Here is a 113,492-nt window from a genome sequence, read left to right on the forward strand (position 1 = left end):
CCTCCTCCCCCACCGCCGCCGAAGGCGGAGGAAGAGTTCGACGCTGGTGCCGGGATCGTCGAGGCGATGGTCGATGCCATGGACGAGGAGAAGTCGCCGATCGTGCCGCCGATATTGCCGGGCCGAAAATCGCCGGAATACCAGACCGGCGCATAGGCTGCCGCGGCAGCACCCGCAGCCGTGGCGAGCCAGGTCTCGAAGGCGCTCGACCATGGCTTTTCAACCCCGAGCGCGACCGCATAGGGCAGCAGCTTTTCGAAATGCTGTGGCGACATCTGCGGTGCGCCCTGCATGTTCATCCGGTCGCGTTCGGCAAGCGTCAGATATTGCCTGAGACCGGCGATGCCATCCATCATCTTGCGTCCGAGCGGCGTCGGGGCGCCCATGATGAAAAAGAAGACGACGTTCAGCGCGAAAATGCCGACGATGCCAGCGACCAGCGGCAGCAGACCCGCTTCCCACAGCGGCACGACCGCGGCCGCAAAGCCGTTGACGACGACGGATACCAGGACGAAGCCGAAGAAGGCGCAGATCAGAACAGAAAGAATTCGCTGGCCCAGACCGGCGCCAGGGCGCCGGAATCTGCGGCCGATGATGTTGGTAAAGATCGTAACAAAGATCGACAGAACACCGGGCATCACGATCAGCGGCACTGCATTTTCATGCAACCGCCCAAAGATGATGATGGATGCGAGGATCAAAACCGAGAGAGCAATACCGATCACGACATAGAGCGAATTGGCCTTGTAATATTCGCCGCGATGATCGCGCTCGATCGCGCTGCGAAACTTCCCACCCAGACGCTGTACTGCTTCGCCATTCTCCTTGTCGATGACGAGCGGCGCGAATGGTCCGACGGCCTGAATGAGCACCTTGTCGCCGCCGCTGAGATCGTTGCCGGACTTGCCTGTCGGGCGGATAACGACCTTTTCCTTCAAATCGTCCAGAATGACATAGCCGCGCACGGCAAGGTCGATCGCGGTTGCGGAAAATGCCGTCCAGCCGGAACTGGCGAAGCCCCTATTATCGATATAATTCACGAGCGCCGGCGAAATACCGTCAGGCGGATCCCACCGCGGGACCATAACACCTGCAGGCGGATCGCGGCCGACCGCAATCCAGCTGCGCATGTAATAGGCAAACAGCAGGATCAACCCGCCGATCGCGATGATCGTATCGAGATGATCCCGAAGGAACCAGCCCCATTGCTGGCTGTCACTCGGCGGCGCGATCGCTCCTTTGGCCAGCTTGATGGCGATCGTCAGGCCTTCGGCCGTGGCGAGCGGCCTGGTTGTCACGAAGGTAACAATATTGCCCTGTTGGCTCGCGCTTGCGTTCTTGCCCGTAGCGCCGAGTGGCCCCGTAAAGAAGGCAAGCTGCTGCGGCTGCACGCCATCGGGCAAGGTGACGATTGCCTTGGCATTGACGATCGGGAACAGCCAGCCATTGCCAGTGACATTCCAATAGAGTTCGTCATGATCGTCGAAATAGCGCATCTGACGATTGGTGTCGTAGGTGATGCGGAATGTGTGCGGGCCTGGGTTCAGCATACGATCGGCCTTGCCGATATAGATACGCTCGCCGCCGCTGATGCGCTCGCTGCGCCAATCCTCCGGCTGGCCGTCACGCTCGACGGAGACGACCTTAAAATCCACCTCGATCTGACGGCCACCGGCATCGGTCATCGTCAGCGGGAAATCCCGGAAGATGCCGCGGCGGATGCTTTGGCCCTCGGCATTGACGGAGATCGTCTCGATGACGCGCATGGAGCCGTCACGATGCAGCGCGATCGCCTGATCGAAGTTGGTGATGAGTTCGGCTGCCATCACCGCCGTTGCACAAAGCAGCAGGCACAGAGCCAGGAAGAACCCGCAAAGCCGTGTCATCACTCCCCCAAAGGATAACCGCGGCGCCGATGCCGGCGCCGCTTCACGTCAGGAATATGCCTGCGCTCAGCCTCCCTTGAGATGGCGGAGCGTCAGTCTTCGTAAGCGACTCCAAGCGACGCCAGCACGTTCCAATAGGACGGGAAGGTCTTGGCGACGCAATCGGGGTCGAGAATGGTGATGCCGCCGATCTTCAGGCCGGCGAGCGCAAAACTCATGGCGATGCGGTGATCGGCGAAGCTGTCGATCTCTGCCGGCAGCACTTTGCCGGCAAGGCTCGGATCGGATGCGACGATGAGATCGTCCCCCTCTTCTGTGCCGAGGTTCGGAACGATGCGCGACAGGCCGCTCGACAGTGCCCGGATACGATCGCATTCCTTGACGCGCAGGTTCTCGATGCCGACGAAGCGCACCGGCGTTTCGTTGAAGGCAGCCAGAACGGCAAGCGTCGGGATGGCATCCTGCATCTGCGAACCGTCGATGACGGCAGGCAGATGCGGGAACTTCGAAATCAGGTCATAGGCCTTGGCATCCGGCTGCGAGAACTGCTCTGCCGGGGTGCCGAGATCGATCTTGCCGCCACTCAAAACTTCAGCTGCCCAGAGATAGGTCGCGGCGGAGGCATCGGGTTCGATCACGAAATCGGCGGCATGATAACCGGTGGGCTCGACGCGCCAGGCGACCTGGCTCACACGCTCGACCTTGGCGCCGAAAGCGCGCATCGCCGCGACCGTGAGATCGATATAGCCGAGAGCGCCGATATGTTCGCCAAGCAGCTCGACATCGACAGCACGGTCACCGCCGGCAGCCATCATCAAAAGGGCCGAGACATACTGGCTGGACAGGGCGCCATCGATCTGCACGCGGCTCGCCTCGAAGCGGCCTGTGCCGTTGATGATGACGGGCGGGCAGCCGGTCTCAGCCGAGGCATCGACGCCGAGCGAGCGCAATGCATCGACGAGCGGGCCGATCGGCCGCTTGCGCATATGGGCATCGCCATCGACGATGACCTTGCCGTCGACCAGCGCTGCAGCTGCCGTCAGGAAGCGCGTCGCCGTGCCGGCATTGCCGAGGAAAAGCGGTGCAGCCGGCGCCTTCAGCTTGCCGCTGCCAGTCACGATGAAGGTCGTGTCGTCGGGCTCGTCAATGACAACGCCCATGGCGCGCAGCGCTTCGGCCATATAGCGGGTATCGTCGCTCTTCAGCGCGCCGGTCAGCCGGCTCGTGCCCTTGGCAAGGCCTGCCAGCAGCAGCGCGCGGTTGGTGATCGACTTCGATCCCGGCGGCATGGCGCGTCCGGTCAATGGCTTGCCCGGCGGGATAATCGTGAGTTTGGCTCTACCCATCATCATTCTCTTTGGTCAGTCAGGAAGCCGGCCGATGGCCAGCGGTCGGCATCCTTTACCGCCTGATATGAAAAACCGATAGCGGAAATCTCAGAACTTTACCGTCGGAACGGCGCGATCCGCCTCGTTTGATATCTCGAAATAGGCCTTCTTGGTAAATCCGAAGGGGCCAGCGATGAGGTTGTTCGGGAAGGTCTCGACCTTGACGTTCAGATCGCGCGCGGCACCGTTGTAATAACGGCGCGACATCTGAATCTCGTTTTCCGTCGTCTCCAGCGACTGCTGCAGTTCGACGAAGCCTGTATTGGCCTTCAGGTCGGGATAGGCTTCGGACACAACCATCAGGCGGCCAAGCGCCTGACTGAGAACGCCTTCGGCTGCCGCACGGCCGGCGACATCGCCAGCGGGCACGGCCTGCGCTGCGGCACGGGCCTGGGTGACTTCGACCAGCGTCTTGTTTTCATGCCCGGCATAGCCTTTGACCGTCTCGACCAGATTGGGAATGAGATCGGCGCGGCGCTTCAACTGCACATCGATACCCGACCATGCCTCTTCCGCGACTTGTCGTGCACGAACGAGCCCGTTGTAAATGAAGACGACATAGAGCGCGGCCAGCACTATGATCGCTAGAAGAACAAGCATCTGAAATCCCCCCCCCCGTGGCGACTGCAACCCAAGGGACACTAGGCAGATTTCTCGCCAATGTCACCCGGCTTTAACGGCGGCGCAGAGCCAAGATAGGCTGTGGCGATGCCCAATCCCGGGGAAGTTTGCCTCAGGCGGCCTGCTGGTTCCAGTTGACGCCGCCTGCATCCGTCAGCAGGAAGGCCTCACCGCAAGCCTTGGCCAGCGTACGCACGCGCAGAATGTAGCTCTGGCGTTCCGTCACCGAGATGACGCCGCGGGCGTCAAGCAGGTTGAAGACGTGGCTTGCCTTGATGCACTGGTCGTAAGCCGGAAAGACGCATTTGTGCAGGCGATGGTTTTCGCTATCGCCGGGCGCGCCGGCTGCCAGCAATGCCTGGCATTCCTTCTCCGCATCGATGAAATGGCGGTGCAGCATCTCGGTATTGGCATATTCGAAATTATGCCGCGAATATTCCTGCTCGGCCTGCAGGAAGACGTCACCGTACGTGATCTTGTCTTCGCCCTCGAGGCCGTTGAAATTCAGGTCATAGACGCTGTCGACGCCCTGGACATAGGTCGCGAGACGCTCCAGGCCGTAGGTCAGCTCGCCGGCGACGGGCGCGCATTCGATGCCGCAGACCTGCTGGAAATAGGTGAACTGCGAGACTTCCATGCCATCGCACCAGCATTCCCAGCCGAGGCCCCATGCGCCGAGCGTCGGGCTTTCCCAGTCGTCTTCGACGAAGCGGATATCATGCAGAAGCGGATCGAGCCCGATCGCCTTTAACGAGCCGAGATAGAGCTCCTGCAGGTTCGGCGGATTGGGCTTCAGGATGACTTGGTACTGATAATAATGCTGCAGGCGGTTCGGATTCTCACCGTAGCGGCCATCGGACGGACGACGGGACGGCTGGACATAGGCAGCCCGCCACGGCTTCGGACCCAGCGAACGCAGCGTGGTCGCCGGGTGGAACGTGCCGGCGCCGACTTCCATGTCGTAGGGCTGCAGAACCGCGCATCCCTTGTCGGCCCAGTAATTGTGCAGCGTCAGGATCAGCGCCTGAAAGGAGCGCTTCGGGTTCATATGGTCGGGCACGTTGGCAGTCATGGGAACTGATTTCTTCCGCTAGCGAATGGTTTGGCGGACAGGTGCCACGACGTGGCGAACGGGTCAAGTTTTTACTCTGCGGAGTGCAAGGACACTACCCGCACTTGATCCAAGGGGTCAGAATGGATTGACGATGGTCAACTGCTTCTCGACTATCAGGCCGGCGTGCAGATCTTCCGAATAAAACCGCTCGCAGCCAGCCCCGATCGCTGCGGCCATCATAGTCGCATCGTAGAAAGAAAGCTGATAGCGCTGGGCAAGATCCAGCCCTGCCAACGTGATCCTCTCGCTTACCGGAACAATGGTCGCCGACAAAGCGACGATAGCATCAACCGCTTCGCGAATATCAGCCCACGACATATTGAGTTTCTTACGCCCCACATTGGCAAACTCATTCAGCGCCTGAGCGCTGATAACGCAGGGCTGGGCCAATAGCGCTTGTGCCTTTTCGGCCCGCTCGTCCTCCGAAAGAGCATAGAGGAGAACATTCGTGTCGAGAAAATCCAAAACGGGGCGCATCAACGAGAATTGGCGTCTTCGCGGTCAAACTTCCAATCCTTAGGGAGTTTGAGCTTGAACGATCTGACTTTTTCCAAGGCTTTCTGCCGCCTGTCGTCACGTTCAATCTCGAAGGCGCTTCCCGCGCCGATACGCACAACGATATCGTCGCCTTCCTTCAAATCGAGTGCATCGACAACAGCTGAAGGAATGCGGATGGCTAGACTATTCCCCCATTTTGCGACCTGCATAAAACACTCCAATGATATACATTGGGCAAAGTATATCAAAAACTCACGAACGAAGCAATTTGACTTACTCATCCTCGCGCTTCACATGATACTCGCCGGTTTTCGGGTCCTTGACCAGCGTTCCCATCGCGCCGGTACGGCGTTCCGTTTCGGCGCGGCGGGATTTTTCGGCGAGCCGCTGGGCATCGCGCACGAAACGCCGATAGAGCAGCCAAAGGCCGCCGACGGCGACGACAAAGAAGATGATCTGGGGCATTACCCAGCGCTCCCGCTTACAATCCGTACCGGCTCCACAATGCCCTTTCCTCTGCTGCTTCTGCAAGTCCGGATGCGAGCCCCGCGCCGAGGTTATCGATGCCTCCCAATGAAATGCCCGGAGCCTTGCGGCCGAAGAGGCTGCGCGGCGTGGTGATCAGCGTCGGCTTGACCTTGTCACCGAAGCGCTTCCGCAATTCCTGGCGCATATCGCCGAGGCTATCGATCAGGCCGAGCTCCAGCCCGCGGCTGCCGGTCCAGAACAGGCCGGAGAACACCGTTTCGTCAGCCGAGAGTTTTCCTGTACGACGCTCGAGCACCATGTCGATGAAGACCTTGTGGATCTCCAGCTGCAGGCTCTTCAGATATTCGATGTCCTTCTCCTTCTCCGGCTGGAAGGGATCGAGGATCGCCTTGTTTTCGCCAGCGGTATAGACGCGGCGCTCAATGCCGATCTTCTTCAACAGTTCCGGAAATCCGAAGCCGCCTGAGACGACGCCGATCGAACCGACGATGGAGGTGGCGTCGGCGATGATCTCGTCACCCGCCAGCGCAATCATATACCCGCCGGAGGCTGCGACATCCTCGACGAAGACCAGCACCTTCTTGTTTTTCTCGGCGGCCAGATCGCGGATGCGATTGTAAATCATCCGAGACTGGACCGGAGAGCCACCTGGCGAGTTGACGACGATTGCGACGGCGGGCGCCGTCTTCATGCCGAAGGCTTTTTCAAGAGCCTGGGATGAGCCAGCAAGATTCAGCGATTGCCGCAGCGGCCCTCCACCGGAAGAGATGACGCCGCTCAGGCGGACGACAGGGACGATCACCTCCTCCTTGCGGAAGCGCTTCGGAAGCATGCGTCTCAAGAACCCAACCATTCGTCATCCCTGTTTCATGATGTTTGTTGCCCGTGATGTATGCATGGAAATGGCAAACGCAATATTGCGGATCGTATTTGATGCTCTGACGCTGAGGGCGGCCGAATGGCTATCGGCGCGGATACGAAGCGCGGCCGTTGTTCATATCATCGACAAAATCGGTGAATTTATGCGTCCCTTCACCGTGCATGATCAAAGGCGCGCGCAGCGCAAGCCTCGCCCTCGAACCCTTGATCGCGGTCACCAGGATACGCACCGCACTCTCGCCTTCGCGGGGATGGATCGGCGTGATTTCAATGCCGCCGAAGCGGCGGCCGCAGGCGGCTATGATCTCGCCGATCGACTCCGGCCGGGCGATCAGCGAGAGCTGGCCGCCGGGGATCATGATCGCGCCTGCCGTGCGGATCCATTTCTCGAATAGGCCATCCGTCATGGCATGCGCCTCCGCCTTCAAGGCATCGGGCGTCAGCCGGTCGCTGGCATCGTTGAAGGGCGGGTTCATGATGACATGATGAAAGCTGTCGTCGACAAGGCCTGCTTCATTGCGGTCTTTGCCGGTCAGCGTGACATCGGCTTCGATGACCGAGACGCGGTCGGCAAATCGGGCGTTTTCCCGCAACGAAAGGCTCTTGCGTGCGAACTCGGTCATATCGGGCGAGCGCTCGAACAACACGACCTCCGCCCGATCGAGTCTCGAGGCCACGGCCATTCCGGCTGCTCCAGCACCTGCACCGAGATCCGCCACCCGGATCATTCGCTCATCTGCGACGAGTGCCGCCAGCAACATGGCATCCATGCCGGAGCGGTGCCCCCTGCCCTTCGGCTGCACGACATGGAAAGCGCCGCGGTGGAAGGCATCGATGGTTTCGGAGGACTTGCCGGTCATGGCCGACCTCAGGTCCGCACCGGGCGCAACTCGTCACCGAGACCGGCATCGATGAGGATGCGACGGGCCAGATCGGCACGCTCTTCCTCCACCAGAAAGCGTCGAGGCAGCATGCCGAGCGAACCTTCCAGAACGCTCATCGCCTGATCCGCCACCAGGCAATGGATTCCTGCATCCTTCATCAGACTCTCCGCGAATGAGAGGAGGACCGGGTCGTTGGTGCGGATCAGCTCGTGCATAAGCCTTAGAATTCCTGTCAAATTTACGCGACGAGACAATTCGCCTCTTGCCGCCTCTTTCGCCCCTTCTTATTGTGCTTTGCAGGAAATGAACAGGAGTCCGGATCGTTGGGCGTCGTGATACCGCTGGAAGAAAGCAAGAATAAACTGGCATCCATCAAGCCATTGGTGGACCTGACCAAGGCGGACATGGAACGCGTCAATCAGCTTATCCTGTCCAAGGCGGGCTCCGATGTGCAGATGATCCCCGAGGTTGCGGAGCATCTGATCTCCTCCGGCGGCAAGCGTTTGCGGCCGATGCTGACCATCGCCTCCGCCGCTCTTTACGGCTATCAGGGCGACAATCACATTAAGCTCGCGACATCGGTCGAATTCCTGCACACAGCGACGCTGCTGCACGACGATGTGGTCGACGAAAGCGATCTGCGCCGCGGCAAGTCCACAGCCCGGATGATCTGGGGCAACCAGGCAAGCGTGCTGGTCGGTGACTTCCTGCTCGGCCAGGCTTTCCGCATGATGGTGGAAGTCGGCTCACTCGAAGCGCTCGACGTGCTCTCCTCGGCGGCCTGCGTCATCGCCGAAGGCGAGGTGCTGCAGCTTTCCGTTTCCAAGAACATGGAGACGACGGAAGACGATTATCTCTCGGTCATCCGCGCCAAGACCGCAGCGCTTTTTGCCGCCGCAGCCGAAGTCGGCCCGATCGTCGCCAATGCCGGCAAGGCGGAGCGTAATGCGCTGAAGTCCTACGGCACCAATCTCGGCCTCGCCTTCCAGCTCGTCGACGATGCGCTCGATTACGGCGGCAAGGCTGCCGACCTCGGCAAGAATGTCGGCGACGATTTCCGCGAGGGCAAGATCACGCTTCCGGTGATTCTGGCCTATCGCCGCGGCACCGAGAAGGAACGCGCCTTCTGGCGTGAGGCCATCGAAACCGGCGATAACAGCGACGAGAATCTCGAAAAAGCCCTCGGCCTGATCACGAAATACGGCGCGCTGGCTGACACAATTGCCCGCGCCGTACACTACGGCACCATTGCCCGCGACGCCTTGGCGCCATTGCCGGAAACGCCCTGGAAATCGGCACTTCTGGAAGTGATCGATTTCTGCATCGAACGCGTTAATTGATAGCGGCGGCCTGAATTTGTTGCAGGGCCGCTTCAAAAAAGCCATCCTGTTGTGAATCAGTTGACACGAATGCGTTGTGCCGCCGGCGAAGTCGCCGGCCATTCCCTTGATGAAAGGCTTTCTAATGCGGCAGAGACTTGCCATCCGTTTCCTTTCGGGCGTAGCCTTGGCGGCAATCCTTTCGGTGTCCGCCCTGACTGGCGCGCGCGCAGAGGATAAGCCGGCAGCGCCGGAGGCCAGTGCTCCGGTCACTTCTTTCGATCCGGATAGTGTCGATACGTTCGCAGGCGCGTTCCTCTCCGCCCGTACCGCAGATGTCGATCATGACTACGATACTGCCATTGCGCTCTACAAAAAGGCGCTGATGATCGATCCGAGCAATCCGGAAATTCGCCAGCGGCTCATGATCTCGCTGCTGCTGAACGGCAATCTGGAAGAAGGCGTCAAATACGCCAACGAGTTGAAGAGCGATCCTTCGGTCGAGCGTGTCACGACGATCGTGCGCGGCATGGACGCCATCCGCCGCCATGAATACCGCACCGCGCAAGAGATCCTCAAATATAATGGTCCGAACGATCTCGACCGGATGATGACCAACCTGGTCGCCGCCTGGGCGCGCGCCGGATCCGGCCGCGGCAAGGAAGCGATCTCGATGATCGACAAGATGAAGGGCCCGGATTGGTTCAACATCTTCAAGAACTATCATGCCGGCGCCATTGCACTGACGCTGGGCGACCTGAAGTCGGCACGCTCGCATCTCAACGATGCCATCCTCGACAAGACTGGCGGCGCGACCGCACCGGACACCTTCATGCGCGCCGTCATGGCGCTTGCGCGCCTCGAAGCCAAGGCCGGCGACAAGCAGAAGGCGCTGGATGCGATCTCCGTCGGCGACAATCTCGTCAGCAATTATGCGCCGCTGAATGCGCTGCGCGACAGCATCAGCAAGGGCGATACGCCGAACCAGCAGGTCACCAATGCCAGCGAGGGTGCGGCCGCCGTGCTCTTCACCATCGGTGCCGCGCTGAACCGCGATGGTGCCGAGGATGTCGTCTCGCTCTACCTGCAGATCGCCAACTCCCTCGACCCCAAGGCAGCCGATACGCTGGTGCTGCTCGGCGGCCTGGCCGAAAAGCAGGAGCAGACCGATCGCGCGATCGGCTTCTACAAGAAGGTGCCCGATGACTCGCCGATGGCCCGCATCTCCGAGCTGCAGCTCGGCCTTGCGCTCGCCCAGTCTGGCAAGGTCGACGATGCACGCAAGCATCTGAAGGCGCTGATCGATTCCGATCCGAACGATGTCCGCAGCTATCTCGCCTATGGCAGCGTGCTTTCCGACGCCAAGGACTTTCAGTCCATGGCTGACAATTACGACAAGGCCGTGCAGATCATCGGCCCCGTGCCGAAGCGCAGCGATTGGGCCGTGTTCTTTCAGCGCGGCATTGCCTATGAGCGGCTGAAGAAGTGGGCGGATGCAGAGCCGAACTTCAAGAAGGCCCTTGAGCTCAATCCGGATCAGCCGCAGGTTCTGAACTATCTCGGCTATTCCTGGGTCGACATGAACATGAACCTCGACCAGGGTCTGGACATGATCAAGAAGGCCGTCGATCTCAGGCCGGACGACGGCTATATCGTCGATTCCCTTGGCTGGGCCTATTTCCGCCTCAACCGCTTCGACGATGCCGTAAGCGAGCTGGAACGGGCAGCACAGTTGAAGGCCGGCGACCCGACCATCAATGACCACCTCGGCGACGCCTATTGGCGCGTCAATCGCAAGCTCGAAGCCGTCTACCAATGGAATCGGGCGCTCGCTTCGAAGCCGGAAGAGGCCGATATTCCGAAGATCAAGGAAAAGGTCGAGAAGGGCTTGCCGCCGCTCGACAACGATCCGAAGACCGTCGACAAGAGCAAGCTGCCCGATCCAGCACCCGCGCCCTCGCCCGACACGAACGCTCCGGTGCCGGTCGACAAGAAGTCCTAAGATTCCATGAGCACGATCTTGGCTGCGGGCGCTTTCGACCTCACGGAAGAGGCGCCCGCAAAGATCAATCTTGCACTGCATGTTACGGGCCGCCGAGCCGATGGCTATCATTTGCTCGACATGCTCGTCAGCTTTGCCCGCTATGGCGACCGTCTTTTCTTTCGCGCAAGCGAGGATGATGATTTCAGCCTTTCCGGACGGTTTGGCCCGTTGCTTTCCGCCGATGCCGAGGCCGGCGACAATCTCGTTCTCAAGGCGCGCGATCTCTTGCGGCAGGCAGCCAAATCTTCCGGCTTCGATGCTCCCTCAGTCCATATTCATCTGGAAAAGAATCTACCGATCGCATCCGGCATCGGCGGCGGCTCGGCGGATGCGGCGGCGACCTTGCGCGGGCTGATGCGGCTATGGCGCGTTACCCTTCCGGAGGCGACAGTCAAGACCATCGCCTTGAAGCTTGGCGCCGATGTGCCGATGTGCCTTGCCAGCCAGCCGCTGGTCGCGCGCGGCATCGGCGAGGCAATCGACCTGTTGCCAGAATTTCCCGCCTTTGCCATGGTTCTCGGCAATCCGCTTGTCGGCGTCTCGACATCGGATGTGTTCCGGCAGCTCACCCGCAAGGACAACCCGCCGCTCTTGTTTCCATCGCAGATGCCACAGGGACACGGCGAATGGATCGACACGATCAAGACGCTGCGCAACGATCTCGAACCGCCGGCGCGCTCAATCTGCGGCGAGATTGGTGTGCTTTCCGGCTTGATCGAAAGCGAATCCCCAATCCTGACGCGCATGTCCGGCTCCGGTGCGACGTGCTTCGGTATTTTCAACGATATCGAACAGGCGACGGCCGCCGCCGCTTCGCTTCACAGGCAGCGGCCGGACTGGTATTTCCAGGTAACCGAAACGATCGCGGGAGAGGCATGATGGCGGCGTCAGGCAACGAAAGATCCTTCATTCCCGTCGGCATCGCCGTGCTGACCGTTTCCGATACACGCACGCTCGCTGACGATAAATCCGGCGATACGCTGGTTGCCCGCATTGCGGAGGCGGGTCACAGGCTTGCTGCCCGCGCCATCGTGCCAGACGACAAAGAGCGCATCCGCGCGCAGGTGGAAGCCTGGACGAAGGATGATGCGGTCGACGTCGTGATCACCACCGGCGGAACTGGCTTCACCGGCCGAGACGTTACGCCGGAAGCGCTGGAGCCTTTGTTCGAGAAGCGGATGGATGGGTTTTCCGAGGTCTTTCATCGCATTTCCTACGACAAGATCGGCACGGCGACGATCCAGTCACGAGCGACCGGCGGTGTGGCCAATGCCACCTTCATTTTCGTACTGCCGGGTTCGCCTGGCGCCTGCAAGGATGCATGGGACGGCATCTTGAAGGCGCAACTCGACTATTGTCACATGCCCTGCAATTTCGTGGAGATCATGCCGCGCCTCGACGAGCATCTGAAGCGCGGCGCCGGCTCGAGATAGATCTTCTGCTCGCCGCGATATTGTGCGCCGCTCATGCCTTCGGCAGGACAGGAATTGATTCCCAAGAATCGCCGGTAAGAATGATGCAGCTCCGGCCGGATACATCGCTCATCAGCAGTGTCCAGTTGCCGCCCTCGGCGGCGTAGATCTCAACAATCGTGCTCTGATCGAGCTTGCCGACGGCCGAAAGCTTTTCCGAAAGATGGTTGCCAAGAAACGCGACGATATCGACGCGTTGAGCGCAGGCCAAGGTCACCTGAGCGGCGGCAATGCCGGGGAAAAGAGTTGCACTTGCAACGAAGATCGTTGCTATGAGGCGGTAGAGCATCGTGCGTTTCATAACGCACCTCCTTTCGCCGAAATCCCGGCGAAAAAGGAGAGTTCCGCTGACCAGCTCCGCCTGATATCGGCATCTTCATGGTCGGCCGCCTGACGCGACACGCATAAGGTGCCGCCACACGCAAATTATCGCAGCTATTCGCGCGTTTACAAATGGAATCTGCGGAACGCTAGGCCCTATCGCGCCGCGCGTGCCACCCAGGACGGAATGAGCTCGCTTGAAAGCCGTCGGCCCTTCTGTCCCTTGGCGAACTCCGCCAGCCCCATGCCCGATCTGGCGACGGCGATCGCCTGGTGCTTGGAAAGCAGCAAACCCAGTTCCAGCGGCGCCGTACGGCGGCCGATTCGCTTCAGAAACGGGCGACGATAGCCGCGCGATGCTGTAAAGCGCGCCGGCACCTTATTCAGCGAGACATATTCGGCGATCTCATCGATCCAGCCGGCTTGCGGCCGCGCGCCGGGCTCGACCAGCAGCAACCATTCGCCCCTCGCAGACCGCAATATATCCTTGATATCCCACTGCGAATAAAAGCGGCAGCCTGCAGCATCGGCCACCTTCGATGTGCCGTCCCTGGAACCGTGATCGAGCACGACCACGTCGCTGACCAGCCCTTCGACCGCGCCTGCCACCAATGCCGCCAATGTCTGCGCCAGCTCGGGTTCGTGATCCTGGCATTCGATGATGACCGTCAACATCGCCCATTTATAGAGCGCCGCATAATTTATTGCCAGCACCGAACCCTCAGGCTGGAGCGTTTAAGAAAAGCATCATAAGCGGCCGACAATTCTCACAGCTGGCAGCGCCGAATGCCTCCCGTGAATGAGATGGAAAATGACGGTCGCGGATTTTTGTTCTTGCAATGTTCTCATTTGTCGGATAGGAATTTAATCATCTTAGACGCGGCATGCGATGGCATGAGCCGCCCTGGAGCTACCGATGAACGAGCAGTCCCTTGCAGGGCAGGCCGCTTTCGCGCCTGCCAATACGGCAGATGTTGCCAATGCTTTGATCGCCGATGCCGGTCTCAGGGTCGACGTCGAGCGCCGGCGTGGGCGCGGCGCCGGATTGAACCCGAGCGGCCGGTTCGAGCCGCAGCAGCGCGAAGCCTTCGACGACGGCTGGCAAAGCTGGGAAGAGTTGCCGCCCTTCAAGACCGAAGTGCAGGTGGAGAAGCCGCGCACGGCCATTACCCGCAACGAATCTCCCGATATTCCCTTCGACCGATCGATCAACCCTTATCGCGGCTGCGAGCACGGCTGCATCTACTGCTTCGCGCGGCCGACGCATGCCTATATGGGGCTGTCTGCCGGGCTGGATTTCGAATCGAAGCTGTTTGCCAAGCCGGATGCCGCCAAGCTTTTGGAGCGCGAACTGGCAAAGCCCGGCTACAAGCCGCGCGTGATTGCCATCGGCACCAATACCGACCCCTATCAGCCGATCGAGAAGGAATGGCGGATCATGCGCCAGATCCTCGAAGTGCTGAACCGGGCGAACCATCCGGTTGCCATTGTCACCAAGTCGGCGCTGGTCATGCGCGATATCGATATTCTGAAGGAGATGGCCGCCAAGAACCTGGTGCGGGTTGGGCTGTCGGTGACGACGCTCGACCGCAAGCTGGCGCGCACCATGGAGCCACGGGCAGCGACACCGCCACGGCGGCTGGAGGCGATCCAGGCTTTGAACGAGGCCGGCATCCGCACCGCGATCATGGTGGCGCCGATTATCCCTGCCCTCAACGATCATGAAATCGAGCGTATCCTGGACGCCGGCAAGGCCGCCGGCGCACAGGAGGCAAGCTATGTCATCCTGCGGCTGCCGCTGGAGGTGAGCCCGCTCTTTCGCGATTGGCTGCTGCAGCATTATCCGGATCGCTATCGCCACGTCATGTCGCTGATCCGCTCGATGCGCGGCGGCAAGGATTACGATGCGGAGTTCGGCAAGCGCATGAAGGGTGCCGGGCCCTATGCCTGGCAGATCAGCCGCCGCTTCGAGATGGCGACGCGCCGGCTAGAACTTACGCGCCGCAATATCGCATTGCGCGACGACCTGTTCGTGCCGCCCGATGGCAGCGGCGTCCAGTTGTCGCTGCTTTGATATTCCTTGCGGGTTTCCCCGACCCCGCTGGAAAAGCCCCTGGCTTCGCCGCCATGATCCACCGGGGGCTTGCAGGAGATCGGGTGGTGTGCGAGCTTCGCCGCATGACACGCAGCACATCACCCGATTCTCCAATGCTCTTCGAGGATAACCCGCTCGTTCCCACTTTCGAGCTGGAGCTGATCGCACGACGGGCCGGCCATTGGCCGGTTGCCGGGGCAGATGAGGCCGGCCGAGGCCCGCTTGCGGGACCGGTCGTGGCGGCCGCCGTCATTCTCGATCCAGAGCGTATCCCGAATGGGCTAAACGATTCCAAACAGCTGACCGCGGCCAGACGCGAAGAGTTGTTCGTGGAGATTCTCGCAACAGCAACGGTCTCTATCGCCTCGTCGAGTGCCGGTCGTATCGATACGACCGATATCCGCAAGGCAAGCCTCGATGCGATGCGCCGTGCCATTTGTGGGCTTGCCGTGCCCGCAAGCTATGTGCTGACCGACGGGCTCGATGTGCCAGCTGGGCTTGCCTGCCCGGGAAAGGCCGTCGTCAAGGGAGACGCGCGCTCCTTCTCCATCGCTGCCGCATCGATAGTTGCCAAAGTGACCCGCGACCGGATGATGACACGCGCAGGCATTGTCTTTCCGGCCTATGGTTTTGCAGCCCATGCCGGCTACGGCACTCCGCAGCATCGCGCCGGCATCGAGCAACATGGCCCCTGCTCGCTGCACCGCATGAGCTTCCGCCCGCTGCGCAAAGAGACTGTCTGAAACTCAGCCCGTCAGCCCCGAAACGATTTCAGCCGACCGCTTTCTGATATAGGCAACATCTTCCCTGTAGATGCAATCATGTCCTTCCTGGAGATTCCGGCGATATCTCTCGATGCCGCGGGCAGCTTCCCGTTCCATGAAAGCCAATAGAGCCTCAAGCCGCTCGACGATGATTCCAGGCAACGAAGGACGCTCGGCAATGGACAAGCCATAGGCATCGGTAAAGATGCGGGCACGATCGACTTGGGCGGCAAGTGTGTCCATTCCCTTGATGGCGACGCCGGAAGACAGCGGTGCCCAGCGATAGACGGCATAGGCCAGATCCCACATTCGCGGACCGGGATGCGCAGCCTCGAAATCGATGATACCGGCCACTTCGCCATCGTTCAGGACGACATTGTAGGGGGCAAAATCCCCATGGCAGATGACCTCGCAGGGCGAGCGGGCCGGCAGTTGCCACGTATGATCGGCCTCAAGGCCTTTTGCGAACAAGCTAGAACAGTCGTGATAGCGACGCAGCAGCGATGCAGCCGACCGCAGCGCCATTTCGCTGCGCATGTCAGTGCGGTCATCGAGATCGCCGGTGTCTCCGGGCAGATAGGTTACCCGCTCCCAGGCACCGTCATATCCAGCTGAAATCGGAGCTGCATTGAATCCATACCGATGCAGCGCAGCCAACAAGGCGTGCACACCCGGTGTCCATGCCGCAGCAGGTCTCACGATGAAATCGCCTTGACGAAACGGTTCATCGCCTGTCGCTGCCTGCATCCGCCCCTCCTTCAATCTTATGATTTTGCTGTTGGTTCCGGCAATGATCAACCCGGCAGTGCGGAAATAAAAAACCCCGCCGAAGCGGGGCTCTTTCGAATTTCGATATTCCCAGGGCTTAATTCAGCCGCGTCTTCACTTCCTTGATGGCATCGTTGAAGAGACCGGACTGGACGCTGCCATCGGCCTTCTTGGCAAGCACCGATTCAGCAGCGGCGATCGCGAGGTCGACGGCTGCGGAGCGGACCGCCTTCATCGCATCGGCTTCGGCCTGCTTGATCTTCTGCTCGGACAAAGCCGTGCGGTTGGCAACGAATTCCTCGGTCTTCTTGCGAGCCTCGGACGTCAGCATTTCCGCTTCGCGCTCGGCCGCGGCAACGATATGTGCTGCTTCGGCCTCGGCTTCCTTGCGCTTGCGCTGATATTCGGCCAGCAGGTGCTGGGCCTCTTCGCGCAGGCGCTTGGCTTCCGCCAGCTCGTTGCGGATCTGATCGGCGCGGTCGTCCAGCGACTTTGCCATCATGCCCGGAACCTTGAGGTAAACGATCAGGCCGAGGAAGATGAGAAGACTGACAAACGCGAAGAAGGTGTTGTCGAAAGCGAATTCCATGGATCAGCCCTCCTGCTTGGCGGCAGCGGCTGCAACCGCAGAGGCGACATCGGCCTTGCCGGCGACATTGCCGACCAGCTGCTCAACGACAGCACTGGCCGTCTCTTCGGCAATTGCACCGACATCGCCGAAGGCTTTCGCCTTGATTTCAGCAATGCGACCTTCTGCGGCCTTGAGCTTCTCAGCCAGGCTTGCCTCGATCGCCTTGCGATCCTCTTCGGCCTTGGCCTTGGCGGCATCGCGGGCAGTGGCGCCGATGGAATTCGCCTTGGCGCGCGCAGCGGCCAATTCGCTTTCATAGGTCGCGACGGCGGCGTCGGCTTCAGCCTTCAGACGCGAGGCCTCTTCGATATCCTGGGCGATCCGGTCGTGCCGGCTTTCCAGAATGGTGCCAACGCGCGGAATAACGATCTTCTGCATGGCCACGTAGAAGATGACGAAGGTGATCACCAGCCAAAACAGCTGTGACGGATACGTCGTATGGTCAAACGGCGGGAATACGCCGCCGTGATGGCCTTCATTCGGCGCACCCGTTTCCGTGTGCACCGCTCCGGCGGCCGGCGGTGCTTCTTCAGCATATGCCGGGGTCACAAACATGCTCACCTCCAGGTGGTCTGCAAATACAAAGAATCACGGCTCGCTGCCCGCGAACCGTGATCTATGACGCCGCTGATATCAGACGGCGAAGAGCAGGAGGAGAGCGACGAGCAGCGAGAAGATGCCCAGAGCTTCCGTAACGGCGAAGCCGAATACCAGACGGCCGAACTGGCTGTCAGCAGCCGACGGGTTGCGCAGTGCGCCGGACAGGTAGCTGCCGAAGATATTGCCGAGGCCGAGAGCCGTGCCGGCCATACCAAAGCAAGCCAAACCTGCGCCGATGAACTTTGCTGCTTCCGCGTCCATGTTGAACTCCTTTGAAATGGTTGTGCGGTGAATGACTGACGCCCGTTAGACGCCAATGTCTTTATCCTTAGTGGCCACCCGGATGGATTGCGTCGTTGAGGTACATGCAAGTCAGCACCGCAAAAACGTAAGCCTGAAGGAAGGCGACAAGGAACTCGAGACCGGTGAGGGCGACGGTCATGATAAGAGGAAGAACAGCTCCGCCGATACCGAGCGCGCCGAGGGCTCCGAGCGAGGCGACGAAGCCTGCGAACACCTTGAGCGTGATATGACCGGCCAGCATGTTGGCGAAAAGACGAACGGAGAGCGAAACCGGACGGGACAGGAAGGAGATGATCTCGATCGCCACCACCAGCGGCAGAAGAACACCCGGAACACCCTCAGGAACGAAGATCTTGAAGAAGCCGAAACCATGCTTGATCAAGCCGTAGAAAATAACGGTAAAGATGACGAGCAGTGCGAGCGCCAGCGTCACGACAATCTGGCTGGTGACGGTGTAGAAATAAGGAACAAGACCGAGCAGGTTCGCCGTCAGCACGAACATGAAGAGAGAGAAGACCAGCGGGAAAAACTTCATTCCCTTTGTCCCCGCCCCTTCTTTCAACATCGAGGCGATGAACTCATAGGCCATTTCCGCCACCGACTGCGAGCGCGTCGGAATGACACCGCGCGGCGCACTGGCGAAATAAAGGAAGCCTGCAGAGAGCACTGCGGAGGCAACCATGAACAGCGAGGCGTTGGTGAACGAAAAATCAATTCCGCCGATGTCGATCGGGATAATCTTGAAGATCAGGAACTGATGGGTAGGATCGTTTGCCACCGCTTGTTCTCTTTCATTTTTCCGCTCCACCGAGCGGATGCTTCTCATCTGGAAACAGCGCCGCAGCGTTGCTTCCGCTCATTTCTTATTAGGCCCGCCCTCGCCCGGCACCGGTGTCGCCACCTTGCCCGCAGAGCGCAGCACATTCAAAACGCCGGCACAAAATCCGAGAAGCAGCAAGATAATCATGCCCCACGGCGCCGTACCGACAAAACGGTCGAAGACATAGCCCAGAACGGCGCCAACGATGATTGCGGCTATGAACTCGCTGGAAAGCTTCATCGCCTGAGCATAACCCTTACGGCTTTCCTCGGCGCGAACCTCCCCGCGTTCATCCTCTCTCACCGCAGCACGCTTGGTCGCCAATTCAGCTCCCAGCTGCGCTCGCCGCTGTTCCAGACCTTCGTCGCGGTCATCCGTCATAGTGGCATCCTCCCCATTTTCGTTGCGCGCAATCCCTGTACCCCGGTCAACGCGTAAACGAACAGCAGGTTTCGCCACCTTTCGGCCCGTTTTGAAGTCGCGCGCAACATAGTTTTAGGAAAAAGCATAGTCAAGGCGTAGGCGTCATCTGTCCAGCCATAAATTAGCCCAATTAAATCATGAGCTTAGAGCGAAAGAGCCATATTGACCGAAAACTGAGCCGAAGAATCCTCTTCAGCCCATGCTTTCCTGTGGCTTTTTTGCCAGAAGAAGCGACCTCGCCCACGGTATCAATCTGCCGGAACTGGCCGCCTCAGCTCCAGCCGCCGCCATAGGTCCTGTAGAAGATGTGCATGCCTATGCGGCCGACCTTCACCATGTCGGCAGCCCATTTCGGCCGGACATAGACAGCATGATAGTGAGTGGCGGAACCGACTTCCGGCAGCCAGATCTTGCCGGCGGTCACGGCGATGGCGACCTGACGCGCAATACGCCAGTGTTCGGGAGAATTGACGCGCTCCTTGACGTTGTCGCAGGCGAAGGAAAACTGGCAAGCGTTGGTCCAATCCTCGTTCTGATAAACGACGCCGCAAATGGTCTTCGGGTAGGCCGGGTTGCGGACACGGTTGAGGATGACCTGTGCAACGGCCGCCTGTCCTTTGACGGACTCGCCCCTCGCCTCGAAATAGATGCCGGTGGCAAGGCACTGCTGCTCGTCGGGCGAGAAAACCGATGGCGGCAGGACATTGGCGGCCCAGGCATGATCCTTCGGGCCGATCTCCGGCACGAAGCGGCCCTCGTCGTCCTGATCCTTCGCGAGAATGGAATCGAAGGGCGAGACACGAGCATAGTCCGGCGCCGGCGAGGCATAGGCCGCCGCCAGAACATCGGCATTCTGATTGGTGACCAGATTGGCGATATAGGCCGGCACGCTCTCGTCCGGCTTCGGCGGCTCTTTCTTATAGAAGGCGGTGGCAATCTGGATTTCCTTGCCGCCGAGCGTCGGCTTCAGGAATGCCGTGCGCTCGCCGGTTGCCGATTCCGGCCGAAGCAGCATGCTCTGGCGCTGCAGCACCGAGCCTGCGGAAAAATCCTTCGGCGGCTGCATCGGCGTGATGGCCACCACCCTGCCTTTCTTGTCCTGCCGGTTGATGCGGTCCTCATCGGGCCGGGGATCGCTGCCCTTGGCTTCGGATTGAAACGCGACGCGGCGCCCGTCCGGCAACACCAGACCGCCATCTCCAATGGCGGCAGAGGCCTTGACATCACCGAAGGCCAGTTCCGCCTGATGGGTGGAGCCGGCTGGCGAGTCGGTCATCACCATGCGCCAGTTGGCCCCTTCCCTGTCGATACCGGCAAGCAGACCGGCAAGATCACCATAGGCTGCTGTCGATGGAAAAATAAGCCAGGCGCAAAGCCCGAAGACGGCTGGAGAGGTCCAATTTTGTGGCAGGAACCGCGACTTGCGGCTGACGGAACGCGAGCGAGACAACACCGGACTCCAAACGGCACTCGAAACTAGGAGCCGGAATAATCTCCCATTAACCTTGATGGATGGTTAATTCGGGCGAATCTATGGTTATGAATGTGACGGCGCGCAAAACGCGCAAGACAAGTGTCATCATACCCGATACACAAGGCGTCAGGATTGTCGCGCAAAGCCGCTATTCTCTATGCCTGAACAGCCCATTACGTAAGAGCCGTGAGCAACTCTGTTCCAGGCGGAGGCTCGATATGTTCGGCCTCCATGTATCGGCGCACGAGAACGACTGAAACATAAGTCCAGCCAATGGCCTGCAGCAAGTTGGACCCCAAAGAGATCGCGACAGCAGGGATATTCAAGCGACCATTCGCGATAAGATCCGCGCTCCCAACGTCAGTCGCAAGAACCAAGGCGATCACCGCAGCGACGAGCGGGACGGCCAGCCCTAGGAATACCAGAGATGCCGTCGACGGAAAACGCGCGAGGCCTCTCCGCAAAGCCTCTCCTATACTCGCGCTGGTGCCATGGAGCTTCGCTGGCAACCACGTGCCAGCGAGTGAAAAGATAATGGTGAAAACTACCAAAAATGCCAGCATTGCCCATAATCCGAAGTAAGTCTTGCCGACACCATCCGAGCTCAAAAGAAAAACAAGGGCAGGCAACATTACCAGGAATGCAAGCAGCGTCAGCGCGAGGCTCCTCAACATATATCCACCGATCGGAAGCTTTCCGGCCTTAGCCGCCGCGGTGAAATTCAGATTGCGTAGAACGGAGCTCTGTACATTCATCGCCAACATGCTCGACAGGAAGAAAGTCACGCCTGCCGTCGCGGATTTCCCGGAATACTCATCGAAAATCGAAGCGACAACCGAACACAACACGAATATCACGTAAAATGCCGGATTATTCCGGGCGATGGATAAAGTCTGTCTGAGCATCTGCGTTCGCCTCCCCCGGAGAGCATTGCATCACTTTCGCCTTTAAATTGAATAGGCCAGCACCCCGCTTGCGCAATAGAAAAATGAAAAGGCCCGGCGGATATCCACCGGGCCTTTGAACAACCAGCAAGAATATCTGCGTCAGATGATGACGTGCGAACCGAGTTCCACAACGCGGTTGGCAGGCAGGCGGAAATAGTCAGAGGGGTCGGTCGCCGCGTTGGCGAGCGCGATATAGAGCCGGTCCTGCCAGTGCGGCATGCCGGATTTCGCATCCGGCACCAGCTTGCGCCGGCCGAGATAGAAGGAGGTCGACATGATGTCGAACTTCAGGCCCGTCTTGCGCAGGGTCGCGAGTGCCTGCGAGACATTCTGCGATTCCATGAAGCCGAAGCGCAGTTCGACGCGCGAGAAACGGTCCGAAACCTTCTCGACCGTATAACGATCTTCCTGGGCGACGCGCGGCTTGTTGATGGTGCGGATCGTCAGGATGACGTTCTTGTCGTGCAGGACGTGATTGTGCTTCAGATTATGCAGCAGCGCGGCGGGCGCAGATTCTGGATCGCTGGTCAGGAAGATTGCCGTACCGGGCACATGCGCGGGCGAATGATCGCTCTTGCGCTCGATGGAACTGACGAAGGAGGACAGCGGGATATCGGTGTGCCGCGTCTTTTCCATTAGGATCGAGGTGCCGCGGCGCCAGGTCCACATGATCACCGTGAAGGCCGTTGCGATCATGACCGGAACATAGCCGCCGTCGTGGATCTTCAGGAGGTTGGCGCCGAGGAAGACGAATTCCAGCAGCAAAAGCGGCGTGAGCACGGCAACCGCCATCGGCAGCGTCCAATTCCAGCGGACCCGGACGAATTCAAATGCCATGATCGATGTGACGACCATCGCGCCGGTCACCGAAATACCATAGGCCGTTGCCAGCGCGTCCGAGGTCTTGAAGGCCAGTACGAGGAAGATGACACCGAAGAACAGGACAGTATTGACCGATGGCAGGAAGATCTGCCCGGTATTGGTCTCGGAGGTAAAGAGGATTTCCATGCGCGGCAGGAAGCCGAGGTGAATCGCCTGACGCGTGAGCGAGAAAGCACCCGTGATGACGGCCTGGCTGGCGATGATCGTCGCCATGGTGGCAAGAATGACCACCGGCAGGATCGCCCAATGCGGATACATCAGGAAGAACGGGTCCGACATGGCCATAGGATCGCGCAGAACAAGCGCTCCCTGGCCAAAATAGTTCAGCGTGAGGGACGGAAACACCAGCACGAACCAAGCCCACTGGATAGGACGCCGGCCGAAATGGCCGAGGTCTGCATAGAGCGCTTCCGCGCCCGTCACCGTCAGGAACACGGCACCGAGAACGACGACGCCGAGGAAGCCCTCCCGCATCAGAAAGCTCACGGCATACCAGGGATTGAGCGCTGCCAGAATGCTGTAATCATCGGAAATATGCATGATGCCGGCTAGGCCCATAACAATGAACCAAAGCGCCGTGATCGGGCCGAAGAAGCGGGCGACCGCGCCGGTACCATGTGACTGGATCGCAAAAAGCAGTGCCAGGATGGCCACCGATATCGGCACGATATAATCGGACAGCTTCGGGGTGACGAGCTTCAGACCCTCAACAGCGGAGAGAACGGAAAGCGCCGGAGTGATCATCGCATCACCGAGGAAGAGCGCGGCACCCAGGAGGCCCAGCAGCATCAGGATGGCCGTGTGGCCATTCGCCGTCTTCATCAACAGCGCCAGCAGCGACAAGGTGCCGCCTTCGCCGTCGTTATCCGCACGCAGCAGAAAAAGGACATATTTGATCGTGACGATGATGGTCAGCGTCCAGAACATCAGCGACACGACGCTGATGACTTCGCCGCGCGTGAGACCGTCGGCCGCCACCGGCTTCAATGCTTCGCGAAAGGCATAAAGCGGGCTCGTACCAATGTCGCCATAAACAACGCCGATCGAGCCGAGGGCGAGGTATGCGAGCTTACGAGCGTTCATTTTCCCGTCGGGAGAATGATGGGTTTCGTTAGACATTCAGGATCACTAGACTCTCAGAGCCAGCCTTTCCAGCGAAAAAAGAAAAACGGAACGATGGCGGAAACCACCATCAACAACAACGATGTCGGGTAACCGTAGGCAAAGTGCAGTTCGGGCATATGCTCGAAATTCATGCCATAGACGGACGCCACGAGCGTCGGCGGCAGAAACACCACCGAAGCGATCGAAAAGATCTTGATGATGGCGTTCTGCTCGATATTGATCAGCCCGAGCGATGCATCCAGCAGGAAGGTGATGTTTCCCGCAACGAAAGATGCATGCTCCGACAGTGACTGGACATCCCGCGAGACGTTGCGACACAGTTCCCTGGCCTCGTGGTCCTGCTGCATGGCGGGGATGGTATGAAGAAAGGTCAGCAACCGGGACAGCGAACTCAGGCTGTCACGTACCTTGCTGAGCGTACGGTGATAGCCTGCGATGTCCTTGAGCTTTTCTTCCAGATAGTTCGCCGGGCGGCGGATCTTCTTTACACGATCGCCGAACACGTGCACCGACAATATATCGATACCCGCCACCGTCTGTTCAAGGACCTCGGCGGTACGGTCGACGATGGTTTCGAGAAGCTTGGCAAGAAGCGCGACACCTGTGCGCCGCTCCTGCGGAATGCGCTGCAGCGCTGCGATGAAGAGCGCGAAGGACTTCGGCTGCGCATAGCGGATGGTGACCAGCCGATGTCCCGTCAGTATAAAGGCGACATCGGTGAGCATCGGCAGATTGGTGTCGGCCTTCCACAGCAGCGAGGCCGTGAGAAAGACGGAGCCGTTTTCGACATAGAGGCGGCTCGATGGCTCGATGTCCTTCATGTCCTCGCGGGTCGGCACTTCAAGGCCAAGCAGGCGCTCGATGCTGGCCTCCTCCTCGCGGGACGGCTCGACCATGTCGATCCAGACGGCATTGTCCGGCAGCCGGGATGCAGCTGAAAGATCGGGAAGCTCGAGCGGCTTCTGGTCTGAGCAATAGGCAGTTATCAACTGCTCGCTCCCGCAGCGGCGGAGACGAAGCCGCTATCAAGGCGCCTTGCACGCGCTTGCCGCGATCCCGCCAATGGCCAATGAAAAAAGCTCATAAAACCCCGGTCGTATCCCGCCGGTCCGGCCGGGAATCCGTGTCCATGTTCCATTGCGCTGCTGTACCAATCCTTCGCCCGTCCTGGCCAAGCCGCCTGCTCGGACGAAATAAAACCACCATGCGGCGGAGGGCGGTCATCGGAAATGCTCGACCAGTTCCACACCGGCGGCGCATATGCAGCAAAGCTCGCAAAGAATCAAGTCACAACCTCTTCATCGCGCGATTTCACCGCAGTTTGGCTAAACTTGCGAAGTCATAGCACAGGATGCCAACAAGACAATCCGTCACTATACGGAAAGCCCAGATGTCTTTGTGAATTATTCAAATACGATCGACGGTGCCGCTCGCTGCGGCGTGCTTGCCACTTGCGTCCAGACCTTAGCCGCGATCTCGCGATATATGCCGGCAACCACTCCGTTCGGCTCGGCCGCGACCAGCGGCGTGCCGGCATCCGAAGTCTCGCGGATGCCCATGGTCAGCGGCACTTCCCCGAGGAAAGGCACGCCGATGCGCTCGGCTTCCTTACGAGCGCCACCATGACCGAAAATGTCGTAGCGCGCACCAGTATCCGGGGCGATAAAGTAGCTCATGTTTTCGACGATGCCGAGAACGGGAACCTCGACCTTGCGGAACATGTTTAGTCCCTTGCGCGCATCGATCAACGCCAGATCCTGCGGCGTCGAAACAATGACGGCGCCGGCAAGCGGCACCTGCTGCGCCATGGTGAGCTGCACGTCCCCGGTGCCAGGGGGCATGTCGACCACGAGCACGTCGAGCTCGCCCCAGGCGACTTCGCGCAGCATCTGCAATAGCGCCGATTGCACCATCGGCCCGCGCCAGATCATCGCCGTTTCCTCTTCGACGAGGAAGCCCATCGACATGACCTTGAGGCCATAATTCTCCATGGGATTTATGATGCGCCCATCGATCTGGGTGGGACGTCCGGAAATCTTCAGGAGGCGCGGCATCGAAGGGCCGTAGATATCGGCATCCAGGATGCCGACCTTCAGGCCGTTGGCAAGCAGCCCCAGCGCCAGATTGACCGCCGTCGTCGATTTGCCGACGCCGCCCTTGCCCGAGGCGACCGCGATGATGGCCTTGACGCCCGGAACACCGATCTTGGCGGCGCGGGGCGGCTGTTGCGGCGCGTGCTGATGAGGATGCGAATGGGAATGACCTTGCGGGCCAGCTTGCGCAGGCGCGGGCCGAGGCGTCGGGGCGCCAGCCTTCTTGTCGGCCGTCAGCGCGACCAGGGCGCCCTTGACACCGGGCATATCCTTGACGACCCGCTCGGCGGCAAGACGCATCGGCTCCAGATCCTTGGCGCGCTCGGCGGGTACGGTGATGGAGAAATAGACCTTGCCATCGGAGATGAAGACATCCGACACCATGCCGAGTTCGACGATGTTGTGCTCCAGGTCCGGGCCGCGAACCGTCTTCAACGTTTCCAGCACGTGTTCCTTGGTGATGTCTGCCATTTCATCCTCACTGCAGAATCCTTTTCGGCAGCGCCGCAGGGAGCGCACGCTTTCCGAAATCGTTCTGGCTTAGATAGTAGAGAGGCGGGACTTCGCCAAACGAAATTCGGGACGCCGTCGATAAAATGCGTCTTCGTTGCGGCCGGCAGGTCCGCCGGGTCCATAAAGGACCCTTACCAGCCGCAACGCGCTCCCAATTCGGGAAGACATGATCGCGGGCCGACATAGAACACTCGGCTGAAAGGAATAGGGCAAACGCGCGAAAATCGTCCCACAAGCGCGCCCGAATTTGCTAAGCGTGTTAAATGAGCAACAACCGCCGCCGATCCCCTCGCCGGGAGAAGCTGTGGCGACGGGCATCGGCGACGGTCGTTTGATCCGCGCACGTTTCATCGGCGCTGTTATCAAAGTCCCCTCTGGACCTCTGTCTTTTCATAAGCAGGAAGCGTGCCAGTTTTCAGGAAGTCCGGGAAATTAAGGTATTTCAATTGGTTATTCGCTGGTCCGCCTGAATCGACGTGATCGATCATCGCCGCAGGCTTCATCATATTTTATTCGCAGCGCACAAAATTCATTCACACGCTGCTCGAATCTCGGTCATTGCGTCGAGACGACGACGTCATTATTTGATCAATCCAACGCGCAAAGCCTTGGCGACAGCCTGAGTGCGGTTGACGGTGTCGAGCTTCTTGGTGGCGCGGTTGAGGTAATGATTGACCGTATGTTCGGATAGAGACAGGATTTCGGCGATCTCGGCGCTGGTCTTTCCGGCGGCCGTCCAGTTCAGGCAATCGATCTCCCGGTCGGTCAGGGCATCGACGACGCGAACATCGAGATTGCGGATTTCCGCAAGCCGGTCGTAGACGTGAACTGCTATATAGAAAAGGTCCTTGACTTCCTCCATCGAAAAGAGCTCGCGATCACCAGCCAAACAAACCGCGCCGCGAAGACCGGAGGCATCATGCGTCGGAAAATAGACGAAGCGCGTCATGCGGAACCGTTCGAACAGAGCGACCACGAGCTGCGATTTGCTCTGCTCGCGATTGGGGCTTGTCGCCACCTCATAAAGAAAGGGCAGCGTAGAGCCGCGCAGACGCTGCAGCGCGGGGCTGGTCGACAACAGATTTTCCTGATCGTAGATCGACAGCAGCTCTGCCGGCCAATTGTTGATGACTGAATTGCTCTGCAGGTCCGAGGACGTAATAGGCGGCAGATTGAGCACCATGAAGGCCCGGCAACGATAGGCCTCCGTCAGCCCCTTCATGAAACGGAACACATCGAACTGCGTCTTAAGCCTGCTGATTTCCTCGATAAAGTCCTCGCCACGAGGGGACATGCCCGCCTGTATCAATGCCGCCATCATCAGTCTTCTTTATGTAAAAGAGGAAAAAAATACGAAACTTCCGTCTCTTGTCCCTCACGATTATCGTACGGCAGCCGGTCTCAGCCGCTCGGCAAAATATAAGTTTTCCAAAATCACGACTGCATCAACGCCCGTTACTATTATGTCCGCTTAACACCTCGCCAAATCCTATATGGTTCCAATAATCACTTGCGGATAATGGCAGTTCTTCCGCATATCTCAACAGTAAAATTCAAGATAAACGAGCAATTTCGCTAAGATCAGGCATCAACAGCATTAAATCCGCGAGTTTCCGACAGCTGTCGCGCGAAATTTATGGAGTCAGCGCTTAGGCCCCATGCGGTTGCGCATGTCCGCCATGATCGAATCAGCAGCAGCAACCACCAAAGGCGCCCATGCCTGCAACTTTTCCAGTGTGACGCGATAGGCCGGGCCGGTCACCGAGACGCCGGCCAGCATATGCCCATCGTCGGAACGGATCGGCGCGGCAACGCAGCAAATGCCGCTTTCATGCTCCTCGAGATCGAATGCATAACCCCGCTTCCTGATTTCCGAAACATCGAAAAGCAGCTCCGAGACGTTGCGAAGCGTCTGCTCGGTATAAGGGCGATATTCGAGGCTTGAGATTCTCGCGTCTAGCTCGGCATCGTCGAGCGCGGAGAGCGCCGCCTTGCCGACACCGGTACAATAGGCCGGAGATGCATTGCCGACCTGCGAATACATGCGCACGGATTGGCGACCCTCGACCTTGTCGAGATAGATGACTTCCGTGCCGCGTAGGACGCCGAGATGGACGGTTTCGCCGGTCACCTCTTGCAAGCGATGCAGATGCGGCTCGGCAACGGCGCGAAACTCGTTGCGCGCCCAGCTGCGCGAGGCAAGCGTCAGGAGCCGCAACCCGATCAGATAACGACCATCGCGGTCAATCTCCAGAAGCCCTTCCTCGACAAGGTGCGACAATTGGCGGTGCAATGTGCCGCGTGGCTGATCTGAGAGCGAAAGGATGTCGGTAAAGCGCATCGAGCCATCGGCAAGCGCGACAAGATCGAGCAAGGAGACGAGCTTACCCAGCGTTCCGGTTTCCCGGTCGCGATGCCCTTTATTTTTTCCACCCTCTGAACCCAGATCCACGTTCATTCATTTATCTCTGGCGGAGCCGCACTATCCTTGACACCGTGCAAGGGTAGATCGATAATTCCATATAGTCAAATTATGTTCCAAATAATGGAACTTTCGATTGATCCGGGAGGAGATATTTGGTGGATACCCAGGCGCAATTTCTCGATCTGAAAGATCGCACCGTCCTCGTCACCGGGGGCGGTTCAGGCATCGGCGCGAGCCTTGTGGAGGCCTTTGCCAAGCAGGGCGCAAAGGTTGCCTTCATCGACATCATCGAAGAGTCGAGCAAGGCACTGGCGGCCAAGCTTTCGACGCAATCGGCCCATCCCGTTTCCTTCTATCACGCTGACCTGCGTGATGTCGGCGCGATCAAAAGCGCGGTTGCTGCAGTCGAGTCCGATCTCGGAGCGGTCCGCGTCCTCGTCAACAATGCAGCCTGGGACGACCGGCACGATATCGACACCACGACCGAAGAATACTGGGACAACAATCAGGCAATCAACTTGAAGCAGGTCTTCTTCGTCTCGCAGGCGGCTGCACCCGGCATGCGCGCCGCCGGCGGCGGGGCCATCATCAATTTCTCCTCGATCGTCTTCAAGATGAACCCGCCGCAGCTCGCCTCCTACGCGACAGCGAAGTCCGGTATCATTGGGTTGACCAAGAGCTTTGCCGGACGCTTCGGTCCCGAGAACATCCGCGTCAATGCCGTTCTGCCGGGAATGATCGTCACCAAGCGACAGCTCGACCTCTGGCTGACCGAAGAGGGCATGGCGAAGACGATAGACCGGCAATGCCTGAAGCGCGTGCTGAGCGCCGACGATCTGGTCGGGCCAGTGCTCTTCCTGGCTTCGGACTGCTCCAGTGCCATCACCGGACAAGCCATCACCGTCGACGGCGGTATTTTCTAATCTCAAGAGTTCTGACGTAAGACTTGGAGCATTTCTCATGACGAAACCCGCATATGTCGCGGTGGACTGGGGCACCAGCAGTTTCCGGCTGTGGCTGATCGGCGAAGGCGGCAGCATACTGGCGGAGCGCCGCAGCGGCGAAGGCATGACCACGGCGGCCCAGACCGGCTTTGCCAAGGTCCTGCAATCTCATCTCGACGCCATATCCGCACCGGACGCCCTTCCCGTCATCGTCTGCGGCATGGCCGGAGCGCGCCAGGGCTGGGTGGAAGCCGGATATATCGACACGCCGACCTCGCTTGCCGCCATCCTGACAGGCGCCGTTTCCGTGCCCGGACAATCCCGCGACGTGCGCATCCTGCCGGGTCTCGCACAGCGAAGCCAGCAGGTGCCCGATGTCATGCGCGGCGAGGAAACGCAGCTGCTCGGCGCGATTGCCGCCGATACCAGGGGCGAACAGCTCGTGTGCATGCCGGGAACGCATTCGAAATGGGTGCGCGTGCTGGATGGCCAGGTGACAGGTTTTTCCACCTTCATGACCGGCGAGCTTTTCGACGTCATTACCAGGCACAGCATCCTGTCGCATGCGGTTGCCGGCGCGGCAGACATGCCGGCCGATACGAAGGCATTCGAGGCTGCCCTCAAGACGGCCTTCGACAAGCCAGTCCTCGTCACCAACCTGCTGTTTACGGCCCGCTCCGGCCAGCTCCTGAACGGGCTTACGGCCGCCGGCGCCCAGGCACTGATTTCGGGCACCCTGATCGGTGCGGAAATCGCCGGCGCGCTCGCTTCGGCGGGGCAGAATGCGGCCATCACGCTGGTTGCTTCCGGCCGCCTCCAGGCGCTCTATGAAGACGCCTTCCGCGCCCTCTCCCTCACCTTTAAGACGATCGACGCCGATGCCGCCGTCCGTCGCGGACTGTCCGCTGCGGCCGAAGCGATCTGGTTCAAGAAAGAAAGCAAAAGCTGATGACGACCCGCATCCCCTTCCCGCCCATGAAGCGCCCGCTCATTGCCATTCTTCGCGGCATCAAGCCGGAGGAAACGGCCGATATCGTCGGCACGCTGATCGAGACAGGTTTCACGGCAATCGAAATCCCGCTGAATTCACCGGAACCATTCCGCTCCATCGAGACCGCCGCCAAGATGGCGCCTGCCGATTGCCTGATCGGCGCGGGCACGGTGCTGACGGTGGAAGACGTCGACAGGCTGGATGGCGCCGGCGGCAAGCTCTTGGTGACGCCGAATGTCGAGCCTGCGGTCATCAGCCGCGCCCGCGACAAAGGCATGGTAACGATGCCCGGCGTCTTCACCGCCACGGAAGCGCTTTCGGCTGCGCGGGCCGGCGCCACCGGGCTCAAATTCTTCCCCGCTGGCGTGCTCGGCGCCTCCGGCATCACGGCCATTCGCGCTGTCTTGCCGCCCGAGCTCGTCATTGCGGCGGTCGGCGGCGTTTCGGACAAGAATTTCGCCGATTACACCAAGGCCGGCGTGCTCGCCTTCGGCCTCGGCACCAGCCTTTACAAGCCGGGAATGACGGCTGCAGAGGTTGCCGAACGCGCCAAGGTCACCATTTATGCCTATGATGCAGCCGTAGGAGCCTGATCTATGACCGATATTCATGATTTCCAGGGCAATATTCTCTGCAACACGTCCTCCGTCCTGGGAGAAGGCCCGACCTACGACCCTGATACGGACACTGTCTGGTGGTTCAACATCCTTGGCAAGGAACTGCACGAACTGCACCTGCCGACCGGAAAGAAACAGGTTCACGAGCTGCCGATGATGGCAAGCGTGCTGGCTCGCGTCGATGCGGAGCGGCAGATGATCGCCACCGAGCAGGGACTGTTCCTGCGTGATATCGCAACCGGCGAATTGAGCTTCTATACGGCCATCGAAGCAGACAAGCCTGAAAACCGCTCCAATGACGGACGCACGCATATTTCCGGTTCGCTCTGGATCGGCACCATGGGCAAGCGCGCCGAGATGCAGGCAGGCGCGATCTATCATGTCGCCGGCGGCAAGGTTACGAAGATCTTCGACCAGATCAGCATTCCGAATTCCATCTGCTTCTCGCCCGATGGCACGATCGGCTATTTCACCGATACCCGCGTCAGCCAGCTGATGCGCGTGCTCGTCGACCCCGAGACGGGGCTCCCGACCGGCGAGCCGATCGTGATGGTCGACAGCATGGAAGATCCTGGCGGCCTTGACGGTTCGGTCTGCGACGCGGACGGCTATATATGGAATGCGCGATGGGGCTCCGGCTTCGTCGACAAATACAGCCCGGACGGCCTGCGCATCGAGCGGTATCGCGTGCCCGCAATGCAGCCGTCCTGCCCGGCCTTCATCGGCAAGAACGCGGACCGGCTGGCCGTGACGACTGCCTGGGAAGGCTTGGATGAGGAGGCACGCTCGATGCAGCCGCAGGCGGGTGCCCTTCTGGAACTTGGCCTGACGGTCAAGGGCGTTTTCGACCCTCCATACAAGCTCTGATTGAATGCCGCCTTCAGCCAATCTCGCTGAGGGCGGTATTATTTTGATGGGTCAAGTGAGGCGCAAGACACGTCAGGCCTCGGAAAAAATTGAAATCTGAGTTGGATCGTTTTGCGGTCCTAATAATCTTTCTGGTTGTTTTTTGAACCCGTAGCTATTGATTTTCCGACATATTCCTTTTGCTTCCGAGCTGAGTGAAGCAATTTTCTGCAACTTTTGACGGAACCAAAACCTCCCTGAGCCATTGCTTCTAGGACCGGCACGATAACGGCCGGCAGCACAAAAGTTCCACTCGCGCTGGTAAGCATGCGCGTATGACGAAGCATGCCCATCAGAATGAAAGGTAGGTTCACGATGACTGGGAAACTCTTCACTTCCGTTGCAGCAGGCGCCATCTTTGCTACGGCGTCCGTGCTTTCACCGATGGCTTTTGCCCAAGCGCAACAGCCATCAAATGGTGGCGCTGGCAATAATGCGCCGGTGACGCAAAGCGCGCCGGCAACGCCGGATGCCACCAAACCTGATAGCTCGGCAGCACCGCAAAGCGCCCAGGCTCCTGCCCCCTCGACGGGTGGCCAGGCTGGCTATCTGACCACGCAGTCCGCCGATCAGATTAGCGCCAAGACCTATATGGGCCAGTCGGTCTATAATGGTCAGAACGAAAGTATCGGCAGCATCAACGACCTGATCCTGCAGAAGCAGGGTGGCGTCGTCGCTGCAGTCGTCGGCGTCGGCGGTTTCCTTGGCATGGGCCAGAAAAACGTCGCCGTTCCGTTCGATAAGATCAGCGCGACCCAGAACCCGCAGGACGGGACGGTGAAACTGACGACGACTGAAACGGCCGATTCCCTGAAGGCTGCCCCAGAGTTCAAGACCCTGTCGATGCAGGCTTCCGAAAAGGCGGCTCAATCGTCCGGCACGTCGACAATGCCGGCCACTGACAATACTACGACTTCGTCGACCACCAACAAGTAACTATCGACAAAGGTTGGACGAAATACAGAAGCGGCGGCCTTCTCGGCCGCCGCTTTCTTGACCATTCTTCACCTTGCTTTTTAGGCTTAGGCAATTTCGCGTTCGTGGCTGAGATCGAAATAATGGGTCTGCAGGTAGCGAAGCGTCGCAGCGCTATCGACCGGCTTTCCAAAATAATAGCCCTGCCCCATAGCACAGCCCAGTGCCTTCAGCTTCGCCGCTTCAGCATGGTCCTCGATACCTTCCGCGACCACACGCAGTTCAAGCCCTTCGCACATGGCAAGAACAGCCTTGATGATATGTTCGGAGGCCCTGTCCGAATTCATGCGCGAGACGAAGGCCCGATCGATCTTCACCTTGTCGAAGATGAATTCGCGCAAGCGCCCGAGGCTGGACTGACCGGTGCCGAAATCATCGAGAGAGATGCGCACGCCGACAGCTCGAAGATCGGCGATGATGCGATGGGCCGTATCGGCCGAGCTCATGACCGCCGTTTCCGTGATTTCGAGTTCGAGGCGGTGCGGGTCCAGACCGGCGCGCGTCAGGATGGCGAGAACGCTGCTGCTGGTGCCAGGATCCATCAGCTGCGCAGAGGAGAGATTGAAGGACAGAAACAGTTCGCGCGGCCACGAGAGCGCCGCCTCCGCCGCCTTTCGCAGCAGCGTTTCGGATAGCGCATCGATAAAGCCTCGTTCCTCGGCAAGCGGCACGAAGACCGCCGGTGAGACAAAGCCTAGATCCGGATCGTTCCAGCGCGCGAGGGCCTCGAAACCGAGAACCATATTGTTGGCAAGCGAGACGATCGGCTGGAAGTGTACGTCGATGGCATCGGAAATGATGGCGTTGCGCAGCGCCTGCTCCAGCTGCGTCGCACGCTTCATCTCCTGCGCAATCTCTCTGGAATAGACGGTAATCTGGCCGCGGCCGCGACGCTTGGAGCGATAGAGCGCCGTATCCGCATTTTTCAGGAGATCGTCGAACTCTTCTCCGGCGAAAGGATGAATGGCAAAGCCGAAGGATGCGGAAAGGCGGACATTGCGATCGCCGAGATCATAGGGCGCCGACAGCACTTCGCGGATCATCTGCCCGAATTTCTCGGCGCCGACGCGTTCGAAGACAAGCGGCAGCACAAAGGCGAATTCATCGCCGTCATGACGCGTCACCAGTGCGCCGTCGGGTATGCAGGCCTTGAGACGATGAGCAACCTGGCAGAGGATCTCATCGCCCGCCTCGACGCCGAACAGGTCGTTGATCGGCTTGAAGGCATCGAGATTGACGATGCCGATCGTAAAGGGTGCGGGATCGCCGGCGCGCTCAAGCGAAAGCGCGCGCGCACGCTCGCGCATGCGATGGCGATTGCCCAACCCGGTGAGCGGATCGGTATAAGCGATTGCCTGCGGCTCCTGATTGGCTGGCCCCGGCAGCATCTCAATCGATTTCATATTTGGTTCCGGCCTTTTCTCCACCCGGGGGAAAAGCATGCCGAGGAAGTCTTAACAAAGGATGCCAAGGACGACAGTCATTCGGCGTCAGCGATAAGTTGCCGTCGGTGGTGATATCATTGTAACATTTATCTATTTTGCGCCTTAAGGGCGCCGCGCATATGCTTCTGAAATACCGTCTCGATGATATCGGGACTAACCGGTTTCAGGATGACGTCGTCCATGCCGACATCAGCGCATTCCTTGCGGTCCCGCTCGAAAGCCTGGGTCAGGACGCCGATGATTGGGGTATGGGTGCCGCTGCCCTTTTCCGCACCGCGGATCAGCCGGGTAGACTCAAAACCGTTAAGCCCCGGCAGCGAAATATCCATCAGGATCAGTTCCGGACGATGCTCCTGCCACAGGCGCACCGCCTCGTCACCGCTTGCGGCGATCACATAGCTGTATCCCAAGCCCTCAAGGATCTGCGAGAAGACGATCTGGTTGATATCATTGTCTTCAGCGACCAGGATCTGCGCACGGCGCTCCTCGCCGGTCGCACGCCGCCATTCGGGCGCAAGCCCCGGCTCCGTGCTCTTTCCAGGCTCGCCACGGATGTTGCGATTGAAATGGCGCGCGATCAGGAAGGCAAGCTCGGTTGCCAGCTGCGATCCGTTCAGCGACAACGCGGCTAGGTTCTGCCGCTCGGCCAGCTCAATCCCGCGCTTGCCGAGCTGATTGTCGACGATGACAAGATCGATCTTGACGCCATGCGCGCTTGCCACGTCCAGAAACGCCGCTTCTTCGTTCTCGTTGTGAACGACGCAGGCTTCGAAGCCGTATTTCTCGAGCGTCTTCAGAGCCGCCGCTTCGGCAGCGAAATCCGGCGTGACCACCAGTACCTTGCGGCCGCTGAAATTCTCCGGAACGAAGGTCTCCATCGCCGCCGGACGGCGCGAAATGGTCTGCAGCGCGACCATCGGAACGTAGGCGCGGCGATAGGAGCGATCACTGTTTTCCCGAATGCTCGACGCCATCGCAAACTCGTCGAAGTCGCCGCCATCTTTGGGCAGGTCCTGCATGGTGCAGACCAGAAAATGGCGGCCCGGCTTGCCGATCCGCTGCTTGCGGGTGACGATGTCGCGCTCGACGCCGTCGCGGGCGATCTGGCGCTGCCGCGAGATCGACATTTCGCCGGTCTCGATCACATGCCGGTCGCTCTCATGGAAACGGTTGGCGAGATCGGTGGAGAAAATATCGATGCTCTTGCGGCCGCGCACTTCGTCCGCTGCCGTCTGGTATTTCTCGCAGAACGCCCTGTTGACCGCGACGTAGACTAGGTTCTGGTCCTTGACGAAAACCGGAAAGGGCAAGTTGTCGAGGATATCCTCGGTTAGCTGCACACGCTCCATATCGATGCGCCATTGCTCTTCGCGTTTCCTGACTTCGGAAACATCGGAAATGATGCAGAAACCGATGCCCGAGGATAGTCGTCGGTTAAGGATGCGCACCCAGCGGTCGTCGGTGAAATGCTCAGTCGTCTCGTAGCGTTCGCGCCAATGGGTGGCTATGCGCTGCGATATCCAATCGTCGCGATTGGCGGCCGTTTTGGTCTGGTGGCGCTGATAGCGTACGCCCGTGTCGAAGACGGCGCTCAGAAAATCCCGCAGTCGCGTGGAGGGTTGCAGGAATTCCGGTTCAATCGGGAAGAAGTTCAGAACCTGCCGGCTGGCAAACAGCAAGAGGTCGTTCTTATCGTAGGCGAAAAAGGCGCTGGAAAGACCATCGCAAAAGGCATCGAAGAACATCGTCTGCAGACTGCCGCCGAAAGGGGCATCAGCCGTCATCATTGCCAAAGCTGCCTTTTCAATCTCGGCAGTCATTCGTCGGATTCCTACACTCAGCCAGTTTCACAACACGGCAAATCGACAAAGCGGCATTCGCTCTGCAAGGCGGTTTCATGGAAGTTGCATGCTGGCCTTGGCACTTGAAGCAGATGGCACCTGGCTCATTTTGACTGATGGCCACCAACCTGCCATCAAGAGCCGTCAGCATGCACGAAACGCGCCACCTACGGTCATTTCAAGTTCTGTCTCCGCAACCTGTCATCATTCCCTTAAACATTGATTAAATTTCTTAACAAAGCCCCCAAGGTAAACGGGTGGATCGAGGCCGCAAAGTCGCCTTCCCTCTTCCCTCGCCGCCGCGAATCCACGAGAATGCAGCCATGGCCATCAAGCAACTTTCCGAGACCCTGATCAACCAGATCGCAGCCGGCGAAGTCATCGAACGCCCGGCGAGCGCCGCCAAGGAACTGATCGAAAACGCGCTCGATGCCGGTGCGACCCGCATCGAGATCGCGACCGCTGGCGGCGGCAAGACACTGCTGAGGGTGACCGACAACGGTTCCGGCATGGAAGAGGCGGATCTGGAGCTCGCAGTTCGCCGCCACTGCACCTCGAAGATTTCCGACACGCTGGAGGATATCCGCACCCTCGGCTTCCGCGGCGAGGCCCTGCCCTCCATCGGCTCAGTGGCGAAGCTTTCGATCGCAAGCCGCAGAGTGGGTGCGGCCGGTGGCGCCGAGATCGCGGTCGCCGGCGGCAAGGTTCTGCATCTGCGCCCAGCGGCCGCCAATCCGGGCACGATCGTCGAGGTGCGCGACCTGTTCTTTGCGACGCCGGCGCGGCTGAAATTCCTGAAGACCGAAAAGGCGGAGGCGGCCGCGATCACCGAGGTCGTCAAGCGCATGGCGATTGCCTTTCCGCGCGTGCGCTTCGTGCTATCAGGCACTGACCGCTCGACGCTGGAATTTCCCGCGACCGGCGATGATCATCTCGCCCGCATGGCACAGATTCTGGGTGCCGATTTCAAGGACAACGCCATCGCGCTCGATGCGGTGCGAGAGGATGTAAGCCTTACCGGTTTTGCCGGGGTGCCGACCTTCAACCGCGGCAACTCCGCGCATCAATATGCCTTCGTCAATGGCCGACCGGTGCAGGACAAGCTGATCCTCTCGGCGATCCGCGGCGCCTATGCGGAGACCATTCCCTCCGGCCGTTATCCTGTCGCCGTCCTTTCCTTGACGCTCGACCCCGCGCTGGTCGACGTCAACGTGCATCCGGCGAAATCCGATGTGCGTTTCCGCGATCCCGGTCTCGTACGCGGCCTGATCGTCGGCGCCGTCCGCGAAGCTCTGGCGCGCGAGGGCGACCGCGCGGCTACGACCGGCGCAGACGGTATGCTGCGGGCGTTTACCGCCGGTCGTTCCGGCTTTCAGCCGGGTTGGCGACCATCGCCGGCGCCAACCCCTTGGACGGCCGAAGCGTCGCCATCCCGTCCCTACGAAAGAGCGGCGGCAACGGCACGCTACGGATTTGCCGAAAAACCGCAGACCGCCTTCGAGGGGCTTGCCATGCCCACCGCTCGCGCCGAAGTGGCGCCCCCGGTGGAACCAGTACGAGCCGAGGAGCCGGCACGCTTTCCGCTGGGCGCTGCCCGCGCCCAGCTGCACGAGAACTATATCGTCGCCCAGACAGAGAACGGGCTTGTCATCGTCGATCAGCACGCGGCGCATGAGCGGCTGGTGTTCGAGGCCATGCGCAAGGCCCTGCATTCGAAGCGGCTGTCCTCGCAGGTCCTGCTCATTCCCGAAATCGTCGATCTGCCCGAGGAGGATTGCGACCGGCTGATGGTGTTTGCCGAGGAACTCGGCGAACTGGGGCTCGCCATCGAACGCTTCGGTCCCGGCGCAGTTGCCGTAAGGGAAACGCCGGCCATGCTTGGCGAGGTCGACGCACAGGGTCTCGTCCGGCAGTTGGCCGATGAGATCGCCGAATGGGATACCGCCTCTGGCCTTGCCGCCAAGCTGGAATATGTCGCGGCAACCATGGCCTGCCACGGCTCCGTGCGCTCAGGCCGACGCCTGCGCCCGGAAGAGATGAATGCGCTTTTGCGCCAGATGGAAGCCACGCCCGGCTCCGGACAGTGCAATCATGGCAGGCCGACCTATATAGAATTGAAGCTCACAGACATCGAACGACTGTTCGGGCGCAGCTAACCTCAGCCGTTTCCAAAAGGAACTTTTCCGGGCAATAATAGTCAGGAAAGTCTCGCCTGCCGCAGCGATCTTTACGGGTCATATTTGACGCGCGGCGCTGCAGTGCGGTATGGCAAATAGATGACAGAGATCAAGGACGGCATCAGATGAATCTTTTCGAAGGACATGGAAACCGCGAGGCGAAAGTTCGCTATCTCGACGGCGATTTTCAGATCCTGATGCCGGGCTCCTACGTCGTCTGCGCCATGACCGGCAAACACATCGCGCTCGATGAGCTGCGCTATTGGAGCGTTGCCCGGCAAGAGCCTTATGCCGATGTCATCACCTCGCTCGAAGCCGAAAAGCGCGCCGGCGCGCTGCCCAATCAGAAGCGCTGATTTCCCGCTGGGCAGCTGATCTAGTTTTAAGCCGGTTTGCCGCGCTTTTCCCGCAAGCGACGCTCTCTGGCGGCTGCAACAGCCCTGTCGATAATCAGGGCCGGAGCCTGCGGATCGTCAAAGATCATATCGATCTCGATTACCCTGCAGCGCCGCAAGAGTTCATCGGCCCGGCCATGATGGCCGATCAAGCGCACGTAGTCCTTCGAGGTGGTGACGATCTCGAGCCCTTCGCGCGAGGCGATGTCGAGCATGTCGGAGACGTCGTCTTCGCCAGGATGTTCGTGATCGCCGAAGCTGCGCCGGACGGCGATCTCAGCCCCCAGCGTCTCGACCGTGCGAAAGAACTTGGCCGGATCGGCGATGCCGGCGAAGGCCAGCACCTTGCGGCCGCGCAAATCCTCCTGCCCACGCACTCTGACGCTTGCAGAAAAGAAGGGCTTCCCCGCCCTTGCCGCAAGACGCACGACGCGATCGGCGGCAGTGCCCTCGCCGACTTTCAGCAGGCCGGACGCATAGAGGAGCTGCGTGCGCAGCGGCGCACGCACCGGACCACCGGGAACCAGATGACCGTTGCCGATGCCTCTGCCGGCATCGACCACCACAAGGGCATAGTCGATCGCAATCTGCGCGCTCTGGAAACCGTCATCCATGATGATGAGATCTGCTCCCTCGCGCACCAGCCTTTCCGCACCATCGGCGCGGCGGCGGGCAATGACGGTCAGCGCCTCGCGGGCAAGCAGCAGCGGTTCGTCGCCGACGGCCGTGGCGTGGTGATGCGAGGGATCTACGACCGTCGTGACATCGAGCGATCCACCATATCCCCGGCTCAGGAACCCCGGCTTCAACCCCTTGGCTTTGGCAGCCTGAGCGAGCGCAAGCGCCGTCGGCGTCTTGCCGGCGCCGCCGACCGTGAAATTGCCGACGCAGATAACAGGCACCGGCACGGAAGCCCGTTTGCCATTCACCATGCGATGCCCGGCGATACGGCCGTATAGGAACGAAAAGGGTGAGAGCCCCCAGGCACGCCAATCCGGCTTTCGCCACCAGAAGGGTGGGGCTTCCGATACCATGCGTCTAATCCAGCCCTATTCCTGTGCCTGCAACAAAGCGGCAAGAAAGGCCAGATTGCGTGAAAAAGCAAGCCATTGCCAGGATCAGGCTGATTGCGCCACGGGCATGAGCAGGCCTTCCAGCTCGGTAATGTCGTTGAGGCAATAGTCGGAGGCCGCCGTCAGCGTCTCGCGCGAGCCGGTGCCCGTCAGCACCCCTACGGTCACGCCAACACCGGCGTTGCGGCCCATATGGAGATCGTGATTGTTGTCGCCGACGACGGCGACCTGTGCGGGCGAAAGACCAGTCGCCGCGTAAAAGCCGAGCACCATGCCCGGCTCTGGCTTCGTGCCGAAGCCGCTGTCATAGCCGGCGATATAATCGAGATAATCGATGAAGCCGAAGCGGCGTGCCGTCTGGCGGATGGAGCGCTCATTGTCGCTGGAGGCAACACCCAGCTTGTAGCCACGCTGATGCAGGCGCCGAAAGAAGGCCGAAAGATCGGTGACAGGCGAGGAGAAATCGGCCGCATGCGCAAAAAGCGCATCGAGTTTTTCCACCAGTTCCGCGACACCCACTTTCGAGCCGGCAGCCACCAGTCCTTCGGAAATCTGCCGGGTGTTGCCGGCAGCGAGCAAGCTGTCCGGGACTATGTGGCCGGTGATCGGATCCATGCCGCAGGCGGAGAGAAGATGATCGGCAAGGATAGGATCGTCTTGAGCGGCGATCCTGGCAAGCTCGCGATTGACCGGCAGCCAGCTCTGGTCATAGTCGAGCAACGTGCCGTCCTTGTCGAAAAGAATGCCCGCAATCGCTCCCAGCTTGGCCGCCGTCATGCCCTTCCCTTCTTATCCGTTCGCTATCGTCTTCGGCATCAGCCGCGCCTTGACCGAAAGCGGATTGATATAGGGCTCCAGCCCTTTCACCGTTGCTGCCAGTGCACCACGCATTTCATGCACGGCAGCAAAGCCGGCGTCGATCATGCTGCGTCGTGCCGTGTCGTTGGTGAGCAAATAATGGACGCCCCGCGCCAGCATCTCGGTGTCCCGCACCATGCGGGCGCTGCCACGCCGGGCGAGCAGCTGATAGGAATCGCGGAAATTCTGGACATGACCGCCGGTCAGGATCGCGCAACCGAGCATGGCCGGCTCAAGCGGATTCTGGCCGCCCTCGTTGAACAGCGACTTGCCCATGAAGGCAACTTCGGTCATCCGCAGATAAAGCCCCATCTCGCCGATGGTATCGCCGAGAAAGACATCGACATCAGGTGAAAGAATATCGTTGCGAGTGCGGCGCGCCACTTTGAGACCCTGTTCCGCGAGCATGGCCTCAATCGCGTCGCTGCGCTCGGGATGGCGGGGCACGATGATGGTGAGCTGGCCGTTATGCTCCTTCAGCATCGAATGGACGGAGGCTGCAGCACCCTCCTCGCCCTCGAAAGTGGAGACCGCGGCCCAGGTCTTGCGGTCGCCGATCTGCTTCATGTAGCTGGCAAGCGTCGGCGCGTCATAGGACGGCGCGTCCGTATCCACCTTGAGATTGCCCGATTTCAGAACCTGCAAAGCGCCGAGATCGCGGAAGCGTTCGGCGTCGAGGTCAGACTGGGCCACGACAAGCGCCAGATTTTCAAACAACGCCTCGGCAAGCGAGAGATGCCGGCTCCAGCGTTCAAAGGATCGATCCGACATGCGGGCATTGACGAGGATCTGCGGGATTCGCTTGCGGCCAAGCTCCATGATCGTCGTCGGCCAGATCTCGGATTCGGCAAAAATGGCGCAATCGGGCTGCCAGTAGTCGAGGAAGCGCTTGATGGCGGGCTTGAGATCGAGCGGCACGTATTGATGGATGACCTCGTCGCCGAGACGTTGCTGCGCAACCTTGGCCGAGGTCATCGTGCCCGTCGTCAGGATGACGTGTATGTCGCGGCGACGGATCTCGCGGATCAACGGAATGACGGCCGAGGTTTCCCCCACGCTCGCGGCATGGAACCAGATTAACGGCCCCTGCGGACGGTTGGCGCTCGCATAACCCGAGCGCTCCAGCCTGCGGGAGCTATCTTCCTTGCCCTTGGCTGCGCGGACCGCGAGATAAGGCCCGATGAACGGATAGACGGCGATTCCACCAAAGCGATAGGCGCTCAAGGCAAGACGCGCCCTGAGGCTACTCATTTCGTTCGCCTCCTATCCCAGCTGATCACCATCAATGCCAAATCCCGATTGTCAACCGGCCGAATAAACAGCCGAATTTTCGTTCTTATTGTGTCAAAGATACTGCTTCATGACCGGATTTAAAGCGACGGGGCTGTACCGGATAGAGATATCAAATGCAAAATTTGGTGCGAGGCGATCTTAGGATGCCGCTTTTTCCTGCGGATCGAGCAAGCGATGCAGATGGACGATGAAATAACGCATATGCGCGTTGTCAACGGTCTGCTGCGCCTTGGACTTCCACGCTGTCAACGCGCTTGCATAATCGGGATACATGCCGACGATATCGAGCTCATTGAGGTTGCGGAACTGGACCTCTTCGAGGCTTTCCAATTCACCGCCGAAGACAAGGTGCAGGAGCTGCTTTTTGCCGCTGGTATCAGTCATTTTCGTCTCTTTCTGCTATCGTCCCCCTCCGCCCTTCATCTGCGGGATTTTGACCGAAAGGTCAACCGTCTCGTCGATGTGAAAGCTGGCGGAGAAACTCAGGTAATTGCGATGCCGATGCACCGCAAAGCTCTTCATGCGATACTTCGGCGCGGTTGTAGCTGAGGGTATTGCCCGAAAGGTCCACAAGCGCGCCCCCGGCCCGTTCCAGAATGAGATCGGCGGCGGCGAGATCCCAGTCATGCGAGTTGCGCTTGACGATCGTTCCCTCCAGCCTGCCGTCCGCCACCATGGCGAGGCGATAGGCGAGCGACGGCACGTGCTTCACTCGCTCGACCATCTTGCGGAAATCCGGATCGACGCCCTTCAGCATATCCTCGCCGGTCGCCAGCCGATGGATGTCATCACCGACTCTCCGAGACACGCGGATCGGCTTGCCGTTCTTCAGGGCCTCACCGTCGGCCGTCGCCACGAAGAGCTCGTCCAGTGCCGGCGCATAGAGAACGCCCGCCACGGGCCGCCCATCGGTGACGACAGCGACGCTGACGCACCAAAGATCGAGGCCGGAGAGAAAGCCCCTTGTGCCATCGATCGGATCGACGACGAAGACGGTCGCGTGCTTCAGCCGCTCGGCATCGTCATCGGTTTCCTCGGAAAGCCAGCCATAGTCCGGACGCGCCGAGCGCAACGTGGCGGCAAGGCTTTCGTTGGCGGCAAAATCGGCGGCACTGACAGGGGACTGGCCGTTGTTCTTCCACCAGACCTCCGGCGATTGCCGGAAGAAACCGAGAGCGATCTTGCCCGCCTCGAGCGCGGCACCCACGATCAGGTCCACGTCGCTCAATTGGCCGGCCTTGCTATCGATCATTGACTAATTCCAATCTCCGCTCGTTTCTCAGCGGCCCGCCAGCGTCAAGCCCTCAATGGCAAGCGTCGGAGCAGCGATACCGAAATCGCGGTCGATGTCGTTTGCCGGCGTCACACGCATGAACATGTCCTTCAGGTTGGAAGCGATCGTCACCTCCGAAACCGCGAAGGTCAATTCGCCATTCTCGATCCAGAAACCGGTGGCGCCACGGCTGTATTCGCCTGTTATCATGTTGACACCCTGGCCGATCAGCTCGGTGACATAGAAACCGGTTCCGACATTGCGGATCAGTTCCTCGGGTGAAATATCGCCGGGCTCCAGTGCCAAGTTGGTGGAGGCTGGCGATACGGAGGTGCCGCCGCGCACGCCGCGGCCGTTGGTCTTCAGGCCGCCACCGATTTCCCGCGCCGTCGCTGTTGAGAGGAACCAGGACTTCAGCACGCCGTCCTCGATCATGACGAGCCGCTTGCCGGACACACCTTCGCCGTCGAAGGGGCGCGAGGACGGACCGCGCACGATCAGCGGATCGTCCGTGATCGAGAGGCCTGATTTCAGCACCTGCTGCCCCATCTTGTCGCGCAGGAAACTGGTCTTGCGGGCGACGGAAGCGCCGTTGATGGCGCCGGCAATATGGCCGACGAAGCCGCGGGCGACGCGCGGATCGAAAACGACGGTGACGTTCTTGCCCGTCGGGACCTGACGCGGATTGAGCCGTTTGACGACTCGTTCGCCGGCGCGGCGGCCGATCTCCTCGGCCGCATCAAGATCGGTGAAATAGAGGCGGCTGTCGAAATCATAGTCGCGCTCCATGCCGGTGCCTTCACCAGCAATGACGCTGACGGAGCGCCCGAAGCGCGAGCCCATATAGTGGCCGGCAAAACCATGCGAGGTGACGAGCACGAGGCCGCCCATACCAGCCGAGGCGCCAGCCCCGGAAGAATTGGTGACGCCCGGAACAGCGAGCGCCGCGGCTTCGGTCGCAAGCGCAGCTTCGCGCAGTTGCTCCGTGGAAACTTCGGTCGGATCGAACAGTTCGAGATCCGGGTAGCTCTTGGCAAGATCGGCATCGTCAGCAAGGCAGGCGAAGGGGTCTTCCGGCGAAACCTTGGCCATTGCGACTGCGCGCTCGGCAAGCGCATTCAGATCGAAGCCTGGATTGGCGGAAACGTTGGCAACACGGTTGCCGACAAACACCCGCAAGGAAAAGTCATCGCTCTCGGAGGATTCCGTACCTTCGACCTTGCCGAGGCGGACGCTGACGGAATGGGCTCTCGACCGCACAACAACGGCATCGGCCGCTTCCGCACCGGCTTTCCGGGCGAGGTCGATCAGCTGGCTGGCACGGGAAAGCAGAGTGGCGGAATCGATTTCAGAGGTCATGACTTGGCCTTTCCTTCGCGTTCCATTTATTGTGCACTACATAAAGCATCAAGGGCGGCAAAGCCGATTCTTGTTCTAATCCCTTCACGCATGGTTGTTTATCATGACCAAGCGCCGCAACACCGCCTGCCCCACGGAAAGAAACAGACGATGTCCGCCCCCAATACGCTTTTCACCGAAACCCTGCTGCTGCTCGGCGGCGCCGTCGTCACGGCGCCGATCTTCAAGAAACTAGGGCTTGGCACGGTGCTCGGCTATCTCGCCGCAGGCGTTGTGATCGGGCCTATTCTCCACAGCATCAGCGACAGCGAGGCCGTGCTCGCCGTCGCCGAACTCGGCGTCGTCTTCCTGCTCTTCATCATCGGGCTGGAACTGAAGCCGTCCCGCCTCTGGCAGATGCGCCGGGATATTTTCGGCCTCGGCACGGCGCAGGTTGTTCTCAGCGGACTTGCATTGATGGTGGCCGCCTATGTCGGCGGCATTGCCGGCTGGAAGGGCAGCATCATCATCGGCTTCGGCCTGGCGCTTTCCTCGACCGCCTTCGCGATGCAGATCCTCGAACAGCAGGGTGACGTCAATACGAAATACGGCCAGCGCTCCTTCTCGATGCTGCTGCTGCAGGATCTTGCCATCGTGCCGCTGCTGGCGCTGATCACCGTGCTCGACGGCGCGCAGGAAACCGCCAATCCCCTGCCGAGTCTCGCCATTGCCATCGGCGCGGTCGCGGCGATGATCATCGCCGGCCGCTACCTATTGACGCCGCTATTCCAGGTGATCGCTCGCACCGGCGCACGCGAGGCGATGATTGCCGCAGCCCTGTTCGTGGTCATGGGATCGGCAACGCTGATGCAGCTTGCCGGCCTTTCGATGGCGATGGGTGCCTTTCTCTCCGGCGTGATGCTGGCGGAATCCTCCTATCGGCATGAGCTGGAAGCGGATATCGAACCCTTCCGCGGCGTGCTGCTCGCCATTTTCTTCATCGCCGTCGGCCTGTCGCTGAAACTCGACGTCATCCTCGACAACTGGGTGATGATCGTGCTCGCTGTCCCGGTGATGATGGTCATCAAGGCGGTCGTAATCTATGCGCTCTGCCGCATAGCAGGCTCGCCGCATAATGATGCTGTCCGTATCGCCGGACTGCTGCCGCAAGGCGGCGAATTCGGCTTCGTGCTCTTCAGCGCGGCCAGCGCCAGCGGCAATCTTTTCTCGGCGAACACGGCATCGATGCTGATCGCCATCGTGACGCTATCGATGGCGCTGACACCGCTCAGTTCCGCGCTGGCGAAACGGCTGGTGAAGGGCGATACGCGGGAAGAGCTGGACGAGGATTTCGAGGGCGCCGGTTCCGATGTGCTGATGATCGGCTTTTCGCGTTTCGGCCAGATCGCCGCACAGATCCTGCTTGCCGGCGGCCGCGATGTCACTGTCATCGATTTCTCCGCCGATCGCATCCGCCAGGCATCGAGCTTCGGTTTCCGCATCTATTTCGGCGACGGCACCCGCAAGGACGTGCTGCGCTCTGCTGGTATCGATCGCGCCAAGATCGTCGTCGTCAGCACGCATCTGCGCGAGGTGACGGACAAGATCGTCGAACTCGTGCAGACGGATTATCCGCATGCGCGCCTTTTCGTCCGCTCTTATGATCGTATTCACTCGATCGAACTGCGTCACAAGGGCGTGGATTATGAGCTGCGCGAGACGCTGGAATCCGGCCTGCTCTTCGGCCGCCGCACCCTGGAAGCACTTGGCGTCAGCGAAGCCGAGGCCTATGAAATCGGCGAGGATATCCGCAAGCGCGACGAGCAAAGGCTCGTACTGCAGGTGAGCGAAGGCCTGCAGGCCGGGACAGACATGCTCTATTCGCGCCCGGTCAAGCCAGAACCGCTGGTCAAGCCGAAGCGTGCCGCCGAGAGCTACAGCGACGCAGACGATCTCGTCGCTCTGCCGCAGGAGGAGCCGGAGCGGGCTTAGTCGCTTCGTTTGCGCGGTCCTGGAGTAAGCACAGCCAGCAGCTTATAGGCGGATACTAATTCTTCGCGGTTATCACCCGGTCGAGGGCGAATTTCAGCTCGTCCTTGACGCCGGCCGACATGGCGAGGATATCGCGTGCCTTCAGGAAATCGAGGACGCCGGTGCGGCCGACGGCGGGGCGCAGGAAGATTTGCGGCGCCTGCAGGCGCAGCTTCAGGGCAATGTTGGACTGCATGGTCAGCTGACCGGCGCCGAACAGGCTCTCGATGCGGTTCGGAACCTGTCGGCCGCTGCCTTCCGGCCCGCCGACGACGTCGATGCCGATGATGATATCGGCAAGACCGGCCAGATGTTCATAGGGAACCGGATTCATGATGCCGCCGTCGATCATCACGCGGTCTCCGAGCTTGACGGGCATGAACACGGCGGGAATGGCGGCAGAGGCGGCGAGCACGGGGAAGAGCTCACCCTTCTCGATGACGACCTCCGCCTGGTCGTAATAATCGGTCGTGACCACCTTCAGCGGAATGTGCAGCTCGGAAAAGCTTTCCGGGATGGCCGACGGCAGGAAGGTGCGCAGAATGCGTTCGAGATTGAACTGACCGAAGCGGATGCTGCGCATGCTGACCGGCCGCAGGCTCCAGATTTTGTTGAGAACGGCCGGGCGATTACCGACGGTTGCCAGCGTATAGTCGCGGATCTCAGCGCCACTCATGCCGACGGCCATAGCGGCGCCCATGATCGAGCCGATAGAGGAGCCTGCTATGGCGACGGGGCGGATACCGAGCTCGTCCAGCGCCTCTATGATATGAATATGGGCGAGACCGCGCGCACCGCCGCAGCCGAAAGCGACTGCGACGGTCGGCGTGCCGGAGGCGGCGAGCGGATAGTCGCTGCCGACGAAATCAGCATAATCGCCCATATTGTTCTCCTCCTCCGTCAGGCCGCCAGCGGCTGGTAACGGAAGAAATGCATCTTGCTGTCGCCGAAGGTTCGCTCCTCCAGAAACAGGAAATCCGATGGCGCGGCAACTGTGACATCGGCGCGCTCCTCGAGGATCGCCAGAGCGCCCAGCACCAGCCAGCCACCGGCGGCGGCAGCCGCGAAAGCCTTCTCGCCCAGCCCCTTGCCGTATGGCGGATCGGCGAAGAGAAAATCGAAAGGTTCGAGATTGCCGACGCTGCCGAGATCCGTCGCATCGCGCCGCAGCATGCGCGTGCGGCCGTGCAAGCCGAGGGCATCGATGTTTTCCCAGAGAAGCCCCCTACCCTCGACGCTGCTTTCCACGAAGAGCACATGGCGGCAGCCCCGTGAAGCTGCTTCCAGCCCGACGGCGCCGGTGCCGGCAAACACATCCATCATCCGCGTGCCGTCGATGGCTTCCGGATAGGCGTGGTTCAGAATGTTGAACAGGCTTTCGCGCGTGCGATCCGCCGTCGGACGAATGTCGTTCGACTTCGGCGTTGCAAGCGAGCGACCGCGAAACTCACCGCCGACGATCCTCACCGCGCGTCAGCCCCTGCCGCCCTTGGGACCGCCCCTGCCGGGGCCACCCCGCCCAGAACCGCCGGATGGGCGCCCTGCGCCACCGGGCTTGCCGCCAAAGCCGCGCGAACCACCGGGGTTTCCACCCGACTTGCCGCCAAAGGATTTGCCGCCGCCTGGCTTCTTGCCAAAAGGCTTGCCTGCCGGCCGATCGCCGAAGGAGCGTTCGCCTTGCGGGCGATCACCGAATGGTCGGTCACCACGCGGCGGGCGATCACCAAACGGACGATCCCCCTGTGGGCGAGCGCCGCGGGGGCGTTCGGAGCGCTGTTCGCCGCCGAAAGATTTGCTACGCGGACGCTCGTCTCCCTCGGCGCGCGGGCGCCGGTCGCCACGGGGTTTGTCACCGAAAGGCCGGTCGCCACGCGCGCGCCGATCTCCGAATGAACGCTCGGAGCGGGCTTCGCCCTGGAAGGATTTCGCACGAGGACGATCGCCACCCTCAGACCGCGAGCCGCGCTCTCCGCGAGGACGGTCACCAAACGGTCGATCGCCGCGGGCGGGACGGTCACCCTGAGGGCGGTCGCCGCGCGAGCGCTTACGATCGAAGCCCTCGTCGTCGCCACGCGAGCGGCGCGGAGCTTCCTCGCTCGAACGGATCCATTCGCCATCACCCTCGTCGACGCGATTGATACGGACGCGCAGGCCTTCGTCCGGACGGTCGAAGCCGCTGCGCTGCGGGCGTTCAATCTCGCCACGGCGAGAGGCGGTCTTTGCATTCTTGGCGGCCTTCGCTGCCGCCTTTTCACCGAGCGGGCGGGCGCCTGGTGCCATCCAGACATTGGCGCTGCGGCGTGGGCCGAGCGGCTGGCGCTTCGCGCGATCATCATCCTTGTGACCACCATCACGACGATCGTCACGCTTGGAATCGCGTTTGGTATCGAGGCGGCTCAGCGCACGCTCGCGCTTGTCCTCGGGACGCTCGCGGCGCGGGCGCTCTTCCTTGGCCGTACGAGCCGGCTTGGTATCCGCCTCTTCGGGCTCGGCAACGGCCGGGGCGTTATAGAGCGGCGCATCGAAATTCGCCTTGGCATCCTCGACCAGGCGGGGACCGAGCTGGTCGCGCAGCGTACGGCCGCGCACCTCTAGCACGTGGCCTTCCGGCAGCTCGCCGAGCTGGAACGGGCCATAGGAGATGCGGATCAGGCGATTGACCTCGAGGCCGAGCGCGCCGAGCACGTTCTTGATTTCGCGGTTCTTGCCTTCGCGCAGGCCCATGGTGATCCAGACGTTGGAACCCTGCGTACGGTCGAGCGTTGCATCGATCGAGCCGTAAAGCACGCCGTCGACGGCAATGCCTTCCTTCAGCTTGTCGAGCGCTTCCTGATCGATCTCGCCATGGGCGCGGACGCGGTAGCGGCGCAGCCAGCCGGTGGTTGGCAATTCCAGAACGCGGGCAAGACCGCCGTCATTGGTCAGCAGCAGCAAACCCTCGGTGTTGATGTCGAGACGGCCGATCGACAGGACGCGCGGCAGCTCTTCCGGCAGGTTGTCGAAAACGGTCGGACGCCCTTCCGGATCGGCATTAGTGGTCACGAGGCCTGCCGGCTTGTGATAGAGCCACAGACGCGTGCGCTCGATGCCGCGGATCGGCACGCCATCGACTTCGATCTTGTCGGCGAGGGTCACATTGACCACGGGCGTATCGAGGAGCACGCCGTTCAGCTTCACGCGGCCATCCAGGATCATGCGTTCGATATCGCGGCGCGAGGCCACGCCGGCGCGCGCCATCACCTTGGAAATGCGCTCGGCCTTTCCATCCTCGACCGCGCTCTCGTCCGCAGCTTTGACGGCTGCGACCTTCGCAGGCTTCGCGCCATCTCGTTTTACCGTCTTCTTGTCGCCAGCAAAGGGTTTAGACCCAGGCCGCTTGGGCTTGTCATTCATCGTCATTTGTTGTTTGCCTGAATTTTTAACGCGTGTTCCTATCAGGTCACGCCCTTGCGGTTAAGTGGAAAAACTTGAATGGCGGCTACAAATCAATTCATGGAGCTTGCTTTGGCCGAAGCGCGCCGTGCCGGAGAGCGTGGCGAAGTGCCGATCGGCGCCGTAGTCGTGCTCGACAACAAGGTCATCGCCACTGCCAGCAACCGCACCCGTGAGCTCAACGACGTCACCGCACATGCCGAAATCGTCGCCATCCGCCTGGCCTGCAAGGAGCTGGGCCAGGAACGTCTTGCGGGCGCCGATCTCTATGTGACGCTGGAACCCTGCACCATGTGCGCCGCTGCCATTTCCTTCGCGCGCATCCGCCGGCTCTATTATGGTGCCGAAGATCCGAAGGGCGGCGGTGTCGACAATGGCGTGCGCTTCTATCGTCAGCCAACCTGCCACCATGCGCCGGAGGTCTATTCCGGCCTCGGCGAAACCGCATCCGCCGACATCCTCAGAGGCTTCTTCCAAGCGAAACGCTCCGAAGACTGAAAAGCGGCGGTTTACAGCGTCGCGCGTCTTTCAAGACACGCGACGCTGTAACACTTTAAAATTCTGCATAATTTTCCCTTAAATCGATTCCGATTTAAGGAATTATGCAGCTGCCGCCGCCTTGAAATCTTTTTACTGGAAAGGCTTCCACCAGCTGCTGTTGTTGGTCTGCTGCGCAGCCTCGGCATCCTTCTTGCGCTTCTTTTCCTTCTTCGACTCAGGCGTGCCGAGATCGTTCAAAGCAGCCTGATCGGATACCTGGCGATATTGCTGAGGCGGGTCGATCAGATAGCGACGTTGATCGATATAGGTGCCGGCCTGGTCCTGACGGGCGGCGCGATAGGCAGCCGTCTGCTGCGCTTCGCTCAGATGGTTCTTGGCGCTGTCGGCCTGAGCCAGCGGCGAGCGATAGTTGACATCGTTCTTCTTCTCGTCGGCTTCTGCGGCAAGGCGCTTGCGGGCATCTTCCGGCGATTCCAGCCAGGCCGGGTTGTCCTTGCTGGCCAGCGACTGCTGCGGCTGAGTCAGGGTGTTCTTGTCACCAGCGACAACCAAGCCGGGTCTGTTCGGGTATTTTACGCCCTTGTCCTTCGGCGTCGCGGCAGAAACGGAGGCGATATCGCCGAGGTCATCGAGGAGCTGAACGCCGGCCGTCTTGTCGGTGCCGTAAGTCGGGCTGCTAAGGCAACCGGACATCGCGCCGCAGCCAACCACAAGTGCCGCCAAGCTGACGCCGACACGAACCTTATGCATCGCTCTCATGAAAACCCTTCCCAGCCATGCCGGAATAAACGTAACAGGACCCCATTTCACGGCAACTGCCGTAAAAATCGGGCCATTTTCAGGCAGCTTTTACCGGATGAACGCCGCAAAGGCAATTCACCCGGCAATTTTCTTCAGTTGACAGCGGCAAGTTCGCGCAGCGCCGCAGCGTCGCGCGCCGAGACATCCGGATATTCCGGATCGGAGCCGACATCCGTCGTGATGCGCCAGGAACGGGCGCACTTTCGGCCTTCCGCGAGCTTCGGAACGACGCTGACCTTGGCATCGTCATCAAGGCGGAAGGCATCCGCAGGCCCCTGTTCGCCAAGGACGGTGATACCGGAGGTGATGCAGATTTCCGAGAAGTCCTGGCCTTCGAGCACCTTCAGCAGCTCTGGATCGGCGATGTAAACGACCGGGGCAGCTTCCAGCGACGAGCCGATGCGCTTGTCCTTGCGCTCGATTTCCAGCGCGCCAGTGACGACGCTGCGCACGGCGCGGATCTTCTTCCACTTCTCGGCCAGCCCCTCGTTCTTCCACTCGGCCGGAACGGTGACGAACTGCTCGAGATGAACGGAGACCGCGGAGGGATTGCGGGAGAGCCACGCCTCTTCCGTGGTGAAAGGCAGCATCGGCGCCAGCCACGTCACCATGCAGTCGAAGATCGTGCGGATGACGGCGAGGGCGGCACGGCGGCGCAGGCTCGACGGCGCATCGCAGTAGAGCGCATCCTTGCGAACGTCGAAATAGAAGGCCGACAGCTCGACATTGGCGAAATCGATCAGAGCGCGGGCAATGCGCTTGAAATCGAAGGCGTCGTAGCTTTCGCGCACCAGCTCGTCGAGTTCGGCGAGACGGTGCAGCATCAGCTGCTCCAGCTCCGGCATGTCGGCATAGGCAATCACTTCGCCCTTGTCGTGCGCCAGGGTGCCGAGCATCCAGCGGATGGTGTTGCGCAGCTTGCGATAGGCATCGACATTGGTCTGGATGATGGCCTTGCCCAGGCGCTGATCTTCCCAGTAGTCCGTGGTCATGACCCAGAGGCGCAGGATGTCGGCGCCGGCATCCTTCATCACATCCTGCGGGGCAACGACATTGCCGAGCGATTTCGACTGCTTGCGACCCTGCTCGTCCATGGTGAAGCCATGGGTGACGACGGTGTTGTAAGGCGCACGACCGCGGGTCGCGGCACTTTCGAGCAGCGACGAGTGGAACCAGCCGCGATGCTGGTCGGAACCTTCGAGATAGACATCCGCCGGCCACTTCAGGTCAGGGCGGTCCTCCAGCGTGAAGGTGTGGGTCGAACCGGAATCGAACCACACGTCGAGGATGTCCATGACCTGCGTCCAGGGCTCATTGGCCTTCTCGCCAAGGAAGCGCTCACGCGCGCCTTCGGCGAACCAGGCATCGGCGCCTTCCTGCTCGAAAGCTTCGAGGATGCGGGCGTTGACGCCATCGTCCTGCAGGATGTTGCCCTGCTCGTCGACGAAGATCGCGATCGGCACGCCCCAGGCGCGCTGGCGCGAGAGGACCCAATCCGGACGCTGCTCGATCATGGCGCGCAGGCGGTTCTGGCCGGCAGCCGGCACGAAGCGGGTGTCGTCGATCGCCTTCAGCGCCCGCGAACGCAACGTCGAACCATCCGCAAAGTCCTTGTCCATATAGACGAACCACTGCGGCGTGTTGCGGAAGATGACCGGCTTCTTCGAGCGCCAGGAATGCGGATAGGAATGCTTCAGCCGGCCGCGCGCAAACAGTGTGCTCGTCTCGATCAGCGCCTTGATGACGAGATCGTTGGCATTACCCTTCTTGCCGTTATCGTCCATGACGCGGCCACCTTCGAAGCCCGGGGCATCGGCGGTGTAGAAGCCTGCATCATCGACCGGGAACGGGATGGCGGAGGAGATACCGCGCTTTTCGAGATCGCGTGCGTGCGACATCCAGGCGTCAAAGTCCTCGCGGCCGTGGCTGGGTGCGGTGTGCACGAAACCCGTACCGGCATCGTCGGTGACGTGATCGCCATCGAGCAGCGGCACCTTGAAATCGTAGCCAAGCGAGGCGAGCGGATGAGCGCAGGTGAGCGCGGCCAGATCGGCAGCGGTCACATCGCCAACGCGTTTGTACTGCAGCTTTGCCTTGGCGAAGGATTCCGCGGCGAGCTTGTCGGCGAAAACAAGCTTCTCGCCCGGGCGCGGGCCAAAATCATTGGCGGCTTCCGTGACCTCATAGAGGCCGTAGGACACGCGCGAGGAATAGGCGATCGCGCGATTGCCGGGGATCGTCCAGGGAGTGGTCGTCCAGATGACGACAAAGGCGTCGGCAAGATGAGCCGGACCTTCGGCCACCGGGAACTTGACCCAGATCATGTCGCTCTCGACATCCGCATATTCGACTTCGGCTTCGGCCAGAGCCGTACGCTCGACCACCGACCACATGACCGGCTTGGAGCCGCGGTAAAGCTGACCCGTGCGGGCGATCTTCAGAAGCTCGCCGGCGATGCGGGATTCCGCATGGAAGTTCATGGTCAGATAGGGATTGTCGAAATCGCCCGTGATGCCCAAGCGCTTGAACTCCTCGGATTGGATCTTGATCCAGCCGGCGGCAAAGTCACGGCATTCCTGGCGAAACTCGTTCACCGGAACCTCGTCCTTGTTCTTACCCTTCTCGCGGTACTTTTCCTCGATCTTCCACTCGATCGGCAGACCGTGGCAATCCCAGCCGGGGACGTAGTTGCTGTCATAGCCGCGCATCTGGAATGAGCGGGTGATAACGTCCTTGAGGATCTTGTTGAGCGCATGGCCGATGTGGATATGGCCGTTGGCGTAAGGAGGGCCGTCGTGCAGGACGAATTTCTCGCGGCCGGCGGCGGAAGAGCGCAGCTTCTTATAGAGGTTCATCTCCTCCCAGCGCCTCACCAGCTCCGGCTCCTTCTGCGGCAGTCCGGCGCGCATCGGAAAATCGGTTTCCGGCAGGTAAAGGGTCTTGGAGTAATCCATCTTTTCAGCGGTATCGGTCATAGTCGTGACAATTGCCTCGGTGTCTCGGGCGTCTTGCGCCGGAACTGGCGCAGCCATATGGGGATTTTTCGGCGGCGGAAAGCGCCTCTTGAACGAGACGCCAAAAACCCGGACCTTCCGGCAGCTTACAGCGCACGGAAGGCCGGGCCAATAATTCGTATCGAGTGGCTCAGCCGAAATTGGGTCATGGTCGCCGGTTCATAGGCGTTTTTTCCACGGAAAGGAAGAGGAAACAACGCAGCCGGCATAGAGAATGGCCGCGGACGTTTCCACCCGCGGCTATTAGGCGTTGTTTCGGATCAGGCCCGCGCTTCTGCCCGCGCCGGCACCAGCGCGTTGACGATGATCGCCACGACGATATTGGCAAGAAGCGCCAGCAGCCCCGTGTAGACGGTGAAGCCGGTTTCGCCGAGCGGAACCATGTGCAACGGCTTCCAGCCGGCATCCCATACGAGATAGGTGCCGCCGAAGAAGCCGACGAACCAGCCGGCGAGCAGACCTGGCGCGCGGAACCACTTGGTATAGAGGCCGAAGACCAAGGCCGGCAGCGTCTGCAGGATCCAGATGCCGCCGAGCAGCTGAAGATCGAGCGCGAACTGCGTCGGCAGGAAAATGATGACCAGAAGCGCGCCGACCTTGACGACGAGCGAGGTCATCTTGGCAACCTTTGCCTCGCCGGCATCGGAAACCTGCGGATCGACATAGGCCTTCCAGAAGTTGCGGGTGAAGAGATTAGCAGCGCCAATGCTCATCACGGCCGCGGGAACAAGCGCGCCGATGGCGATGGCCGCGAAGGCGAAGCCAGCAAACCAGCTCGAGAACAGGGTCTGGAACAGTGCCGGAACGACATCGTTCGGGCTGTCCAGCTTCAGTTGCGCGGCATGGCCCATATAGCCCAGCAGTGCCAACAGGCCGAGCAGCAGCGTATAGGCCGGCAGCAGCACCGCATTCTTGCGGATGGTATTGCCGCTGTTGGAGGCGAAGATGCCGGTCAGCGTATGCGGATACATGAAGGCCGCCAGCGCCGAGCCGAGCGCCAAAGTCGCGTAGGCGACGTACTGGTTGCCGCCAAGCAGCAGGCTACCTGCTCCCTTGGCCTTGAAATCCGCATCGGCCGCCGCAAAGACATTGGCGTAACCACCGAGCTTGGCCGGAATGAGCGCAATCGCCGCGATCACCACGATATAGATCATGATGTCCTTGACGAAGGCGATCAGCGCCGGAGCGCGAAGACCGGCCGAATAGGTATAGAGCGCCAGAATGATGAAGGCGACGGCTAGCGGCAATTCGCCATGAAGTCCGAGTGCCTTGAACACCGCCGTCATGCCGACGAGCTGCAGGGCAATGTAGGGCATGGTGGCAATGACGCCCGTCAGAGCGACCGCCAGTTCCAGCGCCCGCGAGCCATATTGCCCGTGAACGACATCGCCCGCCGTGACATAGCCGTAGTCCTTCGCACGCCTCCAGAGAAGCGGCATGACCATGAAGACGAAGGGGTAGACGACGATCGTATAGGGCAGCGCGAAGAAGCCATAGGCGCCAACCGTGTAGACCAGCGCCGGAACGGCAATGACCGTATAGGCGGTGTAAAAGTCGCCACCGACGAGGAACCAGGTGATCCATGTGCCGAAGGTGCGGCCGCCAAGGCCCCATTCATCGATATGAGCAAGAGTCTTCGGCCTGCGCCAGCGGGCAGCGACAAAGCCCATGACGGTCACGAGGGCCAGGAAGAAGATGAAGACGGCAAGAGCTGTCGGATCGATCTCAGTCATCATGGCGCATGCTCCGATAGGCGATCCAGGTCAGGATAGCGGTGATCGGCACCCAGGCCAGCTGATACCAGTAGAAGAAGGGAAAACCCAACAGCACCGGATCGTGGCTGTTGTAGAAGGGAACCCAAAGCAAACCAATATAAGGAATGACGAGCAGCCAGCAGGCCGCCGTCCCGAAACGTTTGTCCATATCCGATACCTCTCACGCGGTGTCTGCGCGCCACCTTGTTGCAGTTGTCAGAGTGGAAGGGGTGCATTAGTCTGCGATTGCAATGTACGCCCCGGGACCGAAGCCGAGGAGCTTTGGCTATGCAGAGCCAGACCAGCGAATGTGAATTCCTCCCAACGGCCCGCCTGCGGGCAGCCGCTGATAAAGTCCTACGGCGAGTCTGCCGGCCGAACAAGATATTAGCTGATGCGAAATCGCCGAACCTACCCAGAAGTGGGTAGGCGGACGTTAGCCCGCCGCGGTTGCGACGCCGTGGTCAAGCGCGTAGCGGATCAGGCCGGCGGTCGTTGCGATGCCAAGCTTCTTCTTCAAATTCTTGCGGTGCGTTTCCGCCGTCGCAGGCGTGATCTGAAGTTCTTCGGCAATCTCGCGATTACTCCTGCCGGTAACGATCAAGCCCAGAATGCGCCGCTCGCGCGGGGTCAGAGGGTCAGCTTCATTTTGCGCCGCGTCTGCCACCAGTATGTCTCGAACGCCGGACGAGAAATAAGTCCCGCCGGCTGCTACCGTCTCGATGGCGCAGACGACTTCATCCGTCGAAACATCCTTGAGGATATATCCGACCGCACCGCGCATGATCGATGAGGAGATGTACTCGCGGCTGTCATGCATGGACAGCATCACGATCCGCGTCTCCGGAAGCTCCCGGCGAAAGAGCTCGATCGCCTCGATACCGCTCAGCTTCGGCATATTGATGTCCATCAAGGTAACCTGCGGGAGCGTCCGTCGCCCGACCTCCAAGCCGATCTGCGCAAGGTTTGCCGTTCCGACCACCTCTATGTGGTCGAACGTCTCCAGCACGGCTTTCAGTCCGTCCAACACCACGGGATGATTGTCGATCAACAGAACACTGATCCTGTCGCTTTTCATGCTGCATCCACCTTTGCTCTTGGCGAGGCGTTGGCCGATTTCGGCAGCATCGCAATCAGTGTGGTACCATCCGCCGTGCTTTGGACGAGAAGCAGACCGCGGAAATGTGCCATCCGCTCCTGCATGTTCCTGAGCCCAAGTCCGCCCTTGCCGTCGCCGGTGCCGTCGAAACCAATGCCGTTGTCCGAAATTCTCAAGCGTGCGCGCCCGCGATCACTCCAGAGTTTGATCGCAAGAGCCGTCGCCCCGGAATGGCGCTCCACGTTGTTCAAGGCCTCCTGCGCGACACGGTAGAGCGCGGTATTGGCTTCCGGCTTCAGCATGCTGGTGAAGCCGGAAGCCTCGATCTCGGTTGCGATCCCGGTCCGCTCGGCGAAATTGTTCGCGAGCGCCGTCAGCGCCGCCGTCAAGCCGAGATCATCGAGCACGCGGGGACGCAGATCATGCGAGAGCCGCCTGATATCCTTGATTGCGCTGTTCAGGGTATCAATCCCCTTCTCGATCGTCGTGGCGGCATCATCGACCTGGTTTCGTACCTTGCGGTTGGCAAGGTCCATGACATAGCGCACCCCAAGGAGATTCTGCGATACGCCGTCATGCAGTTCACGAGCAAGGCGGGCGCGTTCCTCCTCCTGCGTGTCGATCACTCTTTGCGTCAGCTCCTTCAGCCGACCATCGGCCATGCGTCGCTCACGGAAAGTCAAGAGCATGCAGGTCGTGAAGACGACCAGAACAGCTGGGACGGCAATGAGTGTGACGACGACAAAGGTTCCTTTTATGTTTGCCCGCATGGCGGCATTGGCCGCCGCAGTCTGGGTGAAAATATCGTCCAGATAGACGCCGGTCCCGACAACCCAGTGCCATTTATCAAGGCCGACAGCGAATGAGAGCTTATCGGCGACACGGCCGGTGGAAGGCTTCTCCCATTTGTACTGGTGCAGGCCTCCGCCAGCTTTTGCGGTCTTGATGAGCTCCGCGATGACCCTGTCGCCGTCCGGATCGGTCAAATCGATCCAATTGCGCCCGTTGCGAAATCTCTCGCGCGGATGAACGATGTTGTTGCCATCATAGTCGTAGACAAAGAAGTATCCGTCCGGTCCATAATCAAGCGACGTCAGGATCGCGGCTACCTTGTCCTTCGCGGCCTGATCGTCCGGGGCTGCGTCCCGATAGATCGCCTGAATGGCCGACACGGCAAGATTTGTAAGGTTGACGATCTCCGTTTCCTTCGCCCTCAGCATGTTCTGTTCGAAGGTCTCGATATTGCTCTTGGTAAGATTGGTCGACTGCCAGGTAATGAAGGCAGTGATTGCCAGGATCGAGATGACGAGAGGCGCGAGCGCGAGCGCAATAATCTGGTTGCGTAGTGTCAACGATTGCTCCTCCCAAGAACCGGCGCGGAACAATGACCCTTGTCGGGTATGAATTCAACAGTCTCTCGGCGGCGTTGATGTCAGCCCGAAATCGGAGCGATGATACAAGGCGGAAAACCTTTTCCACCCCATCACTTCGGGAATATCAATCGAAGGCGATGACGCGATCAAGCTCGCTGAGCGGCTGGACACCGGCAAGCAGCGCGCGTGCTTCGTCGTCATCCTTGCGGATCTGCGCGACCAGCGGGTCGAGACCGTCGAACTTCAGTTCGGGGCGGAGATAGCCGAAGAAGGAGACCGAACAGACCTGTCCGTAGAGATCGCCGCTGAAATCGAAGACGAAGGTCTCCAGCAGCGGCGCGCCATTGTCCGTCACCGTCGGGCGCCGGCCGTAGCTGGCGACGCCATCGCGGATGGTGCCATCGGCCGTCCGGAAGCGGACAGCATAGATGCCTGCCCTCAGCGATGACTCCGGCGGCAGCTGCATGTTTGCCGTCGGGAAGCCGAGCGTACGGCCGAGCTTCTCGCCGCCGATGACGGGCGCCTGAACGGTATAGCGATAGCCGAGCAGGCCGGCGGCTTGGGCGACGTCGCCTTCGGCAAGCAGCGCACGAATGCGGCTCGAGGAGATGACCTCGGTGTTTTCGTCGCGAAAGGCATCGATCAGCGTCACGCCGAAGCCGTTATGGCTGCCGGCATTCATGAGGAAGGCAGGCCCTCCCTGGCGATCATGGCCGAAATGAAAATCGAAGCCGGTGACGACTTCCGATGCGTGCAGCCAGTCGATCAGGATCGAATGCACGAATTCATCCGCCGAACGCTGCGAAAAGGTGCGATCGAAAGGATACTCGATGACGGCGTTGAAGCCGAGCGCTTCCAGCAGCCGCGCCCGCAACGGCGCAGGCGTCAGGCGGAAGACGGGATGATCCGGCTTGAAGACGGTGCGCGGATGAGGCTCGAAAGTCAGCACCAGAGCCGGCACGCCGCGCTCCCTGGCGATCTCCAGCGCACGCGTCAGCACCGATTGATGGCCGCGGTGCACGCCGTCAAAATTGCCGATGGCGACCACGCCGCCCTTCAAGGCATCGGGAAGCGGCTCGCGGGTTTCGTTGCGATGGAAAACGGTCATCGACTGCCACTCTCCTCAGACAAGGCGCGGCATCCACCACTTCGGCGAAGCCTGCTCACGCGCCAGAAAGGCGCCAAGTGCGGCCTCGTCCGTATGCCCCTCGACGACATATTCGCGGGCGTGGATGCCATGGCTGATATAAAGAAGATCGAGACCGTAATCGAGTGCGCCACGCACGTCGGTCGGCATACCGTCACCGATCGCCACGACGCGCGACAGCGGAAATTCGCTCTTTACCTCGCGCGCCGCCGCAATTGCCGCATCATAGATCGGCTGATGCGGTTTGCCGGCGATGCGCGTCTGGCCGCCGAGCCGCTCGTAATAGGCGGCCATGGCACCGGCGCAGGGGATCATGCGATGGCCGCGCTCGACGACGAGATCCGGATTGGCGCAAATCAGCGGCACCTTGCGGGCCGACCAGGCCGTCAGCATCTCGGTGTAATCGTCAGGCGTTTCGGTCTCGTCATTGAAGAAGCCGGTGCAGACGATGCTTTCCGCCTCGCTGGCTTCGACGCGCTGCACGTCCAGACCTTCCAGGATGCCGATGTCGCGCTCCGGGCCAAGCAGAAATACTTTCTTCGGTCCCTCGGCGATCAGCTTGCGCGTCACGTCGCCTGAGGTGATGATGCGGTCGTAAACGCTGTCGGGAACACCGATCGCACGCAGCTGCACGACAACCTTCGGAGCGACACGCGGAGAATTGGTGATGAGGACGACCGCGAGGCCTTCGCCGCGGGCCGCTTCGAGCGCGATGGAGGCCTCCTTGTAGGCAGTGACGCCGTTATGGAGCACGCCCCAAACATCGCAGAGCGCAACATCATAAAGTCCGCCGATGTCGCGAAAGCTCTCGATCCGTTTGCCCATGCCGTCCTCACATCAAATAAATCACGGGCTGACATCGCAAACCGGCCGGCAAATTACAAGAGCGGCCTGCAAGGTTTTTGCGTCGCACAAGGCCTAAGAAGCAGACATGCGCAAAGTCGGCGAGCGGCAAGATTACGCAGCGCAAGCAACAGCATGGCGCTCTGGAAAAGGCGTGATCCGACCCCGTGGTCACGGGGACAAAATGAGAGAACATTTGCAACGACGTGCTATGCAGCATCGCCATGGGCGTTAATCATCCTCAAAACAAGCCGCTACGCGCCGTAAAAAATTCACAGTGCTGTTCTTGACTCGTCCGGAAGCCACCCCTAAATCACCCTCGCTAGCACTCTCCGAGGATGAGTGCTAACAAAATCCATACGGATCTCCGCTGATCCGTGAATGTCATTTGATCGAGGGATTAGACAATGGCAAGCACCAATTTCCGCCCCCTTCATGACCGCGTCGTCGTTCGTCGCGTCGAGTCGGAAGAAAAGACCAAGGGTGGCATCATCATTCCCGACACCGCCAAGGAAAAGCCGCAGGAAGGCGAAATCGTCGCCGTCGGTTCCGGTGCTCGCGATGAATCCGGCAAGGTCGTAGCACTCGACGTCAAGGTTGGCGATCGCGTTCTCTTCGGCAAGTGGTCCGGCACCGAAGTCAAGCTCAACGGCGAAGATCTTCTGATCATGAAGGAAGCCGACATCATGGGCATCATCGGCTAATCCGGCCGGTTCCCTTTTCCGATACAGCTGACGGGCCTTAAAGCCCCGAAAACGCGAATTCAGGAGTTTCAAACATGGCAGCTAAAGAAGTAAAATTCGGCCGCGGCGCACGCGAAAAGATGCTTCGTGGCGTCGATATCCTCGCTGACGCAGTGAAGGTCACGCTCGGCCCGAAGGGTCGTAACGTCGTGATCGACAAGTCCTTCGGCGCTCCGCGCATCACCAAGGACGGCGTTTCCGTCGCCAAGGAAATCGAACTGGAAGACAAGTTCGAAAACATGGGCGCCCAGATGGTCCGCGAAGTCGCTTCGAAAACCAACGACGTCGCCGGTGACGGCACCACCACTGCAACCGTTCTCGCTCAGGCCATCGTTCGCGAAGGCGCCAAGGCTGTTGCAGCCGGCATGAACCCGATGGACCTGAAGCGCGGTATCGACCTCGCTGTTGCAGAAGTCGTCAAGGATCTCCAGGCCAAGGCCAAGAAGATCAACACCTCGGAAGAAGTTGCCCAGGTCGGCACGATCTCCGCAAACGGCGAAAAGCAGATCGGTCTCGATATTGCCGAAGCCATGCAGAAGGTCGGCAACGAAGGCGTCATCACGGTTGAAGAAGCCAAGACCGCCGAAACCGAACTCGAAGTCGTCGAGGGCATGCAGTTCGACCGCGGCTATCTCAGCCCCTACTTCGTAACCAACCCGGAAAAGATGATCGCCGACCTCGAAGACGCGTTCATCCTCCTGCACGAGAAGAAGCTCTCGAACCTGCAAGCCATGCTTCCGGTTCTGGAAGCCGTCGTTCAGACCGGCAAGCCGCTCCTCATCATCGCTGAAGACGTCGAAGGCGAAGCTCTCGCGACCCTCGTCGTCAACAAGCTGCGCGGCGGCCTCAAGATCGCTGCCGTCAAGGCTCCGGGCTTCGGCGACCGCCGCAAGGCCATGCTGGAAGACATCGCCATCCTCACGGGCGGCACCGTCATCTCCGAAGACCTCGGCATCAAGCTCGAGTCCGTCACCCTCGACATGCTCGGCCGTTCCAAGAAGGTTTCGATCTCCAAGGAAAACACGACGATCGTCGACGGCGCTGGCGCCAAGTCCGACATCGAAGGCCGTGTTGCCCAGATCAAGGCTCAGATCGAAGAAACCACCTCCGACTACGACCGCGAAAAGCTGCAGGAACGTCTTGCCAAGCTCGCTTCTCCTGCGCTCCTCCACGAAAATTTCCGCCAAGGGTGAAAACCAGGATCAGGAAGCCGGCATCAATATCGTTCGCCGCGCCCTGCAGTCATTGGTTCGCCAGATCGCTGAAAACGCTGGTGACGAAGCTTCTATCATTGTCGGCAAGGTTCTCGACAAGAACGAAGACAACTACGGCTACAACGCCCAGACGTCTGAGTTCGGCGACATGATCGCCATGGGCATCGTCGACCCGGTCAAGGTTGTCCGTACGGCTCTGCAGAACGCAGCTTCGGTTGCCTCGCTGCTGATCACCACCGAAGCCATGATCGCTGAACTGCCGAAGAAGGATGCCCCTGCTGGCATGCCGGGCGGCATGGGTGGCATGGGCGGCATGGACATGATGTGATAGGCCGACATAGGCCTTATCGCAGGAATGTTCATAACGCTTCGCCCATGCACTTTAGTGCTTCAGGTCGCCGAGCGGCCTGAAGTGGCGGCATGGACATGATGTGATAGGCCAAAAGGCCTGTTGCGATTGTTCAATCCGACATCCGGAATTGATGAAGGGCGGCCCTCGGGTCGCCCTTTTTGTTTTTAGCATTCATGCTTTCGATCAAGGCCGGCAAGTTTTGCGGTAGCGCAAATTTACGCAAATTGCCCCATTGCCGTTTTCAAAAAAGCTCTTATAAATCGCAGCGCAGCGATTTGAGAGGGTTAGCTGCAATGCACGTAAATTTTACTTATTTTCGGCACGATTAACCGGCGCCCATGCATGGTTATAATCTTCCGAGTTGATGGTCGTCCGAATTTTTTACTCGAAATGACTTCATAATCGAGATCGGCAAACCGGAAGAAGCATGGCGGAAAATGAAAGCAGCAGAGCGGAATGCTCTGCTTTTCATTGAGCGTGGCATGCGGGAAGACATCCCATCCGAAAGACGCATGGGAACTTGGATGAAGCGCAAGGGGACCTGGCGCTCAAATGGGGATCATCTTGTTCAAGATTGCCAAAGCCAATTTTTCCGTACCATTTGCTCCCGGCTCGCTGGGGTTCGAAGGGCATAACCCCGATCTTCTGGCACAATTCTGTGTTTCCGAGGGATGGACGGGCGATCTTTCAAGCGGCATCATCAAACTTGGGCAGTGGAGCACGATGCTGCACGGGCTGAGCTCCTCGGAATGTGGCCTGCTGAGCCTCATGCATTGCTATGATCCGCACGATCGAGCGCGTATCCTCGATCTCTTCGAGCAGGCGGCAACCGCAAACTCTTCTTTCTGTTATTCCACGACGACGCTCGGCACCGGCGGCCATCGCCAGCCGGTCTTTTGCGTTGGCGAATCCGTTGCTGCCGACAAGCAACGTGCCGGCAGCATGGTCGGCGTCTTCCTGTTTCCACGCTTTAAGCTGGAACCGGGTAGCCAGCTCGCTACCCGGCAGTAAACGGCTGTCGATGATGGCCAGGCGAGTTCGCCTGACCAGTTACTTGATTCAACCTGATCAATCCCGCTTGGGAATGCTGAGACCACGCTGGCTTGCCGGGCGCGCAAGGGCGCGCTCCAGCCAGGCCATGACCGAGGGGAAACTTTCGAACTCCAGAACCTCGCGACCACCATAGAAGACGTCGACGCCGCGAACCCAGGGGAAGGTGGTGATGTCGGCGATGGTGTATTCATCGCCCATAATCCATTCGCGCCCCTGCAGGCGGCTCTCCAGAACGCCGAGCAGGCGCTTGGCCTCATCGCGATAACGCTCGACCGGATAGGAGTTATTGGCGACCTTTTCGGCGGCGAATTTGAAGAAGTGGCCGAATTGGCCGAACATCGGGCCGACGCCGGCCATCTGGAAGAAAACCCATTCCAGCGTTTCGTAGCGCCTGGCTGCGTCACTCGGCATGAGCTTGCCAGTCTTCTCCGCCAGATAGACCAGGATCGCGCCGGATTCGAATAGACCGATCGGCTTGCCGTCGGGACCATTGGGATCGATGATCGCAGGAATGCGGCCGTTCGGATTCAGCGAAACGAATTCCGGGGATTTCTGATCGTTGGTGCCGAAGGAGATGAGATGCGGCTCATAGGCCAGACCGAGTTCCTCCAGCGCGATCGAGACCTTTACGCCGTTCGGCGTCGGCAGGGAGTAGAGCTGGATGATGTCCGGATTGCTGGCAGGCCAGCGCTTCGTGATCGGAAAGGACGATAGATCGGCCATGGGCTAGCTCCTGAAAACCATGATTTGACAACTGATTTGGCGCCACAATAGCCGATACGGCTCGTATGGGAAGAGTGATCTAAGCTGATCATTGTTCAATGATTGTGAACTAATTGTGCGCAGTTGTTTATCTTTTCAACTTCTCGAAAATCACGAATATCTGTCTCCAGAAACTGTGCCACCCCATCCCAAGTGAATTTACCGGAGACTGTCATGTCCAACACCAACAACATCATCATTCTCGTGGCGCGCATCCTGCTCGCCTTCATGTTCATCTTTGCCGGCTTCGGCAAGCTGACCGATCCGGCCGGCACGGCGGGCATGATTGCCGGCGCCGGTATGCCTGCTGGAACGCTGCTCACCTATCTTGCCGGCGCGTTTGAATTCGTCACCGGCGTCTGCGTCCTCATCGGCTTCCAGATCCGTATCGTCGGCTGGCTGCTCGCCCTCTTCTGTGTCTTTACCGGCATCGTATTTCACCTGCCGACCGTCAATGTTCCGGACTTCCCGGCTGCCGCCAACGGCTGGATCAACGGCCTGAACTTCGTGAACTTCCTGAAGAACATCACGCTTGCAGGCGCCTACATCATGCTCGCCACCAACGGCGCAGGCGTCTACTCGCTCGACGCACGCCGCGGTGCCTACGCGGCTGCCTGATTGCCAGAGGCTTCCCAAGATAAAAGGCCCGCCGGAATTCCGGCGGGCCTTTTCGCATGAATAGGAAATTGGAAAGTCAGAGCGCGCTGCGCACGGCCGAGATGATGCGCTCAACCATCGGATCGCCATTGTGGCTTTCCTTGCGGGCGCGCACCAGACACGCCTCCGAGCGCAGGATGATGCCATCAGACAGGATCTTCAGATGGTTCGCTCTCAGAGTCGAGCCGGTGGAGGTGATGTCGACGATTATATCGGCCGACCCGGCTGCCGGAGCACCTTCCGTCGCACCCAGGCTTTCGACGATACGGTAGAGTTGGATGCCGTGCTGGCTGGAGAAGAATTGCTGCGTCAGCCGCCAATATTTCGTCGCGACCGTCAGCCTGTGACCATGACGGGCACGGAAATCGGCTGCGACATCGCCAAGATCAGCCATGCTATCGACATCGAGCCAGATTTCCGGTACAGCGACGACGACATCGGCGTGACCGAAGCCGAGCCTAGCGCAGAATTCGACCCGACGATCGGCCTCCGCCATGCCCTCGCGCACGAGGTCTTCGCCGGTAATGCCGAAATCGACGCTGCCATTGCCGATCTCTCGCGAGATTTCCGAGGCCGACAGGAAGGCGATCTCGACGCCATCCCAACCTTCGACACGGCCGCGATAGGAGCGGTCATTGCCGACGGCGACGATCGGCATGCCGGCACGCTCAAAGATCGCGGCGCAATCGTCCTTCATCCGACCCTTTGAAGGAATCGCTATCGTAATGGTCATCAGGCTGCCCTCACGGTTTCGATGCGATCGAGCCAAAGCGCGAAGCCGACAGCCGGGATGTGGTTCTTGGCACCGAGCAGGGTCATCAACCGGTCGAAGCGGCCGCCGCCGGCGAGCACCGCGCTCGACCCTTCCACCGTCACCTCGAAGACGAGGCCGGTATAGTAGTCGAGCGGCCGACCGAAGGCGGCACGATAGTCAATCTTGGAAGCATCGACACCGGCGCGGGCCAATGCCGCAACGCGCGCGTCGAAGCTTTCCAGGGCCCTACCCAGTTTCAGACCTGCTGCGTCGGCAAAACCCGCCAGTGCCGCAGAAGCATCCGAGAGCGGTACGCTCAGGGACAAGAACTCCTCCAGCACGCGGAAGGCCGCATCGTCGAGCCGCGTTTCCGATAGAACCAGCTTCTCACGAAGGCGGCGGGCAATCTCCTGTGGCGAGCGGCTGGCATTGGTGGAATAGCCGGTTGCGTGCATGGTGGCATCGATATGCCTGACCAGCCCCTGCTCATCGCCACGGCTCAGGAAATCGAGCACATGGGCATCGAGCCCTGTGACCGGCTGCGGGCTTGCAAGATGCGCCAGCAAGGTTTCGAGCTGCATCATGTTGCCGAAAGCGTGGATCAGCCGCTTCTGCCAGCCGGATGGCAGGCCGAGCGCCTGCACCACGGCCTCGAACACGGCCTGATCGCCAAGCGTCACGGAGAGCGGCTGGCCGGGCACCACGCGATCCAGGATACCGATGGCATCGCTGATGGCGCGAGCATCGGCGTTCGCCATATTGCCATCACCCAAATCCTCGATGCCGGCCTGATAGAACTCATGGCCGCCTTCGCGGCGCTGGCGGAAGATTTCACCGAGATAGGAATAACGCTTCGGCGTGCCGGTGGCGGTCTCGATATGGCGCAGGCAGACGGGAATGGTGAATTCCGGGCGCAGGCAAAGGCTGGCGCCGGTTTCGCTTTCAGTCATGAAGATGCGCCGACGAAGATCCTCGCCGGCCATATCGAGAAAGGGTTCGGCCGGCTGGATGATGGGCGTATCCACCCTTTCCGTTCCGCGAACGGAGAATTCGTCCAGCAGGTCGCTGGCAAAATTCGGGAGGTTGATCAGGGGCATGGGGCTATTCTCCCCTTCTCCCCGACGGGGAGAAGGTGCCCGACAGGGCGGATGAGGGGGCAGAGGAACGAAGGGACGAGGATTCTGAGCGCCAACGTACGAATAGCTCGCGTGAGCCCAGAGCCCCCCTCATCCGGCCCTTCGGGCCACCTTCTCCCCGAGGGGAGAAGGAGAAAACGAGACTGCTCGACACACTCAGACATCGCCGAGCGCCTTCTTCCGGTCTTCCGACTGTGCCGCCAAGATAGCCTTGACCTTCGCGATCAGTTCGGCTTCCGGCACGGTTTCCTGGGCTACGCGGGCTTCACGCCAGCTGGCATTGTCCTCGATCTCGCCGGAGAGGCGCTTGCCCTCGATCAGATCCTTGAGCTGGACAACGCCCTGGGCGCGCTCGTCGCCGCCCTGGATGACGGCGATGGGGCAGCCGCGGCGATCGGCATATTTCAGCTGGTTGCCGAACTTCTTCCAATTGCCTTGGAACATCTCGGCGCGGATGCCGGCGGCACGCAGCTGCTGCGTGAAGCGCTGGTAGCGTCCCATGGCATCGACATCGCCGTCCATGACGGTGACGAGCACGGGCTCGATCACCTCTTCCGTGCCGAGCTTGCCGAGATTCTTCAGCGCGGTCATCAGACGCGAGACGCCGATGGAGAAGCCGGTGGCCGGCACCGGCTGACCCATGAAGCGCGAGACGAGTCCGTCATAACGGCCGCCGCCGCCGACAGAGCCGAAGACGACCTTCTCGCCCTTCTCGTTGGTGACGTCGAACAGCAGTTCGGCCTCATAGACGGGGCCAGTGTAATATTCGAGCCCGCGCACGACGGACGGGTCGATCTTGATCCGATCCGACTGATAGCCGGCGCTGGTGACAAGGCTGCCGATGAAATTCAGCTCTTCGACGCCTTCGCCGCCTTTGGACGTGCCGGCGACAAGCTCGGCAAGCTGGGCGGCACTTTGGGCATAGTCCTTGATGCCGACGAAGAAGAGCACCTTCTCGATCTGGTCGCTGTTGAGGCCGGCGCCCTTGGTGAAGTCGCCGGACTCATCCTTGCGGCCGGCGCCGAGCAAGAGTGCGACACCTTCCGGGCCGAACTTGTCGAGCTTGTCGATGGCACGCAGCACGTTCAGCCGCTGGGTAGCCTTGTCATCGCCGCCAAGGCCGATCGCTTCCAGGACGCCATCAAGAACCTTGCGGTTGTTGACGCGGACCACATAGTCGCCACGTTTGATGCCCAAGGCCTCCAGCGTGTCGGCCATCATCATGCACATCTCGGCATCCGCCTGCACGCCCGGCGCGCCGACGGTATCGGCGTCGAACTGCATGAACTGGCGGAAACGGCCCGGACCCGGCTTCTCGTTGCGGAAGACGTAGCCGGCGCGATAGGTGCGGTAGGGAAGCTGGATCTCGTTGAAATTCTCCGCGACATGACGGGCGAGCGGCGCCGTCAGATCGTAACGCAGCGACATCCACTGCTCGTCGTCATCCTGAAGCGAGAACACGCCCTCATTCGGCCGGTCGCTATCGGGCAGGAACTTGCCCAGCGCATCGGTATATTCGAACAGCGGCGTTTCGACAGGATCGAAACCATAATGCTCATAAACTGCCCGGATCTTGGAGGTCATCTCGTTGACGGCACGAATGTCGCTGGCCGAACGATCGACAAAGCCGCGCGGCAGGCGGGCCTTGAGCTTCTGCGGTTTCTTTTGTTTGTCGCTCATCTCTAGGGTAATCCGGTATGGGAACAGTCGCGGTTAACTAGCGGATTGGGCCGAATGCGGCAAGGATTGTTATATGTTAGCGGCCGACAAAACCGAGAAAAGCCGGAGAAGGCAGCATAGGGAACCATGCCACACGCAATCGTTTTGAAATGCACGGATAATAGCGCCGCTCCGGTTCTCGATCTCTGGCGGGAGGCGAGCCGGTTCGAAACCGCGCCATCGATGCAGGCGCTAAACTACCCGCCGCATCTGACGTTTGTGGTCTATGAAGACATTCCCGTTTCCTCGCTCGTCGCCGCCGCTCAAAAGGCCTTTGCAAAGGTGCCACCGCTATCGGTCGAGTTTTCGGAGATCGGCCATTTCCCCAACGAGATGCTGGTGCTCTGGGCACGTCCTGTCGATGATCATGTGCTCAGACGGATACACCGGGCCATTCATAACGAGATCAACCCTGCCCTTTGTCATGAGCATTCCCGACCGGATCGCTGGCAGCCGCATTGCACCATTGCGATGAAGATCCCGGCGAACGCGGCGGCAGAGGCTCTGAGATGGGCGGCCGCAACGCCAGCCCAGTTTACGCTCACCTTCGATGTGGTGGATTGCATCCGCTTTCCGCCGATCGAAATCATCAGGGAAGTCAAACTGCTGCTTTGATCGCCCTCCAGTGTCCGGGGATGCAATTCGCGCTTGCCTTCGCGGATTGCACGGCTAGGTTACTGTTCATGCGTGTGCTTGCGATCCTGACAATGCTGATTGCCTGGTTGCTCTATGGTGCCATGCCGACGCTGGCGAATTGCCCTGTCTGTGCTTCCGCCATGTCCCTGCCGGCGACCACCAGCATACATGATGGCATCACCGATATGCCTGGCATGGCCGGTCACGGCAACATGGGCGAGCCCCAGCAAACGAAGCCGGAAAATCCTTGCGCCGGCGGTATGGCGCATGTGGCGTCCTGTGCCGCCTGCATTGCCTTGATGCCGACCCTTGCGGTCGAAGGTGGCAAACACGCCTTCTCCTATCCGGCGCCGGAGCCCGGACAGCGTCTTGCTGGTTCCATGCCGCAGCCGACAGCACCTCCTCCCCGTTTCATCTGACGATCTCCTGCATTCAATCGACGAGCGTTGCCGCTCAAATCTGATACCGTCCTGAAACGGAGAGAATACCTATGACTACTTCAAGATCGCTGATCCTCGCCAGCGTATTTGCTTTTGCCCTCACCCTTCCCGCCTTTGCCGACGACATGAAGGGCATGGACATGAGCAAGCCGATGGGCAACCAGAGCGCCTCCAGCAAGGCGTTCAACGATGCCATGGGCAAGATGCACAAAGACATGATGATCCACTACAGCGGCGACGCCGATGCGGATTTCGTCCGCGGCATGATCCCGCATCATCAGGGCGCGATCGACATGGCCAAGGTGGAGCTGAAATATGGTAAGGATCCCGAACTGCGCAAACTGGCGGAGGCCGTCATTACCGCGCAGGAAGCCGAGATCAAGGAAATGAAAGCCTGGCTGCAGAAGCACGGAAAGTAATTCGCCCCATAATGAGAGGCGGTATCCATGCCGCCTCTCTCAACGCTCCGGATGCGGACGGCGGAAGATCCCATCCAACCAATTGGAAACGGCACGAATGCGCACGAGCGGACGAAGCTCGGCATGCTTCAGCAGCCACATCTCTCGCACCGGCAGATTGCTGTCGCCGCTATCGACGTGGCAAAGACCTCCCACATTCTCGGCCAGGATTTTCGGCAGCAGCGCGCGCCCTAATCCTGCAGCCGCGGCCTGCAGCAGAGCCTCGGCATCGTTGACCACAAGCTGGCTGGAACGACCTGACTTTTCCGCCTGTGCGGCAATCCAGCGGGCATGCGGCAGATGCGCCATTGCCTCTTCATAGATGATCCATGGCAAATCTTCCGCATGCCTCTCCTGCCCGGCAGCGACATAGACGGCATAGTCAAGTGTCGCGATCCGCCTGGCGACGACTTTGCCGTTTGTCATATCGGCAGGTCTTGCAAGGCGCAGCGCCATATCTGCCTCGCGCCGCGTCAGGTTGAGATTTCTGGAATCGCCGATGAGTTCCAATTGCAGACCGGAACGTTGCGCCAGCAGGCTGGGCAGCGCGGGGATCAACAGCCGGCTGATGAAGGATGGCGCCGCCGTGAGGCGTACCTTGCCGAGTGCCATGGGATCGGCCGCATCCAACGCGCCCGACAGTGCCATGACTTCGGCCTCGATCGTCTCGGCCTTCGCCACCGCGATCTCGCCTGCTGGCGTCGGCGATAGGGCGCCACCTCCATCGCGCGCAAACAGCGTCGTGCCGAGGCGTTTCTCCAGGACGCGCAGGCGGCGACCGACCGTCGTCGCATCCGTGCCAAGCATCCTGCCGGCAGCGGCAAAGGATCCACCTCGCGCGAGCGCCAGAAGATGGCGCAGGTCATTCCAATCGACGTCGTGCAATTTTGCAGCTCCTGACGGCAAACTTACCGCGTGTGTCGGCATTATTGCAGTCATAGACTGGAAATATCCAGCAAGGAGATGACGATGACTCTATTCGCAGTCCTGTTCGAGGACGATCAACAAAACGCCGCCGCGATCCGCAAGGAATATCTGCCGCGCCACTTCGCCTTCCTGGAGGCGAATGCCGCTTCCATCAGGACGGCAGGACCACTCAGCCGGGAAGGCGATGCTTTTGCCGGCGGCCTGTGGCTCGTCGAAGCGGAGAGCGCCGATGCCGTCGATCGTCTGGTGAAGGACGATCCATTCTCGGCAGCCGGCCTGCGCAAATCCGTCAAGGTCTTTCGTTGGAACCGGGTATTTGCCGAGGGCGCGCTCCTCTAACCGAAGGCATCGTCACATGCTCAGTCCATGATTGCAGGCAGGCGCGCGGCGAGCAGGTCGATGACCACGCGCATTTTGAGCGAAAGCTGCGGCACCTGCGGCCAGACGGCATAGACGTTGACGGGCCGGCTGGAAACATTGAGCACCTGCATGAGCTTGCCGGCGCGCACATAATCCCGCACCAGCCAGCAGGGCAGCCACGCAATGCCCATTCCCGCGGTGGCCGCATCCGCAATGACCTCCAGGTCATCAAGACGCAACCGCGTCTGCGGAAAATAGTCGACGGCCGCTCCATCGCCCTGCAGGAAGGTCCATCGCTTGACTTCCCCCGATCTCGCATAGACGACGAGATCGTGGCTATCGAGATCGGCGATGATCTGCGGCGTACCTCTTGCAGCAAGATAATCCGGCGAGGCACATAGCGTCATGCGATGGAGGGCGATCTTGCGCGCGGCAAGGCCGGTTTCGTCCCGCAACACGCCGTTGCGAATGGCGAGATCGAAGCCCTCGTCGAAGAGATCGACCAAGCGATCACTGAAGGAAAGATCCAGTTCGAGCTTGGGGTGGATACGCGCCAATTCCAGCAGCAGCGGAGCAGAGCAGCGACGACCGAAAAGGACAGGCATCGAGATGCGCAGACGTCCGATAACCTCACGCTTACCCGATTCCAGCATGGCTTCGCCGGACTGTATCTCGTCCAGCGCCCGGCGGCAGCGCTCGTAAAAAGCTTGCCCCTCGTCGGTGAGGCTCTGCATGCGGGTGGTGCGGTGAAACAGGCGCACATTCAGGCGCCGCTCCAGTTTGGCGATGGTCTTGCCGATCGCCGAGCGGGAGAGATTCATGCGCGTCGCCGCGGCCGAAAAGCCGCCGGCTTCGACCGCCTCCACGAATTCGGGAATGCCGTTGAGCATGTCATTCATGACGATTGCTTCCTTTGGGGAACCAGTACGCGGAAATAATATCGCCACTGGCGATCAGAAAGCAACGATATGCTCGGTCCATTGCTTCCAATTTCTCTCAGGAGATCATGATGACGAAGACCATGAAGCGTTGGACCCTCGAGACGATCGCCGTCGGCGCTCCCTTGAATCTGACGGAAACGGCAGTACCCAAGCCGGCGCGCGGCGAAGTGCTGGTGCGAGTCAAAGCCGTTTCGCTGAACTATCGCGACAAGCTTGTGCGCGAGACCGGCATGGGGCTGCCGATCCAATTTCCCTTCGTGCCGGCCTCAGATATGGCAGGTGTGATCGAAGCGGTCGGAGACGACGTGACCAGATTCTCCGTGGGCGATCGGGTCATTTCGACCTTCCATCCCGGCTGGATCGACGGCAAGCCGCTCGGCGATGCCCGCAATCCTCCCTACAAGACGCTTGGCGGTTTCTATGCCGGCGTCCTCTCCGAATATATCTCCGTGCCGCAAGATTGGCTCGTATCCGCGCCGAACAGTCTTGATTATGCCGAGGCAAGCACCCTGCCCTGCGCCGGTCTCACGGCATGGTTCGCGCTGGTGGAACGCGGCAAGGTCAAGCCCGGTGATAGCGTATTGGTGCAGGGAACGGGCGGGGTTGCGCTATTCGGTCTGCAGATCGCCGCGGCCCAGGGAGCCGAGGTCTTCGTGACCTCCTCGGGACCGGAAAAGCTCGAGCGGGCCAAAGCTCTCGGCGCTCATCATGGCATCGACCGCAACAAAGGCGATTGGGTAGAAGAAGTCTATCGCCTCACCAACGATCGAGGCATAGACCATATCATCGAAATCGCCGGCGGGCCGAATTTCGGCCAGTCCCTGAAGGCAGTGGCGCCGCATGGCCGAATATCCGTCATCGGCGTCCTCGAGGGCTTCGACATCTCCGGTCCGGTGGCACCGCTGCTGCTGAAGTCCCCCACGGTACAGGGCATCGGCGTCGGCCATCGCCGCTCGCTTGAAGATTTCGTGCATGCGGTCGACAGCATCGGACTGAAGCCCGTCATCGATCATCGCTATGCACTCGACGAGGTGTCCGCCGCCTTCGATCACCTCGATCGCGGCCCCTTCGGCAAGATCGTCATCGAGCTTTGACGTAAAGCTGGGCCGCCGCTAGAAGCTGCGGCCCGGCTTTGCAGGATATCAGGCCTTCGGCTCGAAGGGCTGCGGCACGCGCTGGGCGCTCTGGCGGGCCAGCATCCAGCCGGGATATTCGGGCGCAAGCGCGCTGACGTCATCGAGCTTGGCCATATCGTCGGCATCGAGCTTCAGCTGGACGGCGGCCAGATTCTGATCCAGCTGGTCGAGACGCTTGGCGCCGATGATGATGCTGGTGACAAAGGGCTTTGCCAGGATCCAGGCAAGCGCCACCGTAGCGACACTGGAGCCGTGCTTCTCCGCCACTTCGCGCATGGCGGCAACGCAGGCCCAGGCGCGGTCCTTGTCAACGGGCGGAAAATCGAAGCTCGCACGCCGCCCCTCGCCATTGCCGGGAGCGCCCGGACCATACTTGCCCGAGAGCAGGCCCCCGGCGAGCGGCGACCAGACCATGAGCCCGAGCTTTTCCTCGGTCATGACAGGCACGATTTCACGCTCCAGATCGCGGCCAGCGATGGAATAATAGGCCTGCACCGTCTCGAAGCGGGCAAAGCCGCGACGTTCGGAAATGCCGAGCGCCTTGGCGATGCGCCAGGCCTGCCAGTTGGAAACGCCGACATAACGCACAAGACCGCGCGAAACGAGATCGTCCAGCGCCCGCAGCGTCTCGTCGATCGGTGTCACGATATCCGTGCCATGGATCTGATAGAGATCGATATGATCGGTCTGAAGACGATCCAGGCTGGCCTGCACCGAGTCCATGATGTGGCCACGCGAGGCGCCGCGATCGTTGGGCTTCTCGCCCATGACGCCATAAACCTTGGTGGCGATAACGACATCCTTGCGGGGGATGCCGAGGTTTTTCAGGGCCTGGCCGAGCAGCTTTTCGGAATTGCCGAAGGAATAGACGTCGGCGGTGTCGATGAAATTGACGCCGGCGGCAAGCGAGCCTTCGACGATCTTGTCGGCCAGCGCCTGGTCGACATCGGCGATCGAGCCCCAGGGAGTGTTGGGATTGGCTTCGCCGAAGGTCATCGTGCCCAAGCAAAGTTCGGAGACGAACAGGCCGGTATTGCCGAGTTGGTTATAACGCATAGGAGAAATTCCCTTGTGGTCAGCCGGAAGACTCTTCCGACCGGTGAACGCTATCTTTTCGCTATGAATTGGCCTCGGCACGACAGCCGCAGTCGGGGCTGCCCTGGGGAGGTCATAAGACGGTCGTCGAGGCCGGACTCAAGCTCCGCGGCAATCGAGACAACAAGCACATAATGCACCGGAAACCGACTTCAACGCGAGACCTGGGACCGATCACGATGCGGTGACCGACGCAAGCTCTTGCGTCCGGCCGGACGCGGATTAGACTCCAGTTTTTATTTGATGCGCAAAACGGACATACCGATGACGCAACGTCTCCTAACCACGATCGGCTTCGATGCCGACGACACGCTCTGGCAGAACGAACAGTTCTACCGGCTAACCGAACTGCAGTTTACCGAGCTACTCGCCGATCACGCCCCACGTGACGTCATCTCCGCACGCCTGTTGGAGGCGGAGAAGCGCAATCTTCGCCACTACGGCTTCGGCATCAAAGGCTTTACCCTCTCGATGATCGAAACAGCCATCGAGATCACGGAGGGCGAAGTGCCATCGACCGTCATCGCGCAGATTCTCGATATCGGCCGCGATCTCCTCGCCCATCCCGTTGAAACATTGCCGCATGTGCGTCAGACGCTGGAAGCTCTATCGGGGAAATACCTGCTGGTACTGATTACGAAGGGTGATCTTTTCGATCAGGAGCGCAAGCTTGCGCAATCCGGGCTCGGCGATCTCTTCGATGCGGTCGAGATCGTTTCGGACAAGAACGCGTCGACCTATCGCCGCATTTTTTCCAAGGTGGGCGATGGACCGGAACGGGCGATGATGATCGGCAATTCGCTGAAATCGGACATCGTGCCGGCGCTTGCCGCCGGCAGCTACGGCGTCTTCGTGCCGCACGAGCTTACATGGTCGTTCGAGCATGTCGAGGAGCCGACCGAAGCGCCGCGTTTTCGCAAGATCGGTCATCTCGGCGAGCTGCATGGCGTGATCGAAACGTTGCAGTAACCCTTACTGTCCCTGCTTCGAGCGCGGCGGAAACAGCATCGGTCCCTGATCCTTCTGCTGATCAGCCGGCGCCTGCTGGGCGGCCGGCGGATTGGGGTCGATGAGGATCTCGTATGGCGCACCGAGACCGCGCCGGCGCGTGACGCGCGAATAATAGGGCTTGATCAGCCAGGTCGTATCCTCATTGACGGTGACGTCGGCGGTGTTGCCGTCTTCATCCGTGCCGAAGAAGGATTCGTCCTCGCTCGACGAGAGGTCGAAGATCGCCATATAGGCATATTTGCTTTTCGAGCTGAAGGTGATCCGCACATGCTGGCCCTTCTTCAGCGGCAGTGTGTAGACCTTACCCTTGCCGAACTTCGTCCAGCCCGTCAGCTTCTCGAGCACGGCGGGAAAGCCGAGCTTCTCGATCTTTTCGCCGCGATCAAGCTGCGGCAGCTGCTGCTGTTGGGTGTCGGTTTGGGCATAGGCGACGACACCACCGAAGAACGCAAGCATCGCGAGGGAAAGGCCGAAAGCTGCGCCTCTCACGGCCGCACCAATGCGCAACGCATCGCCTCCACCTCTTTCCGGCAATAGCAGCCCTCGATGTGGTCGTTGACCAGGCCCATAGCCTGCATGAAGGCATAAACTGTGGTCGGGCCGACAAAGGTCCAGCCGCGTTTCTTCAGATCCTTCGAAATCCGCACCGAAGCCGCCGTCGTCGGATTGGCGCGAAGATGGGCAAGGTCGAAGATCTCCGGGCGCTCGGCAGCGGTCGGCTCATGGGTCCAGAAATAGCGGGCGAGCGAACCGAATTCGTCGCGCAGCTCAATGGCGCGGCGAGCGTTGTTGATGGTGGAAACGATCTTGCCGCGATGGCGGATGATGCCGGCATCGGCGAGGCAGCGCTCGATATCCGCCTCGCCAAACTTGGCGACTTTCTCGAAATCGAAGCCCGCAAAAGCAGCGCGGAAATTCTCGCGCTTGCGCAGGATCGTCAGCCAGGACAGGCCTGACTGGAAGCCTTCGAGGCAGATCTTCTCGAAGAGCCTGATGTCATTGACAACAGGCCGACCCCATTCCTCGTCGTGATAGCGCTGATATTCCGGCAGATTGCCGTGCCAGAAGCAGCGGTCCTTGCCATCTTCGCCGGTGATAATGCCCGTTTCGGCCATTTTCGCGATTCGTCCCCTATTTCAGCGTTCGCTACCGGAAACCGGTAAGCCACTATCGGATAAATTGAGATCAATCAAATGCTTAAATTCATAGGCTGACTTCGACGACCGCGCATTCCGATTCATGATTTACCACTTACAAACCATCTTTCCAAACCAAGCGGTAACCCTGACAAAGCTTTATCGGCTTCGCGGCATTTTGATGAATAGATGTTTACCATTCGCTCGCGTGCAAGTGGCACCATTGTTTCGACCGGGTGCTTTCGCGCCCATCTTCGGCCCATGTGTAGAGAGTTTGTCCGATGATGAAACATGCCGTTCTATGCGCCGCCGGCGCCCTGAGCCTGCTTACCTCCACCGCCTTTGCCGACGATCGCTATCAGTCGCGCCCGCCCGTCATCGTCAGTCCCGATCTGACCGCCCCCTGGGTGATGCAGCTTGGCGGCGGCAACGTGCAGCCGGTCGTCTATCCCCGCCCGATGGCGCGCCGCGCCGCCGATCCCAGAATGGAGCAGCAGGCCAATCCGCAGCTGCGTCAGGTCGTGCAGCCGCGCGGCCTGTTTGCACGTCCGGCCGTGCAGCAGGTCGCCATGGCCCGTCCGCAATATCCGGCAATCCGCGGCCAGATCGACCCGCAGTTCCTGCCGCAGATCGTCGACTATCAGACCAAGGAAAAGCCCGGCAGCATCGTCATCGATACCAACAACCGCTTCCTTTATCTGGTGATGGATGGCGGCAAGGCGCGGCGCTATGGCGTCGGCGTCGGCAAGCCGGGTTTCGAATGGGCCGGCGCCCACACCGTGACCCGCAAGCAGGAATGGCCGGACTGGACGCCGCCGGCCGAAATGATCTCCCGCGAAGCCGCCAAGGGCCATTATCTGCCTGCGCACATGGAAGGCGGTGAAGGCAATCCGCTCGGCGCCCGCGCCATGTATCTTGGCTCTACCCTTTATCGCATCCATGGCACCAACGCGCCCTGGACGATCGGCAGTGCCGTCTCCTCCGGCTGCATCCGGCTTCGCAACGAGGATGTCATCGACCTCTACAACCGCGTCAAGGTCGGCACCCGCGTCACCGTCATGTAATCTTGAACGACCGCGAGACCTGTGCGGCGATACTATTCCATCGAAGGGCAGTATTCGCCGCACCGGAAAGCCCTCCACTATAATTCAGACTATAGTCTGATCCGCGATAGAAGAGAGGCCGGTTCTTCCAGGCCATTCTCCTCCTCGGGCATTTTGATCTTGATCCCTTCGTTGGTTCCGGTAATTTCCTACCGGATTCAACGAGGGGAATGCCATTATGAAAGCAGCATTGTCGATCGTGACGACAGGTGTCGTTGCGGCGTGTCTTCTTGCAGCATCGAACGCAGCAGCCTTCACCACCTCCGCACCCTATGCGGCACCGGCGACACGCGGCGACGTGATCCGGGTCGCGGTGGAGCCACAGGGCCAGGTGAAGCCGCAATTCCAGCGGCGCATGGTGCGGCTGGCGACCAATGAAGAGCCGGGCACGGTGATCGTCGACACCAACAACAAGTATCTCTACCTCGTCGAAGGCAATAACCGCGCAAGACGCTACGGCATCGGCGTCGGCCGCGACGGTTTCGGCTGGTCGGGCGTCGTCAAGGTCGGCCGCAAGGCGGAATGGCCGGGCTGGACGCCGCCGCCGGAAATGATTGTTCGCGAAGCCAAGAAGGGCCACAAGCTGCCGGCCTATCAGGAAGGCGGCGAGGACAATCCGCTCGGCGCGCGCGCCATGTATCTCTATCGTAACGGCAACGATACCGCCTTCCGCATCCACGGGACCAATCAGCCCTGGAGCATCGGCCTCAACATGTCCTCCGGTTGCATCCGCATGATGAACAAGGATGTGATCGATCTCTATGACCGCGTTCCGGTCGGCACGAAGGTCATCGTCGTTGGTCCCGGCAACAAGCAGGGCGAGGTCAGCTATCAGGATCGCGGCGTCGATGTGCTGAGAACCCTGTTCGGCGGCTGACAGCCGACCCGAATCAGGCATCAAGATAACGGACGTCCTTTCCTGGCATCGCATCGTTCACACCACGGAAGGACGCCCGTATCGCTTGCAATAGCTTATCGTGTGCAGGCGCGGATGGAGACACTGTTGCGCCGGCGTTACAGCCTGAAATTTATCGCGCCGCACCGCTGAGAAACGGCGCGTCGGCTTCAGTTTGCCGTCAGTTTTCCCACCTAAGCCGTACTTGCCTACCCATGACTGCAATAGAAGTGTCATGGAAGCGCGTTTAGATGGCGGCACTTTGGCATCCGGGGATTTCATATGCATCGTGCATTTCGCATCAAGCAGCCGGCATTCGCCGCGCTTGCGACTTCCGCATTCATATTGGCCGCAAGCTCTGCCTCGGCGGAGATGCAATTTTCCGCTTACGGTGGCATACAAGGCGCGACAGGCAGCAATGTGACCACGTCGGACGGCGCTGATTTCGACCCCAACTGGTCCGGAAAATCCTTCAAGATGCCGCCCTATTTCGGCTTCCGCGGCATCTGGTGGCTTGACCAGTTCGACAAGCCGAACTGGGGCGTGTCGCTCGACTACACCCATGCGAAGGTCTATGGCGATCTCGGCAATACGCCCGGCTGGTCGCATTTCGAGTTCACCGATGGCCTGAACATGCTGACGCTGAATGCGCTCTACCGCTTTCAGGACCCGAGCCGCAACTGGACGCCCTATGTCGGTCTCGGCGCCGGCATCAACGTGCCGCACGTCGAAGTCACGCGCGCTTCCGGCACGACCTTCGACTACCAGTTCGGCGGCGCTTCGCTGCAGGCGCAGGCGGGCGTCAGCTACCAGTTCGCCAAGCACTGGTCGACCTTCGTCGAATACAAGGGCAACTACAACTTCGTGAACAATGTCTCGATCGACAGCGGCGATACGCTGAAGACCAGGGTTTTCACTCACGCTCTCAACTTTGGCGTTTCGTTCAACTTCTGACGCCCTTCCGGCTGAAGTCGCAATCGATCCTTCAAACCGGTTCAGGCTTGGGGGATCCTGTGCTATATTTCAGCCATGAGCTTTTTCTACTACCGATGTGACTGGATCCATCCGGAAAGCGAGGAGCCAGTCATCGTTTATTACGAGGTCGATGTCGACGGCGATGTTCCGCGACTGATCGACGTGTTCGCGGACGGCCGCCGGCATTGCATGTCGGTTGCCGACTATGCTGCATTGGGCCGCGAGATGCGGCGGCTCACCAGCCTTGTCGAAGGCTCGTTCTATGACGGCATCGCCGGCCTGGTGGATGGCCTATTCTTTGAAGAAGGGCAGGATCGCATCAGCATGACGCAGATTGCCGCCGACCGGTTCGAAGTCGAGTGGCAGGCTCATCGCCTGCCCACACCGGACAAACTGCATTAGAGCGCAATTCCGGACGGAAAACCGCTGCGCACTTTTCCAGGAATTGCTCTAAGCAGCCGCCGGTTGCAGGCCCTTCAGTTTCGCGGGCATTTCGCCACCATAGGCCCAATCAAGCAATTCCACCGTATGCAGAATGGGAATGCCGGTTCCCGTGGCGATCTGCGTGATGCAGCCGATATTGCCTGTGGCGATAATATCGGCCTTTGTTGCCTCGATGTTCCTGACCTTGCGCGCTTTCAGCTCGGCCGAGATCTCCGGCTGCATGATGTTGTAGGTGCCGGCCGAGCCGCAACAGAGATGCCCCTCCGCCGGGTCGCGCACCGTGAAACCGGCCGCCTTCAAAAGCTGCTTCGGCGCCATGGTAATCTTCTGCCCATGCTGCATGGAGCAGGCGGAATGATAGGCGACTACGATGCCGCGCGGCATATGCGAGGGAAGGTCGAGACCTGCGAGATATTCGGTGATGTCTTTGGCGAGCGCCGAGACCCTTGCCGCCTTGTCGGCATAGGCCGGATCGAGGCGCAGCATATGGCCATAATCCTTGATCGTCGTGCCGCAGCCCGACGCGGTGATGATGATGGCGTCGAGCCCTCCGGCCTCGATCTCGCGCAGCCACACATCGACATTGGCGCGGGCGGCAGCAAGCGCCTGTTCCTCGCGCCCCATATGATGAACCAGCGAGCCGCAGCAGACCTCCCCTTTCGGTACGACAACCTCGACACCGAGGCGCGTCAGCAGGCGGATGGTCGCCGCATTGATCTTGGGATCGAGCACCGGCTGGGCGCAGCCCGTCAGGATCGCCACACGACCGCGCCGCTCGGCCTGCGCTACATGCAGCCCCGGCTTTGCAAGGGGCGACGGCGCGGGAATGCTGCGTGGCGCGAGATCGAGCATGGCGGCGAAAGCCTTCAATGCCGGGATGCGCTTCAACAGACCCTTGAACGGTCGCCCAAAGTTCGCAAGCCGCAAGGCCAGCCGGAAACGGCTGGGATAGGGCAGCACGGCTGCCAGTACATTGCGGGTCAGCCGGTCCATCAGCGGGCGCTTGTAGGTATTCTCGATATGGGCGCGGGCGTGATCGACCAGATGCATATAGTCTACGCCGGAGGGACAGGTCGTGGTGCAGGCGAGGCAGGACAGGCAGCGATCGATGTGCGTTACCACCTCGGCATCGGCGGCCCGGCCGTTTTCCAGCATGTCCTTAATGAGATAAATGCGGCCGCGCGGGCTGTCGAGCTCATTGCCGAGCGTCACATAGGTAGGACAGGTGGCGGTGCAGAAGCCGCAATGCACGCATTTGCGCAGGATGGCCTCGGACTCGGCCACATGCGGATCGGCAAGCTGTTCTGGCGTGAAATTGGTTTGCATCAGCCGAGCCCTCGATTCTTGCCTGCCAGAACAAAGGCGCCCATCATATCCCGTCTAGCCCCCTCATCCGCCCTATCGGGCACCTTCTCCCCAAGGGGAGAAGGGGGAATTCATCTTCCTCTTCCCTTGCAGGAAAGAAAATCGTGGAATCGCAGCAAACAAGGTCATCCCCTCTCCCCCGCGGGGAGAGGGCTAGGGTGAGGGGGTAACCAGCCAAAGACGCCATCCGCATCACCCCATCTTCCCCGGATTGAAAATCCCCGCCGGATCGAATTTTTCCTTCACGCGCGCAGACAGCAGCGCCACCGCTTCGGATTGCGGCTGGAAGGCCGCCGTCATTGCACGGTGGGCTGGGGTGGCGCGCATCAAGGTGGCGTGCCCGCCGCCAAGCGCATGAATGTAGCGTCTCAGCATATCGCCCTCCGGCTCGGCTTCCATGCGCATCCAGACGAGCCCGCCCTGCCAATCGTAATAGGCATCGACGCCCTCCTCCAGGCGAAGAGCTGCAACGAGCTGATGGCCTATGCTAGGGGCGACGGATACCCGCCAGATCGGACGCATCGTGCCATCCGCATAAGGCTTCACATTGCGGATCTCGCGCCAGAGCCTGCGGCTGACATCCTCTTCAAGGCGCCTCACGGAGCCGAGCCGACCCATCGCTGCGGCCAGCTTTTCGGCCCTCACCGTGACGGAGCCGGGAAGGCCCTCGATACGCAGCACCGTCGCCTCCCCTGGCGGCATGGTGCCGTCGATGAAGGACCATGCGACCGTCAGGGGTAGATGCGCGGCGCCCGAAACTTCGAGCGGCAGAGCCATGGCCGCGGCCATCGCGTTGGCCGCCTCCGCATCGTTGAGGCCGGAGACGACGATCGTTTCCTCCGTCTTCGGCCTCGGCGGTACGCGGAATGTCACCTCCGTCAACAGGCCGAGCGTACCGTGCGAGCCGGCCATCAGCTTGACCAGATCGAGACCGGTGACGTTTTTCATTACCCGCCCGCCTGCCTTGACGATCTCGCCGCGACCATTGACGAAGCGGACGCCAAGCAGGCTGTCACGCGCCGCACCACTGACGAAACGGCGCGGGCCGGAGACATTGGCTGCGAAAATGCCGCCGATCGTTGGCTCACCTTCGGTTGCCATCAGCGGCCTGTGATCCATCGGCTCGAACGCCATCATCTGGCCGGCCTCGGCAAGAGCCGCCTCGATCTCGGCGGCCGGCGTGCCGGCGCGGGCCGTCATCACCATCTCACCCGGATTGTAGGCGACGATGCCGGTCAGGCCACGTGACGAGAGCACCGCTTCGGACGCCACCGCGTTGCCGAAGCCGGATCGCGTATTGCCGCCGACGATCGCGAGAGCCGCGCCGCGTGTCGCATGATCGCCGATGATTGAGGCGGCTTCCTCCTCGGTCCTGGGACGAAATTCGGTCATGCGGCGTTGCGTCCGTCGAGCGGGAAGACTTTGGAAGGATTGAGGATCCAGCCGGGATCGAAGGCCGCGCGCACCGACATCATCTGGGCGAGATCGACATCGGCATATTGGTGCCGCATCAGGTCGCGCTTCTCGATGCCCACACCGTGCTCGCCTGTGAGGCAACCGCCGGCATCGACACAGAGCCGCAGGATATCATTGCCGGCCGCTTCCGCCTTGGCCGCCTCATCGGGGTCGTTGGCATTGAAGAGGATCAGTGGATGCATGTTGCCATCGCCTGCATGGAAAACATTGGCGACGCGCAGGCCATAGCGATCGACGATCTCCGTCGTCTTCTGCAGCACATAGGAAAGCTGGCTGAGCGGCACGGTGCCGTCCATGCAAATATAATCGGCGATGCGGCCAGTGGCGCCGAAGGCGGATTTCCGGCCCTTCCAGATCAGGGCCGCCTCGGTTGCCGACTGGCATTCGCGCACCGTCTTGACCTTATGAGTACGGGCGATGGCGACGATGCTAGCCAGCATATCATCCATTTCAGCCTCCGAACCTTCAACCTCGACGATCAGCAGGGCCCCTACATCGAGGGGATAGCCGGCTTTGGCAAAGGCTTCACAGATTTCGATTGCCGGCTTGTCCATGAATTCGATCGCGACGGGCACGATGCCGGCGGCAATCACATCGGCCACACAGGCGCCGGCCTCCTCGGAACTGTCGAAGCCGAAGAGCACCGGCCGGGCGCCTTCCGGCTTGGCGATGAGCCTGACCGTCGCCTCGGTGACGATGCCGAGCTGGCCTTCGGAGCCGCAGACGAGGCCGAGCAGATCGTAGCCCGCCGCATCCAGCGCCTTGCCGCCGAGATCGATGACGGTGCCGTCGGTCAACACCAGCTTGACGCCGAGCAGATTGTTGGTCGTGACGCCATATTTCAGGCAGTGGGCGCCGCCGGAATTCATACCGATATTGCCGCCGATGGTGCAGGCAAGCTGCGAGCTCGGGTCGGGCGCGTAGAAGAAGCCATCGGCCGAGACGCTTTCGGAGACGTGCAGGTTCGTCACGCCTGCCTGCACGGTCGCCGCGCGATTGGCATAATCGATATCGAGGATGCGGTTCATCTTGGAGAGCCCGAGAACGACGGCATCCTCCTGCGGGATGGCGCCGCCGGAAAGTGAGGTGCCGGCGCCGCGCGGAACGACGGGAATGCCGTAGCGATGGCAATATTTCATGACGGCCGCGACTTCCGCCGTCGAGCGCGGCAGGGCGACGGCAAGCGGCAGACGGCGATAGGACACGAAGGCGTCGGTTTCGAAGGGCACGAGCTCACGCGCCTCGTGGATCAAACATTCGGGAGCCAGGAGATCGGCGAGATCGGCAACGATGGCGCTGCGGCGCGCCAGAACATCCGCACGCGGCTCCAGAAATGAAATGGCCTCGGCCATGCCGTCCTCCTCCTGCATCCCGTCGGATACAGCCCCTTTTAGCGCATCACAGCCTTAGCGCTTTCCCAGGTTTGGAGCAAATGATAAGCACTTATTCCAAAACAGGAAATAATTCTGCATGACCAATTTAGGAGATCTCGAAATCTTCGCCAGCGTCGTTGCAACCGGCAGCATGTCGCTGACGGGCCGTGCTCTCGGTTTTTCGCCCGCCGTCATTTCCAAGCGCATCAAGCGCCTGGAAGACAGACTCGGCACACGGCTCCTGCAGCGCACCACGCGGCAGATTTCGCTGACGGAAGCGGGCCAGGGTTTCTACGACCGCGTGCTTGCCATCCTTGCCGGGCTGGAAGAGGCGGAGGCCTATATTGCCGGGCGCTCCTCGCAGATGCACGGCACGCTGAAAATCTCGGCCCCGACATCCTTCGGCCGGTTGCACATCGCGCCGCATCTGAAATCCTTCATGCAGGCCCATCCCGAACTGGCGCTCAATCTCGTACTCAGCGACGAATTCGTCGATATCGTCGGCGGCGGCTTCGATCTTGCCATCCGCATTGCCGAGCTGACGGATTCCAGTCTCGTCGCACGCAGGCTCGCGCCAGTACGCCGCGTGCTCTGTGCCTCCCCTGCCTATATCGACGCCCATGGCATGCCCGAGGATATCGACGATCTGCGCCGGCATATCTGCCTACCTGCGCATAATCTCGATCCCTGGCGGCTGGAGGGACCGAAAGGCAGCCTGATCTTTCGCCCCGAGGGCAGGCTCATCACCAATTCCAGCGAGGTCGTGCGCGAAGCCGTCATCGCCGGCCTCGGCATTGCGCTGCGCTCGACCTGGGATATCGGGGGGGAATTGCGGGACGGCCGCCTCGTTCAGGTGCTGCCGGCCTATGAAGGCTCGCACAACGTCACGCTGTCTGCCGTTTACCCCAGCCGGCAATTCCTGCCGGCAAAAGTGCGCGTCTTCATCGATTTTCTCGCGGAACTTTATGGCCCCCTTCCCTATTGGGAGCGATAGAGCCACCTGGAGGCTTGAGGAGACCGTCATCATGTCCGCACTTGAGACCATCCGTTCCGATCTCGCTCCGAATTCGAAGACCCGCTTCACCGTGACGCTTGGCGATATCACGACGCTCAAGGTCGATGCGATCGTCAATGCGGCCAATAGCAGCCTGCTCGGCGGCGGTGGCGTGGACGGGGCAATCCATCGCACCGCCGGGCCGGATCTCCTGGCGGAATGCCGGACGCTGAATGGTTGCAAGACCGGGCAGGCAAAGATAACGGGCGGATATCGCCTGCCGGCAAAACATGTAATCCATACGGTTGGCCCCGTCTGGAATGGCGGAAACCATGGCGAAGAAGAGCTGCTTGCCGACTGCTATCGCAACAGCCTCAACCTTGCCCGGCAACACGATCTGAATACCATCGCCTTTCCTGCCATTTCCACCGGCGTCTATCGCTTTCCCGCCGAGCAGGCGGCGAGGATCGCGATCCGCACTAGCCTTGCCGAAAGCAAGGATGGCGCCTTCGATGAAATCATCTTCTGCTGCTTCGGCGACGAGATGGCCGCACTCTACGTCCGATTGCTGCCGCAGGCGCTGTCCGGAGCCTGATGCCTATCGCGCCAGATCGAGATAGGCGGAGGCGACCAGCGCATCGATGTCCGTGGGAACGGGGATGACGCAGGCCTCCTTGCCGAGGCTGCCCTTGGCGACCCTCTCCAGGCATCGCGCCTGCAGGGCAAAGCCGAGATCCATGGATTCGACAGTATTCCCCAGCGGGCGCGGACCGGCCAGATTGGCCATGTGACCGCCGCCGAGAATGTGGAAGGCACGGCCATCTCGAATGCGGACGGTCTCGATCTGCTCAGCTTCGTACCGATCGACGCCGACGACATCGGGACTGTCGCGGAAACCTTCGACATCGATCTCATGCGGGAAGTGGCCGCCGTTCATCAGGATCGCGCCGTCCTTGATCAAGGGCAGATCGGCAGCCGTGATGATGTCCGGATAGCCTGTCACAGTGATCAAGATATCGGCGGAGCGGATCGCCGATTCACGCAGCGGCGTCGAGAAGCCGTCGAGATGTGCTTCAAGCGTCGTGACCGGATCGATATCGACGACGCTGACGGTGGAGAATGCATTGCGGAAGCATGTAGCCGTGCCCTTGCCACAGGCGCCGTAGCCGAAGACGGTCACATGTTTGCCATTGGTGGAGCGGTTGGTGAAGCGCAGATAGCTCTCGAATAGGCTTTGCCCGACGGCATGCCGGTTTTCGGCGAACTGCTTGATCGGGCTGTCATTGATGACGAGGATCGGCATGTTGAGCTTGTCGCGCATCGGCATCAGCCGGGTGCGGCCGGATGTGGTTTCCTCCGTGCCGCCGAGCAGGTTGGCATAGGGCCTGTCGGCCGCGCGAGCGAAGAGATCGCCGCCATTATCGAGCAGCAGGTCCGGCTTTTCCGCCAGAATCGCGTCGAGGCTCGCACCATGCTCCTTCGCGTCGCGGGTCTGTGTCGCAAAGACCTTGATGCCCTGAGCGCGCAGATAGCCCACCGTTTCCGGCTGGGTGCTGTTGAGATTGCCGGTGCAGACGAGATCGGCGCCGCCGGCACGCAGCGTCATCAGCAGCGCAACCGTCTTCGGCTCGAGGTGAATGCCGGTGCCGATTGTGAGGCCGGCAAAGGGTTTTGTGTTACGAAATTCCGCTGCCGTAGCGGCCAGCAGACGGCAACTGCGCGCCACCCAGTCGACACGCGAAAGAGAAGAAGACTGATCCATGACACGCTCCTGCCGGCTGGTTCGATGCCGCGATCTGGCATGATGGCAAAGGAGGTGTCGATGGACATTGCACTGCGTTGTATGGCAGAAAATCTGCCATGTGAATGCGTCTCGTTTTGGTGTTTCGCTAAGCCGGTTCGGCCCCTGCCTCGCTTAGCCAATCCGCCATTCGTACCAACGCCGGGTCCTTCACATCGCTGCTGCGAATGCTGAGGCTGTAGCCCGCCGGCCTACGGATAAAGCCGAAGGGAGCAACCAGAGTACCGCGATGGATTTCCTCGCCGATGGCGGTGCGTGGCGCGATGGCAACCCCGAGGCCCGAGCGGGCGGCGCCGATTGCAAGCAGCAGGTCTTCGAATTCGCGATTGCCGGCAAAGCGGATGGGGGCGTGACCGCTTTCGGCAAACCAATCCTCCCACAGGCTCGGGGCGGAACGGCTTGCAAGGGCAACGGCTCCGGCAAGCGCCGGAACACCATTGGCAAGCCCGAGGCGATCGGCGACATCGGGCGTTGCGATAGGGCCGAACTCATCCTCCATGAAGCGGATAGCGGTGATATCGCGCATCGGCCGGTATTCGCCGCCCATGATGACCGCTTCCAGGTCCGGGCGCTTGGCAAGCGGCTCGACTGTCGCCATCGGCACGATGTCGATATCGATATCCTGGAGTGCCGCCTGAAGCGCGGCGACGCGCGGCATCAGCCACCAGACGGCAAAGGCCGAGGGAACGCCGAGCCGAATCGAGCGTCGCTGGCCAACGGAAAGTTCGGCGGAGGCCCGCGTCAGGATGCCAAAGGCGACACCAACGGAATCGGCGAATACCCTGCCCTTCGCCGTCAGCACCAGCCTGCCATTCTCCCGGTCGAACAGAGATACGCCAAAATGTGCCTCCAGCAGGTTCAGCTGCTGCCTGATAGCCCCGCGCACGACGCCAAGCTCATCGGCCGCCTTCAGGATGCTACCGCAGCGCGCAACCGCATCGAAGGCACGCAGCGCATTCAAGGGCGGCAGGCGTCGAGGCGGGATGCGTCCGGACATAATAAGTTTTTTCTTTCTTTCCAAACGATAGCAGCCAGATCCATGCGATTGCGCCACCTGCGGCACGAAAATGCTGTTGAATGTCGGTTTCAGCATAATCGCTGGCGAATATCAGAAGACAAATCCTCGCATTTTTATCTACGCAACACTCAATAATTTTGTGGGGAAATACCATATAGCCTTATATGGCGCGCAAAAATTTTCCGCACCGTGATAATATAGATTCCAGCCTTCACTCCAACTCTCAAAGGTGAACCGACAATTGGCCTTTCTCAGCCGCATAGCAAATGATGTGCAACTCATGTTTCGGCGTCCGCCGCGACAGCAATATGCTGCGCTTTGTTATCGGGTGAAAAAGAAAACCGGTCATCTTGAGATGTTGTTGCTGACCAGCCGTGACACCGGTCGCTGGGTCATCCCCAAGGGATGGCCTATGCCCGGCAAGCTCTCCCATGAAGTCGCTGCCCGCGAAGCCTATGAAGAGGCAGGCGTGCGCGGCGTGGTGGAAACTGAGCCGCTCGGCTCGTTCGGCTACGACAAGGTGCTGAAGGACGGCATCCAGGTGCCATGCCGCGTGCAGGTGTATGCCCTCGAAGTCAGCGAACTCGTCAAGAACTTCAAGGAAAAGGGCGAGCGCTCCATGGAGTGGGTCTCCTTCGAGGAAGCAGCCGAACGCGTTCGCGAACCGGAACTGCGCGATCTCATTCTCGCCTTCCCGCGCCGGATGCCGGCCGCTCCGGTGGTTTCGCAGGGCGAGTAAGCCACATTACTCACAAAAAACTGTGCCAGTATGCTCGGGAGATATTGCGCGCCTCATCGGTCAGCGCAATACGAGAGTTTTGACCCAGAGAATTGCATGCCCGACCGACCGGCCACACCTGTAAAAAGGACGCTCGACAAGGACCTCGACAAATTCACCTATGTCGAGGACGCGACCCATCACGTCACGAGGCGTCTGGTGGCGCCGGGCATCGGCCTGATCTTCCTCGGTCTCGCCATGGTCTTCGCCGGTATCTACGTGCTCGACCAGCCGGGGGCGACCCTGATCTTTGCTGCGGTGGCGCTTGCCGGCTACATGGCCATGAACATCGGCGCCAAGGACGTCGCCAACAATGTCGGCGCGGCGGTCGGTGCGCGTGCGATCACTATGACGCAGGCCCTCGTCATGGCCGCCATCTTCGAGATCCTCGGCGCGACGATTGCCGGCGGCCCCGTCATCAATACGATCTCGACGCATATCGTCGACACCAATCGCATCGTCAGCATCGGCAAACTTGCCTGGCTGATGATGGCGGCCCTGCTTGCCGCAGCACTCTGGATCAATTTCGCCACCTGGCTGAAAGCCCCCGTCTCGACTACCCATACGATCGTCGGCGCCGTCGTGGGTGCAGGCTTTGCCGCCGTCGGCCCGGAACTCGTGAACTGGAACACGCTGGCGGCCATCTCGGCCGGCTGGGTGATAACACCCTTTCTCGGCGGCACCATCGCGGCCAGCATCCTCTACTTCATAGAGACCTTCATCATCTATCGCGACGACAAGATTGCCGCCGCCAGATATTGGATTCCGATCCTGATCGGACTGATGGCCGGCGCCTTCTCGGGCTATCTCGTGGTCCAGCTCGAACCCAAAGGTACGATACCCAATATCCTCAATCTTGCGATCGGCCTCAGTGTCGGCATCATCGCCTGGCTCGGCGCATGGCCGCTTGTGGCGGCGCAATCGGCGGGATTGGAAAACAAGAACAGCTCATTGCGCAAGCTTTTCCGCCTGCCGCTGATCTGTTCGGCAGCCCTGATGTCCTTCGCGCATGGCGCCAACGACGTCGCCAACGCCATCGGCCCCCTCGCCGCGATCGTTCGCGATATCGGGCTTGGCGGCTCGCTCACCGTGCTGGCCGAGACAACCACGCAGAAGGCGCCCTTCTGGGTCGTCATGATCGGCGGCTGCGGCATCTCCGTTGGCGTTCTGCTCTATGGGCCGCGACTCATCCGCCTGCTTGGCGAACAGATCACCAAGCTCAATCCGATGCGTGCCTATTGCGTCGCCGTGTCTGCGGCCCTCACCGTCATCGTCGCCGCCTGGTTCGGTTTCCCGGTGAGCTCGACCCACATTACCGTTGGCGCGGTCTTCGGCGTCGGCTTCTTTCGCGAGTGGTCCACCGTCCGTTCTAAGCGGCGATTTGACTATATGCGCAAGAAGGCCGAGGCGGCGGGCATACCCTGGCAAGAGCCGGAGACTGCTGATGAGCGCAATCCTGATGAGGTTCATCGCCGCCGGCTCGTGCGCCGCTCGCATTTCATGACCATCATCGCCGCCTGGGCGATCACGGTGCCGGTCGCAGCCCTGCTTGCCGCCATCGTTTATTGGGTTATGGTCGCGCTCTTCATTTAGAGCGGTTCGGTTCCCACCGAGTCTCCGAACTGCTCTATCTCATTGTTCTAAGTATTCCGGGGATCATCCATGCGCGCCAATTTCCGCATGCAGCGGCTGTTTGTGACACCAGACATCAAGGCAGGTGCTGCCATCGAGGCGGACCATGACCAGTTCAACTATCTCGCCAATGTCCTGCGCATGGAGGATGGTGCCGAACTCCTGATCTTCAACGGCCGCGATGGCGAATGGAAAGCTGGCGTTTCCTTCCCCTCTCGCAAGCGCATTCTGCTGACACCGATCGAGAAAACGCGACCGCAGCCCGCCCCGTCCGATTTGCACTATCTCTTCGCGCCGCTGAAGGTTGGGCGCCTCGACTACCTCGTTCAGAAGGCCGTCGAGATGGGTGCCGGGCTGCTTCAGCCTGTTATGACGCAGCATGTGCAAGGCAAGATCACCAATCTCGACAAGGTCAAAGCCAACGTTATCGAGGCTGCCGAGCAATGCGGCATTCTTGGCATTCCCGATGTCGCCGAGCCGGTGAAGCTTAACGATCTGCTGGCAAGCTGGCCGCGCGAGCGCCGCATCATCTATTGCGACGAGGGCGATGCGGGCCAGAATCCGCTGCCGCTTTTGACGCAGGTGAAGGAGAAGCATCTGGCGCTGCTGGTCGGCCCGGAAGGCGGCTTTTCCGAAGAAGAACGCGCCCTGCTACGCAGTCTCGATTTCGTCACCGCCATTCCGCTCGGGCCGCGCATCCTGCGCGCCGATACGGCGGCCGTTGCCGCCATGGCGGTCATCCAGGCAGCGATCGGCGACTGGAACTGAGCTTTTACTCCCAGACGGCAACGATGGTTGCAGCGACCAGCAGGATCGCCAGCGAGAAGTTGAAGATCCGCGAGATCTTCGGATCTCGGAGAAAACGGGATAGGGAAGCGCCGAGAAGAAGCCAGACCATGTGGATGGCCACGATCATCACCGTGAGCAACGCGATCTTGACGGTGGCGTCGAGCAGCCGCCGATCCTGAAACAGGCTGACGCCGGCGAAGACGGCAGCGATCGCGAGATAGGCCTTGGGATTGGCGACGGCAAGCAGGAACCCGCCGGAAAAGGCAGGCGCCGCGACCTGATCGTCGCGGCGGGATAGCGGCGGCGCCGTGGCGATCTTGAAGGCGAGATAGAGGATATAGACGGCGGAGACCACCGTCAGCAGCAATGCGCCGTGCGGCACGGACAAGAGAACAACAACGACGCCGGCGGCGACGGCCAGCAAGACCGCCACGGTGCCTACGATGAGACCGGAGACGTAAGCGAGCGACCGCCTGAAACCATAGGCGGCGCCCATTGCGGTCGCGCTGATCGTTGACGGGCCTGGGCTGCCCATGATGACCACCGAAGCCAACAGCAATGTGAGTATGGAATAGTAAAGGGCGTTCGGGCCGTTCATCGATATGCTCCGCTTGATGTCAGTGAAAGCAGAACTATCGGCGTGAATAGCGGACGTCTTGAACGCTTGTGCAAATATGCTTGTGCCTGCCACTGGTGTGATGCACTTCCGAGACATAAAATCCTATTTTTTTGAACGACCCTTGAAAGAAATTCACTTGCACCGTACGTCAATCCGCGTCAATCACCCTCCTATTGACCTGCGGCTTGCGCGGGTTCTCCTCCGAGATCTAAGGTAATACCATGGCGCGCGATACTACCGACCAGACCCCGCTCTCCTCGGTCTCGGAAATGACGGCGTATCTTGCCGCCGGCAACAAGCCGAAGGAGAAATTCCGTATCGGCACCGAGCACGAGAAATTCGTGTTCTTCCGCGCCGACAACAGCCCGGTGCCCTATTTCGGCGAGGCCAGCATTTCCGCGCTCTTAAAGGGGCTGCAGGCAAAGTGCGGCTGGGATCCGATCATGGACGGCGACAACATCATCGGGCTCGGCGAACCCTCCGGCATGGGCGCGATCTCGATCGAGCCGGGCGGTCAGTTCGAACTTTCCGGCGCGCCGCTCGAAACCATCCATCAGACCTGCAAGGAATCGAACAATCACCTGGCAGCGGTGCGCGAGATCGCCGAGCCGATGGGTATCCGCTTCCTCGGTGTCGGCGGCAGCCCGAAGTGGACGCTTGCCGAAACGCCGCGCATGCCGAAATCGCGCTACGAGATCATGACCCGCTACATGCCGAAGGTCGGCACCATGGGTCTCGACATGATGTACCGCACCTGCACGATCCAGGTGAACCTCGACTTCTCGTCGGAAGCCGACATGCGCCGCAAGATGCGCGTGTCGATGAAGCTGCAGTCGCTGGCAACGGCGCTTTTCGCCTCCTCGCCCTTCACGGATGGCAAGCCGAACGGGCTTTCCTCCTGGCGCGGCGAGATCTGGAAAGATACCGATAACCGCCGCGGCGGCCTGCTCGACTTCACCTTCCGCGAAGACTTCGGCTTTGAAGATTATGTGAAGTGGGCGCTCGACGTTCCCATGTATTTCGTCGTTCGCGACGGTCGTTACCACGATTGTACGCACGTCACCTTCCGCCAGTTCATGGATGGAGCGCTGAAGGGCGAAATCGCCGATTGGGAACCGACGATGGGCGATTGGACGAACCATCTCTCCACCCTCTTCCCCGATGTCCGCCTCAAGCGCTTCCTCGAAATGCGCGGCGCGGACGGTGGCCCCTGGCGCCGCATCTGTGCGCTGCCGGCCTTCTGGGTCGGCCTGCTTTATGATGACGAGGCGCTGACTGCCGCCGACGAGCTGACCAAGGACTGGGACTTCCAAGAGGTCAACGCGCTGCGTGATGTCGTGCCGGCACAGGGCCTGAAGGCGGCGATCAAGGGTCATGGCCTGCTCGACGTGGCACGCGAAGTGGTCGGCATTTCCCGTCTCGGGCTGAAGAACCGCAATCGCTTGAATGGCGACGGGCAGGATGAAACCGTCTTCCTCGCACCGCTCGACGAAGTGCTCGCCAAGAAGGGCACGCTCGCCGACGATTTCTTGATGCTCTACAACGGCCGCTGGAACCAGTCGGTCGAGCCGATCTTCGAGGAATATCAGTACTGATAGGCGATTGCCTGCCGTCATTGCCTGGCGAGCTCACGGCAGAAACCGGTATGCGCCCTCCCTTTTCCGCTATACTATCGGAATCAAGCGCCGCCTGATTCCGAAGCGGCCTCCTAGGGCCGGATGATTTTAGGTCGAATCGACCTAAAATCTGAATCCGCTCTAGAATCAAAGAAGTAGAGCGTGATGTCATCCGAAAATCGCCTACACTTTTCGGCATCACGCTCTAGCGGGGAAAGGGACTTCGATGCTGCCACTCTTCGACATGATGATGCAGGCACAGAATGGCGCCGCCACGGAGGCCATGGCCAAGCAGTTCAATCTGGCGCAGGAGCAGGCGACGAAGGCCATGGCTGCGCTGATGCCGGCCTTTTCCTCCGGCTTCAAGCGCAGCGCAACCGACCCCTATAATTTCGTCGGCGTCATGCGGGATATCTCGTCCGGCAATTATGCCAAATATTTCGAGGACATGACCAAGGCCTTTACGCCCGAGGGCATTGCCGACGGCAATGCGGTGCTCGGACGGTTGTTCGGCTCGAAGGAGGTTTCCCGCGCGGTCGCTGTCCAGGCCGCGCAGATGACCGGCATCGGCCAGGAGATCTACAAGCGCATGCTGCCGGCCATGGCGGATACGCTGATGGGCGGCCTCTTCAAGGAAACCAGCGGCCAGATCCCGCAGATGGCCAATCCCTTCCTCAACACCGATATGGGCGAGATGATGCAGGGCTGGCTGCAGAGCATCGGCTTTGCGCCCAAGCAGCAACCGACGCTCCAGGCGAGCATCTTCGACAATCCCTTCACCCAGGCGATGGAGCTGATGTTCGGCGCCGATTCGGTCAAGCGCGAGAAGCCGGCGCCGACCAATCCGTTCCTCGACAATCCCTTCGCCAAGGCGTTTCAGGACATGATGAAGAACTTCCCGATGCCGGCGGAGCCGCCGAAGGAAGAGCCGAAGGCCAAGCCTGCCGCCGGCGTCGACATGGCGGCCTATACCGAGATGTTCAACGCCATGTTCGACAGCGGGCTTGAAGTACAGAAGACCTATCAAAAAAACATGGAAGCGATCTTCGACAGCTATTTGAAGAGCGAAGACAAGCCTGCTCCGAAACAGAAGTGACGCTTGGCTACTCGCTTTCGATTCCTGCTCACTGTTCGCAATTCCGTACAGCCCGTACACATTGCACCCGGTTATCATACACTGCGACTGAGCCTATTTCTGCTTTCCATCTTGAAAAGGAGATAGCCATGTCCAGCATCGATCAATCCGGAAGCTTCACCCTCGGCAACCTCAAGGTCAAACGGCTCGGCTACGGCGCCATGCAGCTTGCTGGCCCCGGCGTGTTCGGCCCGCCGAAGGATCACGAGACGGCACTCGCGGTTCTGCGCGAAGCCATCGCCTCCGGCGTCGACCATATCGACACCAGCGATTTCTACGGTCCGCATGTGACCAACCGGCTGATCCGGGAAGCGCTCCATCCCTATCGAGACGATCTCGTCATCGTCACAAAAATCGGCGCCCGGCGCGGCGCGGATGCCTCCTGGCTGTCGGCCTTCTCCGCGGATGAGCTGAAGCAGGCAGTGCACGATAATCTGCGCAATCTGGGGCTGGATGTACTCGACGTCGTCAATCTCCGCGTTATGATCAACCCGCATCATCCGACAGAGGGCTCGATCGAGGCGCCGCTGACCGCCCTTGCCGAGCTCAAACAGCAGGGTCTGGTGCGCCATATCGGGCTCAGCAACGTCACACGAAGCCAGATCGCCGAAGGCCGTAGGATTACCGATATCGTCTGCGTGCAGAACCTCTACAATCTGGCTCAGCGCGCGGACGACGCGCTGGTCGACGAGTTGGAGCGCGACGGGATCGCCTATGTGCCCTTCTTCCCGCTCGGCGGCTTCACGCCGCTGCAATCCTCGGCGCTTTCCGATGTCGCTGCCCGGCTGAATGCGACGCCCATGCAGGTAGCGCTCACTTGGCTGCTGCAGCGTGCGCCGAACATCCTGCTCATTCCAGGTACCTCGTCGCTTGCCCATCTCAGGGAGAATATCGCGGCAGCGGAACTCAAGCTGCCGGAGGATGCGATCGCGGAACTCGATCGCATCGCCAGCACGAGCCAAGCCTGACGCCCCTCACCGATCCGAGACGGCTGGGGCAGAGAGCTCGAGCCGTCTCTCTATGCCGATATTGTCGAGAAATACCTCGTCGTGGCTGACGACCAGAAGCGCGCCGTCATAGGCCCGCAGCCCGGCTTCAACCGCGGTGATGGAGTCGATATCGAGATGGTTGGTCGGCTCGTCGAGGATCAGCAGCGATGGCGGCACCGTACTGCCGAGCACGCAGGCAAGCCCGGCGCGCAGAAGCTGCCCGCCGCTCAGACTGGAGACGATCTGCAGCGCGGCATCAGCCCGGAACATGAAGCGCGCCAAAGCCGCCCGGCAGGCATTTTCGTCCGCATCCGGGTTGATCCTGCGGAAATTGTCGCGGATCGAAATCGATGGATCGAGAAGGCTGACCCTTTGGTCCAACAGGGCGGAATGGACGACCCGCATCGTGCCGCTCCAGGGTTTTAGCGCGCCGGAGACCAGCGCCAACAGTGTCGTTTTGCCCGAGCCGTTCGGCCCGGTGACGGCAACGCGTTCCGGCCCCGTCATGATGAAATTGAAGTCGCGCAGGATTGGCCGTTCTGGCTCGTAGCCAGCGGTGACGCCTTCCATCTTGAGGACGATCCTGTTTGTCGGCAATCCTGATGTCGGCAGCTTCACGGTCAGGGGCTGAAGGATTTCGATCTTCTCGCGAGCGGCGGCAGCATCCTGCAAGGCCTGGGCGCGGCGGCGCTCGGCAAGCCGTGTATTTTCGGCGCTCGTCATCTCGGCCCGCTCCTTCAATCCACCGAGCATGATGCGTGGAATACCGCCCTTGGCAGCCATCTTCCGGCCTGCCTTGTCTCGCCGTGCCTGCCGTTCGACGGCCGCCTGGGCGCTTCTTTCCACTTCGGCGACACGCTTCTCTGCCTCGGTAAAATCATGTTCGGCCGCGGAAAGCTCCAGCGCCTTGCGTTCGCGATACTGTGTCCAGTTGCCGCCATAACGGGAGGTGCCGAGCGAGGTCAGTTCGACGATCGCATCCATGGTGTCGAGCAACTCCCGATCATGGCTGATGACGATGGCGCCTGCCCTCCAGCCGGCAAGCAGATCGATGACTGCTGCGCGGCCGTCGCGATCGAGATTGTTTGTGGGTTCGTCGAGGATCAGGAAATCAGGATCGTCGACGATAAGGGCAGCGAGACCACAACGGGTGCGCTGTCCTCCCGACAGTGTCACGAGAGGCGTTTCCGGGGTGACGTCAAGCCCGACGCGATCAAGGGCCGCGGCGATGCGCGCCTCGAGCGTCCAGTCCGCTGAAGCGAGTTCATCATTGGTCGCCTTGCCGGCCTCCGCCCGTTTCAACACGGCAAGGGCTCCGCTTGCACCGAAGAGATCGGCAACGGTTTCGTCCGCCTCCACCTGCACGCTCTGGCGCAGGATCCCCAATCGGCCGTTGAACGAGATGCTGCCGGATTGCGGCTGCAGCTCGCCGGAGATGAGCTTGATCAGCGTCGTCTTGCCGACGCCGTTGCGTCCGACAAGGCCGGTGCGCTCGGCACCGAAGCTCAGATCGAGATTTGAAAGAAGCGGCCGGCCGTCAGGCGTGGACCACGAAAGATTGGATAGAACGATGGATATGGGCATGAGCAAGAATGTCCTCGATGGCAAGGCTGAACGGCATTGCGGTCGAGGTGGAATCCATTGCTGCACACATCCTGTTGGTATCAACGATGCTCATAAACTAAGCGAGCGGCATCTTCAGTTCAAGTCCTGCGAGTGAAGATGCAGGCATTTCACGCATTGGCATCGATGGCGTCAAGGAAGTCGATGACACGCTTCCAGGTGAGATCGGCGGCCTTGGCGTTATAATCGGGCAGGCTGGCATCGGTGTAGAGATGGCCGCCACCGCCCGGATACCGAAAGATCTCTGCCGCGACGCCGGACTTGGTGACAGCCTGCCGCCAGGCGGCAACGTCTTCCTCTGGTTCGAACGGATCGGGATCTGCCAGATGAAGCTGCAGGGGCAGACCCTTGCGCGCGTTCTCGGCGATCGGGGCGATGCCGTGCAGCAAAAGGATGCCGGCCGTCTTTTGCCGCTTTGGCCACAGGTTGGAGATAACGCCGGCCCCCATTGAAAACCCGGCCAATACGGTCGAGGCCGGCAGCCCGGCCAGCGCCCATTCGGCACGCTCGCAGATCGTTTCCCAGCCGATCTCGTCCTTGAATTCGAACCCTTCTTCGATCGACCGAGCGATCAGGCCGTCATAGAGATCCGGCGCGAAAGCCTTGTGGCCTGCCGCCTGCACACGCTCGACGGCCTCATGCTCGAGCGAGCGCAGACCATAGACGGAGTGAAAGAAGATCACCGTTGCCATCGTTGCTTCCCTATTGTTCGGATCTAGTCGTTAGATAAGACAGTTGCCGCCGGAGGCAACTTGCCCGCGCATGATCTATGGCGGAAACACGGTCTTCAGAAAGAAAAAACCCGGTGTTGGCCCTTGGGCCGAACACCGGGAAAGAGGCAGGGCTTATTGGCTATCACCCTGCGGGGAAACTATTGTCCGCCATCAGTCTCTGAAGCTACTGAAGGCGGAGAGGCGCGCGCAACGACGCGCGGAATTGGTCAGATGGCCGGACGGATCCCCGAAGAAGGTCGAGGTGGTCAGCGCAGCGTTCAGATCCTGCCTGGTGAGGCCGATATCGTGCAGCTGACTGTCGTTCAGCTCATTCAGATATTCGATTTCCTTGCGATTTCGGATTGCGCGCCAGATCGATGCGACATTGCTCAAAGCAAGCACAACGCGTTCCGTCAGCGACAGCGATGGCGTTGCTAGGCCGAGGTCAAGGGTTCGATCTGTCGTGCGCATTTCCGTATTCCTTTTCTTTGGGCACACGCGAGCCCAGCCCCTTTCCGGCGATCCGGAAAAGGGGCGTAGGCCGGGAGGAGTTCGACAGGTGTTTCTCTTCGATTGGTATGCTGAATTGCATTCAGAAGATGCCAAAGCCCTATTGATCAGTCCAACGAATGTTTCTAATGATAACTATCAAACTCCTTTATAGGTGAGCCCATGTCCGCGCCGCTTGATATCGATCAGTTGCAGACCTTCATCGCAATCGTGGATTCCGGAAGCTTCACCAAGGCGGCCGACCGCGTGTTCAAGACGCAATCGGCCGTCTCCATGCAGATGCGGCGGTTGGAAGAGCGCGTCGGCAAGCAGCTTTTCATCAAGGACGGCCGCGGCAATCGACTGACGGCGGAAGGCGACAAGCTGCTGAACTATGCCCGCCGCATCATTCGCCTGAACAACGAGGCCATCGCCGCTTTCGATGACAACCGTCTCGAAGGCACGCTGCGCATCGGGACACCGGACGATTATGCCGACCGCTACATGCCCGAAATCATCGGCCGTTTTGCCAAGACGCATCCGAATGTCGAGCTCTATATCGTCTGCGAACCCTCGGTCGACCTTGCGGAGCGCATGCATCGCGGCGAGCTCGATATCGCGCTCGTCACCCACAATCCGCGCGAACGCATGTCGGACGTGGTTCGAACGGAGCCGCTCTGCTGGGTCGGCTCGGCCAATCATCCGCTGCGCGACGATGCGCCCATTCCGCTCGCCGTCGGGCGGCGCGACTGTCAGTGGCGCCAGCTCGCCTGCTCGGCGCTCGATGCCGGCGGTCGCGACTATCAGATCCTGTTCACCAGCTGGTCCTGCACTGTCGTTGCCGCGGCCGTGCTGGCCGGCATGGCGGTTTCGGTCATGCCGGAATCGGCGCTCAGGACCGGCATGAAGGTGCTGACCCAGGCCGATGGCTTCCCGCCGCTACCGCCAGTGCAGATCGGCATCATGAAGCGGGCCGGCCTTTCCGTATCGCTGATGAACGCCATCACCGCGCATATCTCGGCCTGCCTCGACAACATCACGCCGGCTGCGGTGGATGACGATCTTGATGGCGAGGTGAAAACCTATACGCGCTTTTATCCGCGACTGCGCGCCGGGCACATTCTGCCGGGCTGGTGAGATCGAAGCGCACCAGCCTATCACCTTCGATGGTTACTGCTCGGGCTCCGCCAGCAGGGTGGCGCGGATCACCTGCTTCCATTCGTGCAACATGCGCTTTGCCATCTCGCCCTCGCTCATGATGGCAAAGCGGACGGATGCGCCGATCAGATGGCTGAACAGCTGCGTGCGCGCTTCGAGGTCGATGCGGCTTTCAGCCGGCAAAAAAGGCCGAATGCTGTCCAGGAAAATTTCGGCGACACGATTGCTGTGCTGTATGTTGAGCTGAAGGATATCCCTGTCGATGTCCGTGCCAAACCACACGCCGAGATAGGCGGGATCGCTGCGAAACTCGCGATAATACCAATCGATCATGGTACAGACCAGCTCGATGGCGTGATCGAGCGACGTCACGATGGCAAAGGCTTCGCTGACCTTTTGCTGGATGCGACTGGAGTGCCGGTCGAGCAAAGCCCTGACAATCGCGGCCTTGTCGGGAAAATATTGATACACCGAGCCGATCGGGACCGTGGCAACCGCAGCCAGTTCGGTCATCTTCATTGCACTGACGCCCTTTTCGGCGATCAGCGCTGCCGCAACCGAGAGGATGGCATCGACACGCTGGATGCTTCGCTCCTGCTGTGGCCTTTTTCGGAACGTGACGCGATCGGGGCTGGCCGGTTTCATTTTCTTCCCGTTTCATTCTCATACTGAACGGCGCTCAAGCGCGCAGACGCTATGACACCAGACGCGTTCAATGCGCGTAAACGGGAAAAGCTCAATTTTAATCATCACTTAGGAGCCGTAACCGGACTCCGGAAAACGAGGCCGAAACATGGTTTCGCCCTCGTAACCAACCGATCGCCGACACGTCGACATCGGCGATTTGTGTCGTTTTAGGATACGTATTTCTTCAAAAATTCCACCGTCCTTCCCCAGGCGAGATCGGCTGCCTTCTTGTCGTAACGGGCGGACGAGGTATCATTGTTGAAAGCATGATTGACGCCGTCATAGACGAAGATTTCGAAGGTCTTACCGCCTGCCTGCAGCTCCTTGCGATAGGCATCGATACCGGCATTGATGCGATCGTCGAGGCCGGCATAGTGTAGCAATAGCGCCGCCTTGATCTTCGGAACCTCGTTCGCGGGCGGCTGCGCGCCGTAATAGGCGACGCCCGCCTTCAACTCCGGCGAGATGGTCGCAAAACGGTTGACGAGGCCACCACCCCAGCAGAAGCCGACGGCGCCGACCTTGCCGTTGGCACCATCCGTCTTTGCGAGGTAAGTCAGGCTCGCTTCGGCATTGGCGGCCGTCAATGCCGGATCGAGATTGGTGAACATGTCGCGTGCCTTGTCCTCATCCTCGGGCGTGCCGCCGAGGGGAGACAGGAAATCCGGCGCCAGCGCCACGAAACCTTCCAGCGCCACGCGGCGGGCGACATCGCGGATATGCGGGTTGAGACCTCGGTTTTCGTGGATGACGATGACACCACCGAGCTTGCCGGCCGTATCCTTCGGGCGGGCGAGATACCCCTTCATCTCACCCTTGCTGCCTGCAAAAGTCACATCCTTCGTTTCCAGCCTGCTGTCATCGGCGGCAATGATCTCGGCACTCGCCCTGTTGGCAGCGAGCAGCGGCGCGATGGCAGCGGCGGCCCCGGCCGAGCCTGCGAGCTTGGTCAGCTTTTCCATGAAACCGCGACGATCGAGCGTCAGATGCGTATATTCGTCATAGGCGTTGATCATCGCCTGCGTCACAACGGGCTTTTCCGTGCTCATGGTCCTGTTCTCCCTGTTTCCCCGGCAGCAGGCAACAAACGACCGGCCACCCGCTGACAAGATAGGTCAACGGGTAGAAACGTAGCGATAAAGGAAAAACACAAATGCGTTACCGCAGGTTGCTGCTTACAGTCACGCAGGCAGCATCAGGAGAAGGCGAGCCAGATGGCCAGCCAGGCCCACATAAAGACGAGCGCCGCAAAGCCGAGAGCGAAAAGCGGGCTGCGATAGCGCAGATCGTTGCTGGTCACATGCACGAAGGCATGAGCGTAGCGTGTGAGGACGAAAATCCAGGCGAGGATCACGGCCGCCAGATTATCCGCCTGAGTGGTGTAGAGCACGATGCAGCAGGCATGAAAGAGCAACGGGGCTTCGAACTGGTTGGCGATGCTATTGCGCACCACCAGACTTTCGGCCGGCTCATTGGCGGAATGGTTCTCACGAAAGTTCGCAGGCTGAATGCGGCCGGCCTTTACCAACACGCGGCGACGCCATCCGAGGAGCGCATAGAGGATGAAGACCAATACCGCATGCGCCACCATGGGCCAAAACATTTCATAGCCGGTCACGCCGCCAACTCCTTTGGAATTTCCGAAAGCCGATAGGGACAATCAGGACGGCCGCGTGCCGTCCGGCGACAGGTAACGAAAAATCGCGAAGCGGGCCAGTAGAATAACCGTCACCACCAGCGTCAGGAATTTCAGCCTGACGAGAACAGGCAGTACGCTTGCAAGAAGCGACACGGTCTCGCCCGATGGCATCGCCGGGGGATAAAGCAGGAGGCCGGCGATATTCTCGGCATAGTCGACGGCGGCATAAAAGATCGGCAGATAGAAAATGATAGTGGCCGCGCCTGGTGGGATCGGTCGGCCGAAAAAGAAACCGCTGGGGCCGATCAGCCGCAGCAGGCAGAACAAAAGGCCGCCCAGTACCAGCGGAAAGATGAGCTCCGGCCCGAGATACATGGAATGCAGGATGGCGGCCGGATCGGGATGATCCCTGAGATAGCGCAGCATGGCGATGACGTCGTCGCGCTCATAGCCGCCGATGCGTGCGTCGAGCATTTGCTGGCCGGCTGCCGCATCACTGAATGGCCTGACGAAGCCGGCATAGATCCAGGTGAAGAGTGCCAGCGAAAGAGCCGCTAGAATCGCCGCCAGGCCCTCTACAGCGCCGCGTGTCATATGTGACACGCAAAGGTCGCTGGAGCACTTTTAATCTGCTGCATAATTTTATCCTTAAATCGATCACGATTTAAGGAATTATGCAGTAAGGACCTGGCGTTATCCCGAGCGCGATCCGCCATCGATCAGCCGCCGGCGCCCGGATAGTTCGGGCTTTCGCGGGTGATCGTGACGTCATGGGCATGGCTTTCGCGCAGGCCCGCGCCGGAGATGCGGACGAAAGTGGCGCGCTCCTGGAAATCCTTGAGATCGGCACCGCCGACATAGCCCATGGCCGCCTTGAGGCCGCCTGCGAGCTGATGCAGCACGCCGGAGACGGGTCCCTTATAGGGAACTTGGCCTTCGATGCCTTCCGGCACGAGCTTCAGCGTGTCGCGGACCTCCGCCTGGAAGTAACGGTCTGCCGAGCCGCGCGCCATGGCGCCGACGGAACCCATGCCGCGATAGGCCTTGAAGGAGCGGCCTTGGTAGAGATAGACCTCGCCCGGGCTTTCATCCGTGCCAGCGAGCAGCGAGCCGATCATCGCGGCGGATGCGCCGGCAGCAATCGCCTTTGCCAGGTCGCCGGAGAACTTGATGCCGCCATCGGCGATGACGGGGATGTTCTGATCCTGCGCGGCCTGCACAGCCGACATGATGGCGGCAAGCTGCGGCACGCCGACGCCGGCGACGATACGGGTCGTGCAGATGGAGCCGGGGCCGATACCGACCTTGACGGCATCCGCGCCGGCATCGATCAGCGCGCGTGTGCCGTCATAGGTGGCGACGTTGCCGGCCATGATGCGGACGGAGTTGGAAAGCTTCTTGACGCGGGTAACGGCATCGAGAACGCGCTGCGAATGACCATGGGCGGTATCGACGACCAGAAGGTCGACGCCGGCATCGATCAGGCGCTCGGCCCGCTCATAGCCATCGTCGCCGACGCTGATGGCGGCGGCGGCGCGCAGACGGCCCTGGGCATCCTTCGAAGCGTTCGGGTTCAGCTGCGACTTCTCGATGTCCTTGACGGTGATCAAACCGACCAGACGGCTGTCAGCGTCAACGACAAGCAACTTTTCGATGCGGTGCTTGTGCAGCAGGCGCTTGGCTTCCTGCTGCTGGACGCTTTCGGCGACGGTGACCAGATTTTCGCGGGTCATCAGCTCGTAGATCTTCTGGGAGGGGTCGGAAGCGAAGCGCACGTCGCGGTTGGTGAGGATGCCGACGAGGCGGTGCGATTTTTCGACGACCGGGATGCCGGAAATGCCGTGGGCCTTCATCAGCGCTAGCGCTTCGGCAAGCGTCGCATCCGGGCCGATGGTGACCGGATTGATCACCATGCCGCTTTCGAACTTCTTGACCTGACGGACCTCTTCGGCCTGCTGCACCGGCGTCAGATTGCGGTGGATAACACCCATGCCGCCGGCCTGAGCCATGGCGATCGCCAGACGGCTTTCCGTGACCGTATCCATGGCGGCGGAAAGGATCGGCAGGTTGAGCTCGATGTCCTGGGCGATGCGGGTGGCGATATTCGTCTGGCCCGGCATGACCTCGGAGTGTCCGGGCTGCAGGAGCACGTCGTCGAATGTCAGAGCATCCAACCCGGTTGACGTTTCAATAATGCGTGCCATGGCCAATTCCTTCGTCTGTGAAAAACAGGAAAGCCCGGAACGAATCGTCTACCGGGCGATCTTGCAAGTGTTGCTTGGAAGTTGGCGAGGGCTGGTAACACGTTCATGACAGGAAGGGAATAGCAAAAAGCGCGGGGCAGATATGCCAAGCCTTGGTTTCAGCGCGGGATTTGGCTGCAATGTGCAGAGATTTTTACGCTAGATGTTGGCGTGGCCATCGACAAAGGTCTCGATGAAGCAGATCCGGTTATCCGGCTCCACGTCATCGTCAAGCGCTTCCGAAAAGGGGCAACGGCGGGCAGCCTATTCCGGAAAATTGCGCCATGACATAAGGTATCACAGTGGGCCGGACGCAGGAGTTCTTGGGCCTGCTTGTTAAAGAAATGGTCTTTCAATGCTCCAAAGCCCGGTTACGTGCGAAGTTCGCTACCGCATCGATCACCATAGAATTTCGGAATTCGAAGCCTACGGTCGGATTTGGATCGAACTCATCGAACGCCATGGCGGAACGCATCACGGCTACTTCATACCCAGAGACAAGCCGGCAGAGGCCGGAGTGAGCTTTCCGGGCATAGGTGAAGAAGGCCCCGGCGACATAGCGGTCGCGTTATTCACATTTCCAGATGAAACAACCTACCTGCAATACCGCGAGCGTGTTGCAGCCGATCCGGATGGAATTGCCGCAAACGAACGCTTCGGTAGGAATCCGCCATTCATCAGCTACGAGCGAACTTTCTTGCGGCCGGTGCTACGGGCAAAGACTTAGACAGAGATGACACTCATGACTTTCTGGATAGCAAGTGTCGCGGGATTAGCGATCGCCTATCTCTTCGGCTCCATACCCACGGGCTATCTGGCGGGGAGACTGCTCAAGGGCGTTGATATTCGGGAACTCGGCTCCAAATCGACTGGCGCAACGAACGTATTGCGGACCCTTGGGAAATGGCCGTCTTTGGCGGTGCTCCTGATCGATGTGCTGAAAGGAGCCACAGCGATCGTCTTTGCCCGTCGGTTCTATCCTTGGCTCCAAACATTGCCGTCCGTATCGCCACCGACTGCGCTTGATCAGCAAAACTTCGTTTTGTGGGCAGTTTGCTTCGCGGGACTCGCGGTCTTGCTGGGGCATAGCCGCCCGATCTGGCTGAATTTTAAGGGCGGCAAATCCGTCGCAACGGGACTTGGCCTGCTGCTGGCGATAGCCTGGCCGGTGGGATTAGGTGCGGTGACCGTTTTTGGCGTTGCGCTGGCTATTTTTCGGATCGTTTCTCTGGGATCAATCCTGGCAGCCCTGACTGCGATTGCCCTTGTCTGCGGCCTAGAGCAGCCATTGCCCTATCGGCTGCTGGTGATTGCCGGCAGCCTTTACGTGATCGTGCGCCATCGTATGAACATTCAGCGACTGATGGCGGGAACGGAACCTCGTATCGGGCGAAGTGCCGTGGTCCGGAACTGAAATCGCGGAGCTTCGCGAATTTCGATTGTGACCTAGAGCCGGCTTTGTCATGCTCAAAAGCTTCTCGAATACACATTTGGCCGGGAGAGGAATGGCACATGAAGACAGTCACAGCCGGCGTTCTGGAAATTGCCTATCGGGAAAGCGGACCGCTCGACGGCCAGCCGGTGATCCTCTTGCACGGCTTTCCATACGACATTCATGCTTATGACCAGGTGGCGGAGCAACTCGCTGCAGATGGATGGCATTGTTTCGTGCCGTTCTTGCGTGGATTCGGCTCGACGCGATTCCTTTCCGACGAAACCTTCCGGTCAGGAGAGCAAGCTGCTCTCGGTTCAGACCTTCTGGCTTTCATGGATGCGCTTGGTATCTCTTCGGCGACACTTGGCGGCTATGACTGGGGTGGCCGCGCGGCATGCATCGTCGCTGCACTCTGGCCAGAGCGCGTTCGCGGGCTGGTAAGCTGCGGGACGGGATACAACATCCAGAACATCGCCGCCGCCGGCCAACCCGCATCCGCCGAAGAGGAGTATCGCTATTGGTATCAATATTACTTCCATTCGGAGCGTGGCCGAAGAGGACTGACCGAGAAACGCCAAGAGCTTTGCCGTTTCATCTGGAAGCTATGGTCTCCCACATGGAGTTTCGATGACGCAACTTACGAACAAAGCTTTGCGGCATTCGAAAATCCGGATTTCGTCGATATCGTCATCCATTCCTATCGACATCGGTTCGGCGGCACTCCCGGAGATCCAGAGCTGCAGTCCATAGAGGCAGAACTAGCCAGGCAACCGGATATCATTGTGCCTACTTATGTTCTGCAGGGGGCTGATGATGGTGTCGATCCACCCGAAGCGATCGACCATGCCGCGCGACATTTCAAAGCTCCATTTTATCAGCGCCGCATCATTCCAGGAGTTGGGCACAATTTTCCACAGGAGGCGCCTACGGTGTTCGCAGACGCCATCCGTTCTATTGTGCGGTAGATAGGCGGTCCTTTTTACGACCGCTTTTGAGTCATACTTCTCTGATCGGAGAAAAAGGATCATCAAACGTCGAACTGGTAGCTTTTCGGAATGTAGCGAAAACCTTCCGGCTGTTTTTCGACGAAGCCAACGGCGGGGAAAGGCATGTGGAAGCCGAGGAAGGGGATGCGGTCGGCGGCGATCATGTCGAAGATGCGGCGGCGGGTCTTGGCCGCCTGCGCCTTGTCCGCATCGAAGCGGACTTCCCAATCCGGGCGGCCGAGCGATAGGACATAATGGTTGGCGGTGTCACCGGTCATGACGAGCTGCCTGCTACTGGATTCCAGGTGGAAGACGAGATGGCCGGGCGTGTGGCCGGGCGCCAGCATGGCGGTCATGCCGCTGACGATCTGGTCGCCATCCCTAAGGAAGGTCATCTTTTCGGCGAAGGGCACTACATTGGCCAGGACGGCCTTATGGCCGCCTTCCGCCGGTGTTCCCTCACGCGCCGTATCGGTCCAGAACCCGTATTCGATCTCGCCGGCGACGTAGCGAGCATTCGGAAAGGCCGGACCATCTTCCTCCATCAATCCATTGATATGATCGCCATGCAGATGTGTGAGAGCGACGACCGTGACCTGCTCAGGCGTGTAGCCGACCGCCTTCAGCCCCTCGCGAAAACGGCCCAGGCCACGCGCGCGTCCCGTCGCACCAAAGCCGGTATCGACGACGATCACGTCGGAACCGGTATCGATGATGGCGGGCGCATAGCTGTTGACGAATTTTTCCGTCGGCAGGAAATTCTGCTCCAGCAGTTTGCGAACGGTGTCCGGCGTCTGGTTCGAACCGAAAATCTCCCAGGGGTTGTCCATGATGTTGGCGCCGTCCTTGACGACGGTGACGGTGCAGGATCCCAACTTGAACTGATGCGTATCCGGGGGCAGGACGACAGTCATGATTTCACTCCTTCTGCTGATGCACAGCGTAAGCCGCGCCTATCGTCGTCGTCGGCAGCAACAGTTCGGGAAAGTCGTTCTGTCCGGCCAAAATTTGGTCATGACAAGACAATCCAATTCCGCTAATACACCGGCGACGTTTTATGCGCTTAGCATTTCCATGCTCTTAGCATATGTCAAACCCTGCTTTCCACGCCCCGCGGTGTCGGACATCACGAAGACGTGATCCCCTGTCGTCCATGGAGCGAAATCCAGGATTGGCAGCGACCGCGCATAGGGCTACAGAGCGGCTGATCGCGCCCTGAGCGACGGCCTTACCGTACACAGACCATCAAGGCAGATGCCCATGAATCGCATCGTTCCATTGATCCTCGCCGTAGCCCTTTTCATGGAACACATGGATTCCACCGTCATCGCGACGGCGCTGCCGGCTATCGCCAATGATCTGCATGTCGGTCCGATCACGCTCAAGCTGGCGCTGACCTCCTACATGGTGTCGCTGGCCGTCTTCATCCCGATCAGCGGCTGGATGGCGGATCGCTTCGGCGCGAAGAACATCTTCCGTGTCGCCATCTGCGTCTTTGTCATCGGTTCCATCATGTGCGCCTTTTCGGGCGGCCTTCTGGAGTTCGTCTTTGCCCGCTTCCTGCAGGGTGTCGGCGGCTCGATGATGACGCCGGTCGGGCGGCTCGTGCTGGTTCGCACCACGCAGAAAAGCGATCTCGTTTCGGCGATGGCGCTGCTTTCGATTCCCGCGCTCGTAGGCCCGCTTGCCGGCCCCCCGCTCGGCGGCTTCATCACTACTTACGCTTCCTGGCACTGGATCTTCCTGATCAACGTGCCCGTCGGCATCCTCGGCGTGATCTTGGCTTCAATCTTCCTGCCTGAGGTGGAAGCGACCAAGCCGCCGAAGCTCGATGTCATTGGTTTCCTGCTGACATCTTTCGCCGCATCCGGCATAGTCTTCGGCATGTCCGTCATCAGCCTGCCGGCCCTGCCGCCCTATATCGGCATCTCGGCCGTCGTCATCGGCTTCGTCTGCGGCTTCCTCTATATCGGCCATGCGCGCCGTCACCCGGCCCCAATCCTCGATCTCACGCTGCTGAAGAACGCCACCTTCCGCGCTTCGGTGACGGGCGGCACGCTTTTCCGCATCTGCATCGGCGCCATGCCGTTCTTGACGCCGCTGATGCTGCAGCTCGGCTTCGGCCTCAACCCATTCCAGTCCGGCCTCATCACCTTTGCCGGCGCCATCGGCGCGATCTCGACAAAGTTCATCGCCCGCCGGGTCTTTACCGCCGTCGGCTTCAAGACAGCGCTGCTTTCGGCCGCGGCCATCACCACCCTGACGACGATCTGCACGGGCTTCTTCCAGCCCTGGACGCCGCACCTCATCATTGTCGGCATCCTGCTGATCGGCGGCTTCTCGCGCTCCTTCTTCTTCACCGGCATCAATGCGCTCGCCTTCGCCGATATCAACGACAAGCAGGCAAGCCAGGCGACGTCGATGAGCTCGGTCATGCAGCAGATCAGCCTGGCGCTCGGTGTTGCCGTCGCCGCCATGATCCTGGAAACCTCGACCTTTTTCAGCGGGACGGAACTGCAGGTCCGCGATTTCCATATTGCCTTCTTCTGCATCTCGGTGCTGACCGTGCTTGCGACCATCCCCTTCATCCGGATGGATCGCAGTGCCGGCGCTATGGTCTCTGGCCACAAGGCCGGTCTCAAGCGCGTCGACGCCCTTCAGCCGCAGGTGCAGCAGCCGGCCGCAAAATGATGATCGAGCCCTCATTGCGCTTCAGCCAAGCCGAAGTGCAATGAGGGTTTCGTCAGTTTATCGATCGAGGATAGTCGGATTTAGCGATCAGCGACGGATTGTTCTTCTTCCGTCTCTCTTTCCGGTTTGCGACCTTTGAAGCCCTTTGCCAGCAGGAACATTTCTACCGACTCGGCTCTGGATGCGCCGGGCTTTACATGGATGACCTGGCGGAAATTCTGCTTGAGGAAGGTCAAGAGGTCGCGCTCAGTGCCGCCCTGGAAGGTCTTGGCAAGGAAATGCCCGCCTTCGGCCAGCACCTCGACGGCGAAATGCGCAGCCACTTCGCACAGATGCATGGTTCGCAGGTGGTCGGTGCGGTGATGACCCGTCGTCGGCGCCGCCATATCGGATATCACGAGATCCGGTGTGCCGCCGACGGCATCGATCAGCCGCTGCGGCGCTGCCGGATCGAGGAAATCGAGCTGCAGGATGCTGACGCCGGGGATCGGCGCCATTTCGAGGAAGTCGATGGCGGCGACGCGGATATCCTCTTCGGTCGATGCGGTCACCTTGGCGGCGATCTGCGACCAGCTACCCGGAGCGGCACCCAGATCGATGATGCGGCGCGCACCCTTGAGGATCTGATGTTTCTCGTCGATCTCCAGCAGCTTGAAGGCGGCGCGGGCGCGATAGCCTTCAAGCTGTGCACGCTGCACATAGGGATCGTTGATATGGCGTTGCAGCCATTGGCGCGACGAAGCCTTCAGCTTCTTTTTCTTGACGCGCTGACCGAGTTTGCGGCCCGTGCGGTTGCCGGCGATGGTTGGCTTGGTCACGTCTGCGGCCCCTTCATATCCCTCGGTCGATGACCCCGGCGCGAGCGACCCCGCCGCCACACGCCGTCGTCTGCCATCATGTCGGTCAGCAGTCCCTCGCGCAGGCCGCGATCGGCAACGCGCATGCGCGGGCTCGGCCAGCGGCGGCGGATCGCCTCCAGAATGGCGCAGCCCGCCAGCACCAGATCGGCGCGATCCGGCCCAATGCAGGGATTAGCGGCACGACCGGCGAAATCCCATGACAGGAGCTTGGCCTGCATCGCACTCACTTCGTCATCCGACAGCCAGACGCCATCGACCCGACGCCGATCGTAGCGCGGCAGATCGAGATGGACGCCGGCGAGCGTCGTTACCGTGCCCGAAGTCCCGATCAAGTGGAAGTCGCCGCTGTCACGTGCGGCACCATGAACCGGCGGGCAATCGAAACGCTCGAGCATGCGCTGAACCTCGCACACCATCGTCTCGAACAGCTCCGGCGTTACATCGCGCCCGCCATGCCGCTCCGAGAGGGTGACGACACCGACGGGGAGCGAAGTCCAGTGGGTAATGTGGTTGGCAAGCCGGCTGGAGCGATTCTCGCCGATGCGGATGACGGCAATTTCAGAAGAGCCGCCGCCGATATCGAACAGCACGACCGAGCGCGCCTCCGGCCCCACAAGCGACGAGCAACCGGAAACAGCAAGCCGCGCCTCGGTTTCGCGGTCGATGATTTCGAGCTGCAATCCGGTCTCTTCGGTCACGCGCGCAAGGAATGCCTCGCCGTTGTCAGCGGCACGGCAAGCCTCGGTCGCGATCAGCCGCATGCGCCGGATCTCGCGGGTCTTCAGCTTGGCCGCGCAGATGCGTAGCGCCTCGACCGCGCGATCCATGGCATCGCTGGAGAGGCGGCCACTGGCGCCAAGCCCTTCGCCAAGACGCACGATGCGGGAAAATGCGTCAACCACCCGGAACTGACCCGGACGCGTCGGCTGCGCGATCAGCAGGCGGCAATTGTTGGTGCCGAGATCGAGAGCGGCATAGAGATCGAGCGGACGGGAATCAGCCTCGGCATAATGATGCTGCCCCTGGCCCTCACGTCGCGGCTGAGGCTGCCGGTTCTGACGATGATCGTCATGGGTCGGAGCGTGGACATTCACCTGCGTATTCGCTGGAGCGACGATCTGCGCCGTCTTCTCATGCGCGAGAGGCCGACCCTGCAGGCCGCGCTTGCTGCGATGCTTGCGCCGATTCTTGCCGCTCTTATGCGAGGAGGGATGGCCATGTTCAGGCAAAGCGCGATGCTCCGCCTGTGATGAAAACTGCTGTGTTGACGAAGAAGGCTGCGCGCCACCCTGGGCTGCGCCGCGTGCACGGCGGCGGCGCTTGCGCTTTCTGGCCGGCGAGCCGGCCTCATCCTCTGCTGGGCGCTGCGCCACCTGGCTGGACTTACCTGCCTGGCTAGCCTCCGCAGAATGAGCGTTCGGGCGGCCATGACCGCGCTTACGCTTCGCGCGCCGGGAGGATTTACCCTTCCTGCGCTCTGCTGCCGGCGCCCCGTCTGCCTGCGGCGCTAGGCCGCTTTCGGGGTCACTCACGTATCTTTTCCACCGCACCGCGCAAGGCCTTGGGGGCATGCTGCTGGCGCTCGTTCGATTTTCGTTAGGCAAAGAATACCAGCAGGATGGGTTTTCGCCAAATTCTTTTTGAATCACGCCATTTTAGTCGCGCCGGAAACAGCCCTCAGGCGATGAGGTTCGCCCTGACATCAGCCGCAAGTTGCTGCATCCGGTCTATCGGCGCATGACCGATCAGCATGAAGGCGTGTGTGACGCTCGACCAATAGACGACATTCATGCCGCGACGATTTTCCATGTCCGGCGCGGCCATACCCCTGGTGGACTGAACGATGCAGAGCGCCATCGGGCCGCTTTCCGGGTCGAGATAGGCGATCTGGGCGAGTGGCTTGCTGTCATAGTTCAGGATCTGAGCACGCTTGAACTCTATGCCCGGCATGGCAATCGCCTCGGGCGCCAGCGGCAGATTCAACTTGGCACCGACCTCATTCAACTGTGCGACCTGCTGCGCATGGTCTCCGGCCGGAGCACTCAGTGTATCCGCTGTATAGAGCGAAAGATATTCCGCCACGACGACACGCCATTCGGCATCCTCGTCCGGCTTCGAAAGCTTACGGCCGATGCCGATCACCGCGCGGTCGATGGCGATGGCGGCTACGAAACTCGCGGCCATTGCGGCCAAGAAACTACGGCGGCCAATGCCAGCGGCGCGGACCTTGCTTTCCTTTGACGAGGGAATGGCGGCAAGCATGGCATCCAGCTTCGCAGCCGGCGCCTCGGCGAGCATCGGCTGAAACGCCTCAGAAAAGGGCAGCGTGCTGCGCGACAGAAAATCGAAACGCTCCGCCACATGCTCGTCGCTAGCGATTAGCCCCTCGATCCTATCGCGGTCGGTAGCATCCAGCTCGCCATCGATGAAGGCGGTGAGCTGTTCGTCCGTAACCATCTGTCCTTTGTTCAATTCACTCATTTCCATTCCCCAGTCGCCCACCTCCGGACGCTTTTCCGTCGGCCATCGCCCCCATA

At 60.4% G+C, this 113,492-nt stretch carries 113 protein-coding genes and 1 pseudogene (1 of these 114 running past the window's edge); 42 read left to right on the forward strand and 72 right to left on the reverse strand.

Features of this window, described 5'->3' with window-relative positions; all coding sequences use genetic code 11:
* From PH558_RS30205 to PH558_RS30250, 10 genes are all read right to left on the reverse strand, one after another.
* Positions 1-1,886 (reverse strand): DUF2207 domain-containing protein (locus tag PH558_RS30205; protein ID WP_285208091.1); only part of this gene is annotated, 1,886 nt, incomplete at its 3' end.
* Positions 1,887-1,978: 92 nt separating this feature from the next.
* Positions 1,979-3,235 carry a 3-phosphoshikimate 1-carboxyvinyltransferase gene (gene aroA, locus PH558_RS30210; RefSeq protein WP_285208175.1) on the reverse strand — a complete coding sequence of 419 codons (1,257 nt, stop codon included), beginning with the start codon at positions 3,233-3,235 and terminating at the stop codon, positions 1,979-1,981.
* 87 nt (positions 3,236-3,322) lie between these two features.
* Positions 3,323-3,874 (reverse strand): LemA family protein, encoded by a 552-nt coding sequence (locus tag PH558_RS30215; protein WP_015338990.1) that lies wholly within the window; start codon positions 3,872-3,874, stop codon positions 3,323-3,325.
* A 133-nt stretch (positions 3,875-4,007) separates the two neighbouring features.
* On the reverse strand, positions 4,008-4,967 hold the full coding sequence (locus PH558_RS30220; protein WP_047627810.1) for a glycine--tRNA ligase subunit alpha: 960 nt from the start codon (positions 4,965-4,967) through the stop codon (positions 4,008-4,010).
* A 117-nt stretch (positions 4,968-5,084) separates the two neighbouring features.
* Positions 5,085-5,474 (reverse strand): PIN domain-containing protein, encoded by a 390-nt coding sequence (locus PH558_RS30225; protein WP_285208092.1) that lies wholly within the window; start codon positions 5,472-5,474, stop codon positions 5,085-5,087.
* 11 nt (positions 5,475-5,485) lie between these two features.
* Entirely contained in the window at positions 5,486-5,716 is a 231-nt protein-coding gene (locus PH558_RS30230; protein WP_285208093.1) for an AbrB/MazE/SpoVT family DNA-binding domain-containing protein, read from the reverse strand.
* Positions 5,717-5,780: 64 nt separating this feature from the next.
* Entirely contained in the window at positions 5,781-5,972 is a 192-nt protein-coding gene (locus PH558_RS30235) for an NfeD family protein (protein WP_095434098.1), read from the reverse strand.
* Positions 5,973-5,988: 16 nt separating this feature from the next.
* The gene (locus PH558_RS30240; RefSeq protein ID WP_095434097.1) at positions 5,989-6,849 is read right to left on the reverse strand and encodes a S49 family peptidase; all 861 of its coding nucleotides are present in this window, start codon (positions 6,847-6,849) and stop codon (positions 5,989-5,991) included.
* A 109-nt stretch (positions 6,850-6,958) separates the two neighbouring features.
* Positions 6,959-7,735: a tRNA1(Val) (adenine(37)-N6)-methyltransferase gene (locus PH558_RS30245; RefSeq protein ID WP_095434096.1), complete on the reverse strand. Its 777-nt coding sequence runs from the start codon at positions 7,733-7,735 to the stop codon at positions 6,959-6,961.
* Between the two features lie 8 nt (positions 7,736-7,743).
* Positions 7,744-7,974, reverse strand: coding sequence for a putative signal transducing protein (locus PH558_RS30250; RefSeq protein WP_069612438.1), 231 nt, complete (start codon positions 7,972-7,974; stop codon positions 7,744-7,746).
* 108 nt (positions 7,975-8,082) lie between these two features.
* On the opposite strand from PH558_RS30250, the gene PH558_RS30255 reads away from it, so the two are divergent.
* The 4 genes from PH558_RS30255 (at position 8,083) to moaB (ending at position 12,555) form a co-directional block, all read left to right on the forward strand.
* Entirely contained in the window at positions 8,083-9,099 is a 1,017-nt protein-coding gene (locus PH558_RS30255; protein ID WP_069612437.1) for a polyprenyl synthetase family protein, read from the forward strand.
* Between the two features lie 124 nt (positions 9,100-9,223).
* A complete protein-coding gene (locus tag PH558_RS30260; RefSeq protein ID WP_285208094.1) occupies positions 9,224-11,080 on the forward strand; it encodes a tetratricopeptide repeat protein in 1,857 nt (618 codons plus the stop codon).
* A gap of 6 nt (positions 11,081-11,086) precedes the next feature.
* Positions 11,087-12,001, forward strand: coding sequence for a 4-(cytidine 5'-diphospho)-2-C-methyl-D-erythritol kinase (locus PH558_RS30265; RefSeq protein ID WP_095434094.1), 915 nt, complete (start codon positions 11,087-11,089; stop codon positions 11,999-12,001).
* Complete coding sequence (gene moaB / locus PH558_RS30270; RefSeq protein WP_285208095.1) at positions 12,001-12,555, forward strand: molybdenum cofactor biosynthesis protein B; 555 nt, start codon at positions 12,001-12,003, stop codon at positions 12,553-12,555. Before PH558_RS30265 ends, moaB begins: the two co-directional genes overlap by 1 nt.
* 31 nt (positions 12,556-12,586) lie before the next feature.
* On the opposite strand, the gene PH558_RS30275 is transcribed toward moaB, so the two are convergent.
* Positions 12,587-12,895, reverse strand: coding sequence for a hypothetical protein (locus tag PH558_RS30275; RefSeq protein ID WP_095434092.1), 309 nt, complete (start codon positions 12,893-12,895; stop codon positions 12,587-12,589).
* Between the two features lie 176 nt (positions 12,896-13,071).
* Positions 13,072-13,590, reverse strand: a complete 519-nt coding sequence (locus tag PH558_RS30280) for a glycosyl transferase (protein ID WP_069612432.1) — start codon at positions 13,588-13,590, stop codon at positions 13,072-13,074.
* A 241-nt stretch (positions 13,591-13,831) separates the two neighbouring features.
* Here PH558_RS30280 and PH558_RS30285 point away from each other — a divergent pair, with 241 nt between their 5' ends.
* Together PH558_RS30285 and PH558_RS30290 are read left to right on the forward strand one after the other, a co-directional pair.
* Positions 13,832-14,989: a PA0069 family radical SAM protein gene (locus tag PH558_RS30285; RefSeq protein ID WP_095434091.1), complete on the forward strand. Its 1,158-nt coding sequence runs from the start codon at positions 13,832-13,834 to the stop codon at positions 14,987-14,989.
* Positions 14,990-15,093: 104 nt separating this feature from the next.
* On the forward strand, positions 15,094-15,753 hold the full coding sequence (locus tag PH558_RS30290; protein ID WP_285208096.1) for a ribonuclease HII: 660 nt from the start codon (positions 15,094-15,096) through the stop codon (positions 15,751-15,753).
* A 3-nt stretch (positions 15,754-15,756) separates the two neighbouring features.
* Here PH558_RS30290 and PH558_RS30295 read toward each other — a convergent pair whose 3' ends face one another.
* From PH558_RS30295 to PH558_RS30355, 13 genes are all read right to left on the reverse strand, one after another.
* Positions 15,757-16,521 (reverse strand): phosphotransferase, encoded by a 765-nt coding sequence (locus tag PH558_RS30295; protein ID WP_095434090.1) that lies wholly within the window; start codon positions 16,519-16,521, stop codon positions 15,757-15,759.
* A 118-nt stretch (positions 16,522-16,639) separates the two neighbouring features.
* Positions 16,640-17,131: a F0F1 ATP synthase subunit B gene (locus tag PH558_RS30300; RefSeq protein ID WP_285208097.1), complete on the reverse strand. Its 492-nt coding sequence runs from the start codon at positions 17,129-17,131 to the stop codon at positions 16,640-16,642.
* A 3-nt stretch (positions 17,132-17,134) separates the two neighbouring features.
* A complete protein-coding gene (locus PH558_RS30305; RefSeq protein ID WP_095434088.1) occupies positions 17,135-17,728 on the reverse strand; it encodes a F0F1 ATP synthase subunit B in 594 nt (197 codons plus the stop codon).
* 78 nt (positions 17,729-17,806) lie between these two features.
* Complete coding sequence (locus tag PH558_RS30310; protein ID WP_015338972.1) at positions 17,807-18,034, reverse strand: F0F1 ATP synthase subunit C; 228 nt, start codon at positions 18,032-18,034, stop codon at positions 17,807-17,809.
* A gap of 67 nt (positions 18,035-18,101) precedes the next feature.
* Positions 18,102-18,854, reverse strand: a complete 753-nt coding sequence (locus PH558_RS30315; protein WP_095436188.1) for a F0F1 ATP synthase subunit A — start codon at positions 18,852-18,854, stop codon at positions 18,102-18,104.
* 78 nt (positions 18,855-18,932) lie between these two features.
* Positions 18,933-19,277, reverse strand: coding sequence for an AtpZ/AtpI family protein (locus tag PH558_RS30320; protein WP_285208098.1), 345 nt, complete (start codon positions 19,275-19,277; stop codon positions 18,933-18,935).
* 313 nt (positions 19,278-19,590) lie between these two features.
* Positions 19,591-20,769 carry a cell wall hydrolase gene (locus PH558_RS30325; RefSeq protein ID WP_285208099.1) on the reverse strand — a complete coding sequence of 393 codons (1,179 nt, stop codon included), beginning with the start codon at positions 20,767-20,769 and terminating at the stop codon, positions 19,591-19,593.
* Positions 20,770-20,966: 197 nt separating this feature from the next.
* Entirely contained in the window at positions 20,967-21,698 is a 732-nt protein-coding gene (locus PH558_RS30330) for a hypothetical protein (RefSeq protein WP_285208100.1), read from the reverse strand.
* 141 nt (positions 21,699-21,839) lie between these two features.
* Complete coding sequence (locus PH558_RS30335) at positions 21,840-23,705, reverse strand: potassium transporter Kup (RefSeq protein ID WP_446740063.1); 1,866 nt, start codon at positions 23,703-23,705, stop codon at positions 21,840-21,842.
* A 53-nt stretch (positions 23,706-23,758) separates the two neighbouring features.
* On the reverse strand, positions 23,759-24,736 hold the full coding sequence (locus PH558_RS30340) for a magnesium transporter CorA family protein (protein WP_285208101.1): 978 nt from the start codon (positions 24,734-24,736) through the stop codon (positions 23,759-23,761).
* Between the two features lie 414 nt (positions 24,737-25,150).
* A complete protein-coding gene (apbC, locus tag PH558_RS30345; RefSeq protein ID WP_285208102.1) occupies positions 25,151-26,311 on the reverse strand; it encodes an iron-sulfur cluster carrier protein ApbC in 1,161 nt (386 codons plus the stop codon).
* Between the two features lie 622 nt (positions 26,312-26,933).
* Positions 26,934-27,674 carry a helix-turn-helix transcriptional regulator gene (locus PH558_RS30350; protein ID WP_483314210.1) on the reverse strand — a complete coding sequence of 247 codons (741 nt, stop codon included), beginning with the start codon at positions 27,672-27,674 and terminating at the stop codon, positions 26,934-26,936.
* 321 nt (positions 27,675-27,995) lie between these two features.
* On the reverse strand, positions 27,996-28,811 hold the full coding sequence (locus PH558_RS30355) for an IclR family transcriptional regulator (RefSeq protein WP_095434081.1): 816 nt from the start codon (positions 28,809-28,811) through the stop codon (positions 27,996-27,998).
* Between the two features lie 119 nt (positions 28,812-28,930).
* Here PH558_RS30355 and PH558_RS30360 point away from each other — a divergent pair, with 119 nt between their 5' ends.
* The 5 genes from PH558_RS30360 to PH558_RS30380 all read left to right on the forward strand — a co-directional run bounded on the left by PH558_RS30360 (position 28,931) and on the right by PH558_RS30380 (position 33,172).
* Complete coding sequence (locus tag PH558_RS30360; RefSeq protein ID WP_095434080.1) at positions 28,931-29,701, forward strand: SDR family NAD(P)-dependent oxidoreductase; 771 nt, start codon at positions 28,931-28,933, stop codon at positions 29,699-29,701.
* 37 nt (positions 29,702-29,738) lie between these two features.
* Complete coding sequence (locus tag PH558_RS30365; protein ID WP_095434079.1) at positions 29,739-30,671, forward strand: 2-dehydro-3-deoxygalactonokinase; 933 nt, start codon at positions 29,739-29,741, stop codon at positions 30,669-30,671.
* The gene (locus PH558_RS30370; RefSeq protein ID WP_095434078.1) at positions 30,671-31,306 is read left to right on the forward strand and encodes a 2-dehydro-3-deoxy-6-phosphogalactonate aldolase; all 636 of its coding nucleotides are present in this window, start codon (positions 30,671-30,673) and stop codon (positions 31,304-31,306) included. Before PH558_RS30365 ends, PH558_RS30370 begins: the two co-directional genes overlap by 1 nt.
* 3 nt (positions 31,307-31,309) lie before the next feature.
* Positions 31,310-32,197, forward strand: coding sequence for an SMP-30/gluconolactonase/LRE family protein (locus PH558_RS30375; protein WP_095434077.1), 888 nt, complete (start codon positions 31,310-31,312; stop codon positions 32,195-32,197).
* A 354-nt stretch (positions 32,198-32,551) separates the two neighbouring features.
* Positions 32,552-33,172, forward strand: a complete 621-nt coding sequence (locus tag PH558_RS30380) for a PRC-barrel domain-containing protein (RefSeq protein WP_285208104.1) — start codon at positions 32,552-32,554, stop codon at positions 33,170-33,172.
* A gap of 86 nt (positions 33,173-33,258) precedes the next feature.
* On the opposite strand, the gene PH558_RS30385 is transcribed toward PH558_RS30380, so the two are convergent.
* Complete coding sequence (locus PH558_RS30385) at positions 33,259-34,614, reverse strand: putative bifunctional diguanylate cyclase/phosphodiesterase (RefSeq protein ID WP_285208105.1); 1,356 nt, start codon at positions 34,612-34,614, stop codon at positions 33,259-33,261.
* 128 nt (positions 34,615-34,742) lie between these two features.
* Complete coding sequence (locus PH558_RS30390; protein ID WP_483314211.1) at positions 34,743-36,476, reverse strand: response regulator; 1,734 nt, start codon at positions 36,474-36,476, stop codon at positions 34,743-34,745.
* A 344-nt stretch (positions 36,477-36,820) separates the two neighbouring features.
* On the opposite strand from PH558_RS30390, the gene mutL reads away from it, so the two are divergent.
* On the forward strand, positions 36,821-38,653 hold the full coding sequence (gene mutL / locus PH558_RS30395) for a DNA mismatch repair endonuclease MutL (protein ID WP_285208106.1): 1,833 nt from the start codon (positions 36,821-36,823) through the stop codon (positions 38,651-38,653).
* A gap of 146 nt (positions 38,654-38,799) precedes the next feature.
* Positions 38,800-39,030 carry a DUF2093 domain-containing protein gene (locus tag PH558_RS30400; RefSeq protein WP_069612411.1) on the forward strand — a complete coding sequence of 77 codons (231 nt, stop codon included), beginning with the start codon at positions 38,800-38,802 and terminating at the stop codon, positions 39,028-39,030.
* Between the two features lie 26 nt (positions 39,031-39,056).
* Here PH558_RS30400 and lpxK read toward each other — a convergent pair whose 3' ends face one another.
* From lpxK to PH558_RS30430, 6 genes are all read right to left on the reverse strand, one after another.
* On the reverse strand, positions 39,057-40,103 hold the full coding sequence (lpxK, locus tag PH558_RS30405; RefSeq protein ID WP_285208107.1) for a tetraacyldisaccharide 4'-kinase: 1,047 nt from the start codon (positions 40,101-40,103) through the stop codon (positions 39,057-39,059).
* An 84-nt stretch (positions 40,104-40,187) separates the two neighbouring features.
* Positions 40,188-40,919 (reverse strand): HAD family hydrolase, encoded by a 732-nt coding sequence (locus tag PH558_RS30410; RefSeq protein WP_285208108.1) that lies wholly within the window; start codon positions 40,917-40,919, stop codon positions 40,188-40,190.
* A gap of 12 nt (positions 40,920-40,931) precedes the next feature.
* Positions 40,932-42,251 (reverse strand): lipid IV(A) 3-deoxy-D-manno-octulosonic acid transferase, encoded by a 1,320-nt coding sequence (waaA, locus tag PH558_RS30415; RefSeq protein WP_285208109.1) that lies wholly within the window; start codon positions 42,249-42,251, stop codon positions 40,932-40,934.
* 180 nt (positions 42,252-42,431) lie between these two features.
* The gene (locus PH558_RS30420) at positions 42,432-42,677 is read right to left on the reverse strand and encodes a DUF4170 domain-containing protein (RefSeq protein WP_092709484.1); all 246 of its coding nucleotides are present in this window, start codon (positions 42,675-42,677) and stop codon (positions 42,432-42,434) included.
* A 61-nt stretch (positions 42,678-42,738) separates the two neighbouring features.
* The gene (locus tag PH558_RS30425; protein WP_285208110.1) at positions 42,739-43,545 is read right to left on the reverse strand and encodes a 3'(2'),5'-bisphosphate nucleotidase CysQ; all 807 of its coding nucleotides are present in this window, start codon (positions 43,543-43,545) and stop codon (positions 42,739-42,741) included.
* 27 nt (positions 43,546-43,572) lie between these two features.
* Positions 43,573-44,925, reverse strand: coding sequence for a TldD/PmbA family protein (locus PH558_RS30430; RefSeq protein ID WP_095434068.1), 1,353 nt, complete (start codon positions 44,923-44,925; stop codon positions 43,573-43,575).
* Positions 44,926-45,075: 150 nt separating this feature from the next.
* Here PH558_RS30430 and PH558_RS30435 point away from each other — a divergent pair, with 150 nt between their 5' ends.
* Complete coding sequence (locus PH558_RS30435; RefSeq protein ID WP_285208111.1) at positions 45,076-46,896, forward strand: monovalent cation:proton antiporter-2 (CPA2) family protein; 1,821 nt, start codon at positions 45,076-45,078, stop codon at positions 46,894-46,896.
* Between the two features lie 55 nt (positions 46,897-46,951).
* On the opposite strand, the gene PH558_RS30440 is transcribed toward PH558_RS30435, so the two are convergent.
* Genes PH558_RS30440 through PH558_RS30450 form a run of 3 tightly spaced genes read right to left on the reverse strand, consistent with a single transcriptional unit; the run spans position 46,952 to position 50,334 of the window.
* Positions 46,952-47,818, reverse strand: coding sequence for a patatin-like phospholipase family protein (locus PH558_RS30440; RefSeq protein ID WP_285208112.1), 867 nt, complete (start codon positions 47,816-47,818; stop codon positions 46,952-46,954).
* 17 nt (positions 47,819-47,835) lie between these two features.
* Positions 47,836-48,402 (reverse strand): 16S rRNA (guanine(966)-N(2))-methyltransferase RsmD, encoded by a 567-nt coding sequence (gene rsmD / locus PH558_RS30445; RefSeq protein WP_285208113.1) that lies wholly within the window; start codon positions 48,400-48,402, stop codon positions 47,836-47,838.
* 6 nt (positions 48,403-48,408) lie between these two features.
* Positions 48,409-50,334: a pseudouridine synthase gene (locus PH558_RS30450; protein WP_285208114.1), complete on the reverse strand. Its 1,926-nt coding sequence runs from the start codon at positions 50,332-50,334 to the stop codon at positions 48,409-48,411.
* A gap of 72 nt (positions 50,335-50,406) precedes the next feature.
* Here PH558_RS30450 and PH558_RS30455 point away from each other — a divergent pair, with 72 nt between their 5' ends.
* A complete protein-coding gene (locus tag PH558_RS30455; protein WP_285208115.1) occupies positions 50,407-50,865 on the forward strand; it encodes a nucleoside deaminase in 459 nt (152 codons plus the stop codon).
* Positions 50,866-50,997: 132 nt separating this feature from the next.
* Here PH558_RS30455 and PH558_RS30460 read toward each other — a convergent pair whose 3' ends face one another.
* The 8 genes from PH558_RS30460 to PH558_RS30495 form a co-directional block, all read right to left on the reverse strand.
* Complete coding sequence (locus PH558_RS30460; RefSeq protein WP_095434063.1) at positions 50,998-51,627, reverse strand: hypothetical protein; 630 nt, start codon at positions 51,625-51,627, stop codon at positions 50,998-51,000.
* A 134-nt stretch (positions 51,628-51,761) separates the two neighbouring features.
* A complete protein-coding gene (ileS, locus tag PH558_RS30465; RefSeq protein ID WP_285208177.1) occupies positions 51,762-54,644 on the reverse strand; it encodes an isoleucine--tRNA ligase in 2,883 nt (960 codons plus the stop codon).
* Between the two features lie 299 nt (positions 54,645-54,943).
* Positions 54,944-56,419 (reverse strand): monocarboxylate uptake permease MctP, encoded by a 1,476-nt coding sequence (gene mctP / locus PH558_RS30470; RefSeq protein WP_095434062.1) that lies wholly within the window; start codon positions 56,417-56,419, stop codon positions 54,944-54,946.
* Positions 56,409-56,606 (reverse strand): DUF3311 domain-containing protein, encoded by a 198-nt coding sequence (locus PH558_RS30475; RefSeq protein WP_047627888.1) that lies wholly within the window; start codon positions 56,604-56,606, stop codon positions 56,409-56,411. The genes mctP and PH558_RS30475 overlap by 11 nt, the downstream gene beginning before the upstream one ends.
* A gap of 267 nt (positions 56,607-56,873) precedes the next feature.
* A complete protein-coding gene (mctR, locus tag PH558_RS30480; RefSeq protein ID WP_095434061.1) occupies positions 56,874-57,515 on the reverse strand; it encodes a two-component system response regulator MctR in 642 nt (213 codons plus the stop codon).
* The gene (gene mctS, locus PH558_RS30485; RefSeq protein ID WP_095434060.1) at positions 57,512-58,888 is read right to left on the reverse strand and encodes a two-component system sensor histidine kinase MctS; all 1,377 of its coding nucleotides are present in this window, start codon (positions 58,886-58,888) and stop codon (positions 57,512-57,514) included. Before mctS ends, mctR begins: the two co-directional genes overlap by 4 nt.
* Positions 58,889-59,033: 145 nt before the next feature.
* Positions 59,034-60,017: a bifunctional riboflavin kinase/FAD synthetase gene (locus PH558_RS30490; RefSeq protein ID WP_285208116.1), complete on the reverse strand. Its 984-nt coding sequence runs from the start codon at positions 60,015-60,017 to the stop codon at positions 59,034-59,036.
* 15 nt (positions 60,018-60,032) lie between these two features.
* Positions 60,033-60,881 carry a TIGR01459 family HAD-type hydrolase gene (locus tag PH558_RS30495; protein WP_285208117.1) on the reverse strand — a complete coding sequence of 283 codons (849 nt, stop codon included), beginning with the start codon at positions 60,879-60,881 and terminating at the stop codon, positions 60,033-60,035.
* Between the two features lie 425 nt (positions 60,882-61,306).
* Between PH558_RS30495 and groES the strand changes: the two genes are divergently transcribed.
* The 3 genes and pseudogenes from groES to PH558_RS30510 all read left to right on the forward strand — a co-directional run bounded on the left by groES (position 61,307) and on the right by PH558_RS30510 (position 64,219).
* Complete coding sequence (gene groES, locus PH558_RS30500) at positions 61,307-61,603, forward strand: co-chaperone GroES (RefSeq protein WP_004109735.1); 297 nt, start codon at positions 61,307-61,309, stop codon at positions 61,601-61,603.
* Between the two features lie 74 nt (positions 61,604-61,677).
* Positions 61,678-63,184, forward strand: a pseudogene (gene groL / locus PH558_RS30505) (chaperonin GroEL).
* A gap of 576 nt (positions 63,185-63,760) precedes the next feature.
* The gene (locus PH558_RS30510; RefSeq protein WP_285208118.1) at positions 63,761-64,219 is read left to right on the forward strand and encodes a hypothetical protein; all 459 of its coding nucleotides are present in this window, start codon (positions 63,761-63,763) and stop codon (positions 64,217-64,219) included.
* A gap of 57 nt (positions 64,220-64,276) precedes the next feature.
* On the opposite strand, the gene PH558_RS30515 is transcribed toward PH558_RS30510, so the two are convergent.
* Complete coding sequence (locus PH558_RS30515; RefSeq protein WP_285208119.1) at positions 64,277-64,984, reverse strand: glutathione binding-like protein; 708 nt, start codon at positions 64,982-64,984, stop codon at positions 64,277-64,279.
* Positions 64,985-65,197: 213 nt separating this feature from the next.
* Here PH558_RS30515 and PH558_RS30520 point away from each other — a divergent pair, with 213 nt between their 5' ends.
* A complete protein-coding gene (locus tag PH558_RS30520; RefSeq protein ID WP_285208120.1) occupies positions 65,198-65,641 on the forward strand; it encodes a DoxX family protein in 444 nt (147 codons plus the stop codon).
* 76 nt (positions 65,642-65,717) lie between these two features.
* Here the strand turns inward: PH558_RS30520 and hisG are convergent, their stop codons facing one another.
* From hisG to hisS, 3 genes are all read right to left on the reverse strand, one after another.
* A complete protein-coding gene (gene hisG / locus PH558_RS30525) occupies positions 65,718-66,413 on the reverse strand; it encodes an ATP phosphoribosyltransferase (RefSeq protein ID WP_095434053.1) in 696 nt (231 codons plus the stop codon).
* A complete protein-coding gene (locus PH558_RS30530) occupies positions 66,413-67,531 on the reverse strand; it encodes an ATP phosphoribosyltransferase regulatory subunit (protein WP_285208121.1) in 1,119 nt (372 codons plus the stop codon). Before PH558_RS30530 ends, hisG begins: the two co-directional genes overlap by 1 nt.
* A gap of 195 nt (positions 67,532-67,726) precedes the next feature.
* Positions 67,727-69,250: a histidine--tRNA ligase gene (gene hisS / locus PH558_RS30535; protein ID WP_285208122.1), complete on the reverse strand. Its 1,524-nt coding sequence runs from the start codon at positions 69,248-69,250 to the stop codon at positions 67,727-67,729.
* Between the two features lie 126 nt (positions 69,251-69,376).
* Between hisS and PH558_RS30540 the strand changes: the two genes are divergently transcribed.
* The 3 genes from PH558_RS30540 to copM all read left to right on the forward strand — a co-directional run bounded on the left by PH558_RS30540 (position 69,377) and on the right by copM (position 70,784).
* Positions 69,377-69,904, forward strand: coding sequence for a 2'-5' RNA ligase family protein (locus tag PH558_RS30540; RefSeq protein ID WP_095434050.1), 528 nt, complete (start codon positions 69,377-69,379; stop codon positions 69,902-69,904).
* 68 nt (positions 69,905-69,972) lie between these two features.
* Entirely contained in the window at positions 69,973-70,344 is a 372-nt protein-coding gene (locus PH558_RS30545) for a hypothetical protein (RefSeq protein ID WP_285208123.1), read from the forward strand.
* Between the two features lie 71 nt (positions 70,345-70,415).
* Positions 70,416-70,784, forward strand: coding sequence for a CopM family metallochaperone (gene copM, locus PH558_RS30550; protein ID WP_285208124.1), 369 nt, complete (start codon positions 70,416-70,418; stop codon positions 70,782-70,784).
* Between the two features lie 39 nt (positions 70,785-70,823).
* Here copM and PH558_RS30555 read toward each other — a convergent pair whose 3' ends face one another.
* Entirely contained in the window at positions 70,824-71,708 is an 885-nt protein-coding gene (locus tag PH558_RS30555) for a LysR family transcriptional regulator (protein WP_285208125.1), read from the reverse strand.
* An 84-nt stretch (positions 71,709-71,792) separates the two neighbouring features.
* Here PH558_RS30555 and PH558_RS30560 point away from each other — a divergent pair, with 84 nt between their 5' ends.
* Positions 71,793-72,089, forward strand: a complete 297-nt coding sequence (locus tag PH558_RS30560; protein ID WP_095434047.1) for a YciI family protein — start codon at positions 71,793-71,795, stop codon at positions 72,087-72,089.
* 20 nt (positions 72,090-72,109) lie between these two features.
* Here the strand turns inward: PH558_RS30560 and PH558_RS30565 are convergent, their stop codons facing one another.
* Complete coding sequence (locus tag PH558_RS30565; RefSeq protein WP_285208126.1) at positions 72,110-73,009, reverse strand: LysR family transcriptional regulator; 900 nt, start codon at positions 73,007-73,009, stop codon at positions 72,110-72,112.
* 110 nt (positions 73,010-73,119) lie between these two features.
* On the opposite strand from PH558_RS30565, the gene PH558_RS30570 reads away from it, so the two are divergent.
* Complete coding sequence (locus tag PH558_RS30570) at positions 73,120-74,145, forward strand: zinc-dependent alcohol dehydrogenase family protein (RefSeq protein ID WP_285208127.1); 1,026 nt, start codon at positions 73,120-73,122, stop codon at positions 74,143-74,145.
* A 48-nt stretch (positions 74,146-74,193) separates the two neighbouring features.
* On the opposite strand, the gene PH558_RS30575 is transcribed toward PH558_RS30570, so the two are convergent.
* Positions 74,194-75,243, reverse strand: coding sequence for an aldo/keto reductase (locus tag PH558_RS30575; protein WP_285208128.1), 1,050 nt, complete (start codon positions 75,241-75,243; stop codon positions 74,194-74,196).
* A gap of 303 nt (positions 75,244-75,546) precedes the next feature.
* On the opposite strand from PH558_RS30575, the gene PH558_RS30580 reads away from it, so the two are divergent.
* A complete protein-coding gene (locus PH558_RS30580) occupies positions 75,547-76,251 on the forward strand; it encodes an HAD family hydrolase (RefSeq protein ID WP_285208129.1) in 705 nt (234 codons plus the stop codon).
* 3 nt (positions 76,252-76,254) lie between these two features.
* Here the strand turns inward: PH558_RS30580 and PH558_RS30585 are convergent, their stop codons facing one another.
* Together PH558_RS30585 and PH558_RS30590 are read right to left on the reverse strand one after the other, a co-directional pair.
* Positions 76,255-76,749, reverse strand: a complete 495-nt coding sequence (locus PH558_RS30585) for a hypothetical protein (protein WP_483314214.1) — start codon at positions 76,747-76,749, stop codon at positions 76,255-76,257.
* A 29-nt stretch (positions 76,750-76,778) separates the two neighbouring features.
* Positions 76,779-77,408, reverse strand: a complete 630-nt coding sequence (locus PH558_RS30590; RefSeq protein ID WP_095434042.1) for a DNA-3-methyladenine glycosylase I — start codon at positions 77,406-77,408, stop codon at positions 76,779-76,781.
* A gap of 302 nt (positions 77,409-77,710) precedes the next feature.
* Between PH558_RS30590 and PH558_RS30595 the strand changes: the two genes are divergently transcribed.
* The 4 genes from PH558_RS30595 to PH558_RS30610 all read left to right on the forward strand — a co-directional run bounded on the left by PH558_RS30595 (position 77,711) and on the right by PH558_RS30610 (position 80,804).
* The gene (locus PH558_RS30595; RefSeq protein ID WP_095434041.1) at positions 77,711-78,493 is read left to right on the forward strand and encodes a L,D-transpeptidase; all 783 of its coding nucleotides are present in this window, start codon (positions 77,711-77,713) and stop codon (positions 78,491-78,493) included.
* A 217-nt stretch (positions 78,494-78,710) separates the two neighbouring features.
* A complete protein-coding gene (locus tag PH558_RS30600) occupies positions 78,711-79,409 on the forward strand; it encodes a L,D-transpeptidase (protein WP_095434040.1) in 699 nt (232 codons plus the stop codon).
* Positions 79,410-79,709: 300 nt separating this feature from the next.
* Positions 79,710-80,381: an outer membrane protein gene (locus tag PH558_RS30605; protein ID WP_285208131.1), complete on the forward strand. Its 672-nt coding sequence runs from the start codon at positions 79,710-79,712 to the stop codon at positions 80,379-80,381.
* A gap of 75 nt (positions 80,382-80,456) precedes the next feature.
* Positions 80,457-80,804, forward strand: coding sequence for a DUF6881 domain-containing protein (locus PH558_RS30610; protein WP_095434038.1), 348 nt, complete (start codon positions 80,457-80,459; stop codon positions 80,802-80,804).
* Between the two features lie 48 nt (positions 80,805-80,852).
* Here PH558_RS30610 and glcF read toward each other — a convergent pair whose 3' ends face one another.
* From glcF to PH558_RS30625, 3 genes are all read right to left on the reverse strand, one after another.
* Positions 80,853-82,172, reverse strand: coding sequence for a glycolate oxidase subunit GlcF (gene glcF / locus PH558_RS30615; RefSeq protein ID WP_285208132.1), 1,320 nt, complete (start codon positions 82,170-82,172; stop codon positions 80,853-80,855).
* A 231-nt stretch (positions 82,173-82,403) separates the two neighbouring features.
* Positions 82,404-83,603, reverse strand: a complete 1,200-nt coding sequence (locus tag PH558_RS30620) for an FAD-binding protein (protein WP_285208133.1) — start codon at positions 83,601-83,603, stop codon at positions 82,404-82,406.
* Positions 83,600-85,039, reverse strand: a complete 1,440-nt coding sequence (locus PH558_RS30625; protein ID WP_285208134.1) for an FAD-binding oxidoreductase — start codon at positions 85,037-85,039, stop codon at positions 83,600-83,602. The genes PH558_RS30620 and PH558_RS30625 overlap by 4 nt, the downstream gene beginning before the upstream one ends.
* Before the next feature lie 118 nt (positions 85,040-85,157).
* Between PH558_RS30625 and PH558_RS30630 the strand changes: the two genes are divergently transcribed.
* Together PH558_RS30630 and PH558_RS30635 are read left to right on the forward strand one after the other, a co-directional pair.
* Positions 85,158-86,054, forward strand: coding sequence for a LysR family transcriptional regulator (locus PH558_RS30630; protein ID WP_285208135.1), 897 nt, complete (start codon positions 85,158-85,160; stop codon positions 86,052-86,054).
* Positions 86,055-86,085: 31 nt separating this feature from the next.
* Positions 86,086-86,649: an O-acetyl-ADP-ribose deacetylase gene (locus PH558_RS30635; protein ID WP_095434034.1), complete on the forward strand. Its 564-nt coding sequence runs from the start codon at positions 86,086-86,088 to the stop codon at positions 86,647-86,649.
* A gap of 3 nt (positions 86,650-86,652) precedes the next feature.
* On the opposite strand, the gene PH558_RS30640 is transcribed toward PH558_RS30635, so the two are convergent.
* On the reverse strand, positions 86,653-87,816 hold the full coding sequence (locus PH558_RS30640; protein WP_285208136.1) for an adenosylhomocysteinase: 1,164 nt from the start codon (positions 87,814-87,816) through the stop codon (positions 86,653-86,655).
* Between the two features lie 127 nt (positions 87,817-87,943).
* Positions 87,944-88,852, reverse strand: a complete 909-nt coding sequence (locus PH558_RS30645) for a LysR substrate-binding domain-containing protein (protein WP_285208137.1) — start codon at positions 88,850-88,852, stop codon at positions 87,944-87,946.
* Between the two features lie 301 nt (positions 88,853-89,153).
* Here PH558_RS30645 and PH558_RS30650 point away from each other — a divergent pair, with 301 nt between their 5' ends.
* The 3 genes from PH558_RS30650 to PH558_RS30660 all read left to right on the forward strand — a co-directional run bounded on the left by PH558_RS30650 (position 89,154) and on the right by PH558_RS30660 (position 92,051).
* A complete protein-coding gene (locus PH558_RS30650) occupies positions 89,154-89,612 on the forward strand; it encodes an NUDIX hydrolase (RefSeq protein WP_446740061.1) in 459 nt (152 codons plus the stop codon).
* Positions 89,613-89,708: 96 nt separating this feature from the next.
* A complete protein-coding gene (locus PH558_RS30655) occupies positions 89,709-91,244 on the forward strand; it encodes an inorganic phosphate transporter (RefSeq protein WP_285208138.1) in 1,536 nt (511 codons plus the stop codon).
* Positions 91,245-91,313: 69 nt separating this feature from the next.
* The gene (locus tag PH558_RS30660; protein ID WP_285208139.1) at positions 91,314-92,051 is read left to right on the forward strand and encodes a 16S rRNA (uracil(1498)-N(3))-methyltransferase; all 738 of its coding nucleotides are present in this window, start codon (positions 91,314-91,316) and stop codon (positions 92,049-92,051) included.
* A gap of 4 nt (positions 92,052-92,055) precedes the next feature.
* Here the strand turns inward: PH558_RS30660 and PH558_RS30665 are convergent, their stop codons facing one another.
* Positions 92,056-92,670 carry a LysE family translocator gene (locus PH558_RS30665; protein WP_285208140.1) on the reverse strand — a complete coding sequence of 205 codons (615 nt, stop codon included), beginning with the start codon at positions 92,668-92,670 and terminating at the stop codon, positions 92,056-92,058.
* 242 nt (positions 92,671-92,912) lie between these two features.
* Between PH558_RS30665 and PH558_RS30670 the strand changes: the two genes are divergently transcribed.
* The 3 genes from PH558_RS30670 (at position 92,913) to PH558_RS30680 (ending at position 96,410) form a co-directional block, all read left to right on the forward strand.
* Positions 92,913-94,286, forward strand: coding sequence for a glutamate--cysteine ligase (locus PH558_RS30670; RefSeq protein ID WP_285208141.1), 1,374 nt, complete (start codon positions 92,913-92,915; stop codon positions 94,284-94,286).
* A gap of 247 nt (positions 94,287-94,533) precedes the next feature.
* Positions 94,534-95,403 (forward strand): DUF937 domain-containing protein, encoded by an 870-nt coding sequence (locus PH558_RS30675; RefSeq protein WP_285208142.1) that lies wholly within the window; start codon positions 94,534-94,536, stop codon positions 95,401-95,403.
* A gap of 128 nt (positions 95,404-95,531) precedes the next feature.
* Positions 95,532-96,410, forward strand: coding sequence for an aldo/keto reductase family oxidoreductase (locus PH558_RS30680; RefSeq protein WP_285208143.1), 879 nt, complete (start codon positions 95,532-95,534; stop codon positions 96,408-96,410).
* A 6-nt stretch (positions 96,411-96,416) separates the two neighbouring features.
* Here PH558_RS30680 and PH558_RS30685 read toward each other — a convergent pair whose 3' ends face one another.
* From PH558_RS30685 to PH558_RS30695, 3 genes are all read right to left on the reverse strand, one after another.
* Complete coding sequence (locus tag PH558_RS30685) at positions 96,417-98,015, reverse strand: ABC-F family ATP-binding cassette domain-containing protein (RefSeq protein ID WP_113408821.1); 1,599 nt, start codon at positions 98,013-98,015, stop codon at positions 96,417-96,419.
* 149 nt (positions 98,016-98,164) lie between these two features.
* Positions 98,165-98,746 (reverse strand): dienelactone hydrolase family protein, encoded by a 582-nt coding sequence (locus PH558_RS30690; RefSeq protein WP_095434025.1) that lies wholly within the window; start codon positions 98,744-98,746, stop codon positions 98,165-98,167.
* 192 nt (positions 98,747-98,938) lie between these two features.
* A complete protein-coding gene (locus tag PH558_RS30695; RefSeq protein ID WP_095434024.1) occupies positions 98,939-99,238 on the reverse strand; it encodes a DUF1127 domain-containing protein in 300 nt (99 codons plus the stop codon).
* Positions 99,239-99,439: 201 nt separating this feature from the next.
* On the opposite strand from PH558_RS30695, the gene PH558_RS30700 reads away from it, so the two are divergent.
* A complete protein-coding gene (locus PH558_RS30700) occupies positions 99,440-100,393 on the forward strand; it encodes a LysR substrate-binding domain-containing protein (protein ID WP_069612360.1) in 954 nt (317 codons plus the stop codon).
* Positions 100,394-100,426: 33 nt separating this feature from the next.
* On the opposite strand, the gene PH558_RS30705 is transcribed toward PH558_RS30700, so the two are convergent.
* The 5 genes from PH558_RS30705 to guaB all read right to left on the reverse strand — a co-directional run bounded on the left by PH558_RS30705 (position 100,427) and on the right by guaB (position 104,944).
* The gene (locus tag PH558_RS30705) at positions 100,427-101,059 is read right to left on the reverse strand and encodes a TetR/AcrR family transcriptional regulator (RefSeq protein ID WP_285208144.1); all 633 of its coding nucleotides are present in this window, start codon (positions 101,057-101,059) and stop codon (positions 100,427-100,429) included.
* Between the two features lie 209 nt (positions 101,060-101,268).
* Complete coding sequence (locus PH558_RS30710; RefSeq protein WP_095434022.1) at positions 101,269-102,150, reverse strand: dienelactone hydrolase family protein; 882 nt, start codon at positions 102,148-102,150, stop codon at positions 101,269-101,271.
* A gap of 146 nt (positions 102,151-102,296) precedes the next feature.
* Positions 102,297-102,719: an MAPEG family protein gene (locus tag PH558_RS30715; RefSeq protein ID WP_095434021.1), complete on the reverse strand. Its 423-nt coding sequence runs from the start codon at positions 102,717-102,719 to the stop codon at positions 102,297-102,299.
* 42 nt (positions 102,720-102,761) lie between these two features.
* Entirely contained in the window at positions 102,762-103,334 is a 573-nt protein-coding gene (locus tag PH558_RS30720; RefSeq protein ID WP_095434020.1) for a hypothetical protein, read from the reverse strand.
* Positions 103,335-103,459: 125 nt separating this feature from the next.
* A complete protein-coding gene (gene guaB / locus PH558_RS30725; protein ID WP_095434019.1) occupies positions 103,460-104,944 on the reverse strand; it encodes an IMP dehydrogenase in 1,485 nt (494 codons plus the stop codon).
* Between the two features lie 394 nt (positions 104,945-105,338).
* Between guaB and PH558_RS30730 the strand changes: the two genes are divergently transcribed.
* The 3 genes from PH558_RS30730 to PH558_RS30740 all read left to right on the forward strand — a co-directional run bounded on the left by PH558_RS30730 (position 105,339) and on the right by PH558_RS30740 (position 107,383).
* Positions 105,339-105,710, forward strand: a complete 372-nt coding sequence (locus PH558_RS30730) for an NIPSNAP family protein (RefSeq protein WP_095434018.1) — start codon at positions 105,339-105,341, stop codon at positions 105,708-105,710.
* 15 nt (positions 105,711-105,725) lie between these two features.
* On the forward strand, positions 105,726-106,397 hold the full coding sequence (gene plsY / locus PH558_RS30735; RefSeq protein ID WP_285208145.1) for a glycerol-3-phosphate 1-O-acyltransferase PlsY: 672 nt from the start codon (positions 105,726-105,728) through the stop codon (positions 106,395-106,397).
* Positions 106,398-106,495: 98 nt separating this feature from the next.
* Positions 106,496-107,383 (forward strand): alpha/beta fold hydrolase, encoded by an 888-nt coding sequence (locus PH558_RS30740; protein WP_285208146.1) that lies wholly within the window; start codon positions 106,496-106,498, stop codon positions 107,381-107,383.
* Positions 107,384-107,445: 62 nt separating this feature from the next.
* Here the strand turns inward: PH558_RS30740 and PH558_RS30745 are convergent, their stop codons facing one another.
* A complete protein-coding gene (locus tag PH558_RS30745) occupies positions 107,446-108,318 on the reverse strand; it encodes an MBL fold metallo-hydrolase (RefSeq protein ID WP_095434016.1) in 873 nt (290 codons plus the stop codon).
* Positions 108,319-108,664: 346 nt separating this feature from the next.
* Here PH558_RS30745 and PH558_RS30750 point away from each other — a divergent pair, with 346 nt between their 5' ends.
* Positions 108,665-110,095, forward strand: a complete 1,431-nt coding sequence (locus PH558_RS30750; protein WP_285208147.1) for a DHA2 family efflux MFS transporter permease subunit — start codon at positions 108,665-108,667, stop codon at positions 110,093-110,095.
* 80 nt (positions 110,096-110,175) lie between these two features.
* On the opposite strand, the gene PH558_RS30755 is transcribed toward PH558_RS30750, so the two are convergent.
* The 4 genes from PH558_RS30755 to PH558_RS30770 form a co-directional block, all read right to left on the reverse strand.
* Positions 110,176-110,913, reverse strand: coding sequence for an RlmE family RNA methyltransferase (locus PH558_RS30755; RefSeq protein ID WP_095434014.1), 738 nt, complete (start codon positions 110,911-110,913; stop codon positions 110,176-110,178).
* Complete coding sequence (locus tag PH558_RS30760; protein ID WP_095434013.1) at positions 110,910-112,487, reverse strand: Ppx/GppA phosphatase family protein; 1,578 nt, start codon at positions 112,485-112,487, stop codon at positions 110,910-110,912. The genes PH558_RS30755 and PH558_RS30760 overlap by 4 nt, the downstream gene beginning before the upstream one ends.
* A gap of 145 nt (positions 112,488-112,632) precedes the next feature.
* A complete protein-coding gene (locus PH558_RS30765; RefSeq protein WP_285208148.1) occupies positions 112,633-113,436 on the reverse strand; it encodes an anti-sigma factor family protein in 804 nt (267 codons plus the stop codon).
* Positions 113,429-113,492, reverse strand: partial view of an RNA polymerase sigma factor gene (locus PH558_RS30770; RefSeq protein WP_285208149.1) — the 3' portion only. 581 nt of this gene lie beyond the right edge of the window; 64 of the gene's 645 nt are visible here — the last part of the coding sequence; the start codon falls outside the window, past its right edge; its stop codon occupies positions 113,429-113,431. Before PH558_RS30770 ends, PH558_RS30765 begins: the two co-directional genes overlap by 8 nt.

It is taken from the genome of Rhizobium pantanalense (genome assembly GCF_030182525.1).
Lineage (GTDB): Bacteria > Pseudomonadota > Alphaproteobacteria > Rhizobiales > Rhizobiaceae > Rhizobium.

Coding starts and splice junctions, on each gene's coding strand:
- PH558_RS30215 (WP_015338990.1), bottom strand. CDS start 3,874: ATGCTTGTTCTTCTAGCGATCATAGTGCTGGCCGCGCTCTATGTCGTC.
- PH558_RS30730 (WP_095434018.1), top strand. CDS start 105,339: ATGCTCCAAAGCCCGGTTACGTGCGAAGTTCGCTACCGCATCGATCAC.
- PH558_RS30765 (WP_285208148.1), bottom strand. CDS start 113,436: ATGAGTGAATTGAACAAAGGACAGATGGTTACGGACGAACAGCTCACC.
- copM (WP_285208124.1), top strand. CDS start 70,416: ATGACTACTTCAAGATCGCTGATCCTCGCCAGCGTATTTGCTTTTGCC.
- PH558_RS30320 (WP_285208098.1), bottom strand. CDS start 19,277: ATGACGGATGACCGCGACGAAGGTCTGGAACAGCGGCGAGCGCAGCTG.
- PH558_RS30350 (WP_483314210.1), bottom strand. CDS start 27,674: ATGATGGCGGCATTGATACAGGCGGGCATGTCCCCTCGTGGCGAGGAC.
- PH558_RS30265 (WP_095434094.1), top strand. CDS start 11,087: ATGAGCACGATCTTGGCTGCGGGCGCTTTCGACCTCACGGAAGAGGCG.
- PH558_RS30275 (WP_095434092.1), bottom strand. CDS start 12,895: ATGAAACGCACGATGCTCTACCGCCTCATAGCAACGATCTTCGTTGCA.
- aroA (WP_285208175.1), bottom strand. CDS start 3,235: ATGATGGGTAGAGCCAAACTCACGATTATCCCGCCGGGCAAGCCATTG.
- mctP (WP_095434062.1), bottom strand. CDS start 56,419: ATGATGACTGAGATCGATCCGACAGCTCTTGCCGTCTTCATCTTCTTC.
- PH558_RS30745 (WP_095434016.1), bottom strand. CDS start 108,318: ATGACTGTCGTCCTGCCCCCGGATACGCATCAGTTCAAGTTGGGATCC.
- PH558_RS30710 (WP_095434022.1), bottom strand. CDS start 102,150: ATGAGCACGGAAAAGCCCGTTGTGACGCAGGCGATGATCAACGCCTAT.
- PH558_RS30585 (WP_483314214.1), bottom strand. CDS start 76,749: ATGCTTGCGTTCTTCGGTGGTGTCGTCGCCTATGCCCAAACCGACACC.
- PH558_RS30640 (WP_285208136.1), bottom strand. CDS start 87,816: ATGGATCAGTCTTCTTCTCTTTCGCGTGTCGACTGGGTGGCGCGCAGT.
- PH558_RS30565 (WP_285208126.1), bottom strand. CDS start 73,009: ATGAATGACATGCTCAACGGCATTCCCGAATTCGTGGAGGCGGTCGAA.
- mutL (WP_285208106.1), top strand. CDS start 36,821: ATGGCCATCAAGCAACTTTCCGAGACCCTGATCAACCAGATCGCAGCC.
- groES (WP_004109735.1), top strand. CDS start 61,307: ATGGCAAGCACCAATTTCCGCCCCCTTCATGACCGCGTCGTCGTTCGT.
- lpxK (WP_285208107.1), bottom strand. CDS start 40,103: ATGGTATCGGAAGCCCCACCCTTCTGGTGGCGAAAGCCGGATTGGCGT.
- PH558_RS30390 (WP_483314211.1), bottom strand. CDS start 36,476: ATGACTGCCGAGATTGAAAAGGCAGCTTTGGCAATGATGACGGCTGAT.
- PH558_RS30305 (WP_095434088.1), bottom strand. CDS start 17,728: ATGTTTGTGACCCCGGCATATGCTGAAGAAGCACCGCCGGCCGCCGGA.
- PH558_RS30245 (WP_095434096.1), bottom strand. CDS start 7,735: ATGACCGGCAAGTCCTCCGAAACCATCGATGCCTTCCACCGCGGCGCT.
- PH558_RS30665 (WP_285208140.1), bottom strand. CDS start 92,670: ATGAACGGCCCGAACGCCCTTTACTATTCCATACTCACATTGCTGTTG.
- PH558_RS30410 (WP_285208108.1), bottom strand. CDS start 40,919: ATGACGGCGGCCAAGCTGGGAGCGATTGCGGGCATTCTTTTCGACAAG.
- PH558_RS30460 (WP_095434063.1), bottom strand. CDS start 51,627: ATGAGAGCGATGCATAAGGTTCGTGTCGGCGTCAGCTTGGCGGCACTT.
- PH558_RS30740 (WP_285208146.1), top strand. CDS start 106,496: ATGAAGACAGTCACAGCCGGCGTTCTGGAAATTGCCTATCGGGAAAGC.
- PH558_RS30675 (WP_285208142.1), top strand. CDS start 94,534: ATGCTGCCACTCTTCGACATGATGATGCAGGCACAGAATGGCGCCGCC.
- PH558_RS30680 (WP_285208143.1), top strand. CDS start 95,532: ATGTCCAGCATCGATCAATCCGGAAGCTTCACCCTCGGCAACCTCAAG.
- PH558_RS30240 (WP_095434097.1), bottom strand. CDS start 6,849: ATGGTTGGGTTCTTGAGACGCATGCTTCCGAAGCGCTTCCGCAAGGAG.
- PH558_RS30425 (WP_285208110.1), bottom strand. CDS start 43,545: ATGATCGATAGCAAGGCCGGCCAATTGAGCGACGTGGACCTGATCGTG.
- PH558_RS30705 (WP_285208144.1), bottom strand. CDS start 101,059: ATGAAACCGGCCAGCCCCGATCGCGTCACGTTCCGAAAAAGGCCACAG.
- guaB (WP_095434019.1), bottom strand. CDS start 104,944: ATGGCACGCATTATTGAAACGTCAACCGGGTTGGATGCTCTGACATTC.
- PH558_RS30250 (WP_069612438.1), bottom strand. CDS start 7,974: ATGCACGAGCTGATCCGCACCAACGACCCGGTCCTCCTCTCATTCGCG.
- PH558_RS30420 (WP_092709484.1), bottom strand. CDS start 42,677: ATGACTGATACCAGCGGCAAAAAGCAGCTCCTGCACCTTGTCTTCGGC.
- PH558_RS30590 (WP_095434042.1), bottom strand. CDS start 77,408: ATGGCCGAAACGGGCATTATCACCGGCGAAGATGGCAAGGACCGCTGC.
- PH558_RS30595 (WP_095434041.1), top strand. CDS start 77,711: ATGATGAAACATGCCGTTCTATGCGCCGCCGGCGCCCTGAGCCTGCTT.
- PH558_RS30475 (WP_047627888.1), bottom strand. CDS start 56,606: ATGGACAAACGTTTCGGGACGGCGGCCTGCTGGCTGCTCGTCATTCCT.
- PH558_RS30750 (WP_285208147.1), top strand. CDS start 108,665: ATGAATCGCATCGTTCCATTGATCCTCGCCGTAGCCCTTTTCATGGAA.
- PH558_RS30605 (WP_285208131.1), top strand. CDS start 79,710: ATGCATCGTGCATTTCGCATCAAGCAGCCGGCATTCGCCGCGCTTGCG.
- PH558_RS30355 (WP_095434081.1), bottom strand. CDS start 28,811: ATGAACGTGGATCTGGGTTCAGAGGGTGGAAAAAATAAAGGGCATCGC.
- PH558_RS30720 (WP_095434020.1), bottom strand. CDS start 103,334: ATGACACGCGGCGCTGTAGAGGGCCTGGCGGCGATTCTAGCGGCTCTT.
- PH558_RS30690 (WP_095434025.1), bottom strand. CDS start 98,746: ATGGCAACGGTGATCTTCTTTCACTCCGTCTATGGTCTGCGCTCGCTC.
- PH558_RS30310 (WP_015338972.1), bottom strand. CDS start 18,034: ATGGACGCGGAAGCAGCAAAGTTCATCGGCGCAGGTTTGGCTTGCTTT.
- PH558_RS30650 (WP_446740061.1), top strand. CDS start 89,154: ATGTTTCGGCGTCCGCCGCGACAGCAATATGCTGCGCTTTGTTATCGG.
- PH558_RS30700 (WP_069612360.1), top strand. CDS start 99,440: ATGTCCGCGCCGCTTGATATCGATCAGTTGCAGACCTTCATCGCAATC.
- PH558_RS30670 (WP_285208141.1), top strand. CDS start 92,913: ATGGCGCGCGATACTACCGACCAGACCCCGCTCTCCTCGGTCTCGGAA.
- glcF (WP_285208132.1), bottom strand. CDS start 82,172: ATGCAAACCAATTTCACGCCAGAACAGCTTGCCGATCCGCATGTGGCC.
- PH558_RS30660 (WP_285208139.1), top strand. CDS start 91,314: ATGCGCGCCAATTTCCGCATGCAGCGGCTGTTTGTGACACCAGACATC.
- PH558_RS30280 (WP_069612432.1), bottom strand. CDS start 13,590: ATGTTGACGGTCATCATCGAATGCCAGGATCACGAACCCGAGCTGGCG.
- ileS (WP_285208177.1), bottom strand. CDS start 54,644: ATGACCGATACCGCTGAAAAGATGGATTACTCCAAGACCCTTTACCTG.
- PH558_RS30385 (WP_285208105.1), bottom strand. CDS start 34,614: ATGAAATCGATTGAGATGCTGCCGGGGCCAGCCAATCAGGAGCCGCAG.
- PH558_RS30375 (WP_095434077.1), top strand. CDS start 31,310: ATGACCGATATTCATGATTTCCAGGGCAATATTCTCTGCAACACGTCC.
- PH558_RS30545 (WP_285208123.1), top strand. CDS start 69,973: ATGCGTGTGCTTGCGATCCTGACAATGCTGATTGCCTGGTTGCTCTAT.
- PH558_RS30600 (WP_095434040.1), top strand. CDS start 78,711: ATGAAAGCAGCATTGTCGATCGTGACGACAGGTGTCGTTGCGGCGTGT.
- PH558_RS30295 (WP_095434090.1), bottom strand. CDS start 16,521: ATGCAGGCAGCGACAGGCGATGAACCGTTTCGTCAAGGCGATTTCATC.
- PH558_RS30495 (WP_285208117.1), bottom strand. CDS start 60,881: ATGGGCAAACGGATCGAGAGCTTTCGCGACATCGGCGGACTTTATGAT.
- PH558_RS30380 (WP_285208104.1), top strand. CDS start 32,552: ATGACTGGGAAACTCTTCACTTCCGTTGCAGCAGGCGCCATCTTTGCT.
- PH558_RS30630 (WP_285208135.1), top strand. CDS start 85,158: ATGACCAATTTAGGAGATCTCGAAATCTTCGCCAGCGTCGTTGCAACC.
- PH558_RS30620 (WP_285208133.1), bottom strand. CDS start 83,603: ATGACCGAATTTCGTCCCAGGACCGAGGAGGAAGCCGCCTCAATCATC.
- PH558_RS30580 (WP_285208129.1), top strand. CDS start 75,547: ATGACGCAACGTCTCCTAACCACGATCGGCTTCGATGCCGACGACACG.
- PH558_RS30645 (WP_285208137.1), bottom strand. CDS start 88,852: ATGTCCGGACGCATCCCGCCTCGACGCCTGCCGCCCTTGAATGCGCTG.
- PH558_RS30625 (WP_285208134.1), bottom strand. CDS start 85,039: ATGGCCGAGGCCATTTCATTTCTGGAGCCGCGTGCGGATGTTCTGGCG.
- PH558_RS30450 (WP_285208114.1), bottom strand. CDS start 50,334: ATGACGATGAATGACAAGCCCAAGCGGCCTGGGTCTAAACCCTTTGCT.
- mctR (WP_095434061.1), bottom strand. CDS start 57,515: ATGAAAAGCGACAGGATCAGTGTTCTGTTGATCGACAATCATCCCGTG.
- PH558_RS30430 (WP_095434068.1), bottom strand. CDS start 44,925: ATGACCTCTGAAATCGATTCCGCCACTCTGCTTTCCCGTGCCAGCCAG.
- hisG (WP_095434053.1), bottom strand. CDS start 66,413: ATGACCATTACGATAGCGATTCCTTCAAAGGGTCGGATGAAGGACGAT.
- PH558_RS30230 (WP_285208093.1), bottom strand. CDS start 5,716: ATGCAGGTCGCAAAATGGGGGAATAGTCTAGCCATCCGCATTCCTTCA.
- PH558_RS30515 (WP_285208119.1), bottom strand. CDS start 64,984: ATGGCCGATCTATCGTCCTTTCCGATCACGAAGCGCTGGCCTGCCAGC.
- PH558_RS30365 (WP_095434079.1), top strand. CDS start 29,739: ATGACGAAACCCGCATATGTCGCGGTGGACTGGGGCACCAGCAGTTTC.
- PH558_RS30520 (WP_285208120.1), top strand. CDS start 65,198: ATGTCCAACACCAACAACATCATCATTCTCGTGGCGCGCATCCTGCTC.
- PH558_RS30570 (WP_285208127.1), top strand. CDS start 73,120: ATGACGAAGACCATGAAGCGTTGGACCCTCGAGACGATCGCCGTCGGC.
- PH558_RS30560 (WP_095434047.1), top strand. CDS start 71,793: ATGACTCTATTCGCAGTCCTGTTCGAGGACGATCAACAAAACGCCGCC.
- PH558_RS30300 (WP_285208097.1), bottom strand. CDS start 17,131: ATGGAATTCGCTTTCGACAACACCTTCTTCGCGTTTGTCAGTCTTCTC.
- PH558_RS30400 (WP_069612411.1), top strand. CDS start 38,800: ATGAATCTTTTCGAAGGACATGGAAACCGCGAGGCGAAAGTTCGCTAT.
- PH558_RS30435 (WP_285208111.1), top strand. CDS start 45,076: ATGTCCGCCCCCAATACGCTTTTCACCGAAACCCTGCTGCTGCTCGGC.
- PH558_RS30330 (WP_285208100.1), bottom strand. CDS start 21,698: ATGCTCAGACAGACTTTATCCATCGCCCGGAATAATCCGGCATTTTAC.
- PH558_RS30335 (WP_446740063.1), bottom strand. CDS start 23,705: ATGAACGCTCGTAAGCTCGCATACCTCGCCCTCGGCTCGATCGGCGTT.
- PH558_RS30575 (WP_285208128.1), bottom strand. CDS start 75,243: ATGCGTTATAACCAACTCGGCAATACCGGCCTGTTCGTCTCCGAACTT.
- PH558_RS30440 (WP_285208112.1), bottom strand. CDS start 47,818: ATGGGCGATTATGCTGATTTCGTCGGCAGCGACTATCCGCTCGCCGCC.
- PH558_RS30455 (WP_285208115.1), top strand. CDS start 50,407: ATGGCGGCTACAAATCAATTCATGGAGCTTGCTTTGGCCGAAGCGCGC.
- PH558_RS30530 (WP_285208121.1), bottom strand. CDS start 67,531: ATGCCCCTGATCAACCTCCCGAATTTTGCCAGCGACCTGCTGGACGAA.
- PH558_RS30260 (WP_285208094.1), top strand. CDS start 9,224: ATGCGGCAGAGACTTGCCATCCGTTTCCTTTCGGGCGTAGCCTTGGCG.
- PH558_RS30685 (WP_113408821.1), bottom strand. CDS start 98,015: ATGCCCATATCCATCGTTCTATCCAATCTTTCGTGGTCCACGCCTGAC.
- PH558_RS30285 (WP_095434091.1), top strand. CDS start 13,832: ATGAACGAGCAGTCCCTTGCAGGGCAGGCCGCTTTCGCGCCTGCCAAT.
- PH558_RS30540 (WP_095434050.1), top strand. CDS start 69,377: ATGCCACACGCAATCGTTTTGAAATGCACGGATAATAGCGCCGCTCCG.
- PH558_RS30510 (WP_285208118.1), top strand. CDS start 63,761: ATGGGGATCATCTTGTTCAAGATTGCCAAAGCCAATTTTTCCGTACCA.
- waaA (WP_285208109.1), bottom strand. CDS start 42,251: ATGAGTAGCCTCAGGGCGCGTCTTGCCTTGAGCGCCTATCGCTTTGGT.
- PH558_RS30695 (WP_095434024.1), bottom strand. CDS start 99,238: ATGCGCACGACAGATCGAACCCTTGACCTCGGCCTAGCAACGCCATCG.
- moaB (WP_285208095.1), top strand. CDS start 12,001: ATGGCGGCGTCAGGCAACGAAAGATCCTTCATTCCCGTCGGCATCGCC.
- PH558_RS30290 (WP_285208096.1), top strand. CDS start 15,094: ATGACACGCAGCACATCACCCGATTCTCCAATGCTCTTCGAGGATAAC.
- plsY (WP_285208145.1), top strand. CDS start 105,726: ATGACTTTCTGGATAGCAAGTGTCGCGGGATTAGCGATCGCCTATCTC.
- apbC (WP_285208102.1), bottom strand. CDS start 26,311: ATGGCAGACATCACCAAGGAACACGTGCTGGAAACGTTGAAGACGGTT.
- hisS (WP_285208122.1), bottom strand. CDS start 69,250: ATGAGCGACAAACAAAAGAAACCGCAGAAGCTCAAGGCCCGCCTGCCG.
- PH558_RS30655 (WP_285208138.1), top strand. CDS start 89,709: ATGCCCGACCGACCGGCCACACCTGTAAAAAGGACGCTCGACAAGGAC.
- PH558_RS30235 (WP_095434098.1), bottom strand. CDS start 5,972: ATGCCCCAGATCATCTTCTTTGTCGTCGCCGTCGGCGGCCTTTGGCTG.
- PH558_RS30635 (WP_095434034.1), top strand. CDS start 86,086: ATGTCCGCACTTGAGACCATCCGTTCCGATCTCGCTCCGAATTCGAAG.
- PH558_RS30370 (WP_095434078.1), top strand. CDS start 30,671: ATGACGACCCGCATCCCCTTCCCGCCCATGAAGCGCCCGCTCATTGCC.
- PH558_RS30610 (WP_095434038.1), top strand. CDS start 80,457: ATGAGCTTTTTCTACTACCGATGTGACTGGATCCATCCGGAAAGCGAG.
- PH558_RS30490 (WP_285208116.1), bottom strand. CDS start 60,017: ATGACCGTTTTCCATCGCAACGAAACCCGCGAGCCGCTTCCCGATGCC.
- PH558_RS30220 (WP_047627810.1), bottom strand. CDS start 4,967: ATGACTGCCAACGTGCCCGACCATATGAACCCGAAGCGCTCCTTTCAG.